Origin of the sequence: Bradyrhizobium sp. B039, from assembly GCF_038965675.1 — a bacterium.
Classification (GTDB): domain Bacteria; phylum Pseudomonadota; class Alphaproteobacteria; order Rhizobiales; family Xanthobacteraceae; genus Bradyrhizobium; species Bradyrhizobium diazoefficiens.
This window is the reverse complement of the sequence record NZ_CP152416.1, coordinates 7,680,213-7,795,555: the sequence shown is the minus strand read 5'-3', so window position 1 is coordinate 7,795,555 and position 115,343 is coordinate 7,680,213. Positions and strand designations below refer to the sequence as shown.

The following is a 115,343-nucleotide window of genomic DNA, read 5'->3' as shown; positions in this document are numbered from 1 at the left end:
GCGGAAAGCCAGGCGCCGGGCTGCAAGCATTGTCACGCAACTCAAATGATGCGGGCGAATTCGGATTAAACGACACCTCAATACCGCCGTAGGTATTTGAGCGAGCCCTGGCAGAGTGCGTTGGCGCTGCTTCCACGGTCGGCCGGGCAGGTTCCTGCCCAGCTTGGACTATGTCCTGCGCCTGCTCAGGAGGAACCTCGGGCCACGATGGGCCGTCTTCCACCATTAAGCGCAGATCCTGATCGTAACCTTCCGGGAGGACCAATGGCCGACTGACAGCTCGCTGCCGCGCGCTGTGCTGCGCAGCGGCGCCCCCGACGTACGTCGCGACCGCATGCGGCGCCGTGACATCTTCGTAGCCGCTCCGCAGCAGCATCGGCTGCGTCTCCCATGACGACGTACCCTGTTGATGGGTAGGCGCCGGTGTCGGCTGGCCGCCTGAATTGGCGATCTCGCTCAGCTGCCGCTCGCCGGCAACGCCTTGCGGATTGTTTAGGGTCCTCTGCCTCTTCGCTGGCCTCAACTCAGCTGTGTCATGCTCATCGTTGATGAGGACCTCCTCGCTTGGCAGGCGGTTGCTCCTGGCAAGCGCAGCCATCGGCTCGTCCGGGGACTGCTGGCGGTCGGGCTCTCCGGGATCCGGTGCCTGGTCATGGCGCGCGGCTGGCTCGAGAGATGACGACGAGCGGGGTTCGTCCATCAGCCCCAAAAGCAAATCCTGATCGCGGCCTTCCGCGGGAAGCTCCTCTGGCCGACGGCCAGTTTCCTGCGACGCGCTGTGCTGCGCAGCGGCGGCGTCGACGCGCCTCGGCTCCATCAGTACCGTGTCTTCGGGATTGATAAAGGCCACGTTCTGGGGGTGAGGATTCAGCTTAGCGCGTCGTGAGATCGGCACTTCGCCCGTCGACCGCAAGGTCCGGAGATAGTCGATTGCCTGAACGAGTGTCTTTGGATTACCCTCTCCGGTGAACTCGAGCACCTCACCGCCATCGGTCAGCGACTTATTGTCGAGCCGATCACGAATGCTCGGTTTTTCTTTTGCGAAAAGCCAACGGCTAAAGCTACGAAGAGAACCTCCGTGCTGCTCGGCAGCGGATTTGCTGAACCCGCCCTTGATGAGGGCCCTCTCAAGCCCCGAAATAAGGGGAGCATCCACGGAATAAAGAGGCTGCTTCCTCTTCCCTATCACAATCCAAGTTGACTGCGGCGCCGAGGACGACGCGCCGGGTTCATCCATCAGCCCCAAAAGCAAATCCTGATCATGGCCTTCCGCAGGAAGCAATTCCTCTGGCCAACTGCCACCCTTCTGCGACGCAATGTGCTGCGCAGCGGCGTCGCCGACCCGCCTCGACTCCCTCAGGGCCGCCTCTTCGGGATCAATATGGCGCTCGTGCTCCATCGCCTCAGCGCCGGCCTGCGATTTTCGGAGACGACCCAGTGCGGCACCAATCCTGAAATCAGCACCGGCGACCTTCCTATAGCTCTCGACATCTCCATCAAACGACGTGCCGAGCCCAGCAGCAATGCCCGGCCTGTTGTTGTCACGCAGGTAGTCGCTGAAACTGCGAAGAGCAGTTGCATCCTTCCTGCTTGCATCCTTCTTGCCGGTATCTGTCGCTGCTTCGTTTTTGTACTCTTCGATGAGAGCCGCGTCCTGGGGATAAGGATGCAACTCAGTGCGGCCTGCGATCCGCACGACTCCGCCCGTCGACTGCGAGGTTCGGAGATGAACTATCGCCGCAAGAAGCCTTAAGGGATTACCCTTTCCGATGAACTCGCGCGCATCAGCGGTCAGTGACTTTTCGTCGTCGAGCCGAGCAGCAATGGGATCTTTGTTATTTGCGAAGAGCCAGTGGCCAAAGCTGAGAAGAGTACGTACATAGCCCCTGGCAGTGCGTTCGGCGGCGTTCCCATTACGGAGGGCCTCCTCAAGCCCCGAAATAAGGGGAGCATCCTCGGTATGAAGAGGCTGCTTGTCGTGCCCTATCAAAATTCCAGTTGACTGAGCCGGCTGCGGCGCCGAGGACGACGGGCCGGGTTCGTCCATCCGGCCCAAATCCTGATCGTGGCCTTCCGCAGGAAGCAATTCCTCTGGCCAACTGCCAGCTTTCTGCCACGCACTGTGCTGCGCAGCGGCGTCGCCGACCTGTCTCGACTCCATCAGGGCCGCGTCTTCGGGATCAATATGGCGCTCGAGCTCCATCGCTTTAGGGCCCGCCTGTGATTTTCGGAGATGAGCCAGAGCGGCACCGATCCTCGAATCAGCACCGGCGTCCTTCTTATAGCTCTTGACATCTCCATCCAGCGCCTTGCCTGAAAGCCGACCAGCAATGCCCTTCTTGTTGTTTTCACGCAGGTAGTCACTGAAACTGCGAAGAGCCGTTGCATCCTTCCTGGCTTCTTCCTTCTTGCCGGTATCTGTCGCTGCTTCGTTTTTGTACTCTTCGATGAGAGCTGCGTCCTGGGGATAAGGATGCAACTCAGTGCGGCCTGCGATCGGCACGATTCCGCCCGTCAACCGCGAGGTCCTGAGATGGTCTATTGCCCTAAGGAGTGTCGCGGGACGCTTTTCGAACAACTCGCGCGCATCAGCGGTCAGTGACTCTTCGTCGTCGAGCCGAGCAAAAATGCTCTTTTTGTTATTTGCGTAGAGCCTCTGGCCAAAGCTGCGAAGAGAAGATAGATAGTTTCGGACGGTGCGTTCGGCGGCGCTCCCATTCCGGAGGGCCTCCTCAAACCCCGCAATAAGGGGAACATCCTCGGAATGAAGAGGCCGCTTCTTGTGCCCTATCGCAACCCCAGTTGACTGAGCCGGTTGCGGCGCCGAGGACGGCGGGCCGGGTTCGTCCATCGGACCCAAAAGCAAATTCTGATCATGGCCTTCCGCAGGAAGCAATTCCTCTGGCCAACTGCCAGCTTTCTGCAACGAACTGTGCTGCGCAGCAGCGTCGCCGACCTGCCTCGACTCCTTCAGGGCCGCGTCTTCGGAATCAATATGGCGCTCGAGCTCCATCGCCTTAGCGCCCGCCTGCGATTTTCGGAGATGAGCCAGAGCGGCACCGATCCTTGAATCAGCACCGGGGGCCCTCTTATAGCTCTTGACATCTCCATCCAACGCCTCGTCTGAAAGACGAGCAGCAATGCCCTTCTTGCTGTTTTCACGCAGGTAGTCGCTGAAACTGCGAAGAGCAGTTGCATTCTTGCTTGCATCCTTCTTGCCGGTATCTGTCGCTGCGTCGTTTTTGTACCCTTCGATCAGAGCTGCGTCCTGGGGATAAGGATGCAACTCAGTGCGGCCTGCGATCGGCACGATTCCGCCCGTCGACCGCGAGGTCCTGAGATGGTCTATTGCCCTAAGGAGTGTCGCGGGACGCTTTTCGAACACGCGCGCATCAACGGTCAGCGACTCTTCGTCGTCGAGCCGAGCAGCAATGGGATCTTTGTTATTTGCGAAGAGCCACTGGCCAAAGCTGCGAAGAGAATATAGATTATTTCGTGCGGTGCCTTTGGCGGCCCCGCCCTTGATGAGGGCCTTCTCAAGCCCCAAAATAAGGGGAGCATCCTGGGAATAAAGGGGGCTTTTGCTGAGCCTTCTCAGAATCCCTTTTGACTGAGCCGGCTGCGGCGTCGAGGCGGCCGGCATTGCTCCTTCACCTGAACTGCCGATCTCGCTCAATTGCCGCTCAAAGGTCGCTGCGGCTGCGGACGGAGCCGCGGGTGAGCTCTCTTGCGGGCCCGTGCTGTCCGATTGTTCACGCACCCGCTTGGTCGAGGGGAAATCCATCCGTTCTCACTTTCAAAATATGAACCAGGGCTTCGATCTGGCATGCTGGCGATCAGCAACAAACCACCCTTTACAGCCCTCGATAGACCCGCACCGGGAGCATCTGCGGATTTCACGGATCGTGAGCATCGATTTCGCGCGATCGTGAGCACTGAATTCAGACGATCGTGAGCAGCCCGCTACGGCCGATGGGAGATAGAGTCAGTGTTCTGGTTGGCCGTCAAGGGTGATGGTTTTGGCGCTGCGTTTTCGCATGCTTTCTCCGGTGAGCTGGAGGCGGTGGGCGTTGTGGACGAGGCGATCGAGAATGGCGTCGGCGACCGTGGGGTCCCCAATGGCTCCATGCCAGGTGTCCACGGGGAGCTGACTTGTGACGATGGTGGATGCGCGGCCATGTCGGTCCTCGAGGATTTCGAGCAGATCGCGGCGTTCCGCGGCGGTGAGCACCGATAGTCCCCAATCATCCAAAATCAGAAGCTGAGCGCGGCCGAGGCTTTTGAGGAGCCGGGCGTAGCGTCCGTCTCCGCGCGCGAGCGCCTCGAACAGCCTTGGAACGCGATGATAGAGGACTGATCGGTTGTCGCGGCAGGCCTTGTGGCCGAGCGCGCAGGCTAACCAACTTTTGCCCAGGCCGGTTGCCCCGGTGACGAGCAAATTCTCGTGGCGATCGATCCAGCGACCTTCGACGAGTTTGGCGAAAACGGCGCGGTCGATGCCCCGCGGGGTGCGCAGATCGACGTCCTCGACGCAAGCAGTCTGGCGCAGTGCGGCGATCTTGAGGCGCGTGGTGAGCCGCCTGGTGTCGCGTTCGGCGGCTTCGCGGTCGACCAACAGGCCGATGCGATCTTCGAACGGCAGGGCTTCGAGATCGGGCGATCGGCGCTGCTCCTCGAAGGCCTTGGCCATTCCGGTCAGTCGGCGCCGTAGCTTTTGACGAGCGCCAGAATGCCAAGGCAGGTTCGAAAGCCTTGTTCTGGATGGGGCCGGGCGTCGATCACGGCCTGGAAAAACGCTGCTGTCGAAGGACCGATCCGCTCGCCGGCGGCGATCACCGCGGCGGGGGTCTATTCGCCGTAGCGGCGATGGGCGCTGGGCATGTGGTCGGCGATGGTGGTGTGTCCGCGTCGGTTGGGCGCGCGGGCATGGCTGGCGATCCGCTGGCCCTTGTGGAAGATCTCGACCGTCCGATCGTCGATACGGGCATCGACCAGCTCGCCAATCAGACGATACGGCGCGGAGTACCAATGGCCGTCGACCTCGACATGATAATCGGGAGCGAGGCGGCAGCGCTTCCAGCGTGCGAAGGCATAAGGCTGATCTGGCAGCGGGGTTAGCTTGGGTTTGTCGAGTTCGGCAAACAGTTCGGCGCGGCTTGAGCCGAAGCCACGCATTTGACGAGCATTGAGTTCGTCGACGAGTGTCTTGATGGCGGCGTTGAGCTCGGCCCGGGAAAAGAAGCGCTGATTGCGCAGCCGGGCCAGAATCCAGCGCTGGGCGATTTGCACCGCGACCTCGACCTTCGCCTTGTCTTTTGGGCGCCGCGGCCGTGCGGCGAGAATGGCCGTGCCGTAATGGCTCGCCATCTCGGCATAAGTGCGATTGAGGCCGGGATCGTAGCGGTCGGGGTTGCTGACGGCGGCTTTGAGGTTGTCGCAGACCACGAACGTCGCCGTTCCGCTCAAAAACGTGAACAAGTTGACGTGGGCCCGGATCCAGTCGGCCAAGCTCTCGCTGGGGCAGGCCTCGGCGTAGGTGTAGTTCGAAGCGCCCATCGCCGCGACGAACAGCTTCATCGGCTGCACTTCCCCGGTCAGGGGATCGACGATGTCGATGGTGTCGCCGGCGAAATCCACGAACACCTTCTCGCCGCCCAGATGAATCTGCCGCATCGAAGGTCGGACCCGCCCCTTCCAGGCCTCGTAGGTAGTGCAGAACCACGTGTACCCGAAACCGTCGGGATTAACGGCGCGATACTCCTCCCAGAGCAGGCGACGGGTTACGTTGCGCCGGCGGAGCTCTTTATCGATGTAGCTCCAGTCGGGCACCGGCCGCTGCGGGCTCTGAGACGCTGGTCGTGGGGCCGGGAAAAGCAAAAGCTCCAGGTCTTCATCGGTCATTCCCTCCGGAAGCGGCCAGCTCAACCCAGCAGACGAGCTATGCGGGAAACTGGGTGATGACGGAATGAGATAGGCGGCGTATCGAGGCGGGTGTCGAGCCTGCCAGAACCTCAAGGAGAGCGATACGCCATGAACGAGCATAGCAACATTGTCCCACTGCGTCAGCCCGATGAGATCGACGATCCACTGACGAATATTTTGCGATCTGGTGCTCGGCAGCTGCTTGCGCAGGCTGTCGAGATGGAAGCCGAGGCGTTTCTCGCCGCGATGAAGGGCTTGAAGCGTCCCGATGGCCGCGACCGCCTCGTGCGGCACGGCCATGGTCCAGTGCGGACGATCCAGACGGGGATCGGCGCCGTCGAAGTCGCCCGGGTAAAGATTCGCGATCGCGCGGTGACCAGCGATGGCGAGCGGATCCGCTTCACCTCGGCGATCCTGCCGTTGTGGGCACGGCGCACGAAGAGCTTGGATGCACTTTTGCCGGTTCTGTACCTGCGAGGCATCTCGACGGGCGACTTCCAGGAGGCGCTGGCGGCGCTCTTGGGCAAGGATGCGCCGAATCTTTCTCCGGGGGTGGTTTCCAGACTGACGACGGAGTGGCAGCTCGAGTACGAGCGTTGGCAGAAGCGCGATCTGTCGGCGCGCCGGTACGTATACGTGTGGGCGGACGGCGTCTTCCTGCAGGCTCGCATGGAAGACCACAGCGAATGCATGCTGGTGCTGATCGGCGCGACGCCGGAAGGCAAGAAGGAACTCATCGGCTTCCAGGTCGGCGTGCGCGAGAGCACGCAGAGCTGGCACGAACTGCTCGTCGAGGCGAAAACCCGTGGGCTGAAGATCGCCCCGGAAATCGCCGTCGGTGACGGCGCGCTCGGCTTCTGGAAGGCGCTCGACGAGGTCTTTCCCGCCACGCGACATCAGCGGTGCTGGGTGCACAAAACCGCGAATATCTTGAACAAAGTCGCAGTGTCGGTACAGGCCAGCATGAAGAAGGATCTGCGCGAGGTCTATTTGGCGTCCAACCGAGCTTCGGCCGAAGTGGCGATCGATGTCTTTGCCGAGAAATACGGAGCGAAGTACGACAAGGCGGTCGAGTGCCTGACGAAAGATCGCGACGCAATGCTTGCGTTCTACGAATTCCCCGCCGAGCATTGGGACCACTTGCGGACGACGAATCCCATCGAAAGCGTGTTCGCGACGGTCCGGCACAGAACGGTGCGCACGAAAGGTTCGTTATCGTCAACGACTGCCAAGTTGATGGTGTTCAAGCTGCTCTGCGCCGCATCAAAGACCTGGCGGCGGCTGAAAGGCACAAATCAGTTGCCGAAGGTCAGCGCAGGTGTCAGATTCGAAAACGGCATCGAGGTCATCCAAGTGCCGGAAAACCACGCCGCCTGATCGCCTCGTCACCCAAAATCCCGCATAGCTCAGACGAACTTAGGTTACGTTCTGACACAGGAGACATCAATGCTGTCTCCTCGGTCCTCCTTAGCTTAGCAGTTGCTGACTGATTTGTTTGCCCTAAGAAATTGGGGGCTACAGTACAAACCAGTTGCTGCCGATGCTCGCTGCGGCGAGGACACCTGTGTGATAGCCCGGCCGTGGTGGGGACGTGTTGCGCCGAGCACGTTTGACGGGTTGGACCAGAGGTCTGCCACACATGATGTGGGAGCTTGACGATAGCCGGAGCGCTGGGAATCGATAACGAAGCGGCGGCCCTATAGACAAGTCCAACCCGCACGCGTCAGCGGACGTAACAATTCCTTGGGCTGGGCATCGTTCAAAGCGCTTTCACCGGAAAAGCGGTGACCAAGACATGAGGGGCGTCCTGGCGAAGCTCCATTTCGTCGTCACCGCGGCTGGGCTGAGCACAACCAATCTCGTGCTTGCCGAGCGCTCTCGGGAACCGCTCTGCAATGGAGCATATAGCTTCGCTCCAGGTGGAGTTAAATGCTAGGGGCGCTGATCGCTCTGGGCCGGCATTACTTTGATCACGACCTGGAATGAATCGAGCCGGCGTACCCTCCGTCTCTCGCAAGGTCAAAGGTTGTTTTGCAGCCGACAGTAGCCGGTAATGCTTTGGCGGGCAAGAATTAGCTCCTAATAACGTTAGGGCAGGTCGCGGTTCCGGCCGCAAAGAGGTTGCCCGGTGCGTGATCGTCGTTAGATCGGACAAGAACGCGCAGTTGATCGAATCAGATGCGGCCTCGGTCGCCATATGCCTGCAGTGCGCTGTCGAGACACTTGACTAACTCTTGTACGCCGAATGGTTTGGCGAGGAAGCCGATCGCTCCGGCGTCCAAGGCTGACGCGCGTACGCGCTCGTTGGGGAAAGCTGTAATGAAAATGAAGGGTGCTTGGTAACCACGCGTCCGCATCTCTGCCAGCAGCTCCAGCCCGCTCATCGCTGCCATCTGCACATCAGTTATGACGCAGGATATCTCGTTCAACCGCGGCGACCGCAGGAGCGCCTCGGCCGAGGCAAATATCTGCACGACGTAGCCACGCGATTTCAAAAGGTTTTCTGTCGCCGCACGGACCGAGGGGTCGTCGTCAACGACGGAAATCAAAGGCGTGGACAAGATGAGCCCTCCCGACGCAGTACAGCGGCTGCCAAACCGTCAGCCACTTTCGCGAAAGTGGGCTTAAGTGATGGAATTGTAAAATCATACTTGGGTTTGTTCAGTGTGATTGGCGCTAATTCCGAGCGTCTCGCTCATTCTGATCAAGTCAGCCAGCGAGCGGGCACGCATCTTTTTCATTACGTGTCCCCGGTAGATCTTGACGGTGATCTCGGCGAGCCCAAGTTCGGCGGCTACCTGCTTGTTCATCAGCCCCGTCGCGACCAGTTTCATCACTGCCTGTTCTCGCGGGCTTAGGGTCTCAAATAGAGATTTCAGGTTCGCCACGGTTCGCTGAGCTTCTCGTCTTTTGCGATCGCGTTCGGTCGCCGCAACGACGGCATCAAGCAGTTCCTGATCGCGGAAGGGCTTGCTGAGGAAATCGACCGCGCCTCCCTTCATGGCCCTGACGGTCATGGGAATGTCGCCATGGCCGGTAATGAAGATGATTGGGATGTGTATGTTCAACCTGGCGAGCTCGGTCTGGTAGTCAAGGCCGCTCAGGCCCGGCAGCCGGACATCAAGAACTAGACAGCTTGTGACGTCCGGCATTGTGCTCTGCAGCATTTCACGGGCCGATCCGAACGCCACGACCTCCAAGCCTACCGATCGAAAAAGGTTCGTAAGCGAGCGACGCATAGAGATGTCATCCTCGACGACAAAGACGATTGCCTTCGTCGAAGCCTCGGTATGTCCGCCTTGGCCTCTCCAGTCAAATCGTCCTGTCACGAGATGGCCTCCTTATGCAGCGGAAGGGCAAACTGGAACGTCGCGCCCGGTCCATTTTTCTGAACCACTGAAATTCGTCCTCCGTGAACTTCCACGATCGACCGGCAGATCGAAAGGCCCATTCCTAGGCCGCTCGATTTGGTGGTGAAGAAGGGGTCCAAGACGCGGTCCGCGTCATTCTCGGCGATCCCGACGCCGCAATCGGTCACGGAAAGCTGCACGTACCCCAGATCGTCCGTAGATGATTGAATCAGAAGTTCACGCGGCCGGTCTGTAACTGCGTCCATGGCCTCGATTCCGTTCATCACCAGATTGATGATCACTTGTTGTAGCTGAATTCGATCACCGAGGACCCTAGGCAGCGCAGACGCCAACTCGCTTCGCAACGTCACTTGGTGGCTCACCAGCTCTCGTGTTACCAGCGCGCTGACGTCCCTAACCACCTGATTAATGTCGAGCGGCACCATCTCGATCTCGCCCTTCTTCGCGAGTGCGCGAATACTACGGATCACCTCGCTTGCCCGGATTGCATCTTCTATGATCCATTCGACTGAAGAGCGCGCGGCTGCAAGATTGGGAACATCGCGAGCCATCCAGCCGAGGCACGCATCGGCGTTGCTGAGGATAGCGGCGAGTGGTTGGGTTATCTCGTGGGCGATAGAAGTTGTCATTTCTCCCAAGGTCGTTACACGCGTCACATGTGCAAGCTCCGCCTGTGCCTTTCGCAGCTCTTGTTCGGCCTGATCAGCGCGAATGGTAGCGGTGATGTCAGTGCTGACGCCGCGATAGCCCAAAAAATTTCCGTTTCCGTCGAAGAAGGGCTTGCCACTAGTGCGGACGTAGATCGGAGATCCCATCCTATTTACGGTACGGTAGATGAGATCCCGGAACGGCAGGTGTGCCTGCAACGTCGCCCGATGCTGACGCCACTTCTCCGGTTCTTCTTCCATGTCGCACGCGATGTCCCAGCGAAGCAGGCCCGTTAACCCTGTCGCCAAAATTCCCGCAGCGCTGGTGTGCTCGGACAAGTGAGTGACCCGATGATCTGGCCCGGTTTCCCAGAGCCAGTCGGAAGCAGTCTCGGCATAGTCGCGAAAGCGCTGTTCGCTCTCGCGCAGCGCTACAAGCGTGTTTTCCAAGCGTTCCCTAGCTGCGTGTTGCTCGGTAACATCCATATGTGTTCCGATCAGCTCGCTGACATTACCATCGCTGCCGACGACAACGTGTGCAACGGAGTGTATGCGCCTTATCCCGCCATCTGGCAGAATAACACGGAAATCATATTCGAACCGTTCGTGCTCCTGGTCAATCGCCTGACGCTGCACCTCCTGCAACCCTGGCAAGTCTTCCGGATGGATGCGCGATCGAATAGTCTCTAGCGAAACCGGCTCTTGTGGGTTAAAGCCAAACAGGCGGTCGACCTCAGCGGAGCGATAAACGAAATCTCGTGTGTGGACGTCCCAGGACCAGCTGCCTGTGTGAGTGAGATGCTGAGCCTCGGCCAGATAGGCCTCGCTTCGGCGCAACTGCTGTTCTGCTCGCCTAGCTGCCGTAATATCGGTGGCTGCCCCAACAAACTCAATTTCACCAGAGGCGGTTCGCGTGACTCGTGCCTGCGCATGGATGTGCTTCACGGAGCCGTCAGGTAGCAGCAGCCGGTACTCGTGCTCGAAATCCCTCAGGTCTCGCATCGCTTCATCGATAATCTCTTTGACAGAAGCCCTATCATCTGGGTGCGTGCGCTCAATGACGAGTTGTGGCGCCGGTGTCGTCTGAAGATCGATTTGGAAAATCCGAAATGTCTCCTTAGACCAGAAGGCCTCGCCGGTAGAGGCGTTCCAGCTGAAGCTGCCTGTATGACTCAACTCCTGCGCGTGAGCCAAATGCGCTTCGCTCCGCTGCAGCGCAAGCTCGGTCTGCTTGCGCTCCGTAATATCTTCGCACGCCATGAGGATGACGGGGCGGTCGCCGGCCCAAAGCATGGCCTTGGCGTTTTCACGCACCCACAATACAGAACCGTCCTTCCTGACTTTCCGGACGTCCCAAGTGCGCGATTGTCCAACATCCTCAAGACACGTCTGAATGCATTTGCGGACGAATGCGCGATCCTCCTCCAGAAATACGTCGAGCACGGATTGGCCCAATAGTTCTGCACAAGCAAATCCCAGTTGTGTCGCGCCCAACGTATTGACGTTGAGGACAATGCCGGCCTCATCGACCATGAAGTACATGGCTGGATTGTGCTCGAAAATTGCGCGCCACCGTTTTTCACGATCCTCCAAATCCGAGGCACTCCGCTGAAGCTTGGCCGCAGCCACACGTGCAGCCTCTCTTTCCTGGCGGAGTTTTCCAATCAGGTACGTTCCGACAACAGAGACAATAAGAAATGCAACAACCACAGGAACATCGCGGGGATCATCGATTCGTAAACTAAACGCCGGCGGCGCAAAGTAGTATGCGAGAGCAGCGATTGCGACGATGCAAAGCGCTGATGAAGCAATGAAGCTGCCCATCAACGAAAATAGTAAGACTACTAACAAATAGGCGAACGCCGCGGCGGCGAAATGCGCCTGAAAGTACACGCAAGTCAGTGTAACCGCGGCTAGCGCTATGCTGCCCAAGGTCAACTGAGGGGCTGAACGTTTGAAACTGCTGATCCTATACATTTTGAGACCGTCCGGCCTGTTATCCGGCGGGAGAGCTATAGCATTTTAGGCAAAAATGAGGCAATCTTGAACACTTGGGTCCGCATGATAGCGTGTGCAAGATCGATCATCGGCTGCCGAACTCAGCACGGGCGGGGAAAAAACGCATTATAAACATACGTATATTTGTCCTAAACCTTTCAGTAGGTGTCGCTGACGCGACTTTAGTCGAAGCTGAAACGTCCGCTTTTGCGCATCGCTCGAGCCTACGGCCAATGCGCCCCATTAGGCCGCGGAATGAGGACAGTGGTTTCAGTTCAGCCGATAGGTTCGAAGGCGCGCCTCCGGACCGGCAAGGATCAGAAAAAAGCTGCCCAATGACTCGTCTTCCCGACACAGCCGCTCCCGCGAAGAAAGCGCAAGTTCGCCTGCCGACACAGAAGCCGGAGTCGCGCGAGTCCTACGCGCGATGATGATTCGTTCCAATCTTATCGCGCTTTAGCTGCGAAAAACTGGTTCCGCTGGAAGCGAGCGGCGTCGCAGAACGCAGGGCAGCCTCGTATGACTCGCCACGGCTTTGTCGAGTGCCATTCACGCTGATCACACCCACCATGCTCTGCTAACGCAGCGCGCATCGTAACGAGAACGACAAGCTGCGTCCGCAGGATCCCTACGTCGTCCTTAATCGCGTGAGGCAAGTGGAGCGACGTGCATATGGATCTTCGTAGGCGGACCAATACCTACTCCGTCAGTCCCGTCATCGGCTTGGCAAAAATGTTGCACAAGCGTTCAGATGGCCGGTAGCCCTTGAGTGCGAAAGCGAAACCCTGAAAAAGCTCCTGCCTCTTTTCTCGCTAGTACCCACTTTTCTTGGAACGTGAGTCGTGATTCAAGGTCGGGATGATACCCGAAGCAAGAGAAGTCCACCTTTCGAGGAAAGATCGCAAGGTGCTTGAGGCGTGCTGTCGCTCACCGGTGACGTTGCAGCGCGATTTGAAGCGGGCGCGGATAGTTCTGTTGGCGGCGGATGGGCGCAGCACCCGGTCGATCGCCAAGGAAGTTGGGGTCCAGCCGCGGATTGTCAGCCTTTGGCGGCATCGCTATGCCGACCATGGCCTTGAAGGGCTGCAAGACAAGCCGCGGCCTGGCAAGCAGCCGATCTATACGAAGACGACCGACAAGCGGATTCTGAAGCTGCTGGATAAGCCGCCACCGCAAGGGTTTGCGCGCTGGACCGGCCCCCTGCTGGCCGAGGCGCTGGGCGATGTCGATGTCCAATATGTCTGGCGGTTCCTGCGCAGCCACAAGATTGACCTGGTGGCTCGCAAGTCCTGGTGCGAGAGCAACGACCCGAACTTTACGGCCAAAGCCGCCGATGTTGTCGGCCTCTATGTCGCGCCGCCGGCGAAGGCCATTGTGCTGTGCGTGGACGAGAAGCCCTCGATCCAGGCTTTGGAGCGAGCGCAGGGTTATCTGAAGTTGCCCAATGGCCGCGCCTTAACCGGCCAAAGCCACGATTACAAGCGGCATGGCACCACAACATTGTTTGCGGCGCTCGAAGTCGCCACCGGAAAGATCATCGCGACCCATTCAAAACGCCGGCGCCGCGTCGAGTTTCTCGATTTCATGAACAGCGTCACCGCGACTTTTCCGAACCGCAAGCTTCACGTCATCCTCGACAACCTCAACACCCATAAAAAGAACGAGGACTGGCTCAAGGCCCACCCCAACGTGCAATTTCATTTCACGCCGACAAGTGCGTCATGGCTCAATCAGGTCGAAGTATGGTTTTCCATCTTGCAGGGGCAGTCGCTCAGCGGCACCTCCTTCACGAGCCTCAAGCAGCTTCAGGAACACATCGATGCCTACGTCAACGCATACAACGACAGAGCCGAGCCCTTCGTCTGGACCAAGAAAAAGGTCCGTCAACGCCGTTTCAAAGGCCGCCGTATCACTCAGCTCTGATTCCGGGTACTAGGGTCTGTACCTAAATAGCGCCACGTGATTCTCTTGCCTACGTGTTGATTCGGGGGCGAGAGAATGCGCGCTGGTTTGTTTTGGCTGAACGACAGGCAATGGGCGCGTATCGAACCGCATCTGCCGAGGGGACTGACGGGGCCGGATCGGGACGACGACCGACGCATCGTCAGCGGCATCATTCACATGCTGCAATCGGGTGCACGATGGCGTGATTGTCCACGTGAATACGGCCCTTACACGACGATCTACAATCGCTTCAATCGCTGGGCCAAGCGAGGACGATGGTGCGCAATCTTCGAAGCGCTGGCCAAGCCTGGCGAAGACGGCGTCGTACTGTCGCTCGACTCGACCTCGATTAAAGCTCACCGGTGTGCCTCCGGCGGAAAAGGGGGGAGCACAATCAAGCAATCGGCCGCTCGCGCGGAGGCCGCACGACAAAAATCCATGCGCTGAGCGATCCGCTCTGCCGGCCGGTCGTCCTGCATCTGACTCCAGGCCAGGATGCCGATATCGCTGCGGCTCCCGATGTCCTGGCGCTCGCGCCACCCATGAGCGTGCTCCTCGCCGACAAAGGGTATGATGGCGACAAGCTTCGCGGCGCAATCATTCGTCGTGGCGCCAAGCCCGTAATCCCCAATAAATCTAACCGTGTCGTCATCCATCGCTTCAACAAACGCGCCTACAAAGGACGAAATGTCATCGAACGCTGCTTTTGCAGGCTCAAGGACTTCCGGCGCATCGCCACGCGATATGACAAGCTCGCCCGTAATTTTTTGGCCGCTGTTCATCTCGCCGCTCTCGTCGCATATTGGCTCAATTGAGTCTGGACCCTAGCCTCTCAGGGGCAGCTGCCCTGGCTGCGGCGCGGAATAATGCTGTGCGCCGGAGAGCGCAGGGGGAGTATTCGTGTCCGAATGGCGGCGGTTCAGATCCGGGACCTACCTCATGTGCTTGTAGTGTCGATAGTAGTGGAAGCGGTGGACTTGTTGAGCCGAGTCTGCAGCGTCACGTGATCGAGCTCGCTTTCCCACCAGGATACGAACACAGCCGCGATGCCATTGCCGATGATGTTGGTGAGGGCGCGCACCTCGCTCATGAACTTGTCGATAGAAAACACGATTGCCATGCCCGGCACCAGAGCTGGGTTTACTACCGATAATGTCGCAGCGAGCGTGATAAAGCCTGCGCCGGTGACGCCGCTTGCTCCCTTCGAAGTTAGCATTGCTACTAGCAGGATCGTGAGCTGCTGGCCAAAGCTGAGATCGACACCGAGTGCCTGGGCAATGAACAATGTTGCAAGTGTCATATAGATATTGGTGCCGTCAAGGTTGAAGGAGTAGCCAGTCGGCACCACCAGCCCGACCACCGGCTTGGAGCAGCCCAGCCGCTCGAGCTTCTCCATCAATTGAGGGAGCGCGCTTTCGGAGGATGAAGTACCGAGCACGATCAGAAGCTCGTCTTTAATATAGATAAGGAACTTGAAGATTGAAAAGCCGACGAGGCGGGCGATCAGACCAAGCACGACTACTACGAATAGGGCAGCAGTCACGTAAAACAGCGCGATCAGACCGATCAGATTGCCGAGTGCTGCGGGCCCGAACTTGCCGACTGTGAAAGCCATGGCGCCGAAGGCGCCGATCGGGGCCGCTTTCATTACAATAGCTATTACCCCGAACACCGCGTGCGCGACGTCGTCAATCATGCCGCGCAGACGCTCGCCACGCTTTCCCAACGCCATCAGCGAGAAGCCAAAAAGGATCGCGAACAGGAGAACCTGCAGAACATCGCCGCGAGCGAAGGCGCCGACCACGCTATCGGGAATGATGTTGAGAATAAAGTCGACGGTTTTCGAGGCTTCCGCCTGCTTGACGTAATTGGCGACCGCCGCAGCATCCGGTTTGACCGCAAGGCCATGGCCAATCCGGACCAGATTGCCCATGGCAAGGCCCAACAGCAAGGCAAAGCTGGAGACGATCTCGAAATAGAACAGCGCCTTGACGCCGACGCACCCGACTTTCTTGGCATCTTGAATATGCGCAATGCCAGACGTGACGGTGCAGAAAATAATGGGCGCGATCACCATCTTGATGAGCTTGATGAACCCATCACCGAGCGCCTTGACCCAGTCGTTTGTGGCGACAGACGGCCATAGGCAGCCAACCATGGCGCCAATTAGGATTGCGATCAGCACCTGGACGTAGAGTATCTTATACCAAGCTTGCGACGCGCGCACAGGCGCCGCGGTTGCCATGGTGGTCATGACGCTTCCTTCCCGAATATACTCGAATGTGTGCCGCGGCTCGGTGAGAGGCGACAGTGTCATACGAGACTAATCATTATAGCCTTGCGCGATTGAAGACGCGTCCGAGAGCCGGCGCGTCTTTCCAAAGGCAGGCGTTTAGTTGCGTTGTCCTTTCTCGCTAAGCAAGATATGCACCAAATCCCAAACTGCGGCGGACTAAAAAGTCGCGGACAATGGCCTCCCTTCGGTGGCATCGGCTTGAGTGCTCTTAGCCGTGTTCGCAAGGTCGAACATTAGGCTGCAGCGTAGCGCGCATTAGCGGAATGCTGGAGTGTTGAGATCGTGCAGCAGTACGTGCAGTTGGTAAAATTGCTATTTTGGATTGAACGCATTTACCGAATGGAAGTCTGGCTAGGAGCTGCGTTGCCCGGGTAGGACCTCTGATGGATGACTGCGTTTTTCCGCAAGCGGCCAATCTCGTCGATGACGCGGCGTTTGTCTCCACGCCTGTGCTGACGATGTGCAAGCTAAGCCGGTCAGGGGAGCGGCCGTCGCTCGCGGCCCCTCGCGCCTTTGCCGCGTCGCCGAACCAGCCTTACGACGAGTTTTCAGCTACTTCGTTTGCGTAGCTGCCGACCGGCAGGCTTCTTGCGATCGGTTCAGCTACCGGCCCTGCGAGCACGGGATTTGAGCCGCCGACAAACCAAACAGGCATTTCTCGAGTCGAGTCTGCCGTTTTCGTTGGGCGGCTGTTGCTGTCCGCTTGGAAACAAAGATGCCAGAAACCTGACAAAGCGTTAGGTCCACTCCACGGTGACGTCGGCGTCTACGCAAAGTGCTTTCACATAAGCATAGCGCCGCCGCTGTTCGCACGTGGCACTCGAATTGCTGATGACAAATGAGAAGCTGCCGCCGTCGGGTGGGACGAAGCGGACTTGTCACAGGAGTTGCCGATGAGCCTTGCGATGCTGCTCTTGCTCGCAGAAACGGTGCGCGTAAATTTGGGGGACAGAGCGAGCTGCCGCACGAACAAATGGCTATTCGCACCACATCGCTGGGCAGCCCGACGTATAGGCAATCACTATCGCGATACGGCGACCTGCGCTCGTTGGCGGGCTGACGCACATGGATTTTGATTCGTCAGAGATCTCGCAATCCATTGCGCTCACGATAGAGCTCGCTAGCGTGACGACCGTGATCCTCCTCGTGATTGGTGTGCCCCTCGCCTGGTGGCTGGCGCGTTCAAAGACTTTTCTGAGCGAGGCTGTCGCTGCGCTAATTGCCCTTCCGCTGGTACTACCCCCAGCGGCTCTCGGCTTTTGCGTACTCGTTCTGCTCGGCCCCGACGGACCCGGCGGCGTTCTCGCCTCTTTCTGGGGCGAGCGCACGCTCGCTCTTACCTTCGTCGGGATCGTGGTCGGATCGGTGCTCTCGGCGCTGCCATTGGTCGTGCAGCCGATACGTAACGCCTTTCTTGCGGTTGGCGATCACCCGTTGGAAATGACAGGGCGTGTTTCGCCATTGTATGGCTTCGTTGCTATCATCGCACCGCTGGCGCGACTGGAGCTCGTTAAAGCGGCCGTGCTTGGATTTTCTCACACGATAGGCACATTCGGCGTCGTGATGATGATCGGCGGAAATATTCCTGGACGCACCAAGGTGTTGTCGGCCTATGTCGTGGACTACGTCCAAGAGCCGCGCTGGCACGAGGAAGTGTGGTTGCCGCTGGTATGGTGATGTTCGCATTTGCGACAATCTTCACCTTAGCCATCATCGACAGACATTGTACCGGGCGAGGCAACGAATCATCTTAGGTTTGCCAGGGCGATCGCTCTAAACGTCCAGCCTGTCGCCGCGCACAGCCCCGTAGGCGAGGAGCCCCTTGGAACCAGGGGCAGATCGGATCAAATCAGACCTAAAGTCAAGCCAACGTGCGCACCACATTCTCAGTCCCTTGCGGGCTCTGTTCCTTGCTCGGCAACCGCGTTGGTACGTGCTGCCTGCATTAGGTTCGATTATGAGCGCTTTAACGCACCGTTGGTCAGCGATCGGCAAGTCTGATTGAGGCCGGGCAATGTGGTGCCCGTCGACTGAACCAATTCTATTCAACAATCGGCATCATGAGTGCCGCCTGCAGGAGCGTAGTTCCCTTCAGCGGTGAACGATCGGCTTGATTTGTTAAAGTGCTCACATCGACGTCGAAAACTGGACACCAATAGCGTAGCAGATCAATGGCCTAGCTTCTGGGACGCTGGCCGGATTCGACAAGCCGAAAATCTTAAAGCGGTGGCTTGTTATCTTTCAGGTGTTTCGCTCTGCTGGCTTGTTTCTTGCCGAACATCACCAATCGTAACGCTGGCGACAACTCGCTTGGAAGGTTTCATGGGTGATGCAACGGAAACCTTCTACGGCGTGATCAGACGACAGGGTATCACGCGTCGCAGTTTCCTTAAATTCTGCAGTTTCACGGCCGCGAGCTTGGGGCTTGGTGCAAGCAGTATTGCGCACGCCCTGGAAACCAAACCGCGAGTGCCCGTCATCTGGCTGCACGGGCTTGAGTGTACCTGCTGCTCGGAAAGCTTTATCCGCTCGGCTCATCCCTTGATCAAGGACGCGCTGCTGTCGATGATTTCGCTCGACTATGACCATATGATCATGGCGGCGGCAGGACACCAGGCTGAGGCCATCCTGGAGGAAACCCGTGCCAGGTACAAAGGCGGATATGTGCTTGCCGTTGAAGGTAACCCGCCCTTGAACGAGGGTGGCATGTTCTGCATTGACGGCGGCAAGCCGTTCGTTGAAAAGCTCACGTCGATGGCGGAAGAGTCCATGGCGATCGTCGCTTGGGGCACGTGTGCGTCCTGGGGATGCGTGCAGGCGGCCAAGCCAAATCCGACTCGCGCGGTGCCGATCGATAAGTTAATCACCAACAGGCCCTTCATCAAGGTGCCCGGGGGCCCGCCGATCGCAGAGGTCATGAGCGGCCTCGTGACTTTCATTACCACGTTCGGAAAGCTTCCAAAGCTTGATCACCAAGGGCGTCCAAGTATGTTTTATTCCGAGCGCATTCACGATAAGTGCTACCGGCGGTCCCATTTCGACGCTGGTCAATTCGTCGAAGAGTGGGACGACACCAACGCACGCAAGGGCTATTGCTTGTACAAGTTGGGCTGCAAGGGACCAACCACCTACAATGCCTGTTCGGCCCTTCGGTGGAACGGCGGCGTTTCATTTCCCATTCAATCCGGCCACGGCTGTCTCGGCTGCTCCGAAGATGGCTTCTGGGATAAAGGGTCATTTTACGACCGACTCACGACCATCAAGCAGTTCGGCATCGAGCAGAACGCCGACGAGATCGGCATGGCCGCTGCCGGCGTGGTGGGGCTAGCGGTCGCTGCCCACGCGGCGGTCACCGCCGCGAAGCGGTTGAGGCACCGGCCGGATCGCCCTGCCCACAAAGGCAAGCCGAGTTGAGGAGGTAACGACGGTGGCCGTCCAGACGCCGAATGGGTTCAATCTCGATCGTTCCGGCAAGCGAATCGTTAGCGGCGGTTTTCTATTCGGCTATATCCGCTTTGCTCATTTCTCGGCGGGATATGTACTCAGCGCCGGCTTTCTTCTGCGTATCTACTGGGCCTTGATGGGAAACGCGCACGCCATGCAGATCTTTTGCGTGCCGCTTTGGCGCCGGTGCTTTTGGCGGGAGTTGCACCACGAGATTCGCCGGTATTCGTTCCTTGCGGTTGAGCCTGAAAGGGGCCTCGGGCACAACCGCCTTGCTCAGCTAGCAATGTTCTTCATGTTTACGCAGACGATCACGTTCATGGTCGTCACCGGCTTTGCACTTTACGGGCAAGGTGCCGGTACTGACAGCTGGCAGTACAAGGTGTTCGGCTGGGTGTTTTCACTCTGGCCGAACAGCCAGGACTTTCACACCTGGCATCATCTCGGCCTGTGGGTGATCGTGATGTTCGCGCTGGTCCACATCTACGCGGTGCTCTGGGACGACGTCGTGTCGCGCCGCAGCTTCCCTTCTATCAAGTAGGTGAGCATTGGTTTGGCGATTGACTGGGAAGCGGATGCTCAATTCAACAGAGAAAAAGCGGATTTTGGTGCTCGGCATTGGCAATGTTCTGTGGGCCGATGAGGGATTCGGTGTGCGTGCGGTCGAGGAGTTTCATCGTAGCTACGCGGTCGATGATACGTCACCGTTCTCGATGGCGGCACCCAGGGGCTCTACCTCGTTAGTTTTCTTGAGGGGGCCGACTGCCTGATCGTGTTCGACGCCATCGACTATGGATTGCTGCCCGGGCAGTTGGAGCTTGTACGAGATGACGAAGTGCCAAAATTCACGGGGGCCAAGAAGGTGAGCCTGCATCAGATGGGCTTCCAGGAGGTCTTGAGCGCGGCCGATTTGCTTGGCCGCCGCCCGCGAGAGCTCGCTCTTATCGGCTGCCAGCCGATGGATCTGGAGAATTGGGGCGGTCCGCTGACCGCGCCGGTGCGCTTTCAGATTGCCCCCGCGATTAGACTGGCCTGTAAGCTCCTAGAGCAGTGGGACTCGCCGGCAAAACCGCGGAGTGCGCCGCTGCCTGCATCAGAACGGCTGTTGGCGAACAATATTGACCATGCGAATTATGAAATGAAAGGCAGAGCCGATCTAGCGGCCTGCGGCTGATCATGTGCCTTGGCTTGCCAATGACGATTGTCGAGACCGACGGTGTCACCGCGTTATGCGAGTATGGCAATGAGCAGCGGCGCATCTCCGTCGTGCTGCTCGCTGATGTACGGGCCGGCGCCAAGGTGCTCGTTCATATCGACAGCGCAGTGCGGCTCCTGGACGAAAACGAAGCAAGGCTGATCTGCAAAGCACTTGACGGGCTTGAGGCCAGCCTCAACGGTCAGAGCTGCGATCGCTTCTTTGCGGACTTGATCGGTCACGAGCCGCAATTGCCGGAGCACCTACGCTAGCGCTTCCGCTCCCTTGCACCGGCTGGGGTTCATAGACCGGATTCCAGTCGCAGGACCATCGGCTTGGACAACGTCAGGCGCTACGCCGTTGGGTCGAACGCGACTCGCGCACCTAGAGATGATTGGCATGCGCCTTGCTAACCGCCATGCTGGCAGAACCGATCATGATCAGAGAGGAGTGTGATGAAGTTGCAGCCGGCTCAGCATGCTCTGACACGGCCCGCTCCGTCCGACGACGTGGAGGGCGTTAGCGCCGATGCGCGCCTGGTCGCGCACGTTCCCAGGAAGGCGACCTTGATGCCGCTGCCGGCGGCTGATCCCCTACATATTCTGCGGATCAGTGAAGCACCCTCGCGCGGCCCTGGTGGCACACTGACCGGCCGGCCCGGCCAGCGTAGACTGTCGACGCCGCGCCTATCCCCGAGGAACAATATACTCTGCCTGATCGGCAAGAGACCGGATCGTTTGCTCACGATCAACCGCATCTCCTCACCGATCCTTTGGGCACTCGCCGGCAGCACCGGCGCCGGCAAGTGCAATACCCCTCGACACAGACAATGGAACATCGCATCGTGAAAGCAGCGATCCCCGTTGTATCTGGCGGCGCCGGCCGCGCGGCGAGCGGCTTTACCACAGGTTCTGGAACTCTCGATGTATTCTATCGCGGCGCGACAAGTGCGCTTGTCAATCGCGTTTGGCGGGTTTGCGACGAATGTGCAAGGAAGTATCCGAACGCTGCCCTGCTAATGTCAAATGTCGCTGCTGCTGTTGGGGGTCAGAGAAGCGGTGATCCGACACAATTGTACGGACTCGCAAATTTCAGCGATGCCGAGCGCAAGCTGATTGACGAATTGCTCGGGGAAGGCGAGGTGACCGGGTGGTTGCGTTGCCGGACGGCAGTTTGGCACAAATCCGGGAGTCCGTGCATGCCGGAATCTGGCGCGTGCGCATCGGAACCGAACCGGCGCACGAATATGTCGAGGTTGGAGCGATTCCGCAGATTGTCCGGCGTGCCGCAACTGACCTGACATCAACCGAACTTCTGATTGACACGCCGCCGGATGGCGCGATGAACGTTCAACCGGTGCTGGCCGAAATACGCGAGCGGGCCAGCGTCTGGCAATTTTGCATGAATGCGCATGTCATCAATCTGACGTTACTGCCAATGAGCGTTGTCGACTTGACATTCCTGCAGCAAAGCTTGGGCAACGGACCCGTCCAACTCATGTTGCGGGGCTACGGTGCCTGCAGAGTGCAGGCGACCGGGACTAGGAATGTTTGGTCCGTGCAGTTCTTCAATTCTACGGACAACATCATCCTTGATACGGTGGAGGTCGGGGGCGTGCCGATTGTTGCGTTGGCTGCCGACGAGGATTTCCAGGACTCTGCCGGACGCGTGCAGGAAATTCTCGAGGCGTACTTCACATGATGCGCTCGGGCACTCGACATCAGTTGCGATCCCACAGACGGCGCCTTCGGATGGATCATAGCTTGCGCGGGGGGAGGGGGCAGCATTGCGCATGAACCTCACTGCAAGCAACAAAATCCATGTCCGCGTATTGCTAGCTGCCGACGTAGTCGCCTCGGTCGAGATCCAGCCGCGAGTCCGGCCGCCGCTGGGTCGGATATTCGCCGGAAAGCAGGCCTCGTCACTGCTCAACGCAGTGCCGCGGCTCTTCGCGTTATGTGCCGCTGCGCAGCAAACCGCACTGTTGACCGCGATCGAAACGGCGCGCGACGAAGTGATCACCCTCGCAAAAAAAAACAGCATCGTATTGCGCTGATCGTTACCGAGCGCATCATGGATTTGGCACGGGGCCTATTTGCCGGACATCTCACGCTAGAGGTCGCCAGTGCGGCAGCAATCCGCTCCCTGATGTCGGAATTGTCAGCGCTTGTTCGCTCCGCCCAGCGAGCCTCGTGCCCCCCTCAACGGGAAGCAACAGCGCGGATCGCGGCGGCGCTGGCCGCGCTGGGCGTACCGAATGAGGGACGCGCGCTCAGGTCCGGCAGCCCACTGTCGCTTCGCGTCGCGGCGCTTCATGAGGCCGGCTTGAAGTCGGCTCCGGCAGCATACTCGTTCCTGTCCGCTGCTGACGACTTCAACATCGCGAAGCGATTGCTCGGGGATGATTCGACGTTTTGCGATTGTCCGGATCTGGAAGGACATGTGCCTGAGACGGGTCCTTGGGCGCGCCAATGACCCGGGATCGGTTCTTGCTGAGACCCTTCGGTGCGGCCGAGCGGCTGATGGCCAGAATAGTTGAAATCGTCCGGGCTATGTGCCTGGCTTGAGGCCGGCGCTCAGCCGGATACCGCAGAGCATGGGATTATCGAAAGATATAAGCTTGGGCCCGGTCGTGCAGCGGCCGCGGTCGAATGCGCCAGGGGACGTCTCTACCACGCTGTTGAGCTTGACGCTCACGGCCGGATATCTCGCTTCGAATTCCTGGCGCCGACGGAGTGGAATTTCCATAAGCGCGGACCGCTTGTACGGAACCTGCAGGGCGCCGTGCTGACAGCTCCGCGGCGCTGTGATGCAGTCCACGCGGTGATTGCGTCGCTGGATCCGTGCGTCGGGTTCACTCTCAATTTTCGTGAATTTCACGATGCATGAAATGGCCATTTGCATGGGGATCATTCAGATCGTCGAGGAGAAGGTACGGGAGCGATCCTCTTCGCGGGTGCGGAGCGTCTGTTTGGAATTGGGAACGCTGAGTCATGCCGCGCCTGAAGCGATCAGGTTCTGCTTTGCTGTCGCTGCAATGCGGACCGTTGCCGAAGGCGCCGCGCTTAATATCGTTGAACTACCGGGCGTTGCCTGGTGCATGAGCTGTTCGAAGAGCGTTGAAATTGCACGCCGGGGTGATTGCTGTCCTTGCTGCGGCAGTTATCAGTTGCAGGTAACCGCGGGCGAACAGATGCGCGTGAAAGCGCTGGAGATCGATTGATGTGTACCGTTTGCGGCTGCACGGAAGGTACACCGACGACCAAACACTCGAGGTCAAATGATGCGAAGAGCCACGAGCGATACAATGACCATGTGCGGGACTCTTGCGATGGCCATTCTCCTCTTCGCCGGCCGGCCCACCATCAGGCACATGGCATACAGCCGCTTCCGAGCGGCGGCGCCGGCTCGGCTGATTCAAGGGTCGGGGGCATGAGCGGAAAGCAGGTCATCGAGATCGAGCGCGATATCCTGGGCAAGAATAATGGGATTGCGGCGGTCAACCGGGCCCTCTTCCTTGCCGATGACGTTCTCGTGTTTAATCTTTTATCCAGTCCCGGTGCAGGTAAAACGACGCTGCTGGTCCGTGCCGCGTCCGAGCTCAAGCGCAGCCGCCCGGTCGGTGTCATCGAAGCGACCAGCAGACCTCGAACGACGCTGAACGTATTCAGGCTGTCGGCGTGCCAGCCGTTCAAATCAATACCGGCAAGAATTGTCATCTCGATGCTGCAATGATCGGCGGAGCTTATCGCCGCTTGCCCCTGCTTTCAGGCGGCATTCTCTTCATCGAGAACGTCGGTAATCTGATCTGTCCCGCTGCCTTCGATCTTGGCGAGGCCTGCAAGATCGTGGTGTTCTCGATTACGGAAGGTGAAGACAAGCCCCTCAAATGTCCTGATATGTTTGCTGCTTCATCCCTCGTGGTGATCAACAAGATCGATCTGGCGCCGCTGCTTGAATTCGATTTGGAAAAGACCATCGAGAGAGCTGGCCCCGCAAATTCGGACAGTAGCTTGAGTGGATTTTCTGCCTGACAGCGGCGAGGATTCTTGCTGCGAATCAGGAGCGAAGATGACGAAGAAGAGCCGCCGGACGCATTCTCCGGCATTCAAGGCGAAGGTTGCTTTGGCTGCGGTCAAAGGAGACAAGACACTGGCGGAGCTGGCGCAACTGTTTGATGTTCATCCGAACCAGATCACGATCTGGAAAAACCAGCTCCTGGAAGGCGCCGCCGGCGTGTTTGGGCATGACAAGACATCGGCCGAGACGCCGGTCGATTTGAAGGCGTTGCATGCCAAGATCGGCGAGCTGGCGTTGGAAAACGATTTTTTGTCCGGCGCGCTCACCAAGGCGGGCCTGCTGAGCGCAAAGCGATGATCGACCGCGGTCATGATCTTTCTATCGTGCGCCAGGCGAAGGTCCTGAAGCTGGCTCGCAGCACGGTCTACTATGAACCTCGGCCAGTTTCGGCCGAGGACCTTGCCTTGATGCGTCGGCTCGATGAGCTGCATCTCGATTATCCCTTCGCGGGAGCGCGTATGCTGCGATCGTTGCTGCGGCGGGAGGGGGTATACGCCGGTCGCCGCCACATCGCGACGCTGATGAAGCGCATGGGGATCGAGGCGGTCTATCGTCGCCCGAACACGAGCAAGCCGGCTCCGGGTCACAAGATCTACCCGTACCTGTTGCGCGGATTGAAGATCGAGCGGCCCGACCATGCGTGGGCAATGGACATCACCTACATTCCGATGCGGCGTGGCTTCGTCTATCTCGCGGCGGTCGTCGATGTGTTCAGCCGACGGGTCCTGGCCCATCGCGTCTCGATCACAATGGAGGCGGCCTTCTGCGTCGAAGCGGTCCAGGAGGCGTTGGCGAAGCACGGCAGGCCCGCGATTTTCAACACGGACCAGGGCAGCCAGTTCACCAGCCTCGAGTTCACCGATGTGCTGCTGGACGCGAAGATCGCCATCAGCATGGATGGCAAGGGCGCCTGGCGCGACAACGTGTTTGTCGAGCGGCTCTGGCGCACGGTCAAATACGAAGAAGTTTATCTCCGCGCCTACGACAGCGTGTCCGAGGCGCGAGCGTCAATTGCCAAGTATCTGGCCTTCTACAATCAGGGACGCCCTCACTCGAGCCTTGACGGGCGCACGCCCGACGAGGCTTACTTCGGCACGCAAGCTATGGTGATGGCCGCATGACCGTCGCCGACGATTTTGTCGTCGCTCTGGTCGGGCTACGCCCTCCCGACGCAACGACAAAATCGTAAAGCCCCGCGTTCAGCATAACCCGGCAGGAATCCACTTAAATCCAGCGGGGCGCTGTCCAAACAACCGGGGCCAGCTCTGAGTATGCCAGACGGGTCAACCCAAAGATTGACGTGCTTGTCGTTTCGGCTCGTACTGGCGAGGGCTTTGGCGCGCTCTACGCCTGGATCAACAGGCAGGCGCGCCGTCAGAGGCGCGCCTTAGAGGACGCAAGGCGATGAGCGCCGCAGCCACCTGCGATCGAAAGCGACTGCGCGTGCGCGTGAGTGGAGCAGTGCAAGGGGTTGGCTTTCGTCCCTACGTCTATGGACTAGCCATGCGGTACGGATTGGCGGGATTTGTCATCAATGGTCCCGAGGGCGTTCTCATCGAGGTCGAGGGGCACCGTACGTCTGAGTTTATTGCCGCGTTGCCGCAGCGTGGAGAGGCTGGCCCGGTCATCGTTGTCACCAGTGCAAATCTCTACGGCGAACCCCTGCTGATCGATAACGTGGAGGCGTTGAGACAGCTCAAGGGGGTCGCCGACCTGGTCGTGACCCATGATCGCGATATCTTGGCGTGCGCTGATGATTCCGTGGTTTCGGTGGCCGCTGGCCGGGACCAATTCATCCGTCGTGCTCGCGGCTATGTTCCCGAGCCAATTCGGCTTGCAAGGTCTGTCCCGCCCGTGCTCGCCGTCGGCGGGATACTGAAGTCGACCGTCACCATCACGCGGGACGACCAAGCGTTCGTCTCTCAGCATATTGGCGATCTAAATACGGCCGAAAGCATCCGTGCGTTCGAGAAGACGATCCGGCACCTCACATCGAGCCTCGGCGTGGAGCCTGTCGCCGTCGCCCATGATTTGCATCCCGATATGGCTTCTACCCGGTTTGCGGAAGCAAATGCTCGCGCGCTAGTCGCGGTTCAGCATCACCATGCACACGCTGCCGCAGTAATCGCTGAGCACGGCCATGCGGGACCTGCGCTTGCCCTGGTGCTCGATGGCCATGGCTTTGGCTCCGACGGCGGTAACTGGGGTGGCGAATTATTGTTGTGCGAAGAGACGTCGTCCCAGCGCATCGGGCACTTAGCGCCCCTGCAGATACCGGGTGGAGATCGTGCAGCCCGCGAGCCGTGGCGCATGGCCAGCGCAGTATTACACGGGCTCGGCCGGGGTAACGAAATCGGGCAGCGCTTTGCCGCGCAGCGGCAAGCCGGCTGTCTGTCGGACTTGCTCGATCAGCCGGGCGGGACCACCACGACCAGTGCGGGACGGTTGTTCGACGCGGCAGCGGCGCTGCTAGGTATTGCGAATCTGCAGAGCTATGACGGCGAAGCAGCGTTGAAGCTCGAAGCGCTGGTGCGGGGTACTACGATTCTGGAAGCCGGCTGGACGATCGAGGGCGGCGTGCTGTCCCTTGGTCCGCTATTTTCACGTTTGATTGCTGATGACATTGACGCTGCCGGAGGAGCCGGGCTGTTTCATGGCACGTTAGCCGCTGCCTGCGTTGACTGGGTCACACGCTCTGCGCGGACAACCGGCATCAATACCGTGGTTCTGAGCGGCGGCTGCTTCCTGAACGCGGTGCTGGCGGACAAAATCCCGCGGGGGTGCAGCGATGCCGGTCTTACCCCCCTGGTACCGCGACGGCTGCCGCCCAATGACGGCGGTTTGAGCCTCGGCCAGGCCTGGATTGCGGCTCTAAAGATTGCTCAACAGCCGCCCGCCGGGCAGGAGCTGCCTGATATGTGTCTTTCGGTTCCGGCAAAGATCGCGAAAATTCTTCCCAACGAAATGGCCCTCGTGTTCATCGATGGCGTCAACCTGGAGATATCGATTGCCCTCCTCGACGAGCTCGACGTCGGCGATTTCGTCCTGGTCCATGTCGGCTATGCGCTCGCTAAGATCGATCCGGCGGAAGCCAAGCGCACGCTAGAGCTCCTGCAGGAGCTAGGCGCTGCGAAGGAATGCCGATCGTGAAATATTCCAGCGAATTTCGCGACAAGACTATCGCGCAGGAACTTGCGCGAGCAATTGACGCTGAGGTCAGTTCACAACGAGCCTACCGGTTCGTGGAATTTTGCGGTGGACACACTCATGCAATCTCCCGCTACGGTCTTGAGGATCTGCTGCCCGCGAACGTTCGGATGATCCACGGGCCCGGTTGTCCCGTCTGCGTTCTGCCGGCGAGCCGTATCGACATGGCGATCCGGCTCGCCGAGCGGCCAGAGGTCATTCTGTGCGTCTACGGCGACCTGATGCGCGCGCCTGGGTCGCAAGGGCAGTCCCTGTTGCTTGCCAAAGCGCTGGGTGCCCACATTCGGATGGTCTACTCGACCCTCGACGCTATCCGGCTCGCCGAACAGACGCCGGGCCGCGAAGTGGTCTTCTTTGCCATCGGATTTGAGACCACGACGCCCCCGACGGCGGTCATGATCAGGATTGCCGAGCACAAGCGGCTCGAGGGCCTTAGCGTGTTCTGCAATCACGTTCTTACGCCCTCTGCGATGCACCGCATTCTCGAGAACCCGAAGATCCGCAACACGGGCGGGGTCCCCATTGACGGCTTCATCGGGCCTGCACATGTCAGCACCATTGTCGGTACGCAGCCTTACGAGCCCATGGCGGAACAATTCGAGAAGCCGATCGTGGTCGCCGGATTTGAACCCCTCGACGTGCTGCAGGCTGTCCTGATGCTGGTGCGGCAAGTGAACCAAAACCGCCACGAGGTGGAAAACCAATACAGCCGTGCAGTGACACGCGAAGGCAACCGGCGCGCCAAGGAGGAGGTCTCGCAGGTCTTCGAGCTGCGTGAGCAGTTTGAATGGCGCGGGCTTGGACTGGTACCCAACAGCGGACTGAAGCTGAAGCAATCATATGCAAAATTCGACGCCGAGACGCGCTTTGCGATCCATGACCTGCGTGTCGCAGACAATCCGGCCTGCGAATGCTGCGCGATCCTGCGTGGCGCCAAACGGCCGATCGATTGCAAGTTGTTTGGCAATATCTGCACGCCGGAAACGCCCATAGGAGCCTGCATGGTGTCATCAGAAGGAGCTTGTGCGGCGTATTGGACCTATCGCCGAGTTCGCGATGAGCAGGCGAGGCAGACGTCATGAGCGTGAAAGCCTATCAACGCAAGCTCGATGTGGAGAACGGACGCGTTGAACTTTCCCACGGGGCCGGAGGCCGTGCCATGGCACAGCTAATCTCCGGCCTCTTTCATCAGGCCTTCGGTAATGAATGGCTCGCCGGCTCCAATGATCAGTCGGCGTTCGATGTTACCGCAGGCAGGATGGTGATGACGACTGATGGCTATGTGATTTCGCCACTGTTCTTTCCTGGCGGCAACATCGGGTCATTGGCTGTGCGCGGCACGATTAATGACATCGCGATGTCCGGTGCGCGTCCTCTCTATTTGTCGGCCAGCTTTATCATCGAGGAGGGTTTCCGGTTTTCGGATCTCAAGACGATCGCGGAGTCGATGGGCGCGGCGGCATGTGCCGCCGGCGTCTATATCATTGCCGGGGATACCAAGGTGGTCGAGCGTGGCAAGGCGGACGGTCTGTTCATCTCTATGACCGGGATCGGGCTGGTGGCCGATGGGCTCGATCTTTCCGCTGACAAGGCAAAGGTCGGGGACCGTGTGCTGCTGTCCGGTAGCCTCGGTGATCATGGGGTGGCGATCATGTCAAAGCGTCAGAACGTTGCATTTCAAACCGAAATCGTCTCCGACTCAGCAGCGTTGCATAGTCTCGCTGCGGCCATGGTTGCCGCTGGCGGTGGCGGCATCCGGGTGATGCGCGACCCTAAGCGCGGCGGGCTCGCTGCGGCTCTCAATGAGATCGCGCTTCAATCAGAGCTCGGCTTCCATCTGCAGGAATCGATGATTCCGGTGAAGCCTGCGGTTGCGGCTACCTGCGAACTGCTTGGACTCGAACCGATCCATGTTGCCAACGAAGGCAAGCTCGTCGCGATCGTGGCGCCGGATTCTGCCGATGCCGTTCTCGCAGCCATGAAGGCGCACCCCCTCGGGTCCAATGCGGCCGATATCGGTGAGGCGGAGGCTGACGATCACAAATTTGTGCAGATGACGACCGATTTCGGCGGCCGGCGAATCGTCGACTGGCTGTGGGGGGAACAATTGCCTCGGATCTGTTGAACAGGCTGCGCAACGTCCATTTCTTGGCCGCCATTTACTGACAACGCCATTAGCCCTCAGCTCAACAAGCGTTTCGCTTGATAGGCAATCCTACCTAATTGGCAAATTGCCGTCTTTGCTGCTTGAGGAGTTCGGCGAGGCTGGATTTCGGTTGTTGGCTTTTCTGCGGGCCGCGACTGCAATTCGGAACGATTCACCGGCATCGCGCAGTTTTCGACGGCTAAGTTCAGCGAACAGGATCACACGATCTACCCAGCACCCCTGGGTTTGAAATCCTGCGAAGCCTCGCAAATATCGCTGAATTCCTGCGCCATTTTGCCCGGCTGCGTCGCGATATCGCTGCGCGCTTCCGATAAGAAGGCGCGTCAGGCAGGGAGTATTCAAATGAAGGTCGGAGTTCCAAAGGAAATCAAGGCGCACGAATATCGCGTGGGCCTTACCCCAGGAGCTGCCCGTGAATACGTGGCAGCGGGCCACCGCGTGATGATCGAGACCAATGCCGGCGCTGGCATTGGTGCAACCGATGGCGATTATCGCAATGCCGGCGCAACGATCTTAACTTCGGCAGCTGAGGTATTCGCATCGAGCGAGATGATCGTAAAGGTCAAGGAGCCTCAGCCGGCCGAATGGTCCCAGCTGCGTGAGGATCAAATCCTGTTCACCTATTTGCACTTGGCCCCGGACCCGGAACAGGCTGCCGGCCTCTTGAAATCTGGATGCATTGCAATCGCCTATGAGACCGTAACTGATGCTCATGGTGGTCTTCCACTGCTGGCGCCGATGAGCGAGGTCGCGGGCAGGCTTTCGATCGAAGCGGCGGGTAGCGCTCTAAAGCGGAGTACAGGGGGGCGAGGGCTGCTGATCGGTGGGGTGCCCGGGGTTCAGCCTGCCCGAATCGTGGTGATTGGAGGTGGGGTCGTCGGTACGCACGCCGCGCGCATGGCGGCTGGTCTGGGCGCAGAGGTGACCATCATCGATCGTTCGATCATCCGGCTCCGTGAGCTGGACGAGCTATTCGAAGGACGGGTTCGCACTAGGTTTTCGACCATCGAATCCGTGGAGGAAGAGGTATTTGCGGCGGACGTGGTGATTGGTGCGGTGCTCGTCCCAGGGGCAAGCGCTCCGAAGCTGGTCCGCCGGAGCATGCTGAGCTCAATGCGCAAGAGAGCCGTACTCGTGGACGTCGCTATCGATCAGGGCGGCTGCTTTGAGACATCGCGCCCAACCACTCACGCTGATCCAACATACGAAGTAGATGGCATCATTCATTATTGTGTGGCCAATATGCCGGGTGCCGTGCCGCTAACCTCGAGCCAGGCACTGAATAACGCGACCCTGCCGTTTGGTTTGGCTCTGGCCAACAAGGGTTTTTCCGCCGTACTCGAGAATCCACATCTGCGCGCAGGCCTCAACGTCCATCGGGGCCGGCTAACATACAAGGCGGTGGCCGAGAGCCTCGGGCTGCCCTTCTCCCCGATCGAACAGGCTGCGGCCTGATCCCAGAGGCCCTCATGGGCGTTTCCTCCCTGACTAAGGCCACCCTTCGGGGTGGCTCTTTTTTTCGGCTATTAATCAACTGACCTCCGCCAGTATTGATTAGGAGTGCGGAACGAAGCAGAGGATCACCGGACGAACGCCTGCCTCAACCGCCGCCAGGATAGGGAGACGATGTACCTTCCGGTCCCATTGAGTGAAGCCGACAAGATGCGCCGCGGGCGACCTGATACTTGCCCGGACAGCTCCATGATGTCGCGACACATCGATCATAGCCGCGGCAGGCGGCCTTAAGGATCTCGGATCGTTCCCTAATGCTGGAGAAGGTGGTTTACCTGATCGCTGACGGCCGTGACACCGATCATGCGCAAACCACAGGATCGAGATCAGATTGTCATGTTCGTTGTAGGATTTGCGACACCGTATCGGGTCGGCGACCTGCGTTATCGAAATTTCTTCAGATGAATCAAGCTCAAGATGTCTGGCACAAGACTTGATAGCAAGAAACTGTTCCGCACCTTTTGCTTATGGAATAGCACTGATGGCCTACAAGATAATCGCATCCCAATGCACGGTCTGCGGTGCGTGCGAGTTCGAGTGTCCCAATGCCGCGATTAGCCTGAAGAACGACATCTATGTGATCAATCCGTCCCAGTGTACCCAATGTGAGGGGCATTCTGACGCGCCAAAGTGCGCCGTGGTTTGCCCCGTGCCAGATACTTGCGTGCCCGCATAGGAGCGGCAGCCGATGAGAGGGGCTCCTGCACGAAGCATGATGAAGATAATATCCAAAACAGCCGCCTTTGCGACCCGTCTCCCGTTTTCCTCGCTCGCTAGTACCCACTTTTCTTGGAACGTGAGTCGTGATTCAAGGTCGGGATGATACCCGAAGCAAGAGAAGTCCACCTTTCGAGGAAAGATCGCAAGGTGCTTGAGGCGTGCTGTCGCTCACCGGTGACGTTGCAGCGCGATTTGAAGCGGGCGCGGATAGTTCTGTTGGCGGCGGATGGGCGCAGCACCCGGTCGATCGCCAAGGAAGTTGGGGTCCAGCCGCGGATTGTCAGCCTTTGGCGGCATCGCTATGCCGACCATGGCCTTGAAGGGCTGCAAGACAAGCCGCGGCCTGGCAAGCAGCCGATCTATACGAAGACGACCGACAAGCGGATTCTGAAGCTGCTGGATAAGCCGCCACCGCAAGGGTTTGCGCGCTGGACCGGCCCCCTGCTGGCCGAGGCGCTGGGCGATGTCGATGTCCAATATGTCTGGCGGTTCCTGCGCAGCCACAAGATTGACCTGGTGGCTCGCAAGTCCTGGTGCGAGAGCAACGACCCGAACTTTACGGCCAAAGCCGCCGATGTTGTCGGCCTCTATGTCGCGCCGCCGGCGAAGGCCATTGTGCTGTGCGTGGACGAGAAGCCCTCGATCCAGGCTTTGGAGCGAGCGCAGGGTTATCTGAAGTTGCCCAATGGCCGCGCCTTAACCGGCCAAAGCCACGATTACAAGCGGCATGGCACCACAACATTGTTTGCGGCGCTCGAAGTCGCCACCGGAAAGATCATCGCGACCCATTCAAAACGCCGGCGCCGCGTCGAGTTTCTCGATTTCATGAACAGCGTCACCGCGACTTTTCCGAACCGCAAGCTTCACGTCATCCTCGACAACCTCAACACCCATAAAAAGAACGAGGACTGGCTCAAGGCCCACCCCAACGTGCAATTTCATTTCACGCCGACAAGTGCGTCATGGCTCAATCAGGTCGAAGTATGGTTTTCCATCTTGCAGGGGCAGTCGCTCAGCGGCACCTCCTTCACGAGCCTCAAGCAGCTTCAGGAACACATCGATACCTACGTCAACGCATACAACGACAGAGCCGAGCCCTTCGTCTGGACCAAGAAAAAGGTCCGTCAACGCCGTTTCAAAGGCCGCCGTATCACTCAGCTCTGATTCCGGGGACTAGCCCCGTGTTCGAAGAGAGCTGGCCCCGGTTGTTTGGACAGCGCCCCGCTGGATTTAAGTGGATTCCTGCCGGGTTATGCTGAACGCGGGGCTTTACGATTTTGTCGTTGCGTCGGGAGGGCGTAGCCCGACCAGAGCGACGACAAAATCGTCGGCGACGGTCATGCGGCCATTGCGGAGATAAACTTCTTCGTATTTGACCGTGCGCCAGAGCCGCTCGACAAACACGTTGTCGCGCCAGGCGCCCTTGCCGTCCAACGCGCCTAGTCGTCGGGCGCGTCCCCTAGCCACAACGCAATGCTGATGGCGATCTTCGCGTCCAGCAGCACATCGGTGAACTCGAGGCTGGTGAACTGGCTGCCCTGATCCGTGTTGAAAATCGCGGGCCTGCCGTGCTTCGCCAACGCCTCCTGGACCGCTTCGACGCAGAAGGCCGCCTCCATTGTGATCGAGACGCGATGGGCCAGGACCCGTCGGCTGAACACATCGACGACCGCCGCGAGATAGACGAAGCCACGCCGCATCGGAATGTAGGTGATGTCCATTGCCCACGCATGGTCGGGCCGCTCGATCTTCAATCCGCGCAACAGGTACGGGTAGATCTTGTGACCCGGAGCCGGCTTGCTCGTGTTCGGGCGACGATAGACCGCCTCGATCCCCATGCGCTTCATCAGCGTCGCGATGTGGCGGCGACCGGCGTATACGCCCTCCCGCCGCAGCAACGATCGCAGCATACGCGCTCCCGCGAAGGGATAATCGAGATGCAGCTCATCGAGCCGACGCATCAAGGCAAGGTCCTCGGCCGAAACTGGCCGAGGTTCATAGTAGACCGTGCTGCGAGCCAGCTTCAGGACCTTCGCCTGGCGCACGATAGAAAGATCATGACCGCGGTCGATCATCGCTTTGCGCTCAGCAGGCCCGCCTTGGTGAGCGCGCCGGACAAAAAATCGTTTTCCAACGCCAGCTCGCCGATCTTGGCATGTAACGCCTTCAAATCGACCGGCGTCTCGGCCGATGTCTTGTCATGCCCAAACACGCCGGCGGCGCCTTCCAGGAGCTGGTTTTTCCAGATCGTGATCTGGTTCGGATGAACATCAAACAGTTGCGCCAGCTCCGCCAGTGTCTTGCCGCCTTTGACCGCAGCCAAAGCAACCTTCGCCTTGAATGCCGGAGAATGCGTCCGGCGGCTCTTCTTCGTCATCTTCGCTCCTGATTCGCAGCAAGAATCCTCGCCGCTGTCAGGCAGAAAATCCACTCAAGCTACTGTCCGAATTTGCGGGGCCAGCTCTGTGTCCCTCGGCATGTACAACGCACGCGAAGACATCGATGTGATCGTGCGTGCCCCTTATCAAGGCGCGACGATGCTCGTGTGATCTAACGAGCCTAAGAAGTTCACGTGGCGTCGAGGTAGCTCGCCTTGAGATCTAGAGCGCGAGATCGCGCACGTCATTACATCGCAGGTGAGCACCTGTAGGTTTCAATAAGTATGAAGGATTGGAAGCCAGACTTGCGGCCTGCTTCCGCCTTACACCGCAGAGCGTTGCTGTCGCGCATAAACTCAAAAACTCCGCCGTGAATTTCACGCGCGGCCGCCTTGTTCCATTTCGAACACCGCCAAACCAAGAGTCCCTCGCAAAGGCGAGATGTCGGATTCGCAACAACAGCCCGTCACCGTACAAGTCGCGCTAAGAAACTGTTGTTGTTCTAGTTTTAGTGCTCATGAGACCCTGGCATGCCGGTTGCAAAGTCTTGGATCAAGAAGCCGCCCTCCCAACAGCTAACCTTTTAAAGGACACCAGATGAGTCTCGCCACGACCAACAGCGTCGCAGAAATCAGGGCTCGCAACAAAGAGCTGATCGAGGAGGTGCTGAAGGTCTATCCGGAGAAAACCGCGAAAAGGCGTGCCAAGCACCTCAACGTGCACCAAGCAGGTAAGTCGGACTGCGGGGTGAAGTCCAACATCAAATCCATACCCGGCGTGATGACGATAAGAGGGTGCGCCTATGCAGGGTCGAAGGGGGTGGTCTGGGGACCAATCAAGGACATGGTTCATATCAGCCATGGCCCGGTTGGCTGCGGCCAATATTCATGGGGCTCGCGGCGCAACTATTACGTTGGCACCACGGGCATCGATAGCTTCGTGACTCTGCAGTTCACCTCCGACTTCCAGGAAAAGGATATCGTATTTGGCGGCGACAAGAAACTGGACAAAATCCTTGATGAAATCCAAGAGCTGTTTCCACTCAACAACGGCATTACGATACAATCAGAGTGCCCGGTAGGGTTGATCGGTGACGATATCGAGGCGGTGTCAAGGGCGAAATCCAAAGAATATGGAGGCAAGACCATCGTGCCGGTCCGTTGTGAGGGCTTTCGGGGTGTGTCGCAGTCACTAGGCCATCACATTGCAAACGATGCGGTACGCGATTGGATTTTCGGGCATATCGAGGCCGAGGGCAAACCAAAGTTCGAGCCGACACCATACGATGTTGCGATCATCGGAGACTACAATATCGGCGGCGATGCTTGGTCGTCGCGAATTCTGCTTGAAGAGATGGGACTACGGGTAATCGCGCAGTGGTCCGGCGACGGTTCACTGGCCGAGCTCGAAGCAACGCCGAAGGCAAAGCTCAACATTCTGCATTGCTACCGTTCCATGAACTATATCTCACGCCACATGGAAGAGAAGTTCGGCATCCCTTGGTGCGAGTACAACTTCTTCGGACCTTCAAAGATCGCGGACTCACTGCGCAGGATTGCGGGTTATTTTGACGACGAGATCAAGGAAGGCGCCGAGCGAGTGATCGAGAAGTATCAGCCGCTGGTGGACGCCGTGATTGCAAAATATCGCCCGCGCCTCGAGGGCAAGACGGTGATGCTGTACGTCGGCGGCCTTCGTCCGCGTCATGTGATTGGCGCGTACGAGGACCTCGGGATGGACGTCATTGGCACTGGCTACGAGTTCGGTCACAACGACGACTATCAGCGCACAGCTCAGCACTACGTGAAAGACAGCACCCTCATCTATGATGACGTCAATGGCTATGAGTTCGAGCGCTTCGTCGAAAAACTCCAGCCTGATCTTGTCGGCTCAGGCATCAAGGAAAAGTACGTTTTCCAAAAGATGAGTGTGCCGTTCCGGCAGATGCATTCGTGGGACTATTCGGGTCCATATCACGGTTATGACGGCTTTGCGATCTTCGCGCGCGACATGGACATGGCCGTCAACTCGCCAATTTGGAAAAGAACGAAAGCTCCCTGGAAGGAAGCGCCGAGCGCCAAGCTCCAAGCTGCAGAATAACGCAACTCGTCTCGCTCTCCGGGAAAGCCCGGGCGATTCCAATCTGATAGTGAAGGATTTCACCGATGCCGCAGAGTGCCGAACACGTGCTCGATCATGTCGAACTGTTCCGCGGTCCAGAATACCAGCAAATGCTGGCGAAGAAGAAGATATTCGAGAATCCGCGCGATCCTGCCGAGGTCGAACGTATCAAGGAATGGACCAAAACGGCCGAATATCGCGAAAAAAACTTCGCGCGGGAGGCGCTGGCGGTAAATCCGGCGAAGGCGTGTCAGCCGCTTGGCGCCGTATTCGCCTCTGTCGGCTTTGAGCGCACGCTGCCCTTCGTCCACGGCAGCCAAGGCTGTGTGGCCTATTACCGCAGTCATTTGTCGCGGCACTTCAAGGAGCCTAGCTCCTGTGTCTCTTCGTCAATGACGGAAGATGCTGCCGTATTCGGCGGTCTGAACAACATGACCGACGGGCTCGCGAACAGCTACAAGATGTACAAGCCCAAGATGATTGCGGTTTCCACAACCTGCATGGCCGAAGTGATCGGCGATGACCTGAACGCCTTCATCAAGACGTCGAAAGAAAAGGGCTCGGTTCCGGCAGACTTCGACGTGCCGTTCGCCCACACGCCCGCATTCGTTGGCAGTCACGTCACCGGCTACGACAATGCCCTCAAAGGCATTCTGGAGCATTTTTGGGACGGCAAGGCCGGAACAGCGCCGAAGCTGGAGCGCAAACCGAATGGAGCGATCAACATCATTGGCGGGTTCGATGGATATACCGTCGGGAACCTTCGCGAGATTAAGCGCATCTTGGAATTGATGGGCATCCAGCACACAGTTCTCGCCGACAATTCTGAAGTGTTCGACACTCCGACAGACGGCGAATTCCGGATGTATGACGGTGGTACGACGCTGAAGGATGCGGCGAACGCGATTCACGCCAAGGCGACCATCTCCATGCAGCAATGGTGCACGGAAAAAACGCTGTCATTTGCGGCAGAGCATGGCCAGGACGTTCTATCCTTCAACTACCCGGTAGGCTTATCAGCAACGGATGACTTTATCGTCGCGCTGTCACGCATCAGCGGCAAGGAGATTCCGGAGCAACTCGCGCGAGAACGTGGCCGCTTGGTTGATGCCATTGCCGACTCAAGCGCTCATGTTCATGGCAAAAAGTTCGCGATCTATGGCGATCCGGATCTTTGCTATGGATTGGCTGCGTTTCTGCTCGAACTCGGCGCCGAGCCGACCCATGTGCTGTCCACCAATGGCAACAAAGCGTGGCAGGAGAAAATGCAGGCGCTGCTTGCAAGCTCGCCATTTGGACAGGGCTGCCAAGTCTATCCGGGGCGGGATCTCTGGCACATGCGTTCACTCTTGTTCACCGAGCCGGTCGATTTTCTGATTGGCAACACCTATGGGAAGTATCTGGAGCGTGATACCGCAACGCCACTGATCCGCATCGGCTTTCCGATTTTCGACCGGCATCACCATCACCGCTCCCCCATATGGGGCTATCAGGGCGGTCTGAATGTGCTGGTCAAGATCCTGGACAAGATCTTCGACGAGATCGACAACAAGACCAACATTCTTGGCAAAACCGACTACAGCTTCGACATCATTCGTTGATGAGCAACTACACGTGCCATCGTCCAGGACTGGACGATGGCACGAGCACATAACGGTTGAGTTTACAATTTGTTGCCCTGAGAGGAAGCAGGATGAGTTCACTGGCGGCCACGGTCCAGGATATCTTCGACGAGCCGGGCTGCGCCAAGAATGGCAGTAAGTCTGAGGCGGAACGCAGGAACGGCTGTACCAGACAGTTGCAGCCGGGTAGCGCTGCGGGTGGCTGTGCTTTCGACGGCGCGAAGGTTGCGCTGCAGCCGTTCACCGATGTCGCTCACTTGGTACATGGCCCGATCGCGTGCGAAGGTAATTCCTGGGACAATCGCGGCGCGGCGTCGTCCGGCTCGGATTTGTGGCGCACCGCTTTCACAACCGATTTGAGCGAAACCGATATTGTATTCGGAGGCGAGAAGCGGCTGTGCAAAGCGATCAAGGAGATCATCGACAAGTGCGATCCGCCCGCAATCTTCGTCTATCAAACCTGCATCCCGGCGATGATCGGCGATGACATCAATGCAGTCTGCAAGGCAGCGTCGCGAAGATTCTCAAAACCGGTGATCCCGATCAATTCTCCGGGCTTCGCCGGTTCGAAAAACCTCGGTAACAAGCTCGCGGGCGAAGCCTTGCTCGACTACGTGATCGGCACGCGAGAACCGGACTACACCACGCCGTACGACATCAATCTGATCGGAGAATACAACCTTTCAGGAGAGCTCTGGCAGGTGAAGCCAGTGTTAGACGAGCTTGGAGTGCGAATTCTCTGCTGCATTTCGGGCGATGGCAAATACCGCGAAGTCGCTTCATCTCATCGCGCGCGGGCGGCAATGTTGGTGTGCTCAAAATCCATGATCAACGTGGCACGCAAGATGGAGCAACGTTACGGGATCCCATTCTTCGAGGGGTCGTTCTACGGTATTCAGGATTCAAGCGAATCGCTACGCCAGATCGCCCGCTTATTGGTTGAGCGCGGCGCCCCGGCAGATCTGCTCGGGCGCACCGAAGCGGTGATCGCGCGCGAGGAAGCGCGGGCGTGGGCTGCCATCCAGCCGTACAAGCCGCGACTCGAAGGCAAAAGGGCCTTGTTAATGACCGGCGGTGTCAAGTCATGGTCGGTCGTCTCGGCGCTCCAGGAAGCCGGGCTGGAATTAGTCGGAACCAGTGTGAAGAAATCGACCATGGAAGACAAGGAGCGCATCAAGGAGCTCATGGGGCAGGATGCCCACATGATCGACGACATGACTGCGCGCGAAATGTACAAGATGTTGAAGGACGCAGAAGCGGACATCATGCTATCGGGCGGCAAGTCGCAATTTGTCGCGCTGAAGGCGGCGGTGCCATGGGTCGATATCAACCAGGAGCGTTGCCACGCCTATATGGGCTATGCCGGAATAGTCAAGCTGGTGGAGGAGATCGATAATTCGCTCTCAAGCCCGATGTGGGAGCAGCTACGTCGGCCAGCGCCATGGGAGGCTTTGGCCAAAGCGCGGGAGCAGATGCAGTCCATGGCCGCGATCGCCGGCGATCCGGTCCTCGCCGAAACAGCGCGCCGCGCGAGGAATATCTGCGTGTGTAACAGGGTTGATCTGGGCACGATTGAGGACGCAATCTCCGTGCACGGCTTGAGGAGCGTCGCAGCGGTCCGAGAGCATACCAATGCGGCCGGTGGCTGCTGTCAAGGACGCATCGAAGATATGTTGATGTCCGAGCCATCTGATATGCGACAGGCCGCAGAGTAGGGAGTCGCCATGGCCCTGGTCACGGCGCCGACAAAAGCCTGCGTTGTCAACCCGCTGAAGATGAGCCAGCCGATCGGCGGCGCATACGCCTTCATGGGGCTGCGCGGTGCGATGCCGCTTCTGCACGGCTCACAGGGGTGCACATCCTTCGGTCTCACGCTCTTTGTCCGGCACTTCAAAGAAGCAATACCGCTGCAGACCACCGCGATGAGCGAGGTCGCGACCGTACTCGGCGGATATGAAAATTTGGAGCAGGCGATACTTAACATCTCCAAGCGCGCTAAGCCGAAGATCATCGGAATCTGCTCGACCGGTGTCACCGAGACCAACGGCGACGATGTGGAAGCGTACCTCAAACTAATCCGGAGTGCGTATCCGCAACTCACAAAGTTGCCGCTCGTATATGTATCAACGCCTGATTTCAAGGGCGCGTTCCAGGATGGGTGGGAGAAGGCAGTTGCACGCATGGTGGAGGTGCTGGTGGACCGGCCAAGTGCCAATGGCCTGCGGGACCCCTCGAAGGTAAATGTTCTACCGGGGTGTCACCTGACGCCCGGCGACCTTGATGAACTCCGTGCCTTGCTGGAGGATTTCGGATTGTACCCCTCCTTTCTCCCTGACTTGGCGGGATCGCTCGACGGGCATATCCCCGATGAGTTTACGTCAACGACCATCGGCGGCATTGACGTCGACGAGATCGCGAGCATGGGGCGCGCAGGGTGGACCATTGCAATCGGTGCGCAGATGCAGCGCGCGGCTGAGGTCATGCAGACTAAAACCGGGGTGCCTTTTCGTGTGTTCGAGCGACTGTGTGGTCTTCATCCAAACGACGATTTCATGATGTTTTTGAGCGAGATTAGCGGGCGCCCGATACCCTCGAAATATCGACGCCAGCGCAGTCAGCTCGCCGATGCTATGTTGGACGCGCACTTCCATATTGGCGGCCGCAAAGTCGCGATCGGTGCCGAGCCAGACCTTCTGTTCGATTTATCCGGCATGCTGCACGATATGGGCGCGCAGGTGACCGTCGCCGTGACGACCACTCAGTCTGAGGTGATCGAGCGAATCAGGACCAAGGAGGTTCTCATTGGTGACCTCGAAGATCTGGAAGGATTTGCAAAAGAAAAGCATTGCGATCTGCTGATCACGCATTCGCATGGAAGGCAAGCGGCGGGGCGGCTGAAAGTGCCGTTCTATCGCGTAGGTTTTCCGATATTCGATCGGCTTGGCGCGGGCCACCAAGTATCCGTCGGCTATCGTGGTACCCGCAATGTGATCTTCCAAATCGCCAATCTCGTGATCGCGCATCGCGACGAGAATGACCGACCTACACCCGATAGGTGGCGGACCACGCCCGGACTGCCACAACACGTGGGGCATCGCCGCTCCACTGGCGCGCCTGAAAGGTCAATTGCATGAAGGTCGCTTTTGCCACTCAGGATCTGAGACGCGTCGATGCTCATTTTGGCTGGGCAAAGAATATTGCAATCTACGATGTCGCGCCCAGCGGGCATGTCTTTCTTAAAGCTATCGAGTTTGAGGGCGATCTTGAGGAGGACGGCAGTGGTGACAAGTTGGCGCCAAAGATCCAGGCGATCAAGGATTGCGCCATCCTATACGTCGCGGCCATTGGTGGTGCCGCGGCTGCGCGAGTGGTGGCCAGCAAAATTCATCCTATCAAGGTGAGCAAACCGGAAAGCATTCACGTGTTGCTGGAAAAGCTCGAGTCGGTGCTGAAGGGCACGCCACCTCCCTGGCTGCGCAAGGTCCTTGCAAAGGACCAACCGCGATCGTTTGAGTTCGACGAATGAGATGATATGACCGCAAAAATAGCGCAGCAGGGCAGCGTCGTCGACGCACCATTTCTAATCGAGTTAGTCAAGCTTTGGCGCGCCCAGGATACCAATGAAGCCTGGGAAGGGAAGAGCGACCTTGATCTGCTCGAACCCTATCCTGAACAGGGAGAGACGACGCGCATTGCCGATCATCGGTGATCCCGATCCCAATACACTATGGCGGCTTGAGTTGTTCTTCAATGCGGTCGGCCTGTCAGTAGAGAGGGAGACCGGCATTATGGTTCAGCCGATCCTGAAGCTGCATCATGAAGGCTTCGGGCGCATAGTGCTCATCGCAGGGCGGTTGGTCGCCGTAAACAAGCAGCTGCGCGACGTGCATCGCTTGGGATTCGATAATTGCGTCAAGCTGGCTCAAGAGGGGGATAGATATGTCAGCGAGGGAATTGGCCTGATTCGGAAATTTCCAGACGTGGCTAACTATTGAGGATACTCACTCATGGGCGATCAGTGAAATACTGAAGGCCGAACTAAAGAAAGTGTCCGCCAAGGCGATACAGGCCAAGATGGATCTGCACGACCTTTCGGAAGAATTGCCCATCAACTGGACGTCGATTATGGCGGTGGCGCAGAAGGCGTACGATGTCTATGTCGAACTGGAGCGCAAGAGTCGCGAGCTAAAAGAGCTGGAAAATACTTGAAGGGCAATGCATGTCATTTGCAACGCGAGACGGCCGCGACTGGATGCCACAATACCTAGCCTCGATCGATGCCAAGAAGTGCATCGGCTGTGGCCGCTGTTTCAAGGTGTGCGGTCAAGATGTCATGACTTTGAAAGGCATCAACGAGGAGGGCGAACTCGTCAACCTTGACAATGACGCGGACGATGAAGTCGAAAAAAAGATTATGGTTCTGAACGATCAGGGCGCCTGCATCGGCTGCGGTGCGTGCGATAGGGTTTGCCCGGCCAGCTGCCAGACCCACGTCCCAGCCGCAGCTGCATGAGCGAAGGGGATCTATCTCCCGTTCGCCGCAGCGCGTGGAGGGAGGCCCCGCTGGATCAGGTCAATCCGCAACGGAGACTCGTGCCAGCCGGCCCGAATGGCCCGATTTTTTCCCTGAATGGCAAGACGGAACGAGCGGAGATGCGCATGGCCGAATGCTGCTCAGCCCCGAGGCAAGCCATACCGGCTGTCTGGCGCCTGCTTGCAAGTCTCGCTCGTATCGCAGGATCCGCGTTTTTTTCGAAAAGCGACTTGGCCTTGGGCGGGCGATCATATTACCGTCGTGGTCGTCTAGTCGGTTTTCCGAATAGGCACTTCCTTCGGAGCCAGTCGTGCTCATCCTATCCTGTGGCCTTCGGTTGCGGGATCGGCAGGAGCGAAAGTCTGCCGCGGTCCACGGGTTTTACAATTGTCCGGCCGATCATAGCCGCCGATCGCGTTGAAGCGCATGTGATGGTGGCACCTGTGTCTTCGCGATTCTATCCTGGGACCGGATGGTGCTGCTCCGAATTGGATGACAGTGCAATAGCACGTGCGAGTCGCGGACGCCGCGACAAAAGCACCGGGCAGCAATTCTGCGCGCACGCCGCCGATCCTCGATAGACGGCTGCATTGGTCAATGGCAGCGACGACCGAAAGTAAAGGGCGGTGCTGCAGATCTGCGCCGTTGAACGTCACATTTTTGATGATCAAGCGCGGACAATATCGCACGCCATCAGCCTGCGATTGCTGGCCAGCGGGTGCGTGACTCGCTTGCGGATTGCGCAGCCGCAGCCTCCGAGCGCCGGCAGATGCTTAGGTCAGGTTGTGGTCAGTTAGGTTGTATATTATGAACGCGAGCTTGCGCGGCATGAGCTCAATCGCGTGCAATGTTGCCGATAGGAGAGCGATCTGATGTATGGCAGAGTCGTTGGCTCATCCAGCCAATCCACAAGCGCTAATCAAGTTGATGAACCGGGAGATAGCCCCCGCTTTGCGGAAACACTTGCAGGTATGGAGCCAGGCGGGTCGTCATCTGAAACAAGGGCGTACTATCTGAATTCCGGTCCGCCCATTGTTGAGATCGACCAGCGTTCCTTCGATCGAGGGCTGCGGAGATTTTTGGGCCGCGACATCATGAACATCGCCATTAATCCGCAAGAGTACTCAGACTTCGTATCAAAGAAAGCTGAGCGGGCAGCAACGGTTGCTGGCAGCTATAGCGCCACTCACTATGATCCAGCCAGGCCCGTGCGCTTCTTCAGCTATCAATTGGGTGACGAAACAGTTGGCCTGTTGAGAGCAGGAGGTCCGGTTCGGATCAAGGGGGAGACCTTCCGGGAAAAGTTTGGGCGCAACGATCTCACGTCCGTGGTGGACCTTCGGGTCACTCATCCCCTGGTTGAGAACGCGGGCGATATTTTGCTTGAGCACCAGCTGAGAGAGGATGGTGATGATCCCTTGATCTTGTCAAAACCAGGCTTGCCCGGCATGGAACCCCGCCTAGCAGAAATGGGTTTTGTTCATGTGGGTCGAAATCACTGGGTGCTTGATCCTCACCAGCATCCCGAGGTGTGGACGAAGAATGAGAACGACCAGTGGCAGCGAGTAGGCAAGCCTACGAAGTACCTTAGTAAGGTGGAGGATGATGATGCCGCCGCTGAATCGACGGTCCAGGCGGACTATTCTGACGAAGATGATCCGTCAGTCTATTTGGAGCGCGTCTTCACGGGGCTAAGCATGGAGTAACGCAACGGCGACCCTGAGCCATTTTTCGAAAGCTGAGAGCAGTGATATCGACACTCAGTTTCGAAAGCGAATTGTTGCACGATGAGCCGTCACCTTGCTTGAAGTGCATGTTGCCGAACGCGCATGGAGTAAGGTGGCTGCAATAGCAACACCGAACCTGAAGTGATGGGCGTTTGACCGTTCAAAGCGCGGGCGCAACAGTCTTAGTTCAAAGGGGGCGCGCGCTCGCTGCGCGCGCCCTGCGCCGGCTGGAAGCGAGCACATGGCTCTTCTGCGAAGGCCGCGACGCCGTGAGACATACGCCATCGGAGGGCACCGTGGCCCCGCTATGCGGCGTGGCCATTAACGAGCAGCAGCGACATCCGCCGCGTTTGGCCGTCCGGCAAGCCCGGAGCGCGGAGCAGCAGTTCTGCAGCTAGCACGGAGGGAACGAGAAGGCTCAATGTTCCTTTGTCTGAAATATACGCCGCTGTGCAACGAGATCTGCTGAAATAGCCAAGTTTGCGCGTCGGATGACCAGACACGATTCGTTTCGGCGCTCGTACGGTTATTGCAGGGGCAATTGCACAGCGACAATTAAGTCTTGCAAGAGCAACCTATGCAGCCAACTCTCGTCTATGCGATTTGCAGCTTTAACGACATTCCGAGCCGCCAGGCCATCGGATTTCATCTTATGGTCCTCGAAGATGACGGCAATCACCGGCCGTGGCCCGTCATTGTGGTGCGATGGGGCAAGAAGGTGCTTGGCTATGTCAATAAATGCCCGCACCACAGCGTCAATTTGGACTGGGAGCAGAACGAATTCCTCGATCCAAACGGTATCCGGCTGATGTGCGGCAAGCACGGTTCGACCTTCGAACTCGGCACCGGGCGGTGCGTCGAAGGTCCATGTCAAGGTAGAGCGCTTACGCCGATCGCGTTGGTAGTTGTGGATGGCGACATCTGCGCCGTCGGTGTGCATCTCGCGGAGGACGATGCATGAGCCAACAACTGAAGACCGCCCTCAGACCGGGCGGTTCTCGTTGCGGTTTTTCACAGCCTCCATCCTCTTTAGTCCGTCGTCATACGAGATTTCCTCATAGGATAGATCGAGATCCCTTGTGGCATCGAGGAGGTAATCAAGCTTGCCGGCCGGATCGAGCTTCTTGATGTCGTCCTTGTTCAGCCCGACCAAGTCCATCATCTCCTTCCAAACCGTGGATTCATCGCAGGGTAAGACGTGGAAGTTAATATCGCCGAGCTTAACTCGATACTTCGCCAGCAAATCGATGTTGTTGCAGAAAATGAAATAGCTGCCGATTGGGCTCAAGGCACCGTCGAGGACGGTCGCGACGTCAACAAGATACGCGAAGGAATGTAGGTAGCCGGCCAGCACGGGGATAGTGCGTTCTCCGTTTTGGGCGATCGTCAGAACCTGCTCAATGGAATAGTCTGGCGGTCGTTTCTCGTCCGCGACCTGAGTCTGGAACTTTAGTGCGACGTCGCCGCGAAAGCCGAACCGACCCGGCTTGGTGGTCGCGCCTTTGAATACGGCGTTGAGAAGGCGGCTCTCCTTCTCAAGTCTGCCGAGTGCAGTGTTCTCGATAGCGGTCATTAAATCTGTCCTTGATCTATGCTCTTCACCGACGCGTTGTCGGAGCCAGATGCGATGCAAATTGCCTGCCGTCGCCTGCGTGGCGGCGTTCAGTGAAGCTCGGAAAGAAAACGCGCCGGTGGCTGGCACCGCCTTACGTGCCTTGTCAGGAACCCGACATCCGTTGCCAGCCAAGGGGCGCGGAAATGAGCATCATCAGGCGTCTGCGCGCTGGCACGTGACTTGCTCTTAGCTGGGCCTAAGCTGACGAGGCAAAGACGTGATCAACCTGACCGATAGCGCAGTCAATGCAATCAAGAGCGCGATTTCATCTTCGGAGCGGCGGGCGGGTGGTCTGCGCGTCATGATCGAAGCAGGCGGCTGCAATGGATTCAAATACAAGATGGGCATCGCCGATGAGCCAAAGCCTGACGACACCGTGATCGACTGCGATGGGCTCAAGGTGTTTGTCGATAGCAAGAGCCGAGAGCATCTGGCCGGCACAACCATCGATTTCGTGCTGGCACCGGAGAGCTCTGGCTTTACCTTTCATAACCCGAACGCGGCCACCAACTGCTCCTGTGGAAAATCATTCGGCTGATGGAAACATTGATCAGGCGATAAGGAAAGGGCAATGAACCACACCGGCCGAACCAGACCGACTGAAGAACTCGTCGATCCCCACGATGCGAGAGGGTCCCGTTCGCTGCGCGAACGAAGAGATCGGACCCAATCGCCAAGCCGAAGCTGGCGCCTGTTAGCTGATCGGCACGATAGCAGCATGCTCTTGGCGCGGCTCGACAATGCTGGCAAGCCGTACAAGCTTCCGAGCGTGAGTCTAGAAGGGATTCAGGGGCACCTGGTAGGTAAGATCGGAGGTTTGGATCGCCTGGTCCTCGTTGTTGCTGCAGGCGGGGTGGTGCAGTGAGCGAGAATCGAGCGCCGATTTACCTCGATAACAATGCAACGACGCGAACTGATCCATCCGTCGTGCAAACCATGTTGCCTTTCTTCACTGAGCAATTCGGCAATGCCTCGTCCGCGCATGCCTTTGGCAACGAGGCCGCAATTGCGGTGAGGCAGGCACGGAGAAGCTTGAGCGGCCTGCTAGGTAGTGCATACGATCACGAAATCGTCTTCACCTCGGGAGGGACCGAAGCCAATAATGCCGCAATCCTCTCGGCACTTGCAACCCAGGAAGGTCGAGACGAGGTTGTCACCACTTCGGTTGAGCACTCCGCCGTACTTGCGCTAACGGAGCAATTGGCGGCAAGGGGAGTCAAGACGCGCATTATTGCCGTAGATGCTTGCGGCCGGCTCGACATCGAGGCGTTTCGCTGCGCGCTTGGGCCACGCACAGCGATTGCCTCGGTTATGTGGGCCAATAACGAGACCGGAACGATATTTCCCGTGAAGTGTCTGGCCGGGTGGACCCGTGAGGCGGGAGCGCTATTTCACACAGATGCGGTGCAGGCCATTGGTAAAGTACGCTTAAACCTAAAGGACAGCACGATCGACATGCTTTCACTATCCGCGCACAAACTGCACGGCCCGAAGGGGGTAGGTGCGTTATATTTGCGTAAAGGGACAAAATTCCAGCCGCTGATCTGCGGCGGATCACAGGAACGAGGGCGGCGCGCTGGGACCGAGAATATTCCCGGAATCGTCGGACTAGGAAAAGCTGCCGAACTTGCGGCGGAGCGGCTTGAACCCGAGCGCATCCGCATTGGCGCGTTACGTGACCGCCTTGAGCAGGGAATTTTGCGCAATGGCGAGTGCGTTGTGCTTGGCGACATTCGCAATCGTTTGGCGAATACGACTAATATTGCCTTCGACCATCTCGAAGGTGAAGCGATTGCCCACCGTCTTAACCGGGCGGGCATCGCCGTATCGCTCGGGTCAGCCTGCAGGTCGGGCTCAATGCAGCCATCGCATGTTCTGCGTGCCATGCAGGTGCCTGCGTGGCGGATGCACGGCGCCGTGCGCTTTTCTCTTTCGCGCGAAACCTCCCTCGCCGAAGTCGATGAGGCCGTGTGCGCTGTGTCAGATATCGTGACTCGCATGCGCGCCAGCTCCCGCGCCACGGTCAGGGAGCAGACCTCGTGAAAATCATGATCCGCCGCTCTCCGGACACGGGCTTGTCAATCTACGTGCCAAAAAAGGATATCGAAGAGTCAATCGTGGCCTCCGAGTACGAGACCCTATGGGGCGGCTGGATCAAAGTCGCTAACGGTTGGGTGCTCGATTTGCCCGAGATGGCGAGCGACACACGGTTACCGATCACAATCGACGCGAAGAAGCGGGATGAGAGCGGCGACGATCCATGAAGCGCTCACGGAGATGAGCGCTGTCGATGCGGCGGATGCAAAGGTTACTCTCGCGGACCTTGGCGCCCGCCCTGGGGACCGAGATCATTGTCGTCTCTCTCGTCCTGGCATCAGGGAATTGAAAATGCGATGTGCTGAGCACACCAGATGCATCGGTCGGCTTATTCGCCGGTAAGTCGGCGCTGTCTCGGGGCTTTGGGGGTCGACTGGCTGCGGCGCAGCATATCAAGATCAGCAAACGTCGGCCCGCCGCGACGGCATTGATGAGGCGGGGTTTACTCAGCCAGTCGGGACAAGGCGATTGCACCATCATCTTTGGCCCTCATTGCTGCCTGTCATATTCGGACGCGTGTTGCCCTAGTATTGGCCTTATGATGTCCGGCTTCCCCAGTTCGGATCGGGCCAATTGAGAGCGGCAGCGCGCGAAAGCCCGTTCAGATGAGCTGGATCGGGGCGAGCCCCGCGAGAGTGAAAAGCACACGAGATGGAGCCCCGAGTGAGAATGGCGACGCATCTGTCGCTTTGCCAACAAGCTCATCATTGCTGTCTTGCAAGTGCCAACGCTATCGCTGCGCCTACTCGGTGTACTGTGGTTGCATTCGCATCATCCTCGCCACGGCATGCAAGTTGCTAATCTTCCTGAAGCGCGCTCTAGGATGATCTGTGGGCGTCGATGCTTGCAGGGGAGTGATCTCGGTCGTGGAGCGCGGAAAATATATCAAAGCAGCGGTCAATAGCGGGAAGATCATGCAGTCCATAACCGAGCATAAGGGCTGCCGCGCTTCGGCGAAGACCGGGCGGGCGAGCTGCGGCTCGCAGGCCGGCCGAGGCGATCTGCCGGTCGAAATCTGGGAAAGGGTGAAAAACCATCCCTGTTACAGCGAGGATGCGCACCATCATTACGCTCGCATGCATGTCGCGGTCGCACCTGCCTGCAATATCCAGTGCAACTACTGCAACCGAAAATACGACTGCGCCAATGAATCGCGTCCGGGTGTGGTGAGCGAGAAGCTCACCCCTGAGCAGGCAGTGAGAAAAGTGATCGCGGTCGCGACGACCATTCCGCAGATGACGGTACTTGGCATCGCTGGTCCCGGCGATGCCCTGGCCAATCCAGCAAAGACGTTCAAAACGCTCGCGTTGGTCACCGAGGCTGCTCCTGACATCAAGCTGTGTCTGTCAACCAACGGACTAGCGCTGCCAGACTATGTCGATACCATCGTGAGGGCCAAAGTTGACCACGTCACCATCACCATCAACATGGTCGATCCTGAAATCGGAGCCAAGATTTATCCATGGATCTTCTTCAACCACAAGCGATACACCGGCATCGAGGCGGCAAGGATACTCACCAATCGCCAGCTTCAAGGGCTCGAGATGCTTAGCGAACGGGGCATTTTGTGCAAGATCAACTCGGTGATGATCCCCAATATCAATGATGACCACCTGGTCGAGGTCAACAAGGCGGTCACGTCGCGCGGTGCCTTCCTTCACAATATCATGCCGCTGATCTCCGTACCCGAGCACGGAACAGCATTTGGCCTCAACGGTCAGCGCGGTCCGACGGCTCAAGAATTGAAGACGCTGCAAGATGCTTGCGAAGGGAAGATAAACATGATGCGGCATTGCCGGCAGTGCCGCGCTGATGCGGTCGGTCTACTCGGCGAGGATCGCAGCGCGGAGTTCACCAATGATCAGGTGATGAAAATGGACGTCCATTATGACCTAGAGATGCGCAAGGCTTATCAAAAAAGGGTAGAGAATGAGCGCGTCTCCAAAGTCGCGGCCGGTCAAAAGGAGTTGGCGGGAGTCTCCGGAGAGATGAGCGCGATCACTGTTCTAGTAGCCGTCGCAACTAAGGGCTCGGGATTGATCAACGAGCACTTTGGACATGCAAAGGAATTCCAACTGTACGAGCTCTCCACATCCGGCGCCAAGTTCGTCGGGCTACGTCGTGTGGAGGGTTACTGCCAGGCCGGCTATGGCGAGGAAGATAGGCTATCCGTGATCATGCGCGACATCCGTGACTGCCACGCGGTCTTCGTGGCTAAGATCGGCGGCTGCCCCAAGAGCGGCCTGATCAAGGCTGGGATCGAGCCGGTCGATCAATTCGCCTATGAGTACATTGAGAAGTCGACGATCGCTTGGTTCAGGGCCTATGTCGGCAAAGTAAAGCGCGGGGAGATCCAGCATGTGCAGCGCGGCGTGCCCCCGCGTTGGCCTGGAGATCGGATCTCTGCGGCGTAAGGAGGAATATGTGCCATTCAAAATCATCGCCTCGCAGTGCACGAGCTGCTCAGCTTGCGAGCCTTTATGCCCGAACGTTGCTATTTCGGAGAAGGGGGGAAACTTTGTCATTGAAGCGGCGAAATGCAGCGAATGCGTGGGGCATTTTGACGAACCGCAATGTGCCGCTGCCTGTCCGGTCGACAACACCTGCGTGGTTGACAGGGCCTTGCCTCGCTACCAGGCGCCCGTCTGAAGTGTGGAGCCTGACCGGCAATGCAATCGCTGGTGCTGAACACGTCCCAAACGTCGCGCTGCGAACTGGCGGCTCCGCAGGCGCCGGCGTCTGCTCTTACGGACGGTGGCCGCTCTGGATTCCTGCGATGGGGCTGTTGCTGGCGGGCAGCACAGCCTGGCGACATTTCGGCGCTCGAGGGCGCCTCGTGATGCGGAGCAGAGTGTCCCCTCGGCGTGCCCCCGCGCCGTCGGTGCATGAGGAGCGAAATATGAACAGAATTCTCCGGGATAGCGACGCCGTCGAGCTAAGCGACCCACCCGCCTTCAGCTTTGGCCAAAAGCTTCGCGCCAATCGCGTCATCCGGAATGATGGCACCTATCCCGGCAAGGAGATCGGAGACGTCTTGGTCAAGAAGGGGGAGGTGGGCTACGTCGTCTCGATCGGCACGTTCTTGCAGCAATTCTACATCTACGGCGTGGAGTTTTTGGAAAGCGGCCACCGCGTTGGCATGAAACGCAAGGAACTTGAGCCAGTGGATGCAGGCGAGGAGGTCGATGATTTGCCACTACCGGAGGAGTCATGACTCAGCGAGGTTTTCCAAAATATTGGTGGGGCCAGCGGGGTAAACCGACAGCCGACCTGATCAAGCACCGCTCATCGGTCGATACGGAGACGGACGGAGCTTCGCTCGCCGCCAGGCCGAGCCGCCAGACCGTCATCGATACTCTCAACAACAAAGCGCATGAGCCTATCTTTATCGTTGATTTTGGTGAGGAGCTGCTCATCTGCTGGAGTTCAAGAGAACATCAAAAGGCATTGAAGGGAGGCTTTCATCATGAATTCCGCACTGATGAGGAAAGTAAAACCGGGGTTGGCGCGTCATCCCAACGAGCTTGATCGCAAACGGATCGAACGCGGCTTGAGCGCGCGGAAGCGCTATCTCTACGTCTCGCCAAACGTGACGCCCGTGTGGGGCGGCTACTGCATCGAGAGTCCCTGCTGCTCGCGCAATATCGACAAGGATGGCGCGCTCGTCGATGTCGCGCTGATCCTTTATGATGGCGTGACCGGGATCTGGAAGCTGTTTCGCAAAAATCATGCGGGGGGAGTCTGGGAATTTTACAGCCTCTATCATCGCTTGATCCCTGCAATCGACGAATTGAATGCGGATCCTGAGCGCCTGTTCTGGCAATGAAGGACCACCGTCCCCGAGGATAGAAGAACGACGATGGCGATCACGACCGAGGAATTGATCGAGATCGAACGGCTGCTTGCTGCCGATAGCGACGGCATGGGTCCCTTTGTCCAGCTGCGCCGCGGGCGGGGCGTGATGCGTGAGTTCGACACTCAACGCGGGCGACCGGGATCGCATTGGCCAAAGGAATGTTGGGCCGTGAGCAATGAGCCGGCCGAATACGGCGCAGTGCTGTGCAAGCCTACCGATGATGTCTTGGAGTGGTGTCGCATGGTCGAGCAGTGCTACGACGCGCATCTGCAATCACGTGAAGGAGTCCCGCTAAGATATTCGAAATCGACCACATTACAGTCGAGCTTGTCGGGTGTCAGCTCGTGATCGTAAGCGGCCAAAATAAGGAATCGGTATGAGCTTGCAACAAATCATCATCCACGTCCGCTTCGCCCCGAATGGGCGGGTGATACAAATCGGCCAGCGTCCAGGGAAGCTCACTCCGAACGGGTGGTTCGATGTCCTCAACACCCGTGCCAGCTCGGCTTATCAGCCGCTCGCTCGTGGCCGCGGGGTATTCCGGTTGAGCCGAACTGCTGTCGATACCTTAAAGCAGGAAACGGCGGGGCCGGGTTGAGCGAACCGGTAACCGCGATTTGATGAGTGAACAGATCGAGGGCGACGCCGTCTCTCCGGCCGACATTATTGTTCTGAGCGAGGCCATGGGCATTCAATCGCTGATAGCGGCGAGAACGTCGGCATTGCCGCAACTTCCCTCAATTGTGAGGCGCGCTATGACGCATTTGGTGTGCAACTTGCTCTTCGAGAAAGTTGATCGGGGGGATTGTTGCATGAATGAGAGGTCTCGATGCCGGGAGAAGAGGTTGTCATTGATCAGCAGGCGACCTTCGGACGTGAAGGTGCCTATCGCTCATCTCAGCGACGACAGCGAGTAAGGCGCCCGACCATTCCGACTGCCTTCGCAAGCGGGAGTTGGTGTCAGCAGGTGTCCATGCGCCAATGGACGGTCATCGTTGGACATTGCGGGCGGCTATGCGCTCACATCTCATCCCGACAGCTGAAATTCACTATCAGAGGATAGGCGCGTGAACTCAGAAAAAGAATTTCATCTCCCTCAACTCTATAGGCACCATGTCTTTGCGTGCAACACGCAGCGTCCGCCAAACCATCCCCACGGCAGTTGTGGCGCCTCCGGCGCGCAAGCTCTGTGGGATCGAATGGGCAAGGCGATCGAAGCGCAAGGCCTCGACGATATTGGCTTCGCGACTGCGGGCTGCCTTGGCTTTTGTAACTCTGGTCCTTTGCTGGTTGTCTATCCCGACGGAGTCTGGTATCGCGCGACCACGCCTGAGGATGTCGACGAGATCGTCATATCCCACCTCAAGCACGGCCAACGTGTCGACCGGCTTGTGATAGTGCTCAAGCGAAGCTAGAGGCGTCGCTTGGCGGCCGCTTGCCGGGTTAGCTAGCATGGTCGGCTCGACGTTGGGGGGCGGATCGTCTGAGATTAACCGGGCACTTCGCGGCCAAGATTAGGCTGTCAGCGGCGTATCGCCTTCTTATCAGGCAAATGGGAAAATGGCTTCGGTCTTAAGCGTGGCGAAACAGACGTATGATCATATTCTGAGTCGACGTTTGTGTAATGTTACTCACGTGCTGCGCGATTCGTAACTTGCAGCGCGAGCAACGCCAGCGGTTCCCTCTCTTGCGAGCTGACGCGTCGATGGCGCGTCAGCCGGCTTTCCGTGTCAGTCCGGCGAGAGTAGGAGACGAGCTCGATGATCCTGCTGGGATCCGAGTTTATCAAACGGCCTCTCCACTCTGGCTCTGCTCTAACGTCAGAACTTGTAAGCGACGCCGCCGCTGACGAGCCATGGATCAATATGGGCGCGGCCCGTAACGGCAATCGCATTGTTTAAGGTGGCCGAGTACTCCGGCCGCAGCCACAGCTTTTTAACGTCAAAGTTGAGGCCCCAGTGGCGATCGAGCATGTAATCGAAACCGAATTGGACTGCCGCGCCGAATTGGTTTTTGATGTTTAGATCCGTGACGGAAAGCCCGGCGAGCGAAGTATTGGCTGCCGATTGGTTGAAGAATACAGTGTAGTTGATGCCCGCGCCGACATAGGGCTTAAGCGGCCCAAAATCGGTGAAGTGATATTGCAGGGTCAGTGTAGGAGGCAAGAGCCAGGCTTTGCCGATATCGAGCCCTGTGAGCGCGCCATTGCCGCTGACGTGATGGCTGGTCACGCCGAGAATGAGTTCGGCGGCTAAGTTAGCTGTGAAGAAATAGGTGATGTCGAGCTCTGGTATAGCTTGATCGCTGATCGAAAGCCCAGAGTTGGGTGATGACAGCAACGGCGTCCCTGGAACGTTGACGGAACTGCCTGCGGTATCCGGCAAAACGCCAAGCACGCGCAGGCGGATCATCCACGGGTTGCGGGGTTCAATAGGGGGAGCTTTATAGTAGACCGGCGCCGGACCCAGATCAGCACCACGTACCGAGTTGCTGGCCAACGAGGTCGCTAGCGCGAAGACCGATACAGTTGCCAGGACTGTTCTTGCTCTCATCGAATTCTCCATTCCAAAAGTCGCGCGAGAAGCCGCGCAAGGTCTCTGTCACACATAAGGAACGGCGAAAGATTTGATACCAATCAAATATGGGAGCGATCGTGCCGCTCAGTTGCATCAGGATCACAGCTGCGAAACACGTTTTGCTAAAGGAAATACTCGCGCCAAGCAAGCCGCAAGTCGAGAACGTCATTCTTCTGGTGTGATCGTCCGGAACAGGCTCATTCGCTTGATCCCATCTTCGGGCAGCGCGTGCGAGTTGCTTGGTGCAGGCATCCCTGGAGATGCTCCTGCGTCTGGTGGCCAAGCAGCGACAGCGCGGGCTCGCGATCGAGCCCGGCACATCGTATTCCGTCTAAGTCGATCAACGGTCGTCGTATCAGGAGTGGATCACTCACCATCAATGCGAGTGCGCTCGCCGCGTCGATAGAATCGAGATTGACTTCGCCCGACTTGACACGAGGCGCGGCTCGGTTGAACCAGGAGCCGACGGGCATATTGCGAAAGAAGCTGCGCAATTCGTCCGCATGCCATGGCTCCTTCAAGATGTCCTGGACGACCACGTCATGACCGGCGGACTTTAGCGCTTGAATCTGACGCGCGTTCGTGGCGCAGCCGGGCTTCTGATAAAAGATGATTGTAGCCACGGCGTACCTATGTAGGCGTGCTATGCTGGGCGAATAGCACAGGGCTGCTGCTTCCCGGGAGCCATTCGAAGTTCTTGACAGTCAACGTCAATATCAGCGCATGGTGCGCCCTCAGCGAATTTGCAAAGCCGCTGGCCCGTCTCATTTTGACTCCGTCCGGCATCTTTACTCCTCACATGGCTGAGCTTGCGCGAGCGGCAGCAAGTTCTGTTCCACAATGGCGGCATCGGCTAAGTCAGCCTATTTGGCTGTTGGCGTTCATGTTTGCGATTGTTTGTTCGTTGTCTGACAGCCGGGCAGATCTTGTCAGATCCAAAACAGCCTACGATCGCGCGCCGGCTGGTTGCTTTTGGAAACGTAATCAGAAGCTTAAGGTGCCGGGTTAGACCTTGGCACGGCTGTTGCTGATAAGCGGCAGCAACACTGAGTGAGGGCTGAGTGCACGCCGACGTGTAAGGCGAGCGATGCGCTCCTTCCCTTGAACCCGTGTGCCCCCGCTTCTGCGAGGGAAGCAAAGCTCGCAAAAGAAGCGCGCAACGTTTGGCAAATCGGTTGATGGAGAGCAGCATGGCTTCACTAAGACAAATCGCCTTCTACGGGAAGGGCGGAATCGGCAAGTCCACCACTTCGCAGAACACGCTAGCGGCGCTGGCAGAGATGGGTCAGAAGATCCTGATTGTAGGGTGCGATCCGAAAGCGGACTCGACTCGCCTTATTCTGCACGCCAAGGCTCAAGACACGATTTTGAGTCTTGCCGCGAGCGCCGGCAGCGTGGAGGATCTAGAGCTCGAGGACGTAATGAAGGTTGGCTACCAGGACATTCGCTGCGTTGAGTCCGGTGGCCCTGAGCCAGGTGTCGGCTGCGCCGGCCGCGGTGTCATCACCTCGATCAATTTTCTTGAAGAGAACGGAGCCTACGAGAACATTGACTATGTTTCTTACGATGTGCTTGGCGACGTTGTTTGCGGTGGCTTTGCGATGCCAATCCGCGAAAACAAGGCGCAGGAGATCTACATCGTGATGTCTGGTGAAATGATGGCAATGTATGCCGCAAACAATATTTCCAAGGGGATCCTGAAATACGCGAACTCAGGTGGGGTGCGGTTGGGCGGCCTGATCTGCAACGAGCGGCAGACCGACAAGGAATTGGAACTGGCGGAAGCGTTGGCCAAGAAGCTTGGCACTCAACTGATCTACTTCGTGCCGCGTGACAATGTGGTGCAGCATGCAGAGCTGCGTCGCATGACGGTGCTTGAATATGCACCCGATTCCAAGCAGGCTGATCACTATCGGAAACTAGCGGCCAAGGTTCACAATAATGGCGGCAAGGGCATCATCCCGACCCCGATCTCAATGGATGAGCTCGAGGACATGCTGATGGAGCATGGCATTATAAAGGCCGTGGATGAATCAATCATCGGCAAAACCGCCGCCGAACTCGCAGCCTCGTAAAGGCCGCGAGTCGCCGCCTTGCGAAGGCGAGCGACAGATGCCGGTCTCCCTCACCCCCTTCCCGGGGGGGCCGGCATACTGACGATCGGCCGCGAAAACCAGAGTGCGCCGTGACGAACCACGCATTGTGAAAAACCGCAGAGTTATGTCCGAGCCGCACGTCCTTCCGTTCACGACTGCCTGTGCTGCTGACGCCAATAGCCAGTTGCACAAGGGAATTTCAACCTACCGGCTGCTCACCGGTGAACATCCTGCAAATGCCGATATCGCCATCGACAGCAATCTCGATCGCCATGCCCTGGCGTCTATCCTGGCGGCTGCCACGATGGATGGTGGCTGTCTGTCTGAGAAAGTTGGCCTGTCCGGCGTTGAATTGGCGGTCTTACTGGAGCAGCACTTTCTCCCAACCGGGATCAGGGCCCCGGAGCAGGCCGCGCCCTTCAAGCGGGAAGAGGATGAGGAGATCGCAATGCTTCGCGATCTGTTGCTCAAGCATCGCTCGACGGAAGGGGATATCGGCCGGTGGCTGGCTGCGATGATCGCGCGCCGCGCCATGGAGCCGGACCATCTTTGGGAAGCTCTCGGCTTGCGTGATCGTGGCGAACTCTCGCTCGTGATGAGCCGGCATTTCGCGCCGCTCGCCGCGAGCAATGTCAACAATATGCGTTGGAAGCGCTTCTTCTACCGCATGCTTTGCGAGGACGAAGGCCTTGCGATGTGCACGACACCCGTGTGCAATCAATGTAACGAATTCAACATCTGTTTCGGTGAAGAAAGCGGTGAGAGCCGGATGGCCGAGCGTCGGCGCGATTTGCTGTTGCAGGCCGCAGCATGGCCGGCTGTGTCCAGCGGCCGGGCATCTGAAACGCCAGGAGAGACCGCAGTCGCATCGTTATCCGAAAAGGCTTCAGCGCATTTGTAGGCCGCAGGTCGGAGGAGGGCGCGGATCACCAACTTGGATGCGAGCGGACGGCCGTGTGGTTAAGGCGGCAAGATCGAGTGCTAGGCTACAGTTCACCCGTGTTGGTGCGCCGCAACGGACCTGTCGCACCAAAGGGCAACGCGTTCGGCCTCATAGCGCTGTCGCATTTGCCACGATGCATTTGCTGAACAAGGTCATAAAGAGAAGCGTGACTTCTTGCACTAGGTCGGCCGTTAGGATCACAAAGACTGCGGCGGTAACGGCGGGCGCGGTCAACAAAAACATCGCGTCCGCGCAATTATCGAAGCAGATCTTCCGCTTACCATGATGGAGTGCCGCACGGACCCGGGAAAGAGGCGCCGACGCAGGGTCGACGCAAGGGTGTCGATGAAATATGTGGTCCCTTGCCACAATATCCATGCCGTCTTCGGGCTGTGTAGTCATCAGGAGCTAACGATGGAAAAGGTCAACCAAGTGTTAGGATATACCGGGCCCGCGAACTTCAGGTGTCAGTCATGAGAAGTCTTTCCGCGCCGTCACCGAGTTCTCATCAGATTGAGCGCAACCGCAAAACCCGCGGGCGCGTTGTCGTTACTGTTTCGGATCCGCTCAATGTGGGCGCTCACCAGAGCTAAACCGAAGGAGAATATTCGATGATCAGCTCATCCCCAGCAACCGGTATTCTAGATCGACTCGGCAAGGCCTCATCGGCAGAGGAGTTTTTTTCGCTGCTTGGCGTCGAGTACGACCCTAAGATCGTGAATGTCGCGCGCCTTCACATTTTGAAGCGCATGGGACAATACCTCGCACAGGAGAAATTTGCTGGTGCCGCAGAGCCGGAAATCAGAACTCGATGCAAGGCGATGCTGGAACGGGCATATGGAGATTTCGTGGCATCGTCACCGATCGACGAGCGAGTGTTCAAGGTTTTGAAGGATGCCGTCTCAGACTCCAAGAAGGCTGCGGCCTTCGTTCCTTTGAGCGAGTTGAAGTGACCTAGCGTTCCACTGTAAGCGAAGTCTGTCCGGCGGACGCCGAGGCGCTCCGTTAATGCGGCTTTCTATTTATCGCGGCAAGTCTCTTAGTCATGGCCCGGCCAACGGCTGTCGTATTCCCGACCCATGTCCGGATTATTCGTGACCAGGTATCAGCAGCTGTTTGATGTGTGGCGCAAGCCAATACGTCCCACTGACTTCAATCGTCTTTGCAACTGGTACGACACTTGCTGTTGTCCTGCTGATCTGATCATCGATGCCGACAGATGGTGGCGCCCGCGGTGAGTTTGAAGGAGGACCCATGATGCTGCTTACATTGCCTGCCGAGCCCCCCTGCGGCATCATATCGAGGCCTACGATGCCGTCAGGTCTGTTCGCAACGGTCTTTGACGCGGTCGCAGTTTCGTAGTGACGGTGAGATGGTAGTCAATAATAGGTGTCCCCTTCGCGCGGCTCTTGCGGCGGCTATGCACAGTAGCGTCCGCATCAAATCGGCCCCCGATCCCGCTCAAATGTGTCTGCATCTCATCGCAGATAGAAACTGCGCTACGAAAAGTGGTGCCCTCCTCCCACACGGAGTGCCAGCGCTGGAGGCTCGGCACGGTCGCGTGACAGAAGCCTTGCCAGGACCTCCATCGATGGTACCGGCGAGGCGCCGCGAACGGACTAGTCAACTAAGGCATGGAAGTGGCCGGTCAGGATCACCTCGTCCTGGCCGGCCACGGTGGCGCTCGTCGAGCCCGGCACCCAAGGATTCAGTTTGCAAGATCCCTCCAAAGCCGGCCGAATGGGTGCGCCAATTGCGACGACGCGTATTGTGGTGCGACTGGTCCGAGCGCGCAGGCGGGCAGAGCAGCCAGCCACTTGCCGGCCAAAAGTGAACTTCGGTTAACGAAAGCGAAAAAGCAACCCGTGGCGCGGGCGCGCCTATCTCCAGAGGAATTTAGACTATGAGCAAGGTCAGCAAAACGGCGATGCCAGCAGGGGCCGGCCGCGGAGCAGCCAAAAAAGAACTGCCGGAGCACTTCAAGTCGTACAAGCACGTCTGGGTCTTCGTCGAGCTGGAGCGGGGCCAAGTGCATCCCGTTTCCTGGGAGCTCATGGGTGCGGGGCGTGGTCTTGCCGACAGGCTAAAGGTGAATCTTGCCGCTGTCGTTGTCGGTCCGGAGGGGCAGCACACACGCAACGCCGCACTTGAAGCCTTTTGCTACGGCGCCGATCTGGCCTATCTCGTGAGCGACAATGTGTTGTCGGATTACCGCAACGAATCTTATACGAAAGCGCTCACCGAACTCGTCAACACCTACAAGCCCGAGATATTACTGTTGGGTGCCACGACGCTTGGTCGCGATCTCGCAGGTTCCGTGGCGACGAATCTATCGACGGGGCTTACTGCCGACTGCACCACGCTGGACGTGGACGCCGACGGTTCACTTGCGGCGACGCGGCCAACTTTTGGCGGCTCGTTGCTCTGCACAATCTATACCTTGAATTACCGCCCGCAGATGGCCACGGTCCGCCCGCGAGTGATGCCGATGCCTGCACGCGTTATGCGCGATGCCGCTCGTATCGTCGTTCATCCGCTCGGCCTTGTAGAAGACGATATAGTCACGAAAGTATTGTCCTTCCTACCCGACCGCGATGCAGAAACTTCCACTCTGGCCTATGCCGATGTTGTGGTTGCGGGCGGCCTTGGACTGGGATCGCCTGAGAACTTCCGGTTGGTACGCGAGCTCGCAGCTCTGCTTGGGGCTGAATATGGCTGCTCGCGTCCTCTCGTGCAAAAGGGCTGGGTTACGTCTGACCGGCAAATCGGTCAGACAGGCAAAACCATCCGGCCGAAGCTCTATATTGCCGCGGGCATTTCCGGTGCGATCCAGCACCGGGTCGGCGTCGAGGGCGCGGATCTGATCGTCGCCGTTAACACGGACAAAAACGCTCCGATCTTCGACTTCGCCCATCTCGCGATCGTCAGTGATGCTATGCAATTGTTGCCAGCCCTGACGGCTGCATTTCGCGCGCGGCTTCTGCCAGATTCGCGCGCCAGGATCGCGGTCTAGAGGAGATATTGATGATTGAAGAGAGATTCGATGCGATCGTGGTCGGAGCCGGTATGGCCGGCAACGCGGCGGCATTGACGATGGCCAAACAGGGCATGAAGGTGCTGCAGCTCGAGCGGGGCGAATATCCCGGATCGAAAAATGTGCAGGGGGCCATCCTCTATGCCGACATGATGGAAAAGCTGATCCCCGAGTTTCGAGAGGAGGCGCCACTCGAACGCCACCTGATCGAACAGCGGTTCTGGATGATGGACGATCGCTCGCATGTCGGCATGCACTACCGTTCGGAGGACTTCAACGAGCAGAGGCCGAACCGCTATACGATTATACGCGCCCAGTTTGACAAATGGTTTTCTTCAAAGGTGCGGGAAGCTGGCGCGATCGTGCTTTGCGAGACCACCGTCACAGAGCTCGCGCAGGACGATCGTAACAGGGTCGTCGGTGTTCGTACAGATCGCCGTGACGGCGAGATACATGCTGACGTCGTCGTTCTGGCCGAAGGGGTCAATGGCTTGCTCGGCACGCGTGCGGGCCTGCGCGCCCGTCCGGCACCCGATAACGTTGCGCTCGCGGTGAAGGAAATGCACTTCTTGCCCCGTGAAACCATCGAAGCACGCTTCAATCTTAAGGGGGATGAAGGCGTCGTGATAGAGGCTGCCGGTACCATTTCCCGCGGCATGACCGGGATGGGTTTCATCTACGCCAACAAAGAGTGCATTTCGCTTGGCATCGGTTGTCTCGTCGCCGACTTCCAACGCACGGGCCAAACGCCGTATGGCCTGCTCGATGAATTCAAAAGGCATCCCTCTGTGGCGCCACTGATAGCAGGGTCCGAAGTAAAGGAATATTCGGCGCATCTCATTCCCGAAGGCGGTTACAAATCGATCCCACAGCTTTATGGGGAGGGCTGGGTCGTCGTGGGCGATGCCGCCCAACTCAACAATGCCGTTCATCGTGAGGGCTCCAATCTCGCGATGACATCGGGCCGTATCGCGGCCGAAGCGATAGGTCTGGTCAAATCGCGCGGCGAACCGATGAGTGCAACAAATCTCTCAATCTACAAAAAGATGTTGGACGATTCTTTCGTCATCAAAGATCTCAAGAAGTACAAGGATTTGCCACCCCTCATGCATACCCACTCCGAAAATTTCTTTCTCACTTATCCGCAGCTTATCTCCAAGGCGATGCAGAACTTTGTGCGCGTCGATGGTACGCCCAAGGTTGAGAAGGAGAAGGCGAGCCTCAAATCCTTTGTCAAGACGCGGTCATGGTCAGGTCTGGTCGGCGATGCTTACCGTTTTGCCAGGGCCTGGCGGTGATCGCGACAGTGTGAAGTCCAACAGTGGAAGGCAAAAGCATGAATGTCGAACCCTCCGTGCGCGTCGAAGACAAGCTGTACTACAACCGTTATCTTGTCGACGCCGGGCACCCTCACGTCAGGGTACGTGCGCACAAGACGCCATCGCCGCAGCTCCTCACACTTTTGAAGGCCTGCCCGGCGCGATGCTACGAGCTCAACGACAACGGCCAGGTCGAAGTTACAGTTGATGGCTGCATTGAATGCGGTACCTGCCGCGTGATCGCCGAGCCGACCGGCGACATCGAATGGAGCCACCCGCGCGGCGGATATGGTGTTCTGTTCAAGTTTGGGTGATGACAGAGCGAAGGGTGGTGCGGCGTTAGCCGACGCAATCTCACTGTATCTGTGGCGCGCTCACTGTCACCTGCATAGCGCCGGGTTGTTTGAGAAGACACCCGTCATCGCAACGCGACGCAAGACGTGACATGCAGATAAGCAGCAAAAGGCTCGTTGTGGCGCCACTGAGTAGCGCCACGATGCCGTCGATCTGATGGCAGAGAAAAGATCAGTCTCCTGCCTGAGGGGAGGCAGGCCCAGCGGCCTCGAGTGCGATCGCCACTGACTGTGTGATCGCAGCAAAGCGCACGGCGGTCTGGATCGTCTCCGAATTGACGCCCGCGGCTCTCAATGTCCTCTCATGGGCATCAATGCAGATACCGCAGCCGTTTATGGAGGAGACAGCAAGCGACCACAGCTCGAAATCGGACTTGTCCACGCCGGGATTGCCAATCACGTCCATGCGCAGCCGCGGCGGCATCGTCTTGTATTCTGGGTTGGAAGCGAGGTGAACGAAGCGGTAGTAGACATTGTTCATTACCACTACGGAGGCCGCAGCTTTCGCTGCGGCGATCGCCACAGATGTCATCACGCCCGAGGCTGCCGATTCCACCGCGGCAATCAGGGCTGAATTGCGGGTGGCAACTGCACTCGCTACCAGCACCCCGTATTTTCGCCGCGGCGAAAGCGTCTCATCGGCCATCAAGGAGGTCAAGTTAATCCTGACATCCTTCGCGAAATCGGGAATCTTGTCGTAGATTTGTTCGATCGGCGACATGCTGCGTCACGCAACCTTCAGTGTTTCCCCGCCGATTTCGCGGTTGCAGGGACAGAGCTCGTCGGTTTGCAGCGCGTCTAGAACGCGGAGTGTGTCCTTAGGACTGCGGCCCACACTCAGATTGGTCGCATAGACGTGCTGAATCGTGTTTTGGGGGTCAACAATGAAGGTATAACGATAGGCAACCCCTTCGGGTGAACGCACCCCGAGGCCATCGACGAGCGTTCCCTTTGTGTCGGCAAATTGCCAGATTGGTAGATTGTGCAGGTCGACATGTGAGCGCCGCCAAGCAAGCTTGCAGAACTCGTTGTCAGTCGAGCCACCCAGTACAACCGCATCTCGGTCAGCGAATTCCTTGGAAAGCCGAGCAAATTCTGCGATCTCTGTCGGGCAGACGAAGGTAAAGTCCTTTGGGTAAAAGAAGATGATCTTCCATTTCTCCGGAAAGCTCATTTCGGTCAGCGTCTCAAACGCACTCTGCCCTTCCTCTTCCTGCGCTTGAAAACCGGGCTTCACGCCTGTGATGTCGAATGGCGGCAACTGACTTCCAATTCCGAGCATGGTGTCCTCACAAACTTGCTTTTGTAGATCGTGACCTCACTGGTGGAGCAAACCATATGCCACGCATTCTTAGACCTAGAATTGGCGCAACAAGACCAGCCCAGCGGCTTGGATACAGGCGCCTTTGAGCACGAAAGTACACGGGCGCTGGCTACGCGGTTGGCGGGAAGACGGCAGCCAGACCTAAACCGAAGCAATCTCGTCCCCGACCGGTAGGCACTGCACAGCCGGCCTGGCCGGGCTATGGCAGTTTGGCGCTCGCCGCTGGTAACTGCGACGTCGTGCCGTTCAAGGTCCACAATCGGCGCGTTCGCAAGGCATCGAGGCGGCGCAGCAGCGGACGCGGGAGCTAAGGCGGCTTCCGCAAATGGCGAAGGGTTTCGATGGGCGTGCGCCGCCCGGTATCGTTCCGACCAATAGCCGCAGCTGGGGTTGAACGGCGCCGGCCGCAAGGCATGTTTTTCGGAACGTCTGTTAAGTCCGGTACGCCTGGCTATCGTAACGATTCGGCGCGCAGGTCCGGTCAGCTCATTCCCGTTGTTTGGCGAATTTGCTGATCGCAAGGAGATGGGGTCCTGCTGCGAAGCGCCCGGGAGACGGCGGGCGCAGCCTCGGCAACCGTTTTTGTCAAGACCGGATTGTTCTGCTGCCGAACGGTTGGGAAATCGAGATCTGTTCTCCCCTCGCAACGTTCGCTTGCGAGCATAATGTGTGTGCCCCCCTCGAGTGCCGCTGCACCTGTAAGGTGATGCCTTCCTCGCTGCGCGACATCCAAAGCGGAATCGGCAGGTAGCCTCAAGATCGTCTTTGGCAGGTAAAGAACTGCCCGGAGCGCTATTCGAATCTATCTCATCTAGACTATCGATGATGGCCGCGATCTTGCTGGTGTGTTTCTCGCGTCCAGACATAGCCGTCCAAGGTGCTCATGGGGATGTGGCAGGCCTTGCAAGCCACCGCTCGGCAGCCCGAGCGGAACGGCGCGCGCGACTTCCGCGAAGAGCTATGCGGGATTTTGGGTGACGAGGCGATCAGGCGGCGTGGTTTTCCGGCACTTGGATGACCTCGATGCCGTTTTCGAATCTGACACCTGCGATGACCTTCGGCAACTGATTTGTGCCTTTCAGCCGCCGCCAGGTCTTTGATGCGGCGCAGAGCAGCTTGAACACCATCAACTTGGCAGTCGTTGACGATAACGAACCTTTCGTGCGCACCGTTCTGTGCCGGACCGTCGCGAACACGCTTTCGATGGGATTCGCCGTCCGCAAGTGGTCCCAATGCTCGGCGGGGAATTCGTAGAACGCAAGCATTGCGTCGCGATCTTTCGTCAGGCACTCGACCGCCTTGTCGTACTTCGCTCCGTATTTCTCGGCAAAGACATCGATCGCCACTTCGGCCGAAGCTCGGTTGGACGCCAAATAGACCTCGCGCAGATCCTTCTTCATGCTGGCCTGTACCGACACTGCGACTTTGTTCAAGATATTCGCGGTTTTGTGCACCCAGCACCGCTGATGTCGCGTGGCGGGAAAGACCTCGTCGAGCGCCTTCCAGAAGCCGAGCGCGCCGTCACCGACGGCGATTTCCGGGGCGATCTTCAGCCCACGGGTTTTCGCCTCGACGAGCAGTTCGTGCCAGCTCTGCGTGCTCTCGCGCACGCCGACCTGGAAGCCGATGAGTTCCTTCTTGCCTTCCGGCGTCGCGCCGATCAGCACCAGCATGCATTCGCTGTGGTCTTCCATGCGAGCCTGCAGGAAGACGCCGTCCGCCCACACGTATACGTACCGGCGCGCCGACAGATCGCGCTTCTGCCAACGCTCGTACTCGAGCTGCCACTCCGTCGTCAGTCTGGAAACCACCCCCGGAGAAAGATTCGGCGCATCCTTGCCCAGGAGCGCCGCCAGCGCCTCCTGGAAGTCGCCCGTCGAGATGCCTCGCAGGTACAGAACCGGCAAAAGTGCATCCAAGCTCTTCGTGCGCCGTGCCCACAACGGCAGGATCGCCGAGGTGAAGCGGATCCGCTCGCCATCGCTGGTCACCGCGCGATCGCGAATCTTTACCCGGGCGACTTCGACGGCGCCGATCCCCGTCTGGATCGTCCGCACTGGACCATGGCCGTGCCGCACGAGGCGGTCGCGGCCATCGGGAAGCTTCAAGCCCTTCATCGCGGCGAGAAACGCCTCGGCTTCCATCTCGACAGCCTGCGCAAGCAGCTGCCGAGCACCAGATCGCAAAATATTCGTCAGTGGATCGTCGATCTCATCGGGCTGACGCAGTGGGACAATGTTGCTATGCTCGTTCATGGCGTATCGCTCTCCTTGAGGTTCTGGCAGGCTCGACACCCGCCTCGATACGCCGCCTATCTCATTCCGTCATCACCCAGTTTCCCGCATAGCTCTTCCGCGAATACTTCCGCTCCAATACTGAGCCGTAGGGCATCAAAGGAGCGGCGCGTGATGCGCGCCAAAAGCGGCACGCCAGAGTGGCCAGTTTCAAGGGTCAGAACCAAGGTGACCTCAGCATCGCCGTGCGGCAGAGAGGCCGTTATGCGTGCTCGAAATACATTGAGGATAGAGCTTGCGCGCGGAGGTTCGCACGCAATGCTGACGTCGCCGGCAGCGATGCGCAGCCGCAGCCTTGCGCCCGGCCTTAGCGGTACTGCTGGTATCAGAAAGCGCGCGGATTTGAGGCGGAGCTTGACCAGCCCGTAGCGCCCGTCATAACCGCCGACCATAGTATCCAGACAGATTGCCGCTTCACTGCGGCTGGCGAGCGCCGGGTCGCTCTGGGTGACATTGAGCGGACCGGCCGCAGTCACGGTGCCATCTTTCATCATGACGAGATGATCGGCGAGACGTTCGATATCGGTGATGTCATGGCTGATGTAGATCATCGGCAACGCAAGCGATTGCAGGATGCGTTCGAGAAATGGCAGGATCTCGCATTTGGCGGAGCGGTCGCGCACAATGAGTGGATCGTCCAGCAGGAGTAGCCGAGGCTGGCCTAGCAGCGCACTGCCAAGGGCAAGTCGCTGCCGCTCGGTCTTGGAAAGATGTGATGGCGTACGCTCGAGCAGTGGCGCCAAGCCGAGCAATTCGACCACACCATCAAAATCGATCAGTGTCGGTTCCGAGTTTGACGCGTTGTATAAAAGGGTGCGTCGTACCGACAAATGAGAAGAGAGGATCGGTAGCTGAAATACATATGCGACGCGACGCAGATGAGGCGGTCGAAACGTCGTCTCATCTTGCCAAATCTCCCCATCAATCGCACAGAAGCCATTCGGCAGACGCTGCACGCCAGCGATGCAGCGCGCGAGTGTAGTTTTGCCGCACCCAGGCGGACCAAAAATCGCTGTGACGCCTTTGGCCGGTACGCTGAACTGCGTATCAAGCAGAATGCTCGCGAGCGAGCCGTTGAAGGCAACCTCAATATAGCCCTTCTTGGCTTCTTTGGTGAACCCGCCCATGTGCTGTATCTTCCATCTAAGTGAGGAGCCTAGCGGCTGCACTGGAGGTGATCGTTATGCTGCTGGCCATCCAGTCTATTCCGCTCCAGCACGGCGCTGCTGCTCGCAAGAGGGTATAAAGTGGGAGGGAGGCGTGCAGAGCGGTTTCAAGTCCGGAGCCTTGTTGAGCAGCTCCACGCCGGTGGATCGTGGCAATCGGTACGGTGGCCGGCGCGCTTACCTTAAGAGTTAAGCGCCGCCTTTCCAGCAACGCGAGGTCTTTGGTCTGCTTGGCCGGGCCGAGGCCTTCTGGTGAATGTTGAATGGCGCGGCTTGAGAGGTTGGGGGGCAAAGATGCCGGCTCACGCCAAAGCTGAATACTGGCCCGCGGCCGGAAATCGGCATCAATGATCCCACAGCTTCGCGAGCCGATTTGAAGTCTGCCCAGTAGCTGATCGTAGCCTCTGCACTCTCAGGTGCGACCAGCATCAGCGCCAGGTCGATTAACATGAATCGAATAAGTCTCATTGGAACTCCGGCTCCGCCTGAGCCGCTTCCTTCCCGGCAACTGGCTGATACTTACCCAGCAATCCGCGTGCCGTTCGAAGTGATAACTGGGCGGTTAGCGGCAAGGGAGGCGTTTTATCTGTCTCCACTCCGCGTCTTAAATCGCCGCATCCTATTGTAGGACTTTGACGCTCGCGTCTCCAACCGCACATGCAGGGCCGTGAGGCGGCACCCAAGGATCATGCCAAGCCTCTCGCGTTCGAGATCGTGCTTTGGCGAATATGCGGCCGTAGAGCTCGTCAATGATGCACAACTCCATGCCATCCGACTGACGCGCCATCCGATCTACTCGGCGGAGAAGGCCTGTAGACGGTCGCTTGGCGAAAGCGCTGACCGAGATGATATGCGGTGCCCGCGCGCTCAAAGTGCTTGAATCGACCGTAACGTCAGGTTGTAGGCATGGCGAAGCAGAAAACCATATTGGGAGCCAACATGGGCACATAAGTGCTAAACGGCCGATCTCTGTTTGTCGCGGTCTTCGCAATGCGTGTTGCGAGTGGCGGGATAATGATTCGGAGCGCGGCAATCATTGCAGCCGGCCCGCGAGAAGCGAGACTCATGGCTGCCGAGGCATTCCAATCCGGTAAACAGATCACCTCTCGGGGCAAAGAAAAACAGAGAAGCACAGGCGTCTTATGAGGGGTTTGGTCAATCAAGAGCGACGAATGGGCTGGACTTGCAATGCGCATCGCTTTGCAGCCGTCCTCGCTGCGATCGCGATCGCTGCGACATGGTGCACAGGACACGCTCGCGCGCGAGATCGGCGAGCCGAGGAAGTCTTGGCGTCGTGCAAATCAGACGTGATCCGCTTCTGTGACCGCTTTACAGGCCGTAGCGATGTTGACGTGGCCATGTTTTGTCTTAGGGACAATTTCAAAAACTTGCACCGCGAATGCCGGCGCATGATGCCAACCGCGGCAAACGAAAACGATGCACCGAGACAATCGCTCAACAAGCGCCCGGTAGGCCCTCATCGAGAGACGCGGCAGTTGCGAACTCGAACGATAGTGAAGTATTCAGACTGACGGGCGGCGGGGTTGGCCAGCTTGGTGGCTGAAGGTCGACCGGGCTGGAGCATCAGCCTGCCGAGGCGCAGTCGGCTGGGTGGGACCGATCCGTGATTGGATTGGCTCGATTAGCGATACAGTTGCCCAGGCGTGGTGCGGCCTTGAATTTCGAGTTTCGTGCTGCAGCAGTTGCGCTTTGTTCAGCGCTGTAGCCATTCGCGGCTTCGAGGTTTTGTGAAGTTGCTTTCGTCTCTCTGTGGCTGGTCCCAAGGGCAATCAGCGTCAGCTGTGGAGGCAGTGGACCGTACTGTCATCAATTTATGGCATTGTGGCCCGCGACTACGTATTTTTGCGGAAGTGGCTAAGTCGGCTGCGACAGCCAATGATTGCCGGAATATCAGCGCGTTTGTTTCATCGCGGTTGCCTTAGATTTCTCAGGATTACCTTCGGCTAGACTGAGCTGTAACAGATTGGGCTAGGAAACCTCTTTTGTTAGCCGCTGATCGATTTCCCCATGCAACCGCTTGATACCATTGCGGCGTTCTCTATGGGCGCTTCAGGGGAGTCGCTTCGCCCGATTGTGGTGCTCCTGACCGAATACACTTTAGAGCTCAAGGCGAAAGGAAACGCCGTCGACGAGAGCCGTTCAAAGGCAGAGAGCTGTTCATGCAGACGCTTCTCAAGGGCCTTGCGTTCGGTGCCAGGCAGGTCGGTGTTAAGTAGCCGGCGGCAGCGCCAGATTCCGTTTCGCAGCCATCTGATCTCACTTAGCGTATCATCAATCGAAGTCATCACGGATGTTGATCCTTAAGTGTAAAACATGGCGATGCTCGTCGAGCGGTCGTTCCCTGGCTCCGCATTCCTGCCGGATAGTTGAGCCGACAACGGCGTATCGCCCGCTCGTGTCCGGAGGAGGCGAGAAGTCCGATGTATGCGACGCTTATAAGTCAATATTATCCTACGCCGCGCGTTTGGCGAGAAATCGCGGCAGATCCTCGCGGTTTCAATGCGCCGCGAACGTGTGTCCTGCACAATTCCAGCGCTCATAGGGTTAAGCGTGTTTAACGCGAGATCAACAAGGCGCACTAGCTGCTCGAGTTATTTGGTCGCGGCGCAGCTAGGCTACACTGAGCTCGACACAGAAAATCTGTCGTACCAGTGACAGATGCACCTGTCCGATTATCCAGTCGGAAGGATATCGTGAAGAGCCGCCCGATCGCCGTTTGCCGGTTCACGTGACCAATGTTAAAATGGCTGGGAACTCCGCGTCGAAGAGAATTAGCGAGCCCGCGGTGTTGACATCGGGGCGCGCTGCGTCTCGTAGCCAAGCGCGTTAGCGCGATAGGCTGCAAGCTTTTGAGCTCAGCTATCGCCCAAGCGTTTGACCCCGGGGAGAAGTATGGCCGCCTCGCCTCACGTCACAGCAAAGTTGCCGGCCTAAACGCGCTGCTGCCGGCGGACCGGCACCCGCCACCAGCCGGTCCAGCACAAAGTGATTCGTCTGCGGAGAGCTGAGCCCAAGGTTACGGAATTACAAACGCCATCCGTCATTTCGTCGCTCCGGACTGCGTCAGGTTATCGACAGGTGGCGCTCGTATCATGAGCGCCGCTACTCCCTTGCAGGCTTGGCTCAATGGGCGCAGAGCTCGCAGGCGAGACCGGTGGACTGCAATATCAATTGATCCGCGAGCGAAACGCCGTCTGGATTCGCTACACTGTCTGCAGTGGGTGCTAGTTGCAGAAGCGTATCCGGGCCATTCGTGCCTGTCGGCACGCTTGTGGGATCGCACCTCACTCCTTGTGGGCCGGTGGCGCGTCAGCCATAGTGGAGGATTGGCGGTTCTAAGATGCGCCGCCCCGGCGCATTCGCTTCATTTTGCTACCGAAGAAACGATATCGATGAACACAGAACAGCTCGTCACTCGTATTCCTTCCGCAACTTCCGATTTGGAAAGCTCCGAACCAGGCTCTCCGGCCGCACCGCTGTGGGGAGAGACCTTGGCCGGCGTGCACACGTCCGCTGCCGGAGCGGTTGCCTCGCCGGAGGAGGTGCTGGCCAACTGGGCTGCCGAAGACGGGCAGGGGCAACATGGGGATCGGCAACAAGCGGTAAGCCGAACGTCGGCTTGGCGGTGGACGGGTGATCTCAATCAGCCGCTAGATCTGTCGTCTCGGTCCCTTACCGCCTTGCCTGCGCCCATTTTGGCCGAGGTGCGCCGCCTGAATGTGGATCACAATCAGCTCGACAGCCTGCCCGAGACACTTTCGACCGGCCTCCAGCGGCTCTAGGCCATCAGCAATGGGCTGACGCGCCTGCCTGCAGAGACCGTGAACTACCATCACTAGGCGTTCCGCCTGGCGGTCGCCGAAGATCTGCGGCAGGCAGCCGTCAGGCCCCGTTTACGCGAGCAGTATTTCGAGTTGGCTTCGGGAGCGAACGGGAGCTGCGAAGATCGCGTTACTTTGGTCTGGAACGGCATGCAGACCGCACGCCTGAACGCTGATGTCGAGGACGGACTCTATGACGGGCGCCTCGGCGAACTGCTCCAGAACGACCGCGTCTTGTTTCGCTTGGAAGCGCTTGACGGGATCGCGCGCGAGAGGGTCAACTCACTTCGCCGTGCCGATCCCGACGCGGATGTCGACGAGATCGAGGTTTATCTTGCCTACCAAGCCCAGCTGCGGGACGCCCTGGAGCTGCGGCACAACGCTCCCGACATGCGCTTCATGAATGTGTCTCAAGTGACCGAGGCCGATGTGGCCAGGGCCGAGGCGTCGGCGCGGGACGGGAAGCGGCGGAATTTCGGGACTATTTAGCGACGCGATGGCAACCATGGAAAGCGTGGTGAGGCGTATGGTACCCCAAGATTATGCTGAAATGCAGGAGCGGCTCGTCGGCGTGATGGGTGTACAATTTGAAACCCGCTTGGATGAGCGACTGGCTGAGCATGGTCTGACGGGCGATGCCGATGCCGAGCCGGTCCTCGGCGCCAGATACGAAACGAGATTGCCCGCGCGATCAAAAGCGCGCTCCTGCATCAGGTCCTCGGGAAGCTCGGCCTTCAGCTATGAGCGCACCTCCGAAGGAGGGTCCGTCGATCCGCCTCGCCGGTCACAAAAGTCAAAATTTAATCGACGCCTTCCGGGACGGACTGCCTGCATGACGGACTGTCTGCATGAGCCATTGCCGAATGAGCTCTGTTAATTGCGCCCGTGCGTCCGTGCGGACGATCATGGTATAGGATGGACATCCAAGAGAAGATTAGCAAAACGCAATGCGTTCACGTTGCGAGCGCCGTTGAACTCAGCGCTCAACGGCCTCTCATAGGCCAGACAAATAGATGGGGGATCAGACCGATCTCTTCAAGTCGCCCTCGTGCAACGTAGGCTACCGATGTCCGTCCCCCGCGGCCGATCCCACCTTCGCAGCGTCACACTCGAATCCAGATCGCGAAACATGCCGTAATTCCGCCGGATCCATTGATGCAGCTCGGTGGACCAGTCCTTCTCGTTGCGCAGATACCCAGTGAAGGAAAAGCCAAGCCGATCTATATATCTCTTAAGGAACAGCGGTAGTGCGGAAATTCGAATCACCCGATCGCCGTCCATCGCTTCAGGTAATCCGCCGCGCAGTGCGAATTCATTGTGGATGATGACCAGCGAGGCCGGGGGAATTCGCCGCCGCAGCATCTCGTAACCACGAAAGGAGATGCGATCTGCGCCCGCGACGAAGAGTACGACAGGGGTGACACAGCACCGCGCCGTCTCCTTGACGAAGCCAATCTCCTCGCACATCTTGAAGAATTCGTCGAAGGCGTGAAAGCCGAGATCGATTACTTTGGGTACACGATCGTGAACGATGAGAGGGTCCATCAGCTGCATCTTGCCGTATGTGTCGATCACATCCGCGGTCTCCGTGATGTTGGGCAGGTAGTCGAGCAATGATGGCTCTTTCAAGTTGACGTCAAACGACAGCGTTGTACCGTCTTTCAGCAGCAAGAACTCGCTCATGGCCCGAGCGATGAGGGTTTTACCGACCTGCGGGCTAGGTGAGCAGATGATGTAGATGGGGGTCGCTAACATAGCCAGCAGATCAATTTCGTTCTGTGCGTGGGCTCGAGCTTGCCGGATATACGGCTACTTCTCGCCGGCCCGGGTGGCGGACTTGGCCCCGGCCAATTCCGTCAAGTTGATGCGATCAAATTCGCTCCAGACATTTGCCAGCCAGTGCCGGACATAGCCGCGCAGCACGAAGGAGTTGTTCGCGGGTTCATCATTGCGTCCCTTGTTCGCGACGAAGTCTATGAACGGGACGGACGCGACTTCCACCTGCTCATACGCCATCTCGTTAAGCTTCGGGATGGTCAACTCAGTCGCATGTTTGATGCGATGAAAATAGGAATTATAAGTAGCTTGATCCCACTGGAAGAATTGAGTGTCGTTGATGAAGTTCTTGACCAGGTAGTACTTTGCACCGGTCATGAAAGTCGCGGTTTCCTCGATCTCGTCTAGCGACGCGATAGATGATCCCAGGATGTGGAACACGGCAAATGTGATCTGGCCAGACCGTGCCGAGTCCAGAAAGCCGATGTTGCGCAAGGAAGCCAGCGCAGAGGACAGTAGGCCTGCGCGAGCATCGATGACAGTGACGGACAGCCCTGAGTTCAAGGTATCGAAGATCTTCATCTGGTCCGCCGTCGCAGTCATGTCGACGATCTCAGTGATCCCGGGGTAAAAGCGCTTCAGCGTTCCCCGGGGCGACTCCGTGTCGAACGCGCGTATTTGCACGTTATTGACGCTAAAGTAGTCCAGTAGCGTTCGTGATACGGTCGTCTTGCCGACTCCTCCCTTGTCCGCACCGACTACAATTACCACTGGCTTCACCATAGAAACATCTCCTGAGCTCTTGCTATTGCCGCGCGCAAAGTGCGCTATCGGCGCGTCACTGCTTTGGGTGCGAACATGGCGGAAAGAAGGGGCAATGAACCGCCGATGCGAGAGCTCTGCAACTGATAAGCGTTTTCAACATCTAGCGAGTAACGTCGCGTGATGATGCAGCTCCGGCAATGGGAGTAATCACTTGTACTGGTGATTTACGTGAGGTTTGTGTGCGGCTGGAATATGCGGGGCAAGAATCAAAGTCTGCCCATGGTGATCGTTGGATTGCCGTAGGTTCGCTATGGATGCTGTCGCTGCCGCTATCAAATTTTAATGGGAGACCGAGTCTTACGTAGCGTCAGATTGCGAGCTCGATGAAAGCGCAAATCGGGGGGATGCTAGGCGGTCCGACTATGGCTTCGCAGACCATCAAAGGTCTACTGGATCAGATCGCCGTCTTTTCGGCATGCCGAGGAATATCTCCACGAGCTAAAGGTGAGTGGCTAAAGGCCTCTCTGCGCGCGAGAGCTAAGCACATGGGCTGATAGAAAATAAATTGGGCGGCGTCGTCGGGCCGGTGTCTAGCTGATCGGCGCCCGGCGGGGGTGTAGTCCTGGACGGCACAATGGCCGCCTGCGCTGCGTCCTTTGGGGCGCGGCCGACGATAATTGTGAGCAGACCCCCGCCCCACAGCCGCTGCGCTGCTCTCTTTGGCGTCTTCCAGCGTCACCGCATCGACGACGGCATTCTGGTTTTCGAGATAGTCGATAGGCAACTTGTCAAGCTGATGCTGCAGTAGCGTTCGCGCCAGTTTTGATGATGTGTTGAGAGCTACCAGTTGCGAGCCCTTCAGGTAGGACTTTGCGTCATCGAGCTCCTGCTGAGTCGGTCCTTCCGCGGCGATCTGTCGGACCTGCTTCTCGATTTCTTCAACCGTTTCACCGGCCCGATCGGCGCAGGTGCCGCTGGTACCGAGAAACATGGCTGAATGATCCAGCCAGACAAGCTGCTCACGGACTGAATAAGCCAGTCCGCGCTTCTCGCGGACTTCGCGGAACAGGCGTGACGTCAGGCCGCCGCCGCCGAGAATGTGGTTGACGATACAGGCGGGCATGAAACCCGGCTCGCTGCGACGGACGGCTGGACCGCCAAAAGTCACAACTGTCTGCGGCACATCGAGCTGAATAAAGACCCGCTGCGGCGGCTTTGCTGCGATGACGTCGGCGACCGGCATCGCTTCCGCGTTGCTCGGCAGGCTGCCAAAGGTCTTATCGAGCAGCTTGCAGACGGCCCCTGGATCGACCCCGCCGACCACCGCGATTTTGAACGTGTCTTTTTGCAATGACGCGCCGGACATAACCCTTGAGATCCTCGGCCTCTATCTTCGGCACGCTTTCCAAGTAGCCATCGACTGGGCGAGCATAGGGATGATCCCCAAAAGCGACTTCGAGGAACTTGCGGCGAGCCAGCGACGAAGGATTGGTTGAGTCGTGCCGAAGGCGCGCAAGCACAGCGGCACGGTTCCGTTCGACGTCGGCGGCCTCAAAACGCGGCGAGGTTAGCGCGATCCGTAAAAGCTCGAAGGCCTCCTCCGCGCTGTCATTGATCGTGCGCAAGGCACCGCGGAAGTGATCATGGGTCACGTGAAAACGCAGTTCAATGGCATGGCGGTCCAGCCGCTGATGAAAGGTCTTGAAGTCAAATTTGCCGGAACCTTCCTTGAGCAGCCCAGAAACCATGTGGGCTACGCCAGGTCTTTGAGCGGGATCCTGAGCCGCGCCGCCGGTGAAGGCATATTCCATCGAGATCAATGGGACAGTGGAGTCCTGCACGAACCAGGCTTCTATGCCGCAAGACGAAATCAAACGCTTGATCCTGGTCCGGTCCAGTGATCGTGGTGCGGCATGCGAATTTGACGAAGCGAGCACCGCCATGGAGAGGGAGGCTCCTCCAAGGAGGATCCCGCGTCGAGTGCAAGGATGGATCACTAGAGCGTCTCCCAGTGTTGCGGGGTAGACTCTTTGACGAGATAGCCGGTTACCGCTCGTTTCTTGTCGAGCCATATCCGCGCGGCCTCATGCACCTGCGGTGCGCCGACCGCGCGGATGTCGTCCGGCCAGCGTTGTACATCCTCGATGCATAGTCCCGTCGTCAGGGCGCGGCCATACCAGTGAGCGAGCAGTTCCTGACTGTCTTGGGCGTAGGCGACTTGCGCGGTTAGCCGCGTCTTCGCCCGCTGGAGATCTTCGGCACTCGCGGGATTACGGGCAATACCGGCGATTACCTCGTCGATGCAGCGCTCGATCAGGCTGAGGTTGGCGCCAGGCTTTGGTATGACGGAAATCTCGAATAGCGATGGATCGAGCGCGGCAGAGTGGTAGCTCGCCCTGGCGGTGACCGCGAGCTGCTTTTCGACAACCAGCGAGAGATAGAGATATGAGTTAATGCCGCCGCCCATCAACTGCTCGAGCACCTCAAGCGCTGGACCCTCGCCCGCGGCCGCGCTGCGAGTCGAGGGTACGAGATAATAGCGGCGCAGGGCCGGCTGCTCGACGCGGGCATCGGCCAGTGTCACTCTGCGCTGCGCGGCCGGCGGCGGTTCCTGCGGCCGCAGGCGTTCCTTGGGAATCGAAGGTTGCGCGGGGATGCCGCCAAACGTCTCCTTCACCATGGAGCGCATTTCCTTGGTGGCTACGTCGCCAGCGACAATCAGGATCGCGTTGTTAGGTGCATAGAAGCGCCGGTAGAAGGCAAGCGCGTCCTCTCGGGTAAGCTTTTCGATTTCCTGGCGCCACGCGATAATAGGGTGGCCGTAGGGGTGGTTGAGGTAAAGCGCCGCCATCATCTGCTCAGCAAGCCGGTTACCTGGATGGTTGGCGACCCTCATATTGAATTCCTCCAGCACGACGTCTCGCTCGGAGAGCACGTTCTCGTCCTTGAGAACGAGACCGGTCATGCGGTCGGCTTCAAATTCCATCATCTTGCCGAGGTGCTCTCGAGGCACGTGGTGGAAGTAGCTGGTGAAGTCGAACCCGGTAAAGGCGTTCTGGTAGCCGCTGGCGCGCAGCACGGCCTTGGAGAATTCATCCGCCGGATGTTTGGAAGTACCCTTGAACATCAGGTGTTCGAGGAAATGCGCAAGCCCCGATTTGCCGGGCGGTTCATCCGCGGAACCGACCTTATACCAGATCATCTGAGTGACGACTGGTGTGCGATGATCCTGGATCACAACCACCTGCAGGTCGTTCTGAAGCGTGAAGCATGCTGCTCGATCTGATCTGACCGTGCCGGCATAGACGCTAACCGCCGGAGTGGTGCGCGTCGTCGAGTCCAAGGCTTCAGGTGGCCAAATGTAACCGTCGACATGTCATGAACACAACCTTGCGCACAACGTCTCAGGAGAACTTGGCGTCTCTGGAGATTTGGGGGTAGATCAAGCGCGATATACGCTGGCACAACACTCAGCAGCTTGCCGTCACACATCTCGCTCTACACGATGAGCGGCTTGACGATTTGTCTGCCAGCGAGCAGCTCCTCTGAGTACACTGCGCCGAAGTAGTCCAGGATGAACGTGCGACAACAGCGTAGTTTATCGGCCGCGCGCATCAGGTGCCGCGGGGGAGCGCGATTGAGAAGATTTGCCGCAAAAGCCCATCGGTTGTTGACGCGCGAGGTAAACAAATGCTCAGCGATAGCTTCGATGAGACAGTGGAAGTCACTTGCCGGCCGTCGCGGTTTACGTAAGGCAAAGGGAAGCCGAGCGCACCGCTCACCGTCCTTAAATCACCTGCCAACAAGTCACTCAGATTAAGGATACCAAGGGCACCGCAGATCGCGGTCATGTGATTTGCGGTTGCAAGCCGGAGCCTGGTTGGCGCATGTTAACTACTTCGCTATTTCTCCTCTCTCTTATCTGAACGACAAGATGCCAGAAGGGCGTGGATGTAGCAGTGCCGAGCGGGTTTGATGAGGATGTGATCCTCCCGGAGGACGTTCATGCCGGCAAGATTCTGCCAACCAATCATGCCGTCCGCTGCCGGCGGCTAAAGGGCTGAAAACGGTTTGCGAGCAAGTTTTTTCCCGGGAAGGCAGAGGAGGAGATCCTCACATGGCAGGACCGGGTGTCATGGAGATCGTGCGCCGCCATCGCGCGCTGTAGCTTCGCAGTGCCGATAGACCGCGTCATTTCGGCTGATACAAGGAGGCTCTTTGCTGGCGCAAGCTGCAGATCAGGAGGAACACGAGGCTGCGGAGTCCGAGAGATAATCGATCTGCTGCTCGTCCGGCTTGATTCCGCCAGACGAAAGGACCCACAGCGCAGTCCAACTCCGCCTGCGGATACGGAAAAGATGTCGGTGCTCAAGAGTACATGCAGCAGGAAATGAGATAGAGGCCTGATCTTGCCCCGCCGATCCGGCCAATCGCTCTTCGTGTGATGCCTGTAGGCTCTACATAAAGTCATATTCCTCATCATACGGATCGTTCGCGGGCTTCGCTACACTCTCGGTATACTTGGCATTGCCGCTGTTGTCTTCAGTCGCGGCAAGATACAAAGGCGGCTTACCCGCCCGCTGCCAATTGCCGCCTTCGTTCTTCCATTTGTCATCGTGCTTGGTGGGATCTAGCACCATCATCGAGTCACTAACCTCAAGAAAGCCCAACGCTGCCGCGCGGGCTTTCGCTTCCGGATTGGAAGAGTGGGAGAGAACGAGCGGTTTGTTTCCGTCGATCTGGAGCTGATGTTCAAGCAAGATATCGCCCGCGTTCTCGACGAGCGGATGAGTAACCCGGAAAGCTATTGTTGAGGTGATTTCATCTCGTCCAGGAAATTGATGGCGCCAATCATTGTTGCCCTTGAACAGCTCACTCATGCGGCCTCCGGGTTCCGTTCTCAGAAGCCCGACGCTCTTGTTCCCAAGCTGATAGCTGAAAAAGCACGATTTCTCCGAAATAGACTTCGTGCCGAAGCGAAATGCAGTGTCCGCTGTGCGTGAGCCTTTTCGGAAACCCAGCGCGAGTATCGCTGCGGATTGGCAGCAATATCCTCTATGTCTCCTCCATAAAAATCTGCCAGCTTATTCTCAAACGAAGATTTTGAGATCTCAACCACCGGCCGCTCGTCAACCAGCGCGTATGGCGGGACTGCTGCCAAAGATGCATCAACGGAGCAGCTCGATGGCGCCAAACTCAGAGCAGAGAATACATCCAAGAATCTTGGGCTATCCGTGTGGGAGCCATCGTCCGAGCTCGTTCCCATTTCATCGAGCTCGGACGCACGTTCGCTGTTAGATAGAGCTTTAGTGTTTTGAAACATAACACGTCCTGTTATGTCGGCGAGGCCGCGCCGGAGTGGGGTTCCGCGCTCATAGTAAGCCTAGCTGTCGGCAAGCTGACAGCTAAGCATCACGCTTCGCTATTCCTGCCCGCTCTTGATCGCCTTATCTTGAACGAGCCAATGCTTTCCGGCTGCCCGCCTGAGGTGCTGCGCTGGCATCGCCGGCGTCCATCTTGCCTTGAAGGGCGAGGGACAGTCCGAAATTGTTGCGCAGCATCGGGTTTGCAGGTTCCGCCGCGAGAGCTTGGCGGTATAGCTCTTGGGCTTCCTGATGACGGCCCTCGTGATCGAGAACAACTGCTTTGGCATTTAATGCGCGCAGGTCGCCAGGGGTTGCCAATAACACGCCGTCGAGCACCTCAAGAGCATCATTCGGACAGTTGCGTGCCAGCAGGGCTCGCGCAAGAGGAATAGCCGCATCAATGTTGTTCGGCTGTTGCTTCAATGCGTCGCGCAGAGCCCCTTCATCAGCATCTCGGCCAAGCGCGTGCGAAATGCGCTCGCGCGCGGCGGGGTCGATCTCTTCGCTGTCTGCGAGGTCTGATGCGGACCTCTGCTGCGGTGAAAGGCCATGTTTGTCTGCGGTAGCGCAACCAGCGAGCAGCACAACAGTCAGCATCGCAAGCAGAGCCGGCCGCAGCCTTGGACTGGCGGAGCACAGATATCGGCGGAAGCTGGTGTCATTAGATTTCATCGGCTACTCACAAGGTAGTGCTGCGCACTCTTAGCTTGCAGCTGTTAGGAGCCCTCCTGAGGAAGGCGCCTTTGGAAGCTTGACGGATCCGATCGGCCGGACCGTGAAGTCCGCGGCGAGATCTTGATAGGACAGAACAGGCAAGTCGATTCCGTTGCGCGTGAGAAAACCGCGCACGAAACGCCGGATATCCATCGAACCGAGGACGACAGGCTGGCTCTTACTTTGCGCGATGGTCGCATGAATCTGACGAAATTGTGCAAGCAGCTTTTCGCTCTGCCATTCATCCAAGACGAGATATGGGCCTACGGCCGTTTCCCGTACTGCGCCGCGGATGATTTCCTCGCTCTCACGCTCGATGATAAAGGCGACCACGACGCGATGGGCATTAGCATACCGGAAGCAGATTTGGCGTTTTAAGGTAGCACGAACATACTCGGTGAGCAGGACGGCGTTTTGCTCGCGCTCGCTCCATTCTGCCAATGCCTCCAGAAGCAAGCGGGTATTGCGGATTGGAATGCCTTCATCGAGCAAGCGGCGCAGGACCTCGGCGATCCGAGGGACGGTGGCCGTACGCAGTACCTCCTTCACCAGATCAGGGTATTCCTGCTCCATCCGAGCGAGCAATTGGCGGGTTTCCTGAATACCGACCAGGCGCTGTGCAAAGCGCGTCAATGTGGAATGGAGACGTAAGGCAAGAACTTCGCTTAGCCGATGATATCCGATTCCGGCGGCCTTGAGAGCCGCTGCATGCCGTTCTTCGATCCAGACCCGATTCGTTTCAGGGTCTTGTTGAAAGGGGATGCCGCTCAATTCGATGTTCGCGACATCGTCGTTGAGTGCCAAGTGCCCGGGATTGATCACATCACGCTCAACTGGCACACTATCGACATCGACCCTGAACTGCGACGAGGACAAGCTGTCGCCAATCTGGGCAGGGATCCGCGGAATGGTGATGCCAAGGTCCGCCGACACGAGCCTTGAAACACGCGAAATGCTCTCTTCCAGCTCGTCTTTGTCGATCGAATCCGTCAGGTTTGGTGCAAGGAACAACGCGATCGGAAGCGCTTCCGCATGTGCGGCCTGCTTTTGGACCGCTGCAGGAACCGGCGCCGATGCCGCGGCGCTAGCTCCTATTTTGGCGGCAGGCTTGTCGTCTTTGGGGCCGACCTTGACGTAGCTTGCGGCAGCGAACAGGACGGCCAGCACGGCAAACGGGGGCAAAGGAAAGCCAGGAACGAGCCCCATGAATACCAAGACGCAAGCGGCTAGCCTAAGTGCCTCCGTACTTGCGGTAAGTTGGTGAACGATATCGGCGCCGAGTCTGAGTTTGGAGGGTCCGTTGACGCGCGTGACAATGGTCGCGGCGGTAATTGACAGCAGCAGCGCCGGAATCTGCGAAATGAGCGCATCACCAATCGTCAAAAGAGTATATTGATGCAGCGCTTCATCGAGCGACATGCCCTTGGAGAGCAGGCCGATGCTTATTCCGCCAAGCATATTGATGCAGATCACGATCAGCCCGGCGATCGCGTCTCCCTTAACGAACTTCATGGCACCATCCATAGCGCCATGAAGCTGACTCTCTTGTTCCAAGGCGGCACGTCGGCGGCGTGCTTCGTGTTGATCGATGTGGCTGTTGCGTAGCTCCGCATCGATCGCCATCTGCTTGCCTGGTAGCGCGTCAAGCGTGAAGCGCGCAGACACCTCTGCGACGCGTTCGGCACCCTTGGCAAGAACCATGAATTGGACCATGGTCACGATCAAGAATATGACAATTCCGACCGCAATATTCCCTGAAATGACGAAGTCGCCGAAGGTGTGAATGATGCTGCCCGCGTCGCCTTCGGCGAGGATCAGCCGTGTTGTTGCAATCGTCAGCGCCAGCCGAAATACGGTGGAGATCAGGATGACGCCCGGCAAGGACGAGAAATCAAGCGGTGTGCTGAGATAGAGGGCAACCATCAGCAGCAATATGGCAAAGCCAAGATTGAAGCCGATCAGCATGTCGATCACGATGATTGGGATTGGCATGATCATCATGCCGATCGCTAGAAGCAGCATCAAGGCAACCATGAAATCCGGGTGGGCCGGAGCGCGCACGACAAAGCCGCGCAAGGTGTTGGCCATGATAGATCCCTATTGCTTTCGGATGAGGGCTGTACTCGCGCGCAATGACACATAGGTCTGGAAGACCTCGCGAGCCTCGGCCATGCGGCCAGCGTGCCGTAGCGCGTGACTGCGCAACAGCGTCATCGGTATGCGAGAAGAGGGTTGCGTATCAAGTGCGTCCAGCCGGTCCAGCACATGGAGTGCTTCCTCGCCGAGGCCCTCGGCGATGAGCGTGTAGGCTAGAATGCGGAGTAGACCGACGTCGTTGGAATGCTCGCGAGCTGCAATTCGCAACAGAGCCAGGCTGTGTGCGCTCTGCCCGCACGCGAGATGGACATATGAGAGTGCGCAAAGCAGGTCGCGCTCTGGCCCGGAGATCGACGGAATATCGCCGGATTTTGAGACTCCTGGAGCCAGGGGAACGGCGACGCGATGCAATCCATCAGGATCGGCCATGGCTAACCCTTGATTAAGCTGTTTTGGTTTTGTCGGAGCATTAGTAACCGCTGCAGCTCCTGCTGCAGGATTGCCAAGCACTCTCGCGCCGTCTTGTCTTCCGGCGTCGCCTCCAATGTTCGCGTCAAGCGTTCCAGAAGAACACCATGCTTGTCAGCGCGCAGTACGTCGGGATGACGAAGGCGCGGAACTACGAAGGAGAGTAGTCCGCGGGACAGATTGGGACCATAAAGCGAAGCCAATCTCGCGCGTGCATCTACCTCATTCGCTCCTGCTTCGCTTTCGAATAAAGTGACGCGTGAGATGGCGCCGACGGAATCGACCCCGAGCGCCGCTTCGCTCGCGCCATCAATTGGCAGATCATACGAAGCCGCATCCTGCCACGACGCCCGCTTCGTGCCGCTATCCGCATGGGCGCCTCCGACTTCGAGCTTATCACCTCGCGAAGGAGGCGAGCCGATGACTGGTGCGTGCTGGCCCGCATCTAACCCCTGCGATGAGTTGCCGGGCCCTACGGAGTTCTGAGGCAGCCTAGCCATAGCCTTCTCCTTCTCTTTTGCAGGGTAGAGACCTTAATAGGGCAAAGCGGCAGATCGGCCGTTGCGGCTGAGCAGAACTCGTCCATCCTCGATTCGATCAACGGTCCATCCATTACTTAAGAGCGCGCCGACGAAATACTTCTGCCCGGCAATAAGCAGATAAGGTTCGCTTCCGCGCCAGACGGCTTGGACAGCAATCGAAGACGGCATCTTTTCCTCTTTCACCGCGACAGCGTTCACAAGGGTCGGGGTACCATTGCTTTGACGATCGAACCATTGCTGGATTTCTTTCCATTTTGCGACGAGGTCCGGCGCAATCGTCCCTTCCGCGGTCACGACGCCGGGCCCGTGCCCGATCTTGACGTCAGGAAGGCCCTCTCGTTCGATCTGTTGGCGCAGTGATGCGGCCATTTCATCAGCAGCTCTCGCGTCAAAATGATCGACGGTTGGTTTAGCGGCAATTTCGACCGCGTGCGATGATCCGGTGCTTGGCGCCACCGCCCTATCGCCGGGGGCAAAGATGATTGAGACGGTGCCGATCGCGACAGAGCTGAGCAAGATCAGGCTGAGTGCCACGATCGAGCGGCGAGATCGCTTGCTCGAAGCAATTGGTTGGAAATCCTCTGCCGACCAGCGGATGGACATCGCGCCGGCATGAATGATCGCGGGAAGCGGCACTCTGACGCGCTCACCTGTTGCAATGCTAGCGTGACGGTCAATGCTGATTCTGGCAGCGAGCGCTTCGAGCTCGATCGAATCGCGCTGCGGGATGACGCGAAGATGATGCGGTTCGAGCCCTTGTTCAACGAAGATCATGTCCGCATCGAGGCCGCTGCCCACAATGCTCTCGCCGCCCGCCGTCTTTCCTTTGAGCCCGGTATAGACCCCCGAAAGCACCTCGAACTCAAGCGAAACAGAGTCGTTCACGATAATCCCCCGAATAACGAGAGAAGCCGTACGGCGGTGCCGTACGGCTCATCCAGACTTCGTCATTCACAGCGCGGCGACGGTAGCAACTGCGGTGAGCCACCCGTCTTGCAGAATTACTGGACGCGCTCGTCGGCGACCTTCTTCTCGGACGAGAGTTCGGTCGTAATTCTGCGCATTGCCACGGCCTGGGCCTGAACCTTCTGGCTCACACGCTCGAATTCAGCCATCTGGTTCTGGAAGCCGCTATCGCCGGTCTGCTGGGCACCAGCAGCGCCGCCATTTCCGCCAACATTGTCAACCGCCATGTCTATTTGCCTTTCTTTTGGGATAACGCTGGTTCTGATTTGTTACGAGGTGCGGGCCGGCGAGACGATCGCAGGAATGGAAAGGAACATGGGCGTACCGCCGAGCGTGCTGAGCCCGAGGTTCAGCTCCGGGCTCTTGCAGGCAGTCTCGTGCTTGGATTGCACCTCGGTCTTTTCGCCGGCGTCTTTGTGGTCTTCGGCCTTATCATGGTGACCCTCGTCGGGCACCAAGGTGTGGACCACCTTGTCAAAGACCTTGTCCACGGTCCCGCCCAGTGCCGAACCAATTGCCGCTCCGGCCGGGCCGCCTAGGTAACCGCCGGCGGCGCTTCCAATCATTTCTCCGATCATTGCGTTCTCCTATGTTCGTCTTGTTGCGCAGACGACTGTTCGCCTAGCTTCAGCGGCCTCATGCTAGGGGCGCTAGCTTTCGAAAAGCTGACGAGCCTCACGTTGAGGCGAGTGATATTTTGCGGCAGGCTTGCATCTGCTCGCAATCATCGGATCGCCCTGTCGCTCCCAGCGGCGCCCTATAGCCGGCTTGGATGAAGGCGAGTTGAGCCGTGCTTAGCTGCGCGTTCAGGAATGATTTGACTTGGCGGAACCTTCGCAGGCGCGTGGCTTGCAGGGTGGAGCACGGAAGCGGGATAAGGTCATCGAGCCGTGCGGATCTCAGCCCTCGCTTGTCCCGTTTGGCTAAGATGGCGGCTTGCGAAAGCTCACCTTTCGCGAAGTCTTGATGTTTGGGAAAATGCAGCGAGAGTTCAAGCTGTTGATCGCTCCTCGCAGATGATGTGCAGTTCCGGCGGGAGCGCTGATTGCGGTGAGGATGAGATGATTGGCTGATAACCGGCAACGTCGTGTCATTTGCCTGAAGACATGGGAGCACCGCTGGTACCAGACGAATCTTGCCAGGAGGGAATATTAAATCTTGCGATACGTTCAGCGAAGGATGCGTTTCGGACATCCGATCGATGCCAAAGTGCGTGCGGCTTGGCTCGCTGATCATCGTCAGCTTTTCGACAGGTGTTCGGGCTACCGTATCTGTGAGTTGAATGCGCGTGATGTGCTCGTGCGGTTACGGTGATGGGGCGAGAGAGGATCTCCATAGGCTGCCGGTTCTGGCAAGGGAATTAGTCGTTCGTTCGGATGAGCTGATCAGGCGCTCTCATGCAGATCTGAAGCGGCGGATCTTGGGTGACTATGCGCGTAACGCTCACAGTTTTACAGATGTCGTCTATGCAACAGGAGTGAACTAAATGCAGTATCTTCCCGTGGCCGGCCTGCCAGTGGTGGGTGCGCCCGACTCGATGAACGGAGTGGCGCCGGAGGGCGCTGTTGTCACTCCCACCTTCAACGCCATGTTGGGGCAATATGCCCCGGCGAGCTACCAGTACTTGCCGGTAGCCTCACCAGCCCTCGTCGGTACGGCCGTTGGGAGTGTCGTTCCGGTCGTCGTGGCGCCAGCCGTCGTTACGACGCAGGCGTACATGATGGCGCCTCCTCCTTCCACCATGCTGATGAGCCAGCTGAATCAGAATGCCGAGCCTGCTGTGGATCCGGTGTGGACGCATGAGGTCAAGGATGGCAAGGCCACGATCAACCTTGGGGACAAGTATACGATTACGGCCAATGAGAAGGATGGCACGTGGACAGTCCGCAACAACCAGACCGGCCATGTCACGGTCATTCATGGCGACCCGCACGTTGATGCCGACGGAGACGGCAAGGATGACTTCGATTTCAAGAAGGATATGACGTTTCAGCTCGACGACGGCACGAAGATTACTGTGAATAATGTCGACTACGGCAATGGCCAGGCCATCTCTTCAAAGCTTACGATTACGAACGGCCACAACGCGATCGTTGTCGAGGGGCTCGGCGACGACAAGGATGGCAAAAACAATCTGAGGGTGTCGCAGTCCAACGCTGGGATGACCCTTGACGAGTTGACGTCTGATGGTGCCCAAACGATCCATGAGAGTGGACAGGGATGGGTCGATGGCGCCGGACGCGCCGTGAATCAGGCGAGTATCGACGACGGCGAGCAAGGGCGTGGGCCGGGCAACTACCGGTATGCAAGCGGAGCGCCCACCTCTACGGCGCCCGTCTTCTTCGTTCCTCCTCCGCCGCCGCCTCTTGCGATGGTGCCTGTTGCGGCTGCCCAGGTGCCCACGCAGTCTTCTCAGCCGGCGCCAGTGTGGTCACATGAGGTCAGGGACGGCAAGGCTGAGATCAAGCTTGGTGATAAGTATTCGATCTTGGTCGACGAAAATGACGGAACAGTGCTCATTCGTAACAGTCAAACAGGCAAGATCACCTCGATTAAAGGCGATCCCCACGTCGATGCCGACGGTGACGGCAAGGTCGACTTTGACTTCAAGAAGAACATGACTTTCCAGCTCGACGACGGCACGAAGATTACTGTCGACACCGTTGATATCGGCAAGGGCAAAACGATGGCCTCGAAGCTGACCATTACTAACGGCGACAATGCCATGGTCGTCGAAGGGCTTGGAGACCGCTTTGACGGTAAGAACAATCTCAAGGTGACGCAGTCGAATGCGGGCCGTACGCTTGATCAATTGACTTCGGACGGAGCCCAGACGATTTATGAACAACCAGGCTCGGGCTGGGTTGACCGGTCTGGACGCCAGGTGAACCAGGAAATCATCGACAGCAATGAGAATCCAGGCACAACGTCCGATGCTTGAGTTGGCCTGAGGTCTGGCTGGTACTGCGAAGCGGTTCCAGCTTATGGGATAAGTCACTGAAGTGGGCGCTAGCGCCCGCTTTTCGTGTTCAGTGAGGAGATGAAGATACTAGTACCCACTTTTCTTGGAACGTGAGTCGTGATTCAAGGTCGGGATGATACCCGAAGCAAGAGAAGTCCACCTTTCGAGGAAAGATCGCAAGGTGCTTGAGGCGTGCTGTCGCTCACCGGTGACGTTGCAGCGCGATTTGAAGCGGGCGCGGATAGTTCTGTTGGCGGCGGATGGGCGCAGCACCCGGTCGATCGCCAAGGAAGTTGGGGTCCAGCCGCGGATTGTCAGCCTTTGGCGGCATCGCTATGCCGACCATGGCCTTGAAGGGCTGCAAGACAAGCCGCGGCCTGGCAAGCAGCCGATCTATACGAAGACGACCGACAAGCGGATTCTGAAGCTGCTGGATAAGCCGCCACCGCAAGGGTTTGCGCGCTGGACCGGCCCCCTTCTGGCCGAGGCGCTGGGCGATGTCGATGTCCAATATGTCTGGCGGTTCCTGCGCAGCCACAAGATTGACCTGGTGGCTCGCAAGTCCTGGTGCGAGAGCAACGACCCGAACTTTACGGCCAAAGCCGCCGATGTTGTCGGCCTCTATGTCGCGCCGCCGGCGAAGGCCATTGTGCTGTGCGTGGACGAGAAGCCCTCGATCCAGGCTTTGGAGCGAGCGCAGGGTTATCTGAAGTTGCCCAATGGCCGCGCCTTGACCGGCCAAAGCCACGATTACAAGCGGCATGGCACCACAACATTGTTTGCGGCGCTCGAAGTCGCCACCGGAAAGATCATCGCGACCCATTCAAAACGCCGGCGCCGCGTCGAGTTTCTCGATTTCATGAACAGCGTCACCGCGACTTTTCCGAACCGCAAGCTTCACGTCATCCTCGACAACCTCAACACCCATAAAAAGAACGAGGACTGGCTCAAGGCCCACCCCAACGTGCAATTTCATTTCACGCCGACAAGTGCGTCATGGCTCAATCAGGTCGAAGTATGGTTTTCCATCTTGCAGGGGCAGTCGCTCAGCGGCACCTCCTTCACGAGCCTCAAGCAGCTTCAGGAACACATCGATGCCTACGTCAACGCATACAACGACAGAGCCGAGCCCTTCGTCTGGACCAAGAAAAAGGTCCGTCAACGCCGTTTCAAAGGCCGCCGTATCACTCAGCTCTGATTCCGGGTACTAGGTGCGGCGGCCTCGATGAGGATCTTAGCTCTTAGCGTGATAGGGGCAGTCTGAGCTTTGGCGCCAATTCGTAGCGACAAATACGCCATAACTCAGGATCAGGCAGCAGCAACATGCCTCGATGCTGAGGGGGAGCGGTCCCCGGAGTTCTGCAGATATGGGCGCAGCGAGCGCCAAGTCTGCCTATGTTCCGGAAAATCTCGGAGGATCTCTCTAGCGCACGATCTCGCGGGCGGCTGCAGAACCAATCGAGGATAATAGATGACGAAGTTCATCGGCGGGGAGCGCTCGGGCTCGCTTAGAACGTCTGGTGCCCTGGCTAAAGAGCGCTCCTGATGAACCCTCATCGAAGAATATGTGACACGGCGGCATGAGCAAGTCGCTGCGGCGTCTTCCGAAAGTTGCGAGGTCCTGCAGAACGGCCGCACCGCCTGCCTGGAGGATCACCTAAGACGGTCTAGCGGCTGCTGTTGCCAAGTCCGCCTGCTTCACCCGATCGTTTTCGGTTCGGCTTGCCGTCCGTCAGGTCCTCCCTGTGCGCGTCTGATAATCCGGCCTTCAGCCATCATCTAGCTCGCTCATAGCGTCATCCATGTCTGACTGGGTATCGCTTATGACCTGGGTAGCGACGGCAACCAGAGCTTTTTCGAAGGCCCGCTGCAACAATGCTGCGTGCGAGTTGTCGCCGCCGTTCGCGGCGTTATCGGTGTTTGTGCCAGCGTCTGGCGCCGTTGCTGCGATATCGGCTGCGCCTGTGTCCATGTCATAAAACTCAGATAGCGGCGGTGCCGCGAGATGACCTATTCCTTTCGTGCTAGCAGGGGCAGCTTGCAAGAAGCTGACGAAGAGTGAGGCCGGATTGATGCCGCGATTCGTGCCCCGAGTGATCTCAGGTGGTCCGGTGTTTGGAGGTTTGTGCGAAGAACTGTGCTGGTTCTAACAACCGGTATGTTGAAGGTATTTAGGGGGGCCGGTCATACCCAGACTATCCTGATCCGCAACGCGCTTACCTTCATCTCGACGACATGGATCGCCTCGCGGTCCTTTCTGGCGGAGCTTCAGAAGACCCAGGTTGGGGCGGTCCCGCCTGCAATGGCCGGGCATGCGAGGGGCCGGCGTGCGGCGGCTCATCCTGAAAAAGGGGCGGTGCGCGATGGTCCTGCATGCGATGTCCCCGCTTGAGGCTCACCGTGCCGTGGCTCGGCTTCCGATGGGCCGACATCCAGAGTCTGCCATATCACATCTTGATCGAAGCCGGGATGTTCCTCGATCGCCTGAGCTATGGCCTGCGGCGAGAGATGCTGCTGGCCGTTGTCCGGCTCTGGCGCAGCGACGGCCGCAGGCGCGGCATATAGATTATCCTGCCAACCCGAGTCTGGCCCAAGGGGATGCGCTAAATCTGGGTAAGGCGGATAGAGGTGTCCTGTCTCCAAGTATGGAGAGTAGGGATGGCCCGCGTCGAGATAGGGTGAATAAGCCTCGCCCTGCAGCACTGGATGGGCGACTCCCTGCGCCGAAGCGGGAGCCTCTGAACCGCTGAGCTGCCGCTCGAACTCGGTTGCATCTGTAGCCGTCCGTGCTGTGTCGGGCTCCGGGCTCGTATTCGCCGGGGCGACTGCATTGAAATCCACCCTGTTTCTCCTTCCAACTGATGACGCGCATTGAGCTATGCGAAGCCTCAGCTAGCTCGGAAGCGCGCGTGCGGAGGCCCACATTGATCTTTAATGCCTCGCACTGCGTGAAGGCAGCGCTACCCAATTTCCCTCGAGCATCCGGTCTCTTATCCATCTATCGGGCTGCCTCAAGCAGGGCAGCCGTCAAGACCTCGCAGGCTCATGCTGGGGGCTTTAGCTTTCGAAAAGCTGACGATCGGATGCGACTTCAGTCGGAGCGGTCTTGCATCTTCGACCATCACTTCTGGCCTGGACCGGCTTCGCGCACAGCGCCCCCATGAAGCGGCGTTTCGGGAGAAGCTTCCGGCCGCCCGTCCCGGAAGACCGTGCTCGAGGAGCCGCGAAACAACATCAAAACCGACTCGTGTTGTGACCTCTCGGCGGCGGGACTGCGCCGGGCCTGCGCTTCCGCCACAAGGCCCTTGAGGGTCTGGTCCACCAGCGCAACAAATCTGGGTGGGCCAGAAGCAAGGATGAGGCCCTCTCCCGGGGCAGGTTTCACGATATAGCGCTCATCCGAGATGTTGAGCGCGTCGAGCGCGGCCTTGAGCGCATCGAAGCTGATTGGGTTCAATACAATGAGCCGGCTTTGCGCCTCTTGGGCGGCGGAGATGTAAAGGACAAGTCCGTCATAGTACCACTGGAGATTGTACAAAGCAGTCAAACGGTCAAGGAATTCTCGTGGCGGCAGGTCCGGCATTCGTCCACGAATCCGGCCCCTGACGTCGGCGCTGACATTGACCCTGATATTGAGATTGTTTCCGAACTCCTGCAGCGCCGCAGCAAGATCCTGATCGAGAACGGTGTAGCTATAAGGGGCGGGCGGCAGCGAAAGGGATGCAGCAGACGTGCGCAAAATTCCGACACAGATGAGAACACCGGCACAAAAAATTCTTTTTAAGATATGTACCACCGTGGACCGCGCGAGCATTCCTTGACGCCTTCCGCTCATTATGAAGTTAGAGTTTCGCCGCAGCTTGGAAGCCAAACGTGATCATTAGATGACCAAGTCAACCTGATCTCCGTCAGGTTTTCGTCAGCTCGGCAGCCTATGAACTTGATCGGTTCATCGGCTAAAGCTTAGGTCATCAAACCAGCACAATGACACACTCCATGTTGTTAGGCGCAACGCCGATCCCTCCCAGTTCAGCCGGTTGTCTTTCCGGTGCCTGCTCTCCGGCAGCTGCTGGCGAGCAGGCGCGTTTCGAGCAGTCCCTGGCGCAAGTAGCTCCCAATCAGGGGTCTGCTTTCCCGACCGCGAATCCACCCGCAGCGACTCCTCCGATATTGGAGGTCCAGCGCACGAATGTGCTGGCAAGTCCGCCGGGCGACCGAATCCTCCAAACCCTTTCCGGCATCTACCAGGGTCGAGCCGTTTCTCCGGCGATTGCGCCGGCTGTCGTAAATGGGGTGCAGCCTGGGCCGGCTGCGCAGCCACTTTTGCCGGCGGATAACGCCGGAGCCAATGCGGCTGTTAAGCCGGTTGGAGCTGATTTCGAATCGATGATGACGAATCTGCGAGACGTCTACAAAGACGTTGTTCAGGTTTCCCTCGTCTCCAAGGGCACCAGCGCCGTCAGCTCGTCGCTAAACAAGCTGCTATCGGCCGGCTGAGTAAGCTGATGACTGGCGATATGAAGAGGGGGAGCTCCGGCGGCCGTCAATCGTGGCGACGGCTTCGCGTGTTTCTTGCTATGCCCCTTCTCCTCTCGCTGATCGGCTGTAAGACCGATCTCTACACCAAAATTCAGGAGCGCGAGGCTAATGAGATGCTCGCGCTTCTCCTTGGCAAGGGCGTTGATGCTGTCCGTGTTGTCGCCAAGGACGGAACCAGCACAATCCAGGTCGAGGAAAAGCAGCTCGCTTATTCGATTGACCTGCTCAATGTTGAGGGGCTGCCGCGCCAATCCTTCAAGAATCTCGGCGAGGTGTTCAAGGGATCGGGCCTCGTTGCCTCGCCGATCGAGGAGCGGGCACGATACGTTTATGCTCTAAGCGAAGAATTGTCGCGCACGATCAGCGATATAGATGGCGTCCTTTCAGCACGCGTTCACGTCGTTCTGCCGAAGAACGACTTGTTGCGGCAAGGTGCGACCCCATCCTCGGCATCGGTCTTCATTCGACATGGCTCCAGCGCGAGGCTTTCGGCACTATTGCCGCAGATCAAGATGCTCGTCGCAAACAGCATTGAAGGGCTGTCCTATGACAAGGTCGCCGTTGTCTTCGTGCCGGTCGAGCGCGCTCCAGTCGAGCAGTCTGCCGGTCCGGGAGTCCCTGTGGCTCAGTCAGCAAGAGCCGGCTCATCGCCGTTACTTGCGCTTGCTGTAGGAAGCGCCGGAGCGGTATTCGGCATCGTCGCTTGCGTATTGCTGGGCCCGCGCATGCGTCAGTTTGGAAAATCATCGCGTAAGCTGAGCGTGTTCGGTAGGGGCTCGCGCCTGTCTGCTGACCAAGCGGCGGGCAAGATGATTGCTGATGCGTCATAGTCTGGACGCTCATGCCGCCATCAATGTCAACCACAGCCACAAAAACCAATCGCTCGTTCACGCTCGCAGCCGATCGGCTGCGCGAGCTTGCTGCCTCGGCCGATCCCGGTCGTTTCGCCGGGCTTCTTGACCCGCTGCTTTCACCTTCCACTTTGGCTCGGCTACAGCAGAGTGCCAGGCTACAGCCAAGGCTCGCCGAACTGCTTTTGGGCAGCAAGGGGGAGGTGAGCTGCGGCGACTGGAGCGAAGATGCTCTCCTGGGGCATGATCCGCGGCGGGCTGCGCTGCTCGCGGGCGGCATTTGGCATGCACGCTCCATCCTCAAGCTGTTCTCCAGGCACGATCTGCCTGTGTTGGTGGAGTTGATCGGTGCCGAGGCGCATGCTTTCGCAGTCCGGCATTTATCCTGCGCCGTCGCAACGGCCCCGATCGCCGATCCAGAGCAATTGTCCCGACAGATCGAATATGACGGGCATGCTTGTCTCGGCGCTTGGCTCGAAGAGACTTCATCGCTTGCTCGTATCCGCGTGCTTCTACGCTTGCCCGCTGGGACGGCCGCCGAGAGCTCAACTGCCGAGCACCGTAGCGCAGCAGGCCCGCTGCTTTCCCTCGTCATGGCTCATTTGCGCACTGAGGATGCTGGGGCATGACGGCCGATGCCCTCGCACCACCCGCGGCCCCGAAGATTCGGGCTCTTGGACCGCTGATCCCAGCTGCGCAGCTTGAGATCTGGCACGATGCCATACAGGCGCTGGCCGCTGCCGAGCGGCATCTGCAGCGGGTTCGAGGGTGGGCACGCCTGGCTTATGAGCGGGAACGTGCGCAGGGCCGCGCCGAGGGTGCAAAGGCTGGCGCAGAGGAAATGGCCCGGCTGATTGCGCAGGCGACTTGTGAACTGGCCCAACGCAAGGCGGTTCTGGAGCGGGAATTGCCGCAACTGGTCTTTGAGATCGTTCGCGATCTGCTTGGCGCATTTGATTCGGGCAAGATGCTGGTCCAGTGCGTTCGTCATGCCATCGAGCAAAGATATAAAAACACGGAGGTCTGCCTTCACGTATCCCCACTGAAAGCCGACCTGCTAGCCAGTGAGTTCAAGGATTATGACGGACTTGAGGGCCGGCCGAAGCTCAGGATTGAGGCGGATCCGGCGCTGAGCGCGGACCAATGTGTTTTATGGAGCGAGTTCGGCAACGTCGATCTTGGGCTTGCCGCGCAGCTGCGCGCGCTGCGCCTCGGCTTTGGCTTGACGGAGGAAGCTGAATCGTGACCGTGCAACGACCGACCCATCATGCCGCGGCCGCAGAAGGAACCGTAAAGGCCGCACTCTCATCCTTAAGATCTTCCGCCAAGCACATCGATACACGCGCTGTCCGCGGCCGGATCACGCGGGCCGTGGGCACGCTGCTGCACGCCGTCTTGCCGGAGGCCAGGGTCGGAGAACTGTGCTTATTGCAGGATCCTCGCAGCGGATGGTCGCTCGAGGCCGAGGTAATCGGTCTGTTGCCGGATGGGGTGTTACTCACGCCCATCGGGGACATGGTGGGGCTGTCCAATCGCGCAGAGGTGGTGACGACCGGGCGAATGCAGGAAGTGGCTGCCGGCCCCGATTTGCTCGGCCGCGTGATCGACAGTTTTGGCCGGCCGCTCGACGGCAAGGGCCCTATAAAAGCCGGCGAAGCCAGACCGCTGCGCGGCAGGGCGCCTAATCCGATGAAACGGCGCGCGATTGAACAGCCGTTCCCGCTCGGCGTCCGTGTCCTGGATGGTCTTCTCACATGCGGAGAAGGTCAGCGGATCGGAATTTATGGTGATGCCGGTTGCGGCAAGTCGACGCTGATGTCGCAAATCGTAAGAGGCGCAGCGGCCGACGTCACTATCGTTGCGCTGATCGGCGAGCGCGGTCGAGAGGTGCGTGAATTCATCGAACGTCATCTTGGCGAAGCCCTTCACCGTTCCGTCGTTGTGGTGGAGACTTCCGACCGTTCGGCGATGGAGCGGGCCCAATGCGCCCACATGGCGACAGCGCTAGCCGAATATTTTCGTGATCAGGGCCTTCGCGTCGTTCTGATGATGGATTCTTTGACGCGCTTTAGCCGCGCCATGCGTGAAATCGGACTTGCCGCAGGAGAACCGCCGACCCGGCGCGGATTTCCGCCATCCGTTTTTGCACTGTTGCCGGGCTTGTTGGAGCGCGCCGGCATGGGCGAGCATGGCTCCATTACGGCCTTCTATACTGTGCTTGTCGAAGGTGACGGCACGGGTGATCCGATAGCGGAAGAATCACGCGGCATCCTCGATGGCCACATTATTCTCTCCCGCGCGTTGGCCTCCCGGGAGCATTTTCCGGCGATCGACGTGTTGTCGAGCCGCAGCCGCGTCATGGATGCGATCGTGTCCGTGCCGCATCGCAAGGCGGCATCCTTTTTCCGTGATCTGCTGTCACGGTACGCTGAGGCCGAGTTCCTGATCAAGGTCGGTGAATACAAACAAGGCTCTGATCCGCTGACCGATCGGGCGATCGCCTCGATCGAGCAACTGCGGGCCTTTCTGCGCCAGGGGCAGGGTGAGGCGTGCAGCTTTGAGGAGACGATCGCATGGATATCGCGTCTGACCGCCTAAGTCCCGTTCACGCCTCGAAGCTGCGGCTCGTAAAGGACATGCGGGAGCGAAGCGCCATTCGTGAATTGTCTAACATGGAAGCCAAGCGCCACCTTGCGATCCAAGCTGTCCAACGAGCTTTCGAGCATCTTACACATGCCGAAGAGCGCCGGGCAAAGCTCGAGGCAGAGCTCTATCGGGAGATGCTAGCAGCCGATGCGATGTCTGTTTGCGAGCTGCAGCGGCGCTATCATCTCATCATCGGCCGGCTCACAGACGAGATTGCAGCGGCGCAGCAGGTTCTTGAAAATGCCCGTGCTGCTCAGGCGCAAGCTGAGACTGCGGTTCTTGAGGCGAGGGCCGTTTGGGCCAGGCGTTCAGCGGCGAGCCAGAAATGGCGTGAGATTGATCAAGACGTTCGGCGCACCACGAGTGCTCATTTCGAAGCCGCCGCCGAAATCGAAGCTGATGATGAAGTCTTGCTCCGCTACCGGCGCGGCCCGTCAGGGCAGACGGGAGGTGAGCCAGCATGATTGCAGATCCTCTCACGCGCGAGCTCGGGGCCTGCGGCGCGGAAGCCGCACCGGCCTCGGACCGGCCGGCTGAGCGCGCAGCCTTCATGCCGTCGCTGATCCTGTCGCACGCAGTGGCCTCGTGGCTTAACGAGATCACAGCGTTGCGTGCGCCTCTACAAGGCCTCCTCGGCGAGAAGCCGCTATCTGTGCGCGTGAGCCGGACCGTCTGGCAGGCGGAGCCGGCTGCGGCACCGATGCTCGACTGCGTCTTCGAAGTAGAAGGTGAAACCTTGATCCTGTCCTTGCCGGGTAAGCTTGCGGAAGCGCTGGTTCGGACCGTGCAGAATGGGCTTACCTTACCTTCTGAGCCGGCGCGTTCGCTGGTCCTGGAACTTGCGCTTGAACCCTTGCTTGCTGCGCTGGAAAGAATGACGCAGCGGAATCTGCAGCTTGTTCGCACCGAGGAAGCGCGGAGTACGCAGCCTTATCTTGAATTTGACGTCGCCTATGGTGAGCTCGCCAGCAAGGCTCGGCTGCTTCTATTCTCTCCGTTCGACGGTCCGGTGCCTCCGGCTTTCACCGTCCTCGGCGAGCTGCTCGGCCGATTACCGCGACAGGCGGCCAGGCTGCTTTCCGAACTCCCGGTCATCGTTGCAGGCCATATCGGCTCGCTCCGCGTCGCGATCGGCGTTCTTCGCCAAGCAGAGCAAGGCGATGCGCTGCTCCCGGACACAATTCCACTCGCGCGAGGCCAAATTGTTCTCGTTGCAGACCGATTGTGGGCCCCTGCAGAGATTGGCGGCGACAGGCTGGTGCTGCGAGGACCATTCCGCTTGCGATCCCACCCTCTAAAAAGTGAAGATGTGATGCCCCAAAACCAGATGCAACAGCAGCCCCCGTCAGAGGCGGATATCGACAGCATCGAGATCACACTCGTATTCGAATGTGGCCGCTGGCCGATGCCGTTGGGAACCTTGCGAACCATCAACGAAGGCCACGTGTTCGAACTTGGCCGGCATCTTGACGGGCCGGTCGATATCGTTGCGAACGGCCAACGTATCGGCCGAGGCGACATCGTGCGGATCGGCGAGGAGCTCGCCGTCAGGTTACGCGGCAGGTTGGCGCTTAATGACTGAAATTCAACCCAGCATCCTGGCGCTTCTTGCAATAACGGTCGGCCTTGGTCTCCTGGCCTTTGCTGTCGTCACAACTACAGCCTTTATCAAGGTCTCGGTTGTTCTCTTCCTCGTGCGCAATGCGCTAGGAACTCAATCGATACCGCCGAACATCGTCCTTTACGGAGCGGCACTCATCCTGACCGTCTTCATCAGCGCTCCAGTCTTCGAGCAGACCTATAACCGCCTTACCGATCCGCAACTTCGCTACCAGAGTTTCGATGACTGGGTGATGGCCGCCAAGGAGGGACAGGAGCCGCTGCGTGTTCATCTGAAGAAATTCACCAATGAAGAGCAGCGCCGCTTCTTCCTGTCATCCACCGAACATGTCTGGTCGGAGGAGATGCGCGGCAGCGTAACGGCAGATGATTTCTCAATTCTTGTGCCGTCGTTCTTGATTTCCGAACTCAAGCGGGGCTTCGAAATCGGTTTTCTTCTCTATCTTCCCTTCATCACGATCGATCTGATTGTCACCACGATTTTGATGGCCATGGGTATGTCGATGGTATCCCCCACAGTGATATCTGTCCCCTTCAAGCTCTTTCTGTTCGTCACTATCGACGGCTGGTCACGTCTCATGCACGGGCTAGTACTAAGCTACACCACGCCAGGAGGTTGACCATGAACGAAGCCAGCATCCTTACGCACCTCAGTCAATCGCTCGTGCTCTTCATGATCTGGGTTCTGCCGCCGTTGCTCGCAGCTCTGATCTCCGGACTGATCATTGGCCTTATCCAGGCGGCAACTCAGCTCCAGGACCAAACCCTGCCACTGACGGTCAAGCTTCTGGTTGTCGTCGCCGTGCTCGCCGGTTTTTCCCCGGTTCTCAGCGCCCCGCTGATCGACCAGGCCGAGCGCATCTTCAGCGAGTTTCCGGCACTCACCGCAAGATACTAGCAGAGCTTGGATGGCTGGCCTGTCACCCGCAGAGGCGCAAGTTCTCGTTCAGGGCTCGATCGAATTCGTCGCCGCAACCGGCCTGAGTGCGGCCCGCGCCCTAGGCATCATGCTGGTGCTTCCTGTCTTCACCCGGCCGCGTATCAGCGGCCTCATTCGGGGAAGCCTGACGATTGCGATTGGCCTGCCTTGCCTTGCTCAGATCAAGCTCGGTCTGCAGGCCTTGGACCCGAACACGCGCTTGGTTAGCGTTACCATGCTTGGCGTGAAGGAGGTGTTCGTCGGTCTGATGCTCGGCATCCTGCTCAGTATTCCACTATGGAGCATACAGGCAGTCGGCGACATCATCGATACCCAACGAGGAATTTCAAGCCAAGTTGCGGGGGAGGATCCCGCGACGCACAGCCAAGCGACTGGAACCGGGCTCTTTCTCGGTGTTACGGCGGTTACGATCTTCGTTCTGGTCGGCGGGCTGCAGACCATGGTGAGCGGCCTTTATGGCAGCTACCTAGTGTGGCCTGTCTATCAGTTTTTGCCTGCCTTGACAGTGCAAGGGGCAATGGAGTGTCTTGCCCTTCTCGATCGTATCATGATGACGACCTTGTTGGTCGCCGGGCCGGTTCTGGCCCTGCTGTTGCTGGTGGATATCTCGGTCATGATGCTCGGCCGTTTTGCATCTCAGCTCAAGATGAACGATCTCTCTCCGATGATCAAGAATGTTGCATTCGGGGTCATTATGGTCAGCTACACCGTCTATCTGCTCGAATATGCCGGTTCTGAAATCCTGACCTCGAACGACATGCTCGATCATCTGAGGAAGCTGTTGAAATGAGCTCTACGAGTGAGGAGAAAAAGCTTCCTCCGACGCCCAAGAAGCTGCGCGATGCGCGCAAGAAGGGGCAGAGCGCGCGCAGCTCCGATCTAGTGAGCGGCGTCAGCGCCTGTGCCGGTTTCGGCTGTCTGTGGTGGCGAGCGGGTGCCATTGAGGACAAGTGGCAGGAGACGGTCCGGCTGGTCGATAAACTGCAGGAGCAGCCGTTCACAAGCGCGGTGCCACAAGCGCTCAGCGGCTTGCTAGAACTTTCGATTGCCACTGTCGCTCCGTTGCTCGCCGCTGCCGTGACAGCAGCTCTTCTGGCCAATGTCCTGGCCAATGGCGGCTTTATGTTTGCTTCGGAGCCGCTCAAGCCGAAGCTCGAGAAACTCGATCCCATCAAAGGCTTGAAGCGTATCGTCTCGAAACGTTCGGCCATCGAGCTTGGCAAGACCCTGGCTAAAGTGGTTTTGCTTGGTGCGATCTTCTTTTTAACCGTGACCGCGAGCTGGAAAGCGCTGGTGTACCTGCCAGTCTGCGGCATGGGCTGTTTTGGTTTCGTCTTCACCGAGGTTAAACTGCTGATTGGCATTGCCGCTGGAGCTTTTCTGGTCGGCGGATTGGCTGACCTTCTAATCCAGCGTTGGTTGTTTATGCAGGACATGCGCATGACGGAAACGGAGGCCAAGCGGGAGAACAAGGAACAGCAAGGCAATCCGCAGGTGAAGCGCGAGCACCGGCGGCTGCGGCAAGAGTCGGCAAACGAGGCTCCACTCGGCATCAGCCGGGCCACGTTGATATTGCGGGGACCGGCAACGTTGATTGGTCTGCGCTATGTTCGCGGCGAGACCGGTGTGCCGGTGTTGGTCTGCCGTGGCGAGGGTGAAGCTGCTTCACAGCTGCTTGGTGAGGCGCGCGCGCTTCGCCTCAACATTGTGGAGGACAATGTTCTGGCGCGTCAGCTGCTCGGCAAGGCAAGGCTCGGCAACCCGGTGCCTTCGCAGTATTTCGAGTCAGTCGCAAAAGCGCTCTATGCGGCGGGGCTAGTCTAGGGTCCAGACTCAATTGAGCCAATATGCGACGAGAGCGGCGAGATGAACAGCGGCCAAAAAATTACGGGCGAGCTTGTCATATCGCGTGGCGATGCGCCGGAAGTCCTTGAGCCTGCCAAAGCAGCGTTCGATGACATTTCGTCCTTTGTAGGCGCGTTTGTTGAAGCGATGGATGACGACACGGTTAGATTTATTGGGGATTACGGGCTTGGCGCCACGACGAATGATTGCGCCGCGAAGCTTGTCGCCATCATACCCTTTGTCGGCGAGGAGCACGCTCATGGGTGGCGCGAGCGCCAGGACATCGGGAGCCGCAGCGATATCGGCATCCTGGCCTGGAGTCAGATGCAGGACGACCGGCCGGCAGAGCGGATCGCTCAGCGCATGGATTTTTGTCGTGCGGCCTCCGCGCGAGCGGCCGATTGCTTGATTGTGCTCCCCCCTTTTCCGCCGGAGCCACACCGGTGAGCTTTAATCGAGGTCGAGTCGAGCGACAGTACGACGCCGTCTTCGCCAGGCTTGGCCAGCGCTTCGAAGATTGCGCACCATCGTCCTCGCTTGGCCCAGCGATTGAAGCGATTGTAGATCGTCGTGTAAGGGCCGTATTCACGTGGACAATCACGCCATCGTGCACCCGATTGCAGCATGTGAATGATGCCGCTGACGATGCGTCGGTCGTCGTCCCGATCCGGCCCCGTCAGTCCCCTCGGCAGATGCGGTTCGATACGCGCCCATTGCCTGTCGTTCAGCCAAAACAAACCAGCGCGCATTCTCTCGCCCCCGAATCAACACGTAGGCAAGAGAATCACGTGGCGCTATTTAGGTACAGACCCTAGTCATCCGGAACGCAAGTTCGTCGCATTGGTTGATAGCTTGAATCTCGAGAGAGGAGAGCGCTTGTGGCGAATGCAGGTGGGAAAGGCCGGCCGATCGCGCCGTTGGTGCTGAGTCCGCAGGAGCGGGCGTACTTGGAGAGGCAAGTTCGTCGTCATCGTGCTGCGCGGTTGCTTTCCTGAGCGATGCCGCGCGATCCTGCGGTGGGCGGATGGCTTGCCAAGCAAGTCTGTGGCTGCCGAACTCGGCCTCCACGAACACACCGTTGGCAAGTCGCGCCGCCGATTTTTGAAGGATCGCTGTGATGGCTTGCTTGACGAGGCACGCCCTGGCCGCCCTCGCACCATCAACGACGATCAGGTTGCCGCCATGATCGATCGCACGCTGCGTACGACGCCGGCCAAGGCGACGCAATGGTTGATCCGCTCGATGGCTGCGGAAACTGGCTTTTCCCGCACCACGATCCGCCGAATGTGGTCGGCGTTCGGCTTGCAACCGCACCGTAGCCAGACATTCAAGTTGTCGAGCGATCCGCGGCTCGTCGACAAGGCACGCGACATCGTCGGCTTTACCTGTCCCCGCCGAACCGAGCCCTTGTCCTCAGCATCGATGAGAAAAGCCAGATTCAGGCACTCGATCGCGAGCAGCCGGTCTTGCCAATGATGCCCGGCATACCGGAGCGTCGTACGCACAGCTATGTGCGGCATGGTGCGACCACGCTGTTTGCCGCGCTCGATGTCGCCTCGGGGTTCGTCATCGGCAAATGCTACAAGCGCCACCGGGCAGTCGAGTCTTGAAGTTTTTAAAAGAGATCGATGCTCAAGTTCCTGAAGGCCTCGATGTCCATATCGTCATGGACATGTGTAGACGCCCCCGTTGGTGCAAGAAGAATCTTTCGAAGAGTGCGGAGCGTGGTCGGGCGCTGACATGTGTTCGGCCTTTTGTTGCGGCTGCCACATGCCGCTGGCCCGTATGGGAGTTCGCGGAACGGGTCCAATTCAACTTCGCGTGCTCGAGGCGCGTATCCATGATCTGGTTTTCCCATTCCTGTCTCGTGACCGTGCGCCATACTCTCCGGTTGACCTTCTCACACTCACGGTCCCTGCCGCGGAACTACTTCGCCGCAGCCGGAGCCCGATAGGTTCCGCCTCTCGCCATCAATGCCCAGACGATGCGCGCCATCTTGTTAGCGAGGGCGACGATCACCAGCATGGGCGGCTTGAGGGCAAGCATGCGCGCAAGCCAAGAATCCGCTGTCGAGTCTTTGCGCATTGCCCAGCGCACGGCCGCGCTCGCGCCGATGATCAGTAGTCGTCGCAGGGTTCGTTCGCCCATACGTGACGTCTTGCCGAGCTTCTGCTTGCCTCCGGTGGAGCGCTGCAGCGGGGTAAGCCCCAGCCATGCCGCAAAGTCGCGTTGCGACCGTGCACGTCGGCTGCGCGGCAAGACATTTAAGGATCTGATCCCGGCGCAGCTTCTTGCGGAAAAGCACGGTTCCTGATGCATCCGCGCCGTGCATCTGGAACACATTCTTCGCCAGATCCAACGCGATTATGCTAAATTCCGACATGGACGCCTCCGTTCAAGTGATGGTCAACGACACCACTTTGGCACAGCGATGCCGTGAGGGGGCGTCCACATGGGGTAATCGCAGGAGCGTGTTGCCCTAAAGACAATCAATAGTCTTGGAGGGTGGCTGTTCCCCGATAGGATGGAAATACGGGCTCACGACTGGACGCCGGGCCCAAGCATCGAATGGAGAACAGCCATGGAAGAGTATATCGGTCTCGATGTGTCGATGAAAGAGACGGCGGTCTCGATCCGTCGAGCAGGTGAACGGATCTGGCGCGGCAAGTGTGCATCTGATCCCAGTGTCATCGCCGCGCTCATCCGCAAGCGGGCGCCGGCCGTGAAACGCGTGGTGTTCGAGACGGGACCGCTGTCGGTATGGTTCTATCATTCTTTGCGCACCGAAGGATTGCCGGCGATCTGCGTCGATGCGCGCCATGATAAAGCGGCGCTCGATATGGCGGCGAACAAGACGGACGCGAACGACGCCGATGGTCTGGCGCAGCTCGCGGAAGTCGGGTTCTTTCGTGAGGTGCGCGTGAAGGGATTCAACAGCATGCTGACCCGCACGCTTGTCGCGGCGCGCACGCGGCTGGTCCGGATCACCACCGAGCTTTCGAACCAGATCCGCGGCGTCATGAAGACCTTCGGTCTGCTTGTTCCCGCCGGAAAGGGAAGCACCTTCGAGAACGTCCGGAACCTTCTGGCTGATCAGGACGGACTTGCATCCATCGTGCTTCCGATGCTGGAAGCCTGGCGTGGCATTCGCATCCGCGCCGCCGAACTCGGTCGCCAGTTGGTTCGGGATGCGCGCGAGAGTCAGGCCTGCCGCATCCTCATGTCGATTCCGGGCATCGGTGCGATCACCGCAACCTCTTTTGCCACAGCTATTGAGGAGCCTGACAACTTTAGGAAATCCCGATCTGTTGGCGCGTGGATCGGCCTGACAACGCGCCGCTACCAATCCGGAGAAGTCGATTATGATGGCCATATATCCCGACGTGGCGACCGCCATTTGCGTGGGCTTCTCTATGAAGCGGCAGCGGTCATTCTGACGCGCAGCTCAACCGACAGCGCTCTGCGGACGTGGGGACGGCATCTCCGGGAGAGGATCGGCTTCAAAAGAGCCGCCGTGGCTGTGGCACGGAAACTGGCGGTGATAAGCATACGATGCTTAAGACCGGCGAGCTGTTCAATCCGAATGCCGGAGCTGCCGCATAAGCTCGGATAGCGTTCAGAACCTGAACGCCTAAGGTATCCCTGCCAGGACGTGAGCCGAGCCATTCCGCTGATGGGGTTGCACTGCTGACTCAGCAAAGTGCGTCGTCCACATTGAAGGCTCGTCCGCGAAGCTCCATCATGCGGCGACCAATGTCGACCGCGAAGACAACCACGCACCCGGCAGCGTCTCTTGACGAAACTAAATGCTTGACGTCCCAGCAGCGATTAGACGACACCTCCGTCGGGCAACTCGAGGCCGACATCTGCACCTTCATCCACCTGCACAACCAAAACCCGAAGCCCTTCAAATGGACCAAGTCCGCAGACCAGATTTTGGCTTCCGTCAAACGCTTCTGCCACAAAACCCAGCAGACTTTATGTGGCGAACATTAGATTCACGTGACTAGGTCGTCCTGTCCTGACGCTGCGATCTGCAGGCTGGCGCTCAATCGATGCTCGCATCTTCCGCGAGGCGCCGATGCGCTCGCCCGATAGCCTCTGGGCCGCGGCCTCGCCGACCGGATCACCGGATCAGCTGCGGCGCCAAGCGCAACAACTTGTTCGCCCATTTCGGGAGCTTCAGCGCCTACACCCTCGAGGACGTCGACTTGTACCACCTTGGCTAGGGGACCCTGCCACTCGGTTGACAAGCCGGTAGTGCTGATCGTCAACTAGTACCCACTTTTCTTGGAACGTGAGTCGTGATTCAAGGTCGGGATGATACCCGAAGCAAGAGAAGTCCACCTTTCGAGGAAAGATCGCAAGGTGCTTGAGGCGTGCTGTCGCTCACCGGTGACGTTGCAGCGCGATTTGAAGCGGGCGCGGATAGTTCTGTTGGCGGCGGATGGGCGCAGCACCCGGTCGATCGCCAAGGAAGTTGGGGTCCAGCCGCGGATTGTCAGCCTTTGGCGGCATCGCTATGCCGACCATGGCCTTGAAGGGCTGCAAGACAAGCCGCGGCCTGGCAAGCAGCCGATCTATACGAAGACGACCGACAAGCGGATTCTGAAGCTGCTGGATAAGCCGCCACCGCAAGGGTTTGCGCGCTGGACCGGCCCCCTGCTGGCCGAGGCGCTGGGCGATGTCGATGTCCAATATGTCTGGCGGTTCCTGCGCAGCCACAAGATTGACCTGGTGGCTCGCAAGTCCTGGTGCGAGAGCAACGACCCGAACTTTACGGCCAAAGCCGCCGATGTTGTCGGCCTCTATGTCGCGCCGCCGGCGAAGGCCATTGTGCTGTGCGTGGACGAGAAGCCCTCGATCCAGGCTTTGGAGCGAGCGCAGGGTTATCTGAAGTTGCCCAATGGCCGCGCCTTAACCGGCCAAAGCCACGATTACAAGCGGCATGGCACCACAACATTGTTTGCGGCGCTCGAAGTCGCCACCGGAAAGATCATCGCGACCCATTCAAAACGCCGGCGCCGCGTCGAGTTTCTCGATTTCATGAACAGCGTCACCGCGACTTTTCCGAACCGCAAGCTTCACGTCATCCTCGACAACCTCAACACCCATAAAAAGAACGAGGACTGGCTCAAGGCCCACCCCAACGTGCAATTTCATTTCACGCCGACAAGTGCGTCATGGCTCAATCAGGTCGAAGTATGGTTTTCCATCTTGCAGGGGCAGTCGCTCAGCGGCACCTCCTTCACGAGCCTCAAGCAGCTTCAGGAACACATCGATGCCTACGTCAACGCATACAACGACAGAGCCGAGCCCTTCGTCTGGACCAAGAAAAAGGTCCGTCAACGCCGTTTCAAAGGCCGCCGTATCACTCAGCTCTGATTCCGGGTACTAGGGACGGTGCCATCTGGAGCATGTCTCTGGTCGTCTATCTCGAGCCGCGCTGCTACAAGTTCATACGATCACAGCGTTTATACGTCTCAAGATCGGCCCGAGTGCCACATTGCGCCGCACACGTTCGAGAGCCACAGGACGTAAGCCTGCGTGCGAGAGAAAAAGCAAGCCTCCAGCTAAACTCGAGACGCAAGGGTATTGCCGCCATTGTCCATCAACGCCGTTTTCCCGCGCGGGGTGCTTGCAACGTCTATTGCTTCACCTAACCCAACCCGCTAGCTGACACCGGACAAGCTTCGCCGAACATCGCAAGTTTGCGCCGGCAGTTAGCTCGTCGTATCGAAGCATGGATTTCGCATTCGGTCGGCAAGAACCTCTGGATGATCCCGTATAGCGGTGCCGCGGCGGTTAAGTGCCTGGCGGTCGCCTGGTTGCGCGAGCCGCCGAGATGGTTCTAATAGATCATATACGCCAGCCGGCCGAATCGGCTTCCAGCCGTCGAGGGCATCCACCGCGATTCAAAGTCGCTTTCATGTGGCCCGTCCAGAAGCGCTCGTTGGCTCAGAGGGCAGGGCCGTCAACAGGCCGAGCAGGCTGCCAGTGAAGCCTTCGAAGCAGGGTAGAAGCGATCGCCCGTTCCAGCGGCTTGGAGAATCTTAAACAATTATTGAATGTTGATTGCTGCTCCATGTACGTGCGCTCACCGACTTTGCCGCCGCCAGCCATCTACGCGCAGCCGGCACCATCCTCCATCCGATCGCCCCAGTTCTCAGCCTCTGGGCCGGCACCGGTGGGCAAAGCGACAGCACACGGACGCGCGCTTTACAGCCTATGGGCTCTGGCCGTATCGCGTTCACTGCCTCCTTTGCTGCCACGTTACCAAATGAGGTAGGTATCGCGTGTTGGCAATTGTGGTACCTTGTAGGGGATGATCGAAATGAGCGGCGAACAACTTAGTACGTTATAAGCCCTTCAAGCTAGGAGATCTCGAATGGCACCGAATGCAAGCGAAGACGAGAAACGCGAGCGGCGGCCACATGTCGGGCACGACCCGGCTCTGATATCTGGCGCTTCCGCCGATGGCGCTGGGAAATCTACGACAGCCGCATCGCCTATTCCATTTACTTTTCGGGAATGGCAGAGCTCGATTGAAGCGACAAGCAACCTGTTCGCTGCGGCCCTGAAGGACGGACTAGGTTTGGCGGCTTCCTCCCTGCACGATCAGGCCACCTTTCTGAAGGATATCGCGGACTCCAAAACTTCCTCGGAGCTGTTGCGGTGTCACCTGGATTTTCTGGAGAAATTCTGGTCGAGGTCGTTCAGCGCCGGCTCGAAGATATTGGATCATCTCAAGCCACAGCCATCACCCGCGGGAAGGCAGGCGCTTCACTGAGCTTGCGATAAGAGCCCGATCGCAGCTACTTCCTCCAGAGCCGAGGGCATATGTCGCCCACTGACGAGGGTGTGGGTCGCTTTAGTGGCTTCAGCTCACCCGCCAAATCCCACGATTGCTCTGAACTCAAGATGCCGCGAGTTATCTAAGATTCGTTTGCCATAGATACCTCTCTTTTTGTCGAATAGAGCTTTTCTTAGGCGGAGGCAGGCAACCGCTGTCCGCTCAAGGGGGCGCAGATCCGGTTGGCGGCCGATGCCGGGATGAGTGATGACGTGATCGCCACAAGCCTGGGCGTCGGCCACTTGGCGGTCTCCCACCCTTCGACGTTTTTGTCGAAGGCAACCTGGCGGAGAACCAGAGCGAAGAGCCGCCTACCGGGCAGAGCGCGAACTCAACGACAAGGAAGAGGCCCTTCTGGTGGCCACCGCCTGCGGCCCTCCGGCAGGCCGGGCGCTGGACACCGGAGCTGCTAGCTGGCGAATGCTCAGGCTGACGTGGTACCAAGCGTGCCGCCGGAACGTCGTTCTCACGCTTGACTGCAACTTGCCCACACGGGCCGCTTTCGTTTTGGGAATTGCCGGGTCTCGTCAGCTTTCAGTAAGCCAGCCCGGATACAGAGCCGTTGTGGTTAACGGGACGTGGCAGGGACAGCGCTATCTATCCAGAACGGTCAGCGCCGAGTCACGCTTTCCGCTAAACTCAACGGCAGCGCGGAGCGGCAGGGATAGTGCCTTTATCCAGCCCCCCAGGTCGGTAGGCGCCAGGCCGCGCCCGCGCTGTTTCCTGTCGCTGACCTTCTGTAGTCGGCTTTAAGCGTTCAGGGGGTGGAACATGGACGGCTTCAACTCAACATCCTCGCCTTATGCGCCGCAAGTGCGGCGCAACCAGCCGCTGCCAAGTTTGTCTCTTTATGTGCCCCCGAGCTGGCAGCAGGGAGATCCGTGGGCGCCGGAAGACCTCAAGTTGCGAATGGGTTTGCACAAGCTTCTGCCCCATCCGGATCTGAGCCAAATAAAAGTCTTACTCTCGGGGACGTGAACTAAACAGCCGGTATCGGGCCGCCAGGCTCGGAACACGAGATTTTTCTCCGCAGAAACTGAACTAGCTCCCGATTGAAGTCAGCCAAGGCGGCGAGTCGCCCGCGCTGCCTGCGATCCGAGTCGATCGTTAATAAGCCGAATTGGGCTGAACTGGACAGTTGAGCGTTGGCCAGAGTGAGAGCAGGAAGAGGGACAAAAGGTCTCTGAGCCAAGCCAGGACACGGCGGAGGTTGTGGCCAACGGCCGAGAGGAGAACGTTAGCGGCATCTCCGGCGCGGCCTTTGAGATAGCAGCGGCCAAGGTGACCTTCGTTCTTCATGTGTCCGATGATGGGCTCGATGGCGGAACGGCGGCGTAGCTCGCGCTTGATGACGCCGAAGACGCCGCGCTTCTGGCCCGAGATGAAGACGCGGCGGGGATTTTGTGTGTCGTGGCCGCGATATCCCTTGTCGACATAGGCCCGTTCGATCGGGCAGCCGGTGAGGCTCTCGGTGCGCTCGATGACGTTGCGAAGGGTGTGACCGTCGTAGGGGTTGTCCGGCAGCGAGCAGGCGTGGAGCACGAACAAGCCGCCCGGAGCTCTTTGGTTGTTGGTGACGATGGAGGCCTTCACGCAGAACTCATAGGGCGCGGCGGCCTTGCCCTTGCCGATGCACTCGACCTCCGGAGCATGGAAGGAATACAACTTCCAGCCGCGCTGGCGCTGCTGCTGCGAGCCGATCTGGGTGGCTCGGCTCAGCGGCAGGGCGAATGCCCCCTCCAATGCGGCCTGGCCCTCGGTCTTGCGGCGAATGTCGCGGATGATCCGGCCCAGCCGGCTGCGCAGGATGCGCAGCTGTCGCTGATGCCGGTTGAATTGTTTGGCATGAGCGTAGCGGCCCGCCATCATCGCCGCGCTTTTGGCCACGCGAACATAGGATTGCCGGAGCCTGACCCCGTGCTTCCTCGCCAGGCGGTTCAACCCGCGGATCGCTGCATGCAGCAGCTTGGCGTCGGTCGGGAAGCTGATGGCCTTCGGTTGGACGGTCGTGTCGACCGTGACCCGCTTGAGGTCCTGGCTGCGCAACGCACCGCTCGCGTGCGCCACGCGAAGGCTCTCGGCCAACAACCGCTCCAGCTTGTCGCCGAGCCGCTTGCGCCAGTGGCTCAGGTCTGAGCGCTCATGCGGGAAAACGTGCTGGAAAAACTCTTCGCCGGTGAAGAACTGGAAGTACGGATCGTGGACCCAGCGCTCGCACACCCCCTCGTAGATGTGCTTGAGCAGCAGCAATCCGATCATGAAGCGGGTCGCGATACCCGGCCTGCCGTTGTCGCTGTAGAGCGGCGCGATCTCGCCGTCGATCCAGTCCCAATCGACCCTGCCGGCGAGCAGAACCAGCTCGTGTCGCATGTTGATGATCTGGTCCAGCCGGGACCGGAACAGATCGTTCGAGCCTGTCGTCCTGTGCTTCTTTGGTCGCATCGGTCCCTCCGATGCAGCACAGAATCACGGTTCGCAGCGGCAGGGAAATCCAAAATCGAAATTGCAGGTTTTTGCTGTGAAGCCCCAATCCCCTGCAATCTCAAATGCCGCCGCAACCGGAAAACAGACTCTCAATCAAGTGCTTGGAGGCTTGTTCACGGACAACATCCGAAGCTGATCGCCGAGACACGTGAGGCGACTACCAGTCCTGGGGCGAGAGCTTCGTCGCCCTGGCCGAGGGTCTGCAGAACGCGCTGTGGTCGCTCGGCGGGCCAGCGCGTAAGCATCGCACCGGGCCAAGGCCCGAGCCCGTATCAGAGTCCCGTGAATGGTGTCGTAGTTCAGGTATCCCTGCAACACGCGGCGGAGCCACGCGCCGGTATCAACGATGAACGCCTGGCGGCGGTTCGTTACGCCGTGTCGTATCGTGCCATCCTGGCATTGCGGGAGTCGATTGTCACCCGTCGGATTGTGATGCGCGTTTCGCGGGATCGTGAGCGCGGATTTCAGGGGATCGTGAGCAACGATTTCGCAGGATCGTGAGCAAGGCTTTCGGAGCCTTGCAGCGCTTCGGCCGACAACTCAACCGGCTTAGGGATGACCTCGTGGTTAACGAGGAAGTCCAATGCCTACCCAGAGATTGTCGATGCGCCGGATCAAGGAAGTCCTTCGGTTAAAACATTTTCAAGGCCTGCCAGAGCGGGCCATCGCGCGGAGCGTGGGCGTCAGCAACGGCGTTGTGCACAGCTACCTGAGCCGCGCCCGCTCTGCTGGGTTGAGCTGGCCGCTTCCGGAGGGAATGACCGATGAAGACCTGGAGCTTTTGCTTTTCCCGGCCCCACGACCAGCGTCTCAGAGCCCGCAGCGGCCGGTGCCCGACTGGAGCTACATCGATAAAGAGCTCCGCCGGCGCAACGTAACCCGTCGCCTGCTCTGGGAGGAGTATCGCGCCGTTAATCCCGACGGTTTCGGGTACACGTGGTTCTGCACTACCTACGAGGCCTGGAAGGGGCGGGTCCGACCTTCGATGCGGCAGATTCATCTGGGCGGCGAGAAGGTGTTCGTGGATTTCGCCGGCGACACCATCGACATCGTCGATCCCCTGACCGGGGAAGTGCAGCCGATGAAGCTGTTCGTCGCGGCGATGGGCGCTTCGAACTACACCTACGCCGAGGCCTGCCCCAGCGAGAGCTTGGCCGACTGGATCCGGGCCCACGTCAACTTGTTCACGTTTTTGAGCGGAACGCCGACGTTCGTGGTCTGCGACAACCTCAAAGCCGCCGTCAGCAACCCCGACCGCTACGATCCCGGCCTCAATCGCACTTATGCCGAGATGGCGAGCCATTACGGCACCGCCATTCTCGCCGCACGGCCGCGGCGCCCAAAAGACAAGGCGAAGGTCGAGGTCGCGGTGCAAATCGCCCAGCGCTGGATTCTGGCCCGGCTGCGCAATCAGCGCTTCTTTTCCCGGGCCGAGCTCAACGCCGCCATCAAGACACTCGTCGACGAACTCAATGCTCGTCAAATGCGTGGCTTCGGCTCAAGCCGCGCCGAACTGTTTGCCGAACTCGACAAACCCAAGCTAACCCCGCTGCCAGATCAGCCTTATGCCTTCGCACGCTGGAAGCGCTGCCGCCTCGCTCCCGATTATCATGTCGAGGTCGACGGCCATTGGTACTCCGCGCCGTATCGTCTGATTGGCGAGCTGGTCGATGCCCGTATCGACGATCGGACGGTCGAGATCTTCCACAAGGGCCAGCGGATCGCCAGCCATGCCCGCGCGCCCAACCGACGCGGACACACCACCATCGCCGACCACATGCCCAGCGCCCATCGCCGCTACGGCGAATAGACCCCCGCCGCGGTGATCGCCGCCGGCGAGCGGATCGGTCCTTCGACAGCAGCGTTTTTCCAGGCCGTGATCGACGCCCGGCCCCATCCAGAACAAGGCTTTCGAACCTGCCTTGGCATTCTGGCGCTCGTCAAAAGCTACGGCGCCGACTGACCGGAATGGCCAAGGCCTTCGAGGAGCAGCGCCGATCGCCCGATCTCGAAGCCCTGCCGTTCGAAGATCGCATCGGCCTGTTGGTCGACCGCGAAGCCGCCGAACGCGACACCAGGCGGCTCACCACGCGCCTCAAGATCGCCGCACTGCGCCAGACTGCTTGCGTCGAGGACGTCGATCTGCGCACCCCGCGGGGCATCGACCGCGCCGTTTTCGCCAAACTCGTCGAAGGTCGCTGGATCGATCGCCACGAGAATTTGCTCGTCACCGGGGCAACCGGCCTGGGCAAAAGTTGGTTAGCCTGCGCGCTCGGCCACAAGGCCTGCCGCGACAACCGATCAGTCCTCTATCATCGCGTTCCAAGGCTGTTCGAGGCGCTCGCGCGCGGAGACGGACGCTACGCCCGGCTCCTCAAAAGCCTCGGCCGCGCTCAGCTTCTGATTTTGGATGATTGGGGACTATCGGTGCTCACCGCCGCGGAACGCCGCGATCTGCTCGAAATCCTCGAGGACCGACATGGCCGCGCATCCACCATCGTCACAAGTCAGCTCCCCGTGGACACCTGGCATGGAGCCATTGGGGACCCCACGGTCGCCGACGCCATTCTCGATCGCCTCGTCCACAACGCCCACCGCCTCCAGCTCACCGGAGAAAGCATGCGAAAACGCAGCGCCAAAACCATCACCCTTGACGGCCAACCAGAACACTGACTCTATCTCCCATCGGCCGTAGCGGGCTGCTCACGATCGTCTGAATTCAGTGCTCACGATCGCGCGAAATCGATGCTCACGATCCGTGAAATCCGCATTGTGAAGTGCGGATTTCGTTGGGTGCACCGCGCAGATGTGCGTGAACCCGAGGAAGTCGAACGTCTTCGGGCGGCGTTGCCCCGGCGCGAGAGGCGCTCGGCCGCGTACCGTCCAAATTTCAGAATCCGGGTCTTCTCCTCATTTAGCGAAAGACCGAACTCCGCTATTCGCTCACGCAGGGCGTCGAGAAGGCGTAGGACCTCGGTTTTATTTCGAAGCCCATAAGACTGCCGCCGGCATAGCTGCCGCTGCTTCTCCACTCGTGGGTCCAGAGGTCGAAGACGTGATGCACATTCATATTTACGAAGAGCGGCGGGAGCACCGCCCGTTGCCGCGTACTTACTCGTGCTACGGGCTTCGATCTGAATTTTCATTGCACGCAAGGAACTCGCAACTGACGGCATTTCTGATTCTAGAGTGGCCAAGTTCAGAAACATGGCGAAGAAGCCCGCGCACTACATCGCACAGGCGAATCGAAAAAGATTCGGGATTAGCGGGATGAAGGAGATCGTCACGTGACAACGCCAGCGGTCAGCCGCTTGCGTATCAAATCAATCGCAAGAGCCGGAGGTCTGACGGAAGATGAGTTCCTGCCCGCCGCCGTGCATTGCCCGTCAGTAGCGGATCCGGCGCTGCAAGGAAGGCGCCGCGCTTTGGCAGGGGAGCGGAGCTGGTCGGCGACGCAGCGCCATTACGCCCGCGCGTCCTCGGCATCGTCCTGGGCGCACACCGTGGCGATGAAGGCGGAGACGAGGCGCCGTGCGCTCTTGCCGGCACGTGCCAGCGCATTGCGCATGAAGTGGACGCGGCAGCGCTAGTGGCGTTGAGAACTTCGCCGACCGTGGCCGTGATCCCTCATGAGTATCGGAGACGACGAGCCCGTAGCCCCGCAGGCCGCGGCGGACGAGCTTGCGCAGGAGCGCGGCCCAGAACGTCTCGGCTTCGGATGGGCCGACGTCAATGCCGAGCGCCTCACGCCGGCCGTCGCTGTTAACTCGACGCGATGGTCACCGCGACCGAGACGATGCGCCCCTGCTGACGCAGCTTCACGTACGTGGCCGATCCACAGATAGGGCCGATCGCCCTAGAGCGGGCGGTTGAGGAAGGCCTTCACGTTGTCGCCGATCTCACTGCACATGCCGCGCCGGTCATGCCTTCGACCACCAGCGCCATCAGCCGGAGGCCGAGTGTGTTCCCTAGTCACGAAGGCAGCATGAGCATCGTCGTTATGCGAGACGATGCCGCTCCGTCGGGGTCGATGGCCGCATCACGCATGGAAGGCAATCATCGGAACATGAGAGGCCCGATCGGGTCCACTGGATTGGTCTCCAGTGGGGGACAGCGGCGAGGCACTGCCAGAGCCGCGGTCCGAGCTGAGGTCGGGAGTCGGACTGGTCCATAGTACCTGTGAAGTCGTCGAAGGAAACGAGACGTATGGAGGGAAGGGGCCAGCCCGAGGGGAGCCCGCGCGAGAAGGCCAGGGTCCGGACACAGAGCCGGGTTGCCTTGCCGCCGAACCTCGATCGGGTGAACGCGGCGGCCAAGCGGGCTGCCCAAACCCGGTTCACGGCCTTGCTGCACCACATCGACGAGGACGCTCTGCTTCGGGCGTTTCGACGACAAAAGCGGCAGGCCAGCGCGGGGGTCGATGGGGTAACGATGGCGAAGTACGAAGAGGGGCTCACGGATAACATCCGCGACCTCTGCGGACGGGTCCACACTGGTCGCTACCGGCCACAGCCGGTGCGGCGAGTCTACATCCCCAAAGCCGATGGCGGTAAGCGGCCTCTCGGTGTGCCGGCGCTCGAGGACAAGATCGTCCAAAGCGCGGTGGCCGAGGTGTTGAGCGCCGTCTATGAGGCCGACTTCCTTGGGTTCTCCTACGGCTTCCGGCCGGGGCGGAATCCTCATATGGCGCTTGATGCCTTGCATACGGCGATCATGAGCCAGCGTGTGAACTGGGTGCTCGATGCCGACATACGCAGCTTCTTCGACTCGGTCGACCACGAGTGGCTGTTGCGGATGGTGGCGCACAGGATCGCCGATCCTCGCATCCTACGGCTCCTCGAGCTGTGGCTGCGGCCCACCAATGGCGTCGTCGTCATGCCCGCGGTCGCGTCGTGACCGTGCGCTATGCGGACGACTTCGTCATGGGCTTCGAGAGCAAGGCAGATGCGCCAGGAAATGCTCTTGGCCCTCAAGGTGCGGCTGGCCAGCTTTGGCCTGATGCTTCATGAGGGCAAGACGCGGCTGATCGAGTTTGGCCGGTTCGCGGCCGTCTCGCGTCAGCGGCGCGGCGAGCGGCGACCAGAGACCTTCGCCTTCCTCGGCTTCACCCACTACTGCGGGCGGACCCGAGATGGCCGGTTCATCGTGAAGCACAAGACGGAAGGGAAACGCCTGACGCGCAAGCTGACGGCGTTGCGCCAGGACGCCTGGCGGCTCATGCACGCGCCACTGGCCACGCAGCACGAGCGGTTCGCCGCCGCACTGCGCGGGCACTACGGCTACTATGGCAGGCCGCACAATTATCCAGCGCTCAACGGCTTCTACCGCGAAGTGCGTCGGATCTGGCTACGTTGTCTGAGACGACGCAGCCAGAAAAGTCGGCGCATGGGCTGGTCGGAGTTCGACACCCTGACGGCACGCTTCCCTCTGCCCGTTCCACGCATCACTCGCACTTGGGCGCAGGCGCGGATATGACGCGGGTTACCCTCGGGAAGAGCCGGGTGCGGGAAATCCGCCCGCCCGGATCTGTGAGGGCGAAAGCCAAATGGCTGAGCTACTCGACCGCGCCTCTCTTGCTCTGCAGAGTGCGGTGCTGCCGAATGCTTACTTGATCGATAGCTGCTTGAGATCATGGTGGCACTGGAAAGGTCGGATTTGCTCACCGCCCGGCATCGTTGAAGCGTGCTTCTAAGATCTCCGGAAGGAGGATCAGACGTGGTTTTAGGTCCGCCTGAGCAGCTGTCCGAGGTGCCGACGAGCCCCTCATTCAGCCAAATTGTGGCTGATGGAAGAGAAGAACGCGGCTTCCCGGTAGGCTCTCTGCCGTGTAGAGCTGACCGTGGATAAAAAAAGCGGTCATTGGGACGTCCCGGCTCGGCAGAAGGCCTAGATTCTGCAATATGTCGATCACGGCGGGCGAAGCCTCTTGGGAGGCGTGCGTCCAGCCGTCGCCCAAGAACTCTCCCAGTTCAGGCACTTGCGGGACTGGCTGATGGCCTGATGCAGGTGCGGCAGACGGCAGAGGAAGGTTCGGCGCCAGCGCCGAGGGAGCGTCCCTACTCCATTCGAACGGAGCCGCCGAATCAAGCCCTGGCGCAAGACCGCCGTAGATATCTGAGGAAGTCCTCAGTGCCGCAGGCCTAGCTTCGCCCGGCAAAGCGGGCCGAGGGTGATGAATGAGCTGAACATCCTTGGGCCCTTCCGGTCCCAAGATGGCCGTGTAGCGTTCGCCGCCGATCTCAAAGTTCATGATTGGATGTTCCACAACAGGCAAGAAGTCCCACTCGCCTAACTTGGACAGCATCTCGTCGGGGGCCGGCTGGGTGCGATGGGAAAAATTCTTGGGAACGGCGAAAGAAACATCAAACGTATCGCCGACAGCGGGCGACAGCAGATGGACGAGCTGAACATCGTTGAGCCCTCCCGGTCCCAAGACGGCCATATAGCGCTCACCTCGAATGTCGTAGGCCTTTACCCGCTGTGCTGCATCCGGCAAGAGGCCCCAGCGG

General features: G+C 58.8%; 98 protein-coding genes and 13 pseudogenes (2 of these 111 cut by a window edge). 76 read left to right on the top strand and 35 right to left on the bottom strand.

Features of this window, described 5'->3' with window-relative positions; translation table 11 throughout:
- The 3 genes and pseudogenes from AAFG50_RS36825 to istA (AAFG50_RS36815) form a co-directional block, all read right to left on the bottom strand.
- On the bottom strand, window positions 1-3,784 hold the 5' portion of the coding sequence (locus tag AAFG50_RS36825; protein WP_166466028.1) for a Ulp1 family isopeptidase. It extends 1,352 nt beyond the left edge of the window; only the first 3,784 of its 5,136 coding nucleotides appear in the window; its start codon is at window positions 3,782-3,784; its stop codon lies off the left edge, out of view.
- Between the two features lie 201 nt (window positions 3,785-3,985).
- Complete coding sequence (gene istB, locus AAFG50_RS36820) at window positions 3,986-4,690, bottom strand: IS21-like element ISFK1 family helper ATPase IstB (RefSeq protein WP_038952402.1); 705 nt, start codon at window positions 4,688-4,690, stop codon at window positions 3,986-3,988.
- Window positions 4,691-4,698: 8 nt separating this feature from the next.
- Window positions 4,699-5,934: pseudogene (gene istA / locus AAFG50_RS36815) on the bottom strand (IS21-like element ISFK1 family transposase); the annotation flags it as partial.
- Window positions 5,935-6,030: 96 nt separating this feature from the next.
- Here istA (AAFG50_RS36815) and AAFG50_RS36810 point away from each other — a divergent pair.
- Window positions 6,031-7,299, top strand: coding sequence for an IS256 family transposase (locus tag AAFG50_RS36810; RefSeq protein WP_038968105.1), 1,269 nt, complete (start codon window positions 6,031-6,033; stop codon window positions 7,297-7,299).
- Window positions 7,300-8,096: 797 nt separating this feature from the next.
- Here AAFG50_RS36810 and AAFG50_RS36805 read toward each other — a convergent pair.
- The 3 genes from AAFG50_RS36805 to AAFG50_RS36795 form a co-directional block, all read right to left on the bottom strand.
- Window positions 8,097-8,483, bottom strand: coding sequence for a response regulator (locus tag AAFG50_RS36805; protein ID WP_018648887.1), 387 nt, complete (start codon window positions 8,481-8,483; stop codon window positions 8,097-8,099).
- An 84-nt stretch (window positions 8,484-8,567) separates the two neighbouring features.
- Window positions 8,568-9,251, bottom strand: coding sequence for a response regulator transcription factor (locus tag AAFG50_RS36800; RefSeq protein ID WP_011084526.1), 684 nt, complete (start codon window positions 9,249-9,251; stop codon window positions 8,568-8,570).
- The gene (locus tag AAFG50_RS36795; RefSeq protein WP_011084527.1) at window positions 9,248-11,917 is read right to left on the bottom strand and encodes a PAS domain-containing protein; all 2,670 of its coding nucleotides are present in this window, start codon (window positions 11,915-11,917) and stop codon (window positions 9,248-9,250) included. Before AAFG50_RS36795 ends, AAFG50_RS36800 begins: the two co-directional genes overlap by 4 nt.
- An 879-nt stretch (window positions 11,918-12,796) precedes the next feature.
- Between AAFG50_RS36795 and AAFG50_RS36790 the strand changes: the two genes are divergently transcribed.
- Window positions 12,797-13,861 (top strand): IS630-like element ISRj1 family transposase, encoded by a 1,065-nt coding sequence (locus AAFG50_RS36790; protein ID WP_011084514.1) that lies wholly within the window; start codon window positions 12,797-12,799, stop codon window positions 13,859-13,861.
- Between the two features lie 75 nt (window positions 13,862-13,936).
- Window positions 13,937-14,697 (top strand): IS5-like element ISBj2 family transposase gene (locus AAFG50_RS36785; RefSeq protein WP_110115815.1). Its coding sequence is split into 2 segments (ribosomal slippage): window positions 13,937-14,276 and window positions 14,276-14,697, totalling 762 coding nucleotides; the frame shifts between segments, so codons are not numbered across the junction.
- Window positions 14,698-14,819: 122 nt separating this feature from the next.
- Here AAFG50_RS36785 and dctA read toward each other — a convergent pair.
- Window positions 14,820-16,136 carry a C4-dicarboxylate transporter DctA gene (dctA, locus tag AAFG50_RS36780; RefSeq protein WP_011084529.1) on the bottom strand — a complete coding sequence of 439 codons (1,317 nt, stop codon included), beginning with the start codon at window positions 16,134-16,136 and terminating at the stop codon, window positions 14,820-14,822.
- 1,107 nt (window positions 16,137-17,243) lie between these two features.
- Between dctA and AAFG50_RS36775 the strand changes: the two genes are divergently transcribed.
- From AAFG50_RS36775 to AAFG50_RS36690, 18 genes and pseudogenes are all read left to right on the top strand, one after another.
- Complete coding sequence (locus AAFG50_RS36775; protein WP_011084530.1) at window positions 17,244-17,855, top strand: molybdenum ABC transporter permease; 612 nt, start codon at window positions 17,244-17,246, stop codon at window positions 17,853-17,855.
- A gap of 645 nt (window positions 17,856-18,500) precedes the next feature.
- Window positions 18,501-19,592: a hydrogenase small subunit gene (locus AAFG50_RS36770; RefSeq protein WP_011084531.1), complete on the top strand. Its 1,092-nt coding sequence runs from the start codon at window positions 18,501-18,503 to the stop codon at window positions 19,590-19,592.
- A 70-nt stretch (window positions 19,593-19,662) separates the two neighbouring features.
- Window positions 19,663-20,163: pseudogene (gene cybH, locus AAFG50_RS36765) on the top strand (Ni/Fe-hydrogenase, b-type cytochrome subunit); the annotation flags it as partial.
- A gap of 34 nt (window positions 20,164-20,197) precedes the next feature.
- Window positions 20,198-20,796, top strand: a pseudogene (locus tag AAFG50_RS36760) (HyaD/HybD family hydrogenase maturation endopeptidase).
- A gap of 2 nt (window positions 20,797-20,798) precedes the next feature.
- Window positions 20,799-21,089 carry a HypC/HybG/HupF family hydrogenase formation chaperone gene (locus AAFG50_RS36755; RefSeq protein WP_011084536.1) on the top strand — a complete coding sequence of 97 codons (291 nt, stop codon included), beginning with the start codon at window positions 20,799-20,801 and terminating at the stop codon, window positions 21,087-21,089.
- 877 nt (window positions 21,090-21,966) lie between these two features.
- Entirely contained in the window at window positions 21,967-22,518 is a 552-nt protein-coding gene (locus AAFG50_RS36750; RefSeq protein WP_011084538.1) for a hydrogenase expression/formation protein, read from the top strand.
- Between the two features lie 91 nt (window positions 22,519-22,609).
- Window positions 22,610-22,873 carry a hypothetical protein gene (locus AAFG50_RS36745; protein WP_018648280.1) on the top strand — a complete coding sequence of 88 codons (264 nt, stop codon included), beginning with the start codon at window positions 22,610-22,612 and terminating at the stop codon, window positions 22,871-22,873.
- 479 nt (window positions 22,874-23,352) lie between these two features.
- Window positions 23,353-23,706, top strand: a complete 354-nt coding sequence (locus AAFG50_RS36740) for a nickel-dependent hydrogenase large subunit (protein WP_014497978.1) — start codon at window positions 23,353-23,355, stop codon at window positions 23,704-23,706.
- Complete coding sequence (gene hypA, locus AAFG50_RS36735) at window positions 23,699-24,040, top strand: hydrogenase maturation nickel metallochaperone HypA (RefSeq protein ID WP_011084541.1); 342 nt, start codon at window positions 23,699-23,701, stop codon at window positions 24,038-24,040. Before AAFG50_RS36740 ends, hypA begins: the two co-directional genes overlap by 8 nt.
- A 209-nt stretch (window positions 24,041-24,249) precedes the next feature.
- Window positions 24,250-24,552 (top strand): hypothetical protein, encoded by a 303-nt coding sequence (locus tag AAFG50_RS36730; protein WP_014497976.1) that lies wholly within the window; start codon window positions 24,250-24,252, stop codon window positions 24,550-24,552.
- The gene (gene hypB / locus AAFG50_RS36725; protein ID WP_231166591.1) at window positions 24,498-24,851 is read left to right on the top strand and encodes a hydrogenase nickel incorporation protein HypB; all 354 of its coding nucleotides are present in this window, start codon (window positions 24,498-24,500) and stop codon (window positions 24,849-24,851) included. The genes AAFG50_RS36730 and hypB overlap by 55 nt, the downstream gene beginning before the upstream one ends.
- A gap of 37 nt (window positions 24,852-24,888) precedes the next feature.
- Window positions 24,889-26,018 (top strand): IS3-like element ISRj2 family transposase gene (locus tag AAFG50_RS36720; protein WP_109866565.1). Its coding sequence is split into 2 segments (ribosomal slippage): window positions 24,889-25,141 and window positions 25,141-26,018, totalling 1,131 coding nucleotides; the frame shifts between segments, so codons are not numbered across the junction.
- A gap of 283 nt (window positions 26,019-26,301) precedes the next feature.
- Window positions 26,302-28,047, top strand: coding sequence for a HypC/HybG/HupF family hydrogenase formation chaperone (gene hypC, locus AAFG50_RS36715; protein WP_011084544.1), 1,746 nt, complete (start codon window positions 26,302-26,304; stop codon window positions 28,045-28,047).
- Complete coding sequence (gene hypD, locus AAFG50_RS36710; RefSeq protein WP_026312945.1) at window positions 28,044-29,186, top strand: hydrogenase formation protein HypD; 1,143 nt, start codon at window positions 28,044-28,046, stop codon at window positions 29,184-29,186. The genes hypC and hypD overlap by 4 nt, the downstream gene beginning before the upstream one ends.
- Entirely contained in the window at window positions 29,183-30,229 is a 1,047-nt protein-coding gene (hypE, locus tag AAFG50_RS36705) for a hydrogenase expression/formation protein HypE (RefSeq protein ID WP_026312944.1), read from the top strand. Before hypD ends, hypE begins: the two co-directional genes overlap by 4 nt.
- A gap of 384 nt (window positions 30,230-30,613) precedes the next feature.
- Window positions 30,614-31,726, top strand: a complete 1,113-nt coding sequence (gene ald / locus AAFG50_RS36700) for an alanine dehydrogenase (RefSeq protein ID WP_011084547.1) — start codon at window positions 30,614-30,616, stop codon at window positions 31,724-31,726.
- 538 nt (window positions 31,727-32,264) lie between these two features.
- A complete protein-coding gene (locus AAFG50_RS36695) occupies window positions 32,265-32,459 on the top strand; it encodes a 4Fe-4S binding protein (protein WP_011084548.1) in 195 nt (64 codons plus the stop codon).
- A 143-nt stretch (window positions 32,460-32,602) separates the two neighbouring features.
- Window positions 32,603-33,667, top strand: coding sequence for an IS630-like element ISRj1 family transposase (locus tag AAFG50_RS36690; protein WP_039183858.1), 1,065 nt, complete (start codon window positions 32,603-32,605; stop codon window positions 33,665-33,667).
- 186 nt (window positions 33,668-33,853) lie between these two features.
- Here the strand turns inward: AAFG50_RS36690 and AAFG50_RS36685 are convergent.
- Window positions 33,854-34,880: pseudogene (locus AAFG50_RS36685) on the bottom strand (IS3 family transposase); the annotation flags it as partial.
- A 598-nt stretch (window positions 34,881-35,478) separates the two neighbouring features.
- Between AAFG50_RS36685 and nifD the strand changes: the two are divergent.
- From nifD to AAFG50_RS36635, 10 genes and pseudogenes are all read left to right on the top strand, one after another.
- Window positions 35,479-36,981, top strand: a complete 1,503-nt coding sequence (gene nifD / locus AAFG50_RS36680) for a nitrogenase molybdenum-iron protein alpha chain (RefSeq protein ID WP_018648292.1) — start codon at window positions 35,479-35,481, stop codon at window positions 36,979-36,981.
- Between the two features lie 65 nt (window positions 36,982-37,046).
- Window positions 37,047-38,603 (top strand): nitrogenase molybdenum-iron protein subunit beta, encoded by a 1,557-nt coding sequence (gene nifK, locus AAFG50_RS36675; RefSeq protein ID WP_011084553.1) that lies wholly within the window; start codon window positions 37,047-37,049, stop codon window positions 38,601-38,603.
- A 92-nt stretch (window positions 38,604-38,695) separates the two neighbouring features.
- On the top strand, window positions 38,696-40,339 hold the full coding sequence (nifE, locus tag AAFG50_RS36670; RefSeq protein WP_011084554.1) for a nitrogenase iron-molybdenum cofactor biosynthesis protein NifE: 1,644 nt from the start codon (window positions 38,696-38,698) through the stop codon (window positions 40,337-40,339).
- A gap of 9 nt (window positions 40,340-40,348) precedes the next feature.
- Window positions 40,349-41,758, top strand: a complete 1,410-nt coding sequence (nifN, locus tag AAFG50_RS36665) for a nitrogenase iron-molybdenum cofactor biosynthesis protein NifN (protein WP_011084555.1) — start codon at window positions 40,349-40,351, stop codon at window positions 41,756-41,758.
- Window positions 41,755-42,150, top strand: coding sequence for a nitrogen fixation protein NifX (gene nifX / locus AAFG50_RS36660; RefSeq protein WP_011084556.1), 396 nt, complete (start codon window positions 41,755-41,757; stop codon window positions 42,148-42,150). Before nifN ends, nifX begins: the two co-directional genes overlap by 4 nt.
- A gap of 6 nt (window positions 42,151-42,156) precedes the next feature.
- A pseudogene (locus tag AAFG50_RS36655) lies at window positions 42,157-42,619 on the top strand (NifX-associated nitrogen fixation protein).
- A gap of 19 nt (window positions 42,620-42,638) precedes the next feature.
- Window positions 42,639-42,833: a CCE_0567 family metalloprotein gene (locus AAFG50_RS36650; RefSeq protein WP_026312876.1), complete on the top strand. Its 195-nt coding sequence runs from the start codon at window positions 42,639-42,641 to the stop codon at window positions 42,831-42,833.
- A gap of 10 nt (window positions 42,834-42,843) precedes the next feature.
- A complete protein-coding gene (gene fdxB / locus AAFG50_RS36645; protein WP_011084559.1) occupies window positions 42,844-43,137 on the top strand; it encodes a ferredoxin III, nif-specific in 294 nt (97 codons plus the stop codon).
- Between the two features lie 893 nt (window positions 43,138-44,030).
- Entirely contained in the window at window positions 44,031-44,864 is an 834-nt protein-coding gene (locus AAFG50_RS36640) for a host specificity protein (protein ID WP_223153749.1), read from the top strand.
- Between the two features lie 598 nt (window positions 44,865-45,462).
- Window positions 45,463-45,846 carry a Rieske (2Fe-2S) protein gene (locus AAFG50_RS36635; protein ID WP_018647465.1) on the top strand — a complete coding sequence of 128 codons (384 nt, stop codon included), beginning with the start codon at window positions 45,463-45,465 and terminating at the stop codon, window positions 45,844-45,846.
- 21 nt (window positions 45,847-45,867) lie between these two features.
- Here the strand turns inward: AAFG50_RS36635 and AAFG50_RS36630 are convergent, their stop codons facing one another.
- A complete protein-coding gene (locus tag AAFG50_RS36630) occupies window positions 45,868-46,458 on the bottom strand; it encodes a hypothetical protein (RefSeq protein ID WP_014497969.1) in 591 nt (196 codons plus the stop codon).
- A 259-nt stretch (window positions 46,459-46,717) separates the two neighbouring features.
- Between AAFG50_RS36630 and AAFG50_RS36625 the strand changes: the two genes are divergently transcribed.
- The 11 genes from AAFG50_RS36625 (at window position 46,718) to AAFG50_RS36575 (ending at window position 53,868) form a co-directional block, all read left to right on the top strand.
- A complete protein-coding gene (locus AAFG50_RS36625) occupies window positions 46,718-47,038 on the top strand; it encodes an iron-sulfur cluster assembly accessory protein (protein ID WP_011084564.1) in 321 nt (106 codons plus the stop codon).
- 33 nt (window positions 47,039-47,071) lie between these two features.
- On the top strand, window positions 47,072-47,365 hold the full coding sequence (locus AAFG50_RS36620; RefSeq protein ID WP_131234256.1) for a hypothetical protein: 294 nt from the start codon (window positions 47,072-47,074) through the stop codon (window positions 47,363-47,365).
- Complete coding sequence (gene nifS / locus AAFG50_RS36615) at window positions 47,362-48,543, top strand: cysteine desulfurase NifS (RefSeq protein WP_011084565.1); 1,182 nt, start codon at window positions 47,362-47,364, stop codon at window positions 48,541-48,543. Before AAFG50_RS36620 ends, nifS begins: the two co-directional genes overlap by 4 nt.
- The gene (gene nifT / locus AAFG50_RS36610) at window positions 48,540-48,764 is read left to right on the top strand and encodes a putative nitrogen fixation protein NifT (protein ID WP_011084566.1); all 225 of its coding nucleotides are present in this window, start codon (window positions 48,540-48,542) and stop codon (window positions 48,762-48,764) included. The genes nifS and nifT overlap by 4 nt, the downstream gene beginning before the upstream one ends.
- 747 nt (window positions 48,765-49,511) lie before the next feature.
- Window positions 49,512-51,011 carry a nitrogenase cofactor biosynthesis protein NifB gene (gene nifB, locus AAFG50_RS36605; protein WP_011084568.1) on the top strand — a complete coding sequence of 500 codons (1,500 nt, stop codon included), beginning with the start codon at window positions 49,512-49,514 and terminating at the stop codon, window positions 51,009-51,011.
- Between the two features lie 10 nt (window positions 51,012-51,021).
- The gene (locus AAFG50_RS36600; RefSeq protein WP_011084569.1) at window positions 51,022-51,246 is read left to right on the top strand and encodes a 4Fe-4S binding protein; all 225 of its coding nucleotides are present in this window, start codon (window positions 51,022-51,024) and stop codon (window positions 51,244-51,246) included.
- 250 nt (window positions 51,247-51,496) lie between these two features.
- Window positions 51,497-51,811: a nitrogen fixation protein NifZ gene (locus AAFG50_RS36595; protein ID WP_026312710.1), complete on the top strand. Its 315-nt coding sequence runs from the start codon at window positions 51,497-51,499 to the stop codon at window positions 51,809-51,811.
- Window positions 51,808-52,125 (top strand): hypothetical protein, encoded by a 318-nt coding sequence (locus AAFG50_RS36590; RefSeq protein WP_014497965.1) that lies wholly within the window; start codon window positions 51,808-51,810, stop codon window positions 52,123-52,125. The genes AAFG50_RS36595 and AAFG50_RS36590 overlap by 4 nt, the downstream gene beginning before the upstream one ends.
- Window positions 52,064-52,423: a DUF3024 domain-containing protein gene (locus tag AAFG50_RS36585; protein ID WP_018647468.1), complete on the top strand. Its 360-nt coding sequence runs from the start codon at window positions 52,064-52,066 to the stop codon at window positions 52,421-52,423. Before AAFG50_RS36590 ends, AAFG50_RS36585 begins: the two co-directional genes overlap by 62 nt.
- Window positions 52,424-52,456: 33 nt before the next feature.
- Entirely contained in the window at window positions 52,457-52,801 is a 345-nt protein-coding gene (locus AAFG50_RS36580) for a hypothetical protein (protein ID WP_011084572.1), read from the top strand.
- A gap of 719 nt (window positions 52,802-53,520) precedes the next feature.
- Window positions 53,521-53,868 carry a (2Fe-2S) ferredoxin domain-containing protein gene (locus tag AAFG50_RS36575; protein ID WP_011084574.1) on the top strand — a complete coding sequence of 116 codons (348 nt, stop codon included), beginning with the start codon at window positions 53,521-53,523 and terminating at the stop codon, window positions 53,866-53,868.
- A gap of 405 nt (window positions 53,869-54,273) precedes the next feature.
- On the opposite strand, the gene AAFG50_RS36570 is transcribed toward AAFG50_RS36575, so the two are convergent.
- On the bottom strand, window positions 54,274-55,017 hold the full coding sequence (locus tag AAFG50_RS36570; protein ID WP_018647470.1) for an OmpW family outer membrane protein: 744 nt from the start codon (window positions 55,015-55,017) through the stop codon (window positions 54,274-54,276).
- A 209-nt stretch (window positions 55,018-55,226) separates the two neighbouring features.
- A complete protein-coding gene (locus AAFG50_RS36565) occupies window positions 55,227-55,652 on the bottom strand; it encodes an ArsC/Spx/MgsR family protein (RefSeq protein ID WP_011084576.1) in 426 nt (141 codons plus the stop codon).
- Window positions 55,653-55,726: 74 nt separating this feature from the next.
- Between AAFG50_RS36565 and AAFG50_RS36560 the strand changes: the two genes are divergently transcribed.
- The 7 genes from AAFG50_RS36560 to AAFG50_RS36530 all read left to right on the top strand — a co-directional run bounded on the left by AAFG50_RS36560 (window position 55,727) and on the right by AAFG50_RS36530 (window position 62,735).
- Window positions 55,727-56,038, top strand: coding sequence for a hypothetical protein (locus tag AAFG50_RS36560; protein WP_161170736.1), 312 nt, complete (start codon window positions 55,727-55,729; stop codon window positions 56,036-56,038).
- Window positions 56,039-56,219: 181 nt separating this feature from the next.
- A complete protein-coding gene (gene nifH, locus AAFG50_RS36555; protein ID WP_011084578.1) occupies window positions 56,220-57,104 on the top strand; it encodes a nitrogenase iron protein in 885 nt (294 codons plus the stop codon).
- Window positions 57,105-57,249: 145 nt separating this feature from the next.
- Window positions 57,250-58,026, top strand: coding sequence for a nitrogen fixation protein NifQ (locus tag AAFG50_RS36550; protein ID WP_049813250.1), 777 nt, complete (start codon window positions 57,250-57,252; stop codon window positions 58,024-58,026).
- 653 nt (window positions 58,027-58,679) lie between these two features.
- Complete coding sequence (gene nifW / locus AAFG50_RS36545; RefSeq protein WP_011084580.1) at window positions 58,680-59,021, top strand: nitrogenase stabilizing/protective protein NifW; 342 nt, start codon at window positions 58,680-58,682, stop codon at window positions 59,019-59,021.
- Window positions 59,022-59,971: 950 nt separating this feature from the next.
- Complete coding sequence (locus tag AAFG50_RS36540; protein WP_014497958.1) at window positions 59,972-61,081, top strand: electron transfer flavoprotein subunit alpha/FixB family protein; 1,110 nt, start codon at window positions 59,972-59,974, stop codon at window positions 61,079-61,081.
- 11 nt (window positions 61,082-61,092) lie between these two features.
- A complete protein-coding gene (locus AAFG50_RS36535) occupies window positions 61,093-62,400 on the top strand; it encodes an FAD-dependent monooxygenase (protein ID WP_011084583.1) in 1,308 nt (435 codons plus the stop codon).
- 38 nt (window positions 62,401-62,438) lie between these two features.
- Entirely contained in the window at window positions 62,439-62,735 is a 297-nt protein-coding gene (locus AAFG50_RS36530) for a ferredoxin family protein (RefSeq protein ID WP_011084584.1), read from the top strand.
- A 211-nt stretch (window positions 62,736-62,946) separates the two neighbouring features.
- On the opposite strand, the gene AAFG50_RS36525 is transcribed toward AAFG50_RS36530, so the two are convergent.
- The 4 genes from AAFG50_RS36525 to modC form a co-directional block, all read right to left on the bottom strand.
- On the bottom strand, window positions 62,947-63,495 hold the full coding sequence (locus AAFG50_RS36525) for a carboxymuconolactone decarboxylase family protein (protein WP_011084585.1): 549 nt from the start codon (window positions 63,493-63,495) through the stop codon (window positions 62,947-62,949).
- Between the two features lie 6 nt (window positions 63,496-63,501).
- A complete protein-coding gene (locus AAFG50_RS36520; RefSeq protein WP_011084586.1) occupies window positions 63,502-64,056 on the bottom strand; it encodes a peroxiredoxin in 555 nt (184 codons plus the stop codon).
- Between the two features lie 1,028 nt (window positions 64,057-65,084).
- Window positions 65,085-66,353, bottom strand: a complete 1,269-nt coding sequence (locus AAFG50_RS36515) for an IS256 family transposase (RefSeq protein ID WP_166466029.1) — start codon at window positions 66,351-66,353, stop codon at window positions 65,085-65,087.
- 56 nt (window positions 66,354-66,409) lie between these two features.
- Window positions 66,410-67,519 carry a molybdenum ABC transporter ATP-binding protein gene (gene modC / locus AAFG50_RS36510; protein WP_014497956.1) on the bottom strand — a complete coding sequence of 370 codons (1,110 nt, stop codon included), beginning with the start codon at window positions 67,517-67,519 and terminating at the stop codon, window positions 66,410-66,412.
- A gap of 2,067 nt (window positions 67,520-69,586) precedes the next feature.
- Here modC and AAFG50_RS36505 point away from each other — a divergent pair.
- The 3 genes from AAFG50_RS36505 (at window position 69,587) to AAFG50_RS36495 (ending at window position 71,889) form a co-directional block, all read left to right on the top strand.
- Entirely contained in the window at window positions 69,587-69,883 is a 297-nt protein-coding gene (locus AAFG50_RS36505; RefSeq protein WP_161170740.1) for a hypothetical protein, read from the top strand.
- 1,088 nt (window positions 69,884-70,971) lie between these two features.
- Window positions 70,972-71,361: a hypothetical protein gene (locus AAFG50_RS36500; protein ID WP_038960313.1), complete on the top strand. Its 390-nt coding sequence runs from the start codon at window positions 70,972-70,974 to the stop codon at window positions 71,359-71,361.
- A 66-nt stretch (window positions 71,362-71,427) separates the two neighbouring features.
- Entirely contained in the window at window positions 71,428-71,889 is a 462-nt protein-coding gene (locus AAFG50_RS36495) for an NEL-type E3 ubiquitin ligase domain-containing protein (protein ID WP_074076604.1), read from the top strand.
- A gap of 546 nt (window positions 71,890-72,435) precedes the next feature.
- Here the strand turns inward: AAFG50_RS36495 and AAFG50_RS36490 are convergent.
- The 13 genes and pseudogenes from AAFG50_RS36490 to AAFG50_RS36430 form a co-directional block, all read right to left on the bottom strand.
- Complete coding sequence (locus tag AAFG50_RS36490) at window positions 72,436-73,155, bottom strand: hypothetical protein (RefSeq protein WP_011084599.1); 720 nt, start codon at window positions 73,153-73,155, stop codon at window positions 72,436-72,438.
- Between the two features lie 54 nt (window positions 73,156-73,209).
- Window positions 73,210-73,959, bottom strand: coding sequence for a hypothetical protein (locus AAFG50_RS36485; protein ID WP_011084600.1), 750 nt, complete (start codon window positions 73,957-73,959; stop codon window positions 73,210-73,212).
- Between the two features lie 519 nt (window positions 73,960-74,478).
- Window positions 74,479-75,884, bottom strand: a pseudogene (locus tag AAFG50_RS36480) (pitrilysin family protein).
- Between the two features lie 53 nt (window positions 75,885-75,937).
- Window positions 75,938-77,284 carry a pitrilysin family protein gene (locus AAFG50_RS36475; RefSeq protein ID WP_018647480.1) on the bottom strand — a complete coding sequence of 449 codons (1,347 nt, stop codon included), beginning with the start codon at window positions 77,282-77,284 and terminating at the stop codon, window positions 75,938-75,940.
- 1,114 nt (window positions 77,285-78,398) lie between these two features.
- Entirely contained in the window at window positions 78,399-78,821 is a 423-nt protein-coding gene (locus AAFG50_RS36470) for a hypothetical protein (RefSeq protein ID WP_011084606.1), read from the bottom strand.
- Window positions 78,822-79,388: 567 nt separating this feature from the next.
- Window positions 79,389-79,979, bottom strand: coding sequence for a tetratricopeptide repeat protein (locus AAFG50_RS36465; protein ID WP_011084608.1), 591 nt, complete (start codon window positions 79,977-79,979; stop codon window positions 79,389-79,391).
- A gap of 30 nt (window positions 79,980-80,009) precedes the next feature.
- Window positions 80,010-82,109, bottom strand: a complete 2,100-nt coding sequence (gene sctV, locus AAFG50_RS36460; protein WP_011084609.1) for a type III secretion system export apparatus subunit SctV — start codon at window positions 82,107-82,109, stop codon at window positions 80,010-80,012.
- Between the two features lie 9 nt (window positions 82,110-82,118).
- Entirely contained in the window at window positions 82,119-82,547 is a 429-nt protein-coding gene (locus AAFG50_RS36455) for a hypothetical protein (protein ID WP_011084610.1), read from the bottom strand.
- A gap of 2 nt (window positions 82,548-82,549) precedes the next feature.
- Window positions 82,550-83,086 carry a hypothetical protein gene (locus tag AAFG50_RS36450; protein WP_011084611.1) on the bottom strand — a complete coding sequence of 179 codons (537 nt, stop codon included), beginning with the start codon at window positions 83,084-83,086 and terminating at the stop codon, window positions 82,550-82,552.
- 33 nt (window positions 83,087-83,119) lie between these two features.
- On the bottom strand, window positions 83,120-84,013 hold the full coding sequence (locus AAFG50_RS36445) for a hypothetical protein (RefSeq protein WP_011084612.1): 894 nt from the start codon (window positions 84,011-84,013) through the stop codon (window positions 83,120-83,122).
- Between the two features lie 116 nt (window positions 84,014-84,129).
- Window positions 84,130-84,321: a hypothetical protein gene (locus AAFG50_RS36440; protein ID WP_014497948.1), complete on the bottom strand. Its 192-nt coding sequence runs from the start codon at window positions 84,319-84,321 to the stop codon at window positions 84,130-84,132.
- Window positions 84,322-84,363: 42 nt separating this feature from the next.
- Window positions 84,364-84,672, bottom strand: a complete 309-nt coding sequence (locus AAFG50_RS36435) for a hypothetical protein (protein ID WP_011084613.1) — start codon at window positions 84,670-84,672, stop codon at window positions 84,364-84,366.
- A 97-nt stretch (window positions 84,673-84,769) separates the two neighbouring features.
- Window positions 84,770-85,330: a hypothetical protein gene (locus AAFG50_RS36430; protein WP_014497947.1), complete on the bottom strand. Its 561-nt coding sequence runs from the start codon at window positions 85,328-85,330 to the stop codon at window positions 84,770-84,772.
- 250 nt (window positions 85,331-85,580) lie between these two features.
- Here AAFG50_RS36430 and AAFG50_RS36425 point away from each other — a divergent pair, with 250 nt between their 5' ends.
- Both AAFG50_RS36425 and AAFG50_RS36420 read left to right on the top strand, forming a co-directional pair.
- A complete protein-coding gene (locus tag AAFG50_RS36425; RefSeq protein WP_018647482.1) occupies window positions 85,581-87,035 on the top strand; it encodes a DUF1521 domain-containing protein in 1,455 nt (484 codons plus the stop codon).
- A 154-nt stretch (window positions 87,036-87,189) separates the two neighbouring features.
- The gene (locus AAFG50_RS36420; RefSeq protein WP_011084514.1) at window positions 87,190-88,254 is read left to right on the top strand and encodes an IS630-like element ISRj1 family transposase; all 1,065 of its coding nucleotides are present in this window, start codon (window positions 87,190-87,192) and stop codon (window positions 88,252-88,254) included.
- A gap of 570 nt (window positions 88,255-88,824) precedes the next feature.
- On the opposite strand, the gene AAFG50_RS36415 is transcribed toward AAFG50_RS36420, so the two are convergent.
- Window positions 88,825-89,028, bottom strand: coding sequence for a hypothetical protein (locus tag AAFG50_RS36415; protein WP_011084616.1), 204 nt, complete (start codon window positions 89,026-89,028; stop codon window positions 88,825-88,827).
- Between the two features lie 416 nt (window positions 89,029-89,444).
- Here AAFG50_RS36415 and AAFG50_RS36410 point away from each other — a divergent pair, with 416 nt between their 5' ends.
- A complete protein-coding gene (locus tag AAFG50_RS36410) occupies window positions 89,445-89,621 on the top strand; it encodes a hypothetical protein (RefSeq protein WP_161966260.1) in 177 nt (58 codons plus the stop codon).
- Between the two features lie 556 nt (window positions 89,622-90,177).
- Here AAFG50_RS36410 and AAFG50_RS36405 read toward each other — a convergent pair.
- Complete coding sequence (locus tag AAFG50_RS36405; protein ID WP_020608155.1) at window positions 90,178-90,870, bottom strand: secretin N-terminal domain-containing protein; 693 nt, start codon at window positions 90,868-90,870, stop codon at window positions 90,178-90,180.
- Between the two features lie 182 nt (window positions 90,871-91,052).
- Between AAFG50_RS36405 and AAFG50_RS36400 the strand changes: the two genes are divergently transcribed.
- Genes AAFG50_RS36400 through AAFG50_RS36350 form a run of 11 tightly spaced genes read left to right on the top strand, consistent with a single transcriptional unit; the run spans window position 91,053 to window position 99,476 of the window.
- Window positions 91,053-91,553 (top strand): nodulation protein NolB, encoded by a 501-nt coding sequence (locus AAFG50_RS36400; RefSeq protein ID WP_026312858.1) that lies wholly within the window; start codon window positions 91,053-91,055, stop codon window positions 91,551-91,553.
- 8 nt (window positions 91,554-91,561) lie between these two features.
- The gene (gene sctJ, locus AAFG50_RS36395) at window positions 91,562-92,425 is read left to right on the top strand and encodes a type III secretion inner membrane ring lipoprotein SctJ (protein WP_011084621.1); all 864 of its coding nucleotides are present in this window, start codon (window positions 91,562-91,564) and stop codon (window positions 92,423-92,425) included.
- Window positions 92,426-92,448: 23 nt separating this feature from the next.
- The gene (locus tag AAFG50_RS36390; RefSeq protein WP_223153748.1) at window positions 92,449-93,075 is read left to right on the top strand and encodes a nodulation protein NolU; all 627 of its coding nucleotides are present in this window, start codon (window positions 92,449-92,451) and stop codon (window positions 93,073-93,075) included.
- Window positions 93,072-93,692: a type III secretion system stator protein SctL gene (gene sctL, locus AAFG50_RS36385; protein WP_011084623.1), complete on the top strand. Its 621-nt coding sequence runs from the start codon at window positions 93,072-93,074 to the stop codon at window positions 93,690-93,692. The genes AAFG50_RS36390 and sctL overlap by 4 nt, the downstream gene beginning before the upstream one ends.
- On the top strand, window positions 93,689-95,044 hold the full coding sequence (gene sctN, locus AAFG50_RS36380; RefSeq protein ID WP_011084624.1) for a type III secretion system ATPase SctN: 1,356 nt from the start codon (window positions 93,689-93,691) through the stop codon (window positions 95,042-95,044). The genes sctL and sctN overlap by 4 nt, the downstream gene beginning before the upstream one ends.
- Complete coding sequence (locus tag AAFG50_RS36375) at window positions 95,020-95,556, top strand: hypothetical protein (RefSeq protein ID WP_011084625.1); 537 nt, start codon at window positions 95,020-95,022, stop codon at window positions 95,554-95,556. The genes sctN and AAFG50_RS36375 overlap by 25 nt, the downstream gene beginning before the upstream one ends.
- Entirely contained in the window at window positions 95,553-96,674 is a 1,122-nt protein-coding gene (gene sctQ, locus AAFG50_RS36370; RefSeq protein ID WP_011084626.1) for a type III secretion system cytoplasmic ring protein SctQ, read from the top strand. Before AAFG50_RS36375 ends, sctQ begins: the two co-directional genes overlap by 4 nt.
- Window positions 96,667-97,332: a type III secretion system export apparatus subunit SctR gene (sctR, locus tag AAFG50_RS36365; protein ID WP_011084627.1), complete on the top strand. Its 666-nt coding sequence runs from the start codon at window positions 96,667-96,669 to the stop codon at window positions 97,330-97,332. The genes sctQ and sctR overlap by 8 nt, the downstream gene beginning before the upstream one ends.
- 2 nt (window positions 97,333-97,334) lie before the next feature.
- Window positions 97,335-97,610: a flagellar biosynthetic protein FliQ gene (locus AAFG50_RS36360; RefSeq protein ID WP_011084628.1), complete on the top strand. Its 276-nt coding sequence runs from the start codon at window positions 97,335-97,337 to the stop codon at window positions 97,608-97,610.
- 10 nt (window positions 97,611-97,620) lie between these two features.
- A complete protein-coding gene (gene sctT / locus AAFG50_RS36355; RefSeq protein WP_011084629.1) occupies window positions 97,621-98,442 on the top strand; it encodes a type III secretion system export apparatus subunit SctT in 822 nt (273 codons plus the stop codon).
- Window positions 98,439-99,476, top strand: a complete 1,038-nt coding sequence (locus AAFG50_RS36350) for an EscU/YscU/HrcU family type III secretion system export apparatus switch protein (protein ID WP_011084630.1) — start codon at window positions 98,439-98,441, stop codon at window positions 99,474-99,476. The genes sctT and AAFG50_RS36350 overlap by 4 nt, the downstream gene beginning before the upstream one ends.
- Before the next feature lie 9 nt (window positions 99,477-99,485).
- On the opposite strand, the pseudogene AAFG50_RS36345 reads toward AAFG50_RS36350, so the two are convergent.
- A pseudogene (locus AAFG50_RS36345) lies at window positions 99,486-100,268 on the bottom strand (IS5-like element ISBj2 family transposase).
- Between the two features lie 107 nt (window positions 100,269-100,375).
- Here AAFG50_RS36345 and AAFG50_RS36340 point away from each other — a divergent pair.
- Window positions 100,376-101,169 (top strand): annotated as a pseudogene (locus tag AAFG50_RS36340) (IS630 family transposase); the annotation flags it as partial.
- Window positions 101,170-101,423: 254 nt separating this feature from the next.
- Here the strand turns inward: AAFG50_RS36340 and AAFG50_RS36335 are convergent.
- Window positions 101,424-101,726, bottom strand: a pseudogene (locus AAFG50_RS36335) (transposase); the annotation flags it as partial.
- A 352-nt stretch (window positions 101,727-102,078) separates the two neighbouring features.
- On the opposite strand from AAFG50_RS36335, the pseudogene AAFG50_RS36330 reads away from it, so the two are divergent.
- The 5 genes and pseudogenes from AAFG50_RS36330 to AAFG50_RS36310 all read left to right on the top strand — a co-directional run bounded on the left by AAFG50_RS36330 (window position 102,079) and on the right by AAFG50_RS36310 (window position 107,328).
- Window positions 102,079-103,100 (top strand): annotated as a pseudogene (locus AAFG50_RS36330) (IS110 family transposase).
- Between the two features lie 234 nt (window positions 103,101-103,334).
- Window positions 103,335-103,493: pseudogene (locus AAFG50_RS36325) on the top strand (IS630 family transposase); the annotation flags it as partial.
- Between the two features lie 324 nt (window positions 103,494-103,817).
- Entirely contained in the window at window positions 103,818-104,882 is a 1,065-nt protein-coding gene (locus tag AAFG50_RS36320) for an IS630-like element ISRj1 family transposase (RefSeq protein WP_011084514.1), read from the top strand.
- Window positions 104,883-105,885: 1,003 nt separating this feature from the next.
- Window positions 105,886-106,287 (top strand): hypothetical protein, encoded by a 402-nt coding sequence (locus AAFG50_RS36315; protein WP_011084637.1) that lies wholly within the window; start codon window positions 105,886-105,888, stop codon window positions 106,285-106,287.
- 834 nt (window positions 106,288-107,121) lie between these two features.
- Window positions 107,122-107,328: a hypothetical protein gene (locus AAFG50_RS36310; RefSeq protein WP_011084638.1), complete on the top strand. Its 207-nt coding sequence runs from the start codon at window positions 107,122-107,124 to the stop codon at window positions 107,326-107,328.
- A 129-nt stretch (window positions 107,329-107,457) separates the two neighbouring features.
- Here the strand turns inward: AAFG50_RS36310 and AAFG50_RS36305 are convergent, their stop codons facing one another.
- Window positions 107,458-108,792, bottom strand: coding sequence for an IS5-like element ISBj2_B family transposase (locus AAFG50_RS36305; protein ID WP_041960889.1), 1,335 nt, complete (start codon window positions 108,790-108,792; stop codon window positions 107,458-107,460).
- Between the two features lie 625 nt (window positions 108,793-109,417).
- Between AAFG50_RS36305 and istA (AAFG50_RS36300) the strand changes: the two are divergent.
- Both istA (AAFG50_RS36300) and istB (AAFG50_RS36295) read left to right on the top strand, forming a co-directional pair.
- Window positions 109,418-110,794: pseudogene (gene istA / locus AAFG50_RS36300) on the top strand (IS21-like element ISFK1 family transposase); the annotation flags it as partial.
- Window positions 110,795-110,802: 8 nt separating this feature from the next.
- Window positions 110,803-111,507 (top strand): IS21-like element ISFK1 family helper ATPase IstB, encoded by a 705-nt coding sequence (istB, locus tag AAFG50_RS36295; RefSeq protein WP_038952402.1) that lies wholly within the window; start codon window positions 110,803-110,805, stop codon window positions 111,505-111,507.
- Window positions 111,508-112,300: 793 nt separating this feature from the next.
- Here istB (AAFG50_RS36295) and AAFG50_RS36290 read toward each other — a convergent pair.
- Window positions 112,301-112,744: pseudogene (locus AAFG50_RS36290) on the bottom strand (transposase); the annotation flags it as partial.
- 368 nt (window positions 112,745-113,112) lie between these two features.
- Between AAFG50_RS36290 and AAFG50_RS36285 the strand changes: the two are divergent.
- Window positions 113,113-113,730 carry a reverse transcriptase domain-containing protein gene (locus tag AAFG50_RS36285; protein WP_223153747.1) on the top strand — a complete coding sequence of 206 codons (618 nt, stop codon included), beginning with the start codon at window positions 113,113-113,115 and terminating at the stop codon, window positions 113,728-113,730.
- A 48-nt stretch (window positions 113,731-113,778) separates the two neighbouring features.
- Window positions 113,779-114,309, top strand: a complete 531-nt coding sequence (locus AAFG50_RS36280; protein ID WP_223153746.1) for a maturase — start codon at window positions 113,779-113,781, stop codon at window positions 114,307-114,309.
- A 292-nt stretch (window positions 114,310-114,601) separates the two neighbouring features.
- Here the strand turns inward: AAFG50_RS36280 and AAFG50_RS36275 are convergent, their stop codons facing one another.
- Window positions 114,602-115,343, bottom strand: partial view of a hypothetical protein gene (locus tag AAFG50_RS36275; RefSeq protein WP_018647880.1) — the 3' end only. It continues 1,574 nt past the right edge of the window; only the last 742 of its 2,316 coding nucleotides appear in the window; the start codon falls outside the window, past its right edge; it ends in the stop codon at window positions 114,602-114,604.

Bases quoted from the DNA above. Each gene is read 5' to 3' on its own strand.
- istB (WP_038952402.1), bottom strand. From the start codon at position 4,690: ATGGCCAAGGCCTTCGAGGAGCAGCGCCGATCGCCCGATCTCGAAGCC.
- AAFG50_RS36810 (WP_038968105.1), top strand. From the start codon at position 6,031: ATGAACGAGCATAGCAACATTGTCCCACTGCGTCAGCCCGATGAGATC.
- AAFG50_RS36795 (WP_011084527.1), bottom strand. From the start codon at position 11,917: ATGTATAGGATCAGCAGTTTCAAACGTTCAGCCCCTCAGTTGACCTTG.
- AAFG50_RS36790 (WP_011084514.1), top strand. From the start codon at position 12,797: ATGATACCCGAAGCAAGAGAAGTCCACCTTTCGAGGAAAGATCGCAAG.
- dctA (WP_011084529.1), bottom strand. From the start codon at position 16,136: ATGACCACCATGGCAACCGCGGCGCCTGTGCGCGCGTCGCAAGCTTGG.
- AAFG50_RS36775 (WP_011084530.1), top strand. From the start codon at position 17,244: ATGGATTTTGATTCGTCAGAGATCTCGCAATCCATTGCGCTCACGATA.
- AAFG50_RS36770 (WP_011084531.1), top strand. From the start codon at position 18,501: ATGGGTGATGCAACGGAAACCTTCTACGGCGTGATCAGACGACAGGGT.
- AAFG50_RS36755 (WP_011084536.1), top strand. From the start codon at position 20,799: ATGTGCCTTGGCTTGCCAATGACGATTGTCGAGACCGACGGTGTCACC.
- AAFG50_RS36745 (WP_018648280.1), top strand. From the start codon at position 22,610: ATGAACCTCACTGCAAGCAACAAAATCCATGTCCGCGTATTGCTAGCT.
- hypA (WP_011084541.1), top strand. From the start codon at position 23,699: ATGCATGAAATGGCCATTTGCATGGGGATCATTCAGATCGTCGAGGAG.
- AAFG50_RS36730 (WP_014497976.1), top strand. From the start codon at position 24,250: ATGAGCGGAAAGCAGGTCATCGAGATCGAGCGCGATATCCTGGGCAAG.
- hypC (WP_011084544.1), top strand. From the start codon at position 26,302: ATGAGCGCCGCAGCCACCTGCGATCGAAAGCGACTGCGCGTGCGCGTG.
- hypE (WP_026312944.1), top strand. From the start codon at position 29,183: ATGAGCGTGAAAGCCTATCAACGCAAGCTCGATGTGGAGAACGGACGC.
- ald (WP_011084547.1), top strand. From the start codon at position 30,614: ATGAAGGTCGGAGTTCCAAAGGAAATCAAGGCGCACGAATATCGCGTG.
- AAFG50_RS36695 (WP_011084548.1), top strand. From the start codon at position 32,265: ATGGCCTACAAGATAATCGCATCCCAATGCACGGTCTGCGGTGCGTGC.
- AAFG50_RS36690 (WP_039183858.1), top strand. From the start codon at position 32,603: ATGATACCCGAAGCAAGAGAAGTCCACCTTTCGAGGAAAGATCGCAAG.
- nifD (WP_018648292.1), top strand. From the start codon at position 35,479: ATGAGTCTCGCCACGACCAACAGCGTCGCAGAAATCAGGGCTCGCAAC.
- nifK (WP_011084553.1), top strand. From the start codon at position 37,047: ATGCCGCAGAGTGCCGAACACGTGCTCGATCATGTCGAACTGTTCCGC.
- nifE (WP_011084554.1), top strand. From the start codon at position 38,696: ATGAGTTCACTGGCGGCCACGGTCCAGGATATCTTCGACGAGCCGGGC.
- nifN (WP_011084555.1), top strand. From the start codon at position 40,349: ATGGCCCTGGTCACGGCGCCGACAAAAGCCTGCGTTGTCAACCCGCTG.
- nifX (WP_011084556.1), top strand. From the start codon at position 41,755: ATGAAGGTCGCTTTTGCCACTCAGGATCTGAGACGCGTCGATGCTCAT.
- fdxB (WP_011084559.1), top strand. From the start codon at position 42,844: ATGTCATTTGCAACGCGAGACGGCCGCGACTGGATGCCACAATACCTA.
- AAFG50_RS36640 (WP_223153749.1), top strand. From the start codon at position 44,031: ATGTATGGCAGAGTCGTTGGCTCATCCAGCCAATCCACAAGCGCTAAT.
- AAFG50_RS36635 (WP_018647465.1), top strand. From the start codon at position 45,463: ATGCAGCCAACTCTCGTCTATGCGATTTGCAGCTTTAACGACATTCCG.
- AAFG50_RS36630 (WP_014497969.1), bottom strand. From the start codon at position 46,458: ATGACCGCTATCGAGAACACTGCACTCGGCAGACTTGAGAAGGAGAGC.
- AAFG50_RS36620 (WP_131234256.1), top strand. From the start codon at position 47,072: ATGAACCACACCGGCCGAACCAGACCGACTGAAGAACTCGTCGATCCC.
- nifB (WP_011084568.1), top strand. From the start codon at position 49,512: ATGCAGTCCATAACCGAGCATAAGGGCTGCCGCGCTTCGGCGAAGACC.
- AAFG50_RS36595 (WP_026312710.1), top strand. From the start codon at position 51,497: ATGAACAGAATTCTCCGGGATAGCGACGCCGTCGAGCTAAGCGACCCA.
- AAFG50_RS36590 (WP_014497965.1), top strand. From the start codon at position 51,808: ATGACTCAGCGAGGTTTTCCAAAATATTGGTGGGGCCAGCGGGGTAAA.
- AAFG50_RS36585 (WP_018647468.1), top strand. From the start codon at position 52,064: ATGAATTCCGCACTGATGAGGAAAGTAAAACCGGGGTTGGCGCGTCAT.
- AAFG50_RS36580 (WP_011084572.1), top strand. From the start codon at position 52,457: ATGGCGATCACGACCGAGGAATTGATCGAGATCGAACGGCTGCTTGCT.
- AAFG50_RS36570 (WP_018647470.1), bottom strand. From the start codon at position 55,017: ATGGAGAATTCGATGAGAGCAAGAACAGTCCTGGCAACTGTATCGGTC.
- nifH (WP_011084578.1), top strand. From the start codon at position 56,220: ATGGCTTCACTAAGACAAATCGCCTTCTACGGGAAGGGCGGAATCGGC.
- AAFG50_RS36550 (WP_049813250.1), top strand. From the start codon at position 57,250: ATGTCCGAGCCGCACGTCCTTCCGTTCACGACTGCCTGTGCTGCTGAC.
- nifW (WP_011084580.1), top strand. From the start codon at position 58,680: ATGATCAGCTCATCCCCAGCAACCGGTATTCTAGATCGACTCGGCAAG.
- AAFG50_RS36540 (WP_014497958.1), top strand. From the start codon at position 59,972: ATGAGCAAGGTCAGCAAAACGGCGATGCCAGCAGGGGCCGGCCGCGGA.
- AAFG50_RS36535 (WP_011084583.1), top strand. From the start codon at position 61,093: ATGATTGAAGAGAGATTCGATGCGATCGTGGTCGGAGCCGGTATGGCC.
- AAFG50_RS36530 (WP_011084584.1), top strand. From the start codon at position 62,439: ATGAATGTCGAACCCTCCGTGCGCGTCGAAGACAAGCTGTACTACAAC.
- AAFG50_RS36525 (WP_011084585.1), bottom strand. From the start codon at position 63,495: ATGTCGCCGATCGAACAAATCTACGACAAGATTCCCGATTTCGCGAAG.
- AAFG50_RS36520 (WP_011084586.1), bottom strand. From the start codon at position 64,056: ATGCTCGGAATTGGAAGTCAGTTGCCGCCATTCGACATCACAGGCGTG.
- AAFG50_RS36515 (WP_166466029.1), bottom strand. From the start codon at position 66,353: ATGAACGAGCATAGCAACATTGTCCCACTGCGTCAGCCCGATGAGATC.
- modC (WP_014497956.1), bottom strand. From the start codon at position 67,519: ATGGGCGGGTTCACCAAAGAAGCCAAGAAGGGCTATATTGAGGTTGCC.
- AAFG50_RS36505 (WP_161170740.1), top strand. From the start codon at position 69,587: ATGCAACCGCTTGATACCATTGCGGCGTTCTCTATGGGCGCTTCAGGG.
- AAFG50_RS36500 (WP_038960313.1), top strand. From the start codon at position 70,972: ATGAACACAGAACAGCTCGTCACTCGTATTCCTTCCGCAACTTCCGAT.
- AAFG50_RS36490 (WP_011084599.1), bottom strand. From the start codon at position 73,155: ATGTTAGCGACCCCCATCTACATCATCTGCTCACCTAGCCCGCAGGTC.
- AAFG50_RS36485 (WP_011084600.1), bottom strand. From the start codon at position 73,959: ATGGTGAAGCCAGTGGTAATTGTAGTCGGTGCGGACAAGGGAGGAGTC.
- AAFG50_RS36470 (WP_011084606.1), bottom strand. From the start codon at position 78,821: ATGAGTGAGCTGTTCAAGGGCAACAATGATTGGCGCCATCAATTTCCT.
- AAFG50_RS36465 (WP_011084608.1), bottom strand. From the start codon at position 79,979: ATGAAATCTAATGACACCAGCTTCCGCCGATATCTGTGCTCCGCCAGT.
- sctV (WP_011084609.1), bottom strand. From the start codon at position 82,109: ATGGCCAACACCTTGCGCGGCTTTGTCGTGCGCGCTCCGGCCCACCCG.
- AAFG50_RS36455 (WP_011084610.1), bottom strand. From the start codon at position 82,547: ATGGCCGATCCTGATGGATTGCATCGCGTCGCCGTTCCCCTGGCTCCA.
- AAFG50_RS36450 (WP_011084611.1), bottom strand. From the start codon at position 83,086: ATGGCTAGGCTGCCTCAGAACTCCGTAGGGCCCGGCAACTCATCGCAG.
- AAFG50_RS36440 (WP_014497948.1), bottom strand. From the start codon at position 84,321: ATGGCGGTTGACAATGTTGGCGGAAATGGCGGCGCTGCTGGTGCCCAG.
- AAFG50_RS36435 (WP_011084613.1), bottom strand. From the start codon at position 84,672: ATGATCGGAGAAATGATTGGAAGCGCCGCCGGCGGTTACCTAGGCGGC.
- AAFG50_RS36430 (WP_014497947.1), bottom strand. From the start codon at position 85,330: ATGATCAGCGAGCCAAGCCGCACGCACTTTGGCATCGATCGGATGTCC.
- AAFG50_RS36425 (WP_018647482.1), top strand. From the start codon at position 85,581: ATGCAGTATCTTCCCGTGGCCGGCCTGCCAGTGGTGGGTGCGCCCGAC.
- AAFG50_RS36420 (WP_011084514.1), top strand. From the start codon at position 87,190: ATGATACCCGAAGCAAGAGAAGTCCACCTTTCGAGGAAAGATCGCAAG.
- AAFG50_RS36415 (WP_011084616.1), bottom strand. From the start codon at position 89,028: ATGGACACAGGCGCAGCCGATATCGCAGCAACGGCGCCAGACGCTGGC.
- AAFG50_RS36405 (WP_020608155.1), bottom strand. From the start codon at position 90,870: ATGCTCGCGCGGTCCACGGTGGTACATATCTTAAAAAGAATTTTTTGT.
- AAFG50_RS36400 (WP_026312858.1), top strand. From the start codon at position 91,053: ATGTTGTTAGGCGCAACGCCGATCCCTCCCAGTTCAGCCGGTTGTCTT.
- sctJ (WP_011084621.1), top strand. From the start codon at position 91,562: ATGACTGGCGATATGAAGAGGGGGAGCTCCGGCGGCCGTCAATCGTGG.
- AAFG50_RS36390 (WP_223153748.1), top strand. From the start codon at position 92,449: ATGTCAACCACAGCCACAAAAACCAATCGCTCGTTCACGCTCGCAGCC.
- sctL (WP_011084623.1), top strand. From the start codon at position 93,072: ATGACGGCCGATGCCCTCGCACCACCCGCGGCCCCGAAGATTCGGGCT.
- AAFG50_RS36375 (WP_011084625.1), top strand. From the start codon at position 95,020: ATGGATATCGCGTCTGACCGCCTAAGTCCCGTTCACGCCTCGAAGCTG.
- sctQ (WP_011084626.1), top strand. From the start codon at position 95,553: ATGATTGCAGATCCTCTCACGCGCGAGCTCGGGGCCTGCGGCGCGGAA.
- sctR (WP_011084627.1), top strand. From the start codon at position 96,667: ATGACTGAAATTCAACCCAGCATCCTGGCGCTTCTTGCAATAACGGTC.
- AAFG50_RS36360 (WP_011084628.1), top strand. From the start codon at position 97,335: ATGAACGAAGCCAGCATCCTTACGCACCTCAGTCAATCGCTCGTGCTC.
- sctT (WP_011084629.1), top strand. From the start codon at position 97,621: ATGGCTGGCCTGTCACCCGCAGAGGCGCAAGTTCTCGTTCAGGGCTCG.
- AAFG50_RS36350 (WP_011084630.1), top strand. From the start codon at position 98,439: ATGAGCTCTACGAGTGAGGAGAAAAAGCTTCCTCCGACGCCCAAGAAG.
- AAFG50_RS36320 (WP_011084514.1), top strand. From the start codon at position 103,818: ATGATACCCGAAGCAAGAGAAGTCCACCTTTCGAGGAAAGATCGCAAG.
- AAFG50_RS36315 (WP_011084637.1), top strand. From the start codon at position 105,886: ATGGCACCGAATGCAAGCGAAGACGAGAAACGCGAGCGGCGGCCACAT.
- AAFG50_RS36310 (WP_011084638.1), top strand. From the start codon at position 107,122: ATGGACGGCTTCAACTCAACATCCTCGCCTTATGCGCCGCAAGTGCGG.
- AAFG50_RS36305 (WP_041960889.1), bottom strand. From the start codon at position 108,792: ATGCGACCAAAGAAGCACAGGACGACAGGCTCGAACGATCTGTTCCGG.
- istB (WP_038952402.1), top strand. From the start codon at position 110,803: ATGGCCAAGGCCTTCGAGGAGCAGCGCCGATCGCCCGATCTCGAAGCC.
- AAFG50_RS36280 (WP_223153746.1), top strand. From the start codon at position 113,779: ATGCGCCAGGAAATGCTCTTGGCCCTCAAGGTGCGGCTGGCCAGCTTT.